The organism is Massilia sp. (genome assembly GCF_031995545.1).
GTDB lineage: Bacteria > Pseudomonadota > Gammaproteobacteria > Burkholderiales > Burkholderiaceae_D > Telluria.
In genome coordinates this window covers 1-87,769 of the sequence record NZ_DAMAGA010000020.1, presented here as the reverse complement: position 1 = coordinate 87,769, position 87,769 = coordinate 1, and the positions used below count along the sequence as shown (strand labels likewise).

Below are 87,769 nucleotides of genomic sequence, written 5' to 3'. Positions count from 1 at the left end.
ATCAAAAAAGCTGTCCGACTAAACGGGGTCAGTTCAGAAGGCGGGAACCCAAGTTTGCATGCAGATCGCCGCACTCAGCCCTCCTTCGGATACGGGCTCGGCCCCCCATCCGCAATGAACTGATCGATCCGCTGCTGCAGCACCGGCAGCGGTACCGACCCCAGCTGCAGCACCGTATCATGGAAGTTGCGGATATCGAACTTCGCGCCGAGCCCCTTTTCGGCGCGCGCCCGCGCTTCCTGGATCGCCATCTGCCCCAGGTAATACGACAGCGCCTGCCCAGGCCACGAGATGTAGCGATCGACCTCGGTCTCCACCTCATGCTGCGACAGCGCGGTGTTCTCCATCAGATAGGCCTGCGCCTGCTCGCGCGTCCAGCCCTTGGCGTGAATGCCGGTATCGACCACCAGGCGCGAGGCGCGCCAGGCCTGGTAACTGAGCATGCCGAAGATTTCGTACGGCGACTCATAAATCCCCATCTCGACCCCGAGCCGCTCCGAATACAGCGCCCAGCCTTCGCCGTAGGCAGAGATATAGGCGCGGCGGAACGGCGGCACGCCTTTCTGCTCCTGCACGATCGGTCCCTGGAACGCGTGACCGGGCGCCGATTCGTGCAGCGTCAGCGCCGGCAGGCTGTAGAGCGCGCGCGCCGGCAGGTTGTAGGTGTTGACCCAATAGGTGCCCGGGCCGCCGCGCCCCGCGGTCCAGAATGGCGCCTGGTCGTCCGGCACCGGCACGATCGCGAAGCGGCGCCGCGGCAGGTAGCCGAAGTACTGGTCGGCCTTGGCGTCGAAGCGCTTCGAGGTCCAGGCCGCGGCCATCAGCAGTTCCTTCGGCGTTTTTGCGTAGAACTGCGGATCGGTGCGCAGGAACTGCAAAAAGGCCGGCAGGTCGCCCTTGAAGTCGACCTGGCGCATCACCTCGTGCATCTCGGCGCGGATCTTGGCCATCTCGGATAATCCGATGGCGTGGATCTGGTCGGCCGTCATATTGGTCGTGGTGAACTCGACGATCTTCGACTGGTAATACGCCTTCCCGCCCGGCATGGCTTCGGCCGCCAGCGTGGTGCGCGCCTTCGGCACGTATTCGTCGCGGAAGAAGGCCAGCACCCTGGCGTGGGCCGGCTGCACCTTGTCGCGGATCGCGGCCACGGCGCGCGCGCGCAACGCTTCCTGCTCGGCCGCCGGGATCGAGGAAGGCATCTGCCTGAACGGCGTGTAGAACACGGTGTCCTGCGGCGATCTGGCCTCGGCCACCGACAGCAGCGTGCTGTCGCGGCCGGTGAGCGTGACGCGCGGCGGAGTGAAGCCGCGCGCCAGGCCGGCGCGCATATTGCCGACTTCCTGGTCGAAGTAGGCCGGCAGGCCGTCCAGCTGGGCCAGATAGTTGCGGTAGTCGTCGATGCCGCCGAACGGGCGCCGCGCGCCATAGGTGACGTCGGTCCAGAATGCGGTGTCGGCATTGACCGGCTGCTCGTATTCGCGGTACAGCTGGGCGTCGTGCAGGGCGGCGATCTGGGCGCGGTAGACCGCATAGTTGATGCGCTCGGGCGCCGACAACTCGGCCGGCTTGATGGCGTCGAGCTCCTTCAGGATGCCGGCCCAGTAGACGCGGCGCGCTTCCTGCGCCGGGGCGTCGGCGCGCGCCAGGGTTGGGCTGATGCCGCGCTCGCCCTCGGCACGGGCCAGGCGCTCCTTGACGCGCCATTGCCATTCCCTGGTGTAGATGCTCTTGAAGCGGGCGTCGGCAGCGCTGGCCGCGCTGGTGGCAGTGGCGGCAGCCGGTTTGGCAGCGGCAAGCGCATGCGGCGTGGCGGCCAGCGCGGCGATGGCGAAGGTGGTGGCGAAGACGGCGCCCAGTTTCTTGTTCATTGGTCCCCTGCTGGTAAAAGAGCATCATTGCTCAGCAAATACCATCTTAGCGGGGTTTCCACATCATGCCTACCGGATACAATACAGTCTGCGCCGACGTATTGACACTGTGGCGGTGCATAAAATTTTGTTAAATCGATGGCGAGTGATAGTACAGAGTCAAGATATAATGTTCGTCAATATTTCGGCGGGCAAGCGCACGACGACTCTGCACTCCAGCGTGCATGGACCATTCATGATGATATCGGCAGTAATTGTTTTGCGAACCGGCGATGATGACGAGTAAGGGCGGCCCCGGGCGCTCCGAAGGGCACGCTCATCTCATCCAGTCCTGGCGGCGCCTTGCCGACCAGCTCGGGCCCCTCATCGGCGACAGCGGTTTTTGCGCGCTCTTCGGGCGCGCTTGCCGCGTTGTCGGTCCAGAGTACAAGTGGCTGGCGGATACTCCGCCGTGCAAGACCCGCGACACCCAAATCAACGCGCTGGACGAGATGCTCGCCAGTGTCGCCCCCGAGCACGCGCTCGCCGCACACGCAGCGCTGCTCCAGACCTTCAACGGATTGCTGGCAGCATTGATCGGCCAGGGTCTCGCACGGCGCCTGCTTGACGCCGCTGCGCGCGTCGGGGACGATAAGAATGAACAGGAGCGCAAGTAATGAGCGATAAAGTAACCCTTGGGAAATTGAGTACCGGTGTGCCGGGCCTCGATGTTCTCCTCGGGGGAGGCCTGAGCGAGTTTTCCTTCAACCTGATCGCGGGCGCGCCCGGATCGGGCAAGACCACGCTCGCGCACCAGATCATGTTTTCGCTGGCCTCCAACGAGCGCCGTGCGCTGTTCTTCACCGTGCTCGGCGAGCCGCCTCTGAAAATGCTGCGCTACCAGCAGCAGTACGGTTTCTTCGACATGGACATGGTCGGCACCTGCATCCGCTACGTCAACCTGGCCGAAGACCTGCGTGCCGGCGATTTCAGCGGCGTGCTGGCGCGCCTCATGCGCGAGGTCGAGAATTTTTCGCCGAGCCTGGTGTTCGTCGATTCGTTCCGTTCGGTGGCGCAGACCGCGCGCAGCGGCAACGAGGGCGTGGCCGACCTCCAGTCCTTCATCCAGGAGCTCGGCACCCGCATGACCAGCTGGCAGGCCACCACGTTCCTGATCGGCGAATACCTGCACAGCGACGTCGAGGCCAACCCGATCATGACGGTGGCCGACGGCATGATCTCGCTGACCCAGGTGCACGAAGAAAACTCGGTGATACGCAAGGCGCGTGTGGTCAAGATGCGCGGCCAGGCCCACCTGAGCGGGTCGCACACCTTCCGCATTACCGATGACGGCATCCGCGTCTACCCGCGCGTGCTGCCGCCGCTGGCCTCGGATCGCGACACCGGCGGCGAGATCGACCAGGAAATGCTGCGCGTCGCCACCGGCACTGCAGGCCTGGACGAGATGCTGCACGGCGGTTTGCCGCAGGGCCACTCGATGCTGATGTCGGGCGGCAGCGGGGTCGGCAAGACCACGTTCAGCACCAACTTTTTGCAGGAGGGCGTGCGCCGCGGCGAAAAAGGGGTGGCGCTGTTCTTCGAGAAGGGCGCATCGCGCCTGCGTAACGGCGCACTGGCGCGCATGGCCCAGGCCGGCGACGTGGTGGTGCTCGAAAGCCGCATGATCGACCTGTCGATCGACGAGCTGCTGGACGAGTTGAACGAGGCGATCGATCGCACCGGCGCACGCCGGGTGGTGGTCGATTCGCTGTCCGAGCTGGCCTTGTATCTGGCGCCGGAAGGCCGCAACCAGCTGCGCGAGGTGGTCTTCCGCATGCTGTCGTCGCTGGCCAAGCGCAATGTGACGGTGGTGGTAACGATGGGCGTGAACGACGACTTTACCCGCCTGAAACTGAGCCAGTCCGACATCGCCTACCTGACCGATGCCATCGTCCTGATGCGCTTCGGCGAGAGCGGCGGCCAGCTGCGCAAGTTCCTGTCGGTGGTCAAGGTGCGCGGCAGCTCGCATAGCCTCGACTTGCGCGAATACACCATCACCGAAGACGGCATCCGGGTCCATCCTGTGAGCACCGAATACGAAGGCGTGGTGCACGGCTTGCCGCTCACGCGTGGCACTTAGGAAGGCAGGCAATGGCAAGCGACCCGATGAACGAGCAGGCCGATCCGACGCGCCGCCTTGCCGAGCTCGAAGCAGAGAACGCGCGCCTGCGGCATGAAGTCGATGAGCAGCGCGAGCTTGCTGCCCGGCTGCGCGAAGCGAACCAGCATCTGGTGCTGGCCACGGTCGACGCCCAGTCATCGCGCGACGATGCCGAAGAGACCAACCGCCGCCAGAACGAATTCCTGGCCATGCTGGCGCACGAGTTGCGCAATCCGCTGGTGCCGATCAGCGTCTCGGCCAGCCTGCTCGAGCGCAACCCGGCGGTCGCCGGCCCGCTCAAGCAGCTCACCGGCGTGATCGGGCGCCAGGTCGGCCATATGGCGCGCCTGCTCGACGATTTGCTCGACGCCGCCCGGCTTTCCAGCGGCAAGATCACGCTGGCGATCCAGCCGCTGCGCCTGTCCGAGGTGCTGGACCAGGCGATCGAAACCGTGCAGCCGCGCCTGCGCGAGCGCGGCCAGCAGCTCGACGTGTCGCTGGCGCCAGTGGACGTGGTGGTCGATGGCGATCAGGTGCGCCTGACCCAGGTCTTCACCAACCTGCTCAGCAACGCGTCTAAATATACCCAGGACGGCGGCCGCGTGCACGTGGAGGTCGAGTGCATCGATGGCTCGGGCGTAAGCGTGCGCGTCGGCGACAACGGTTCCGGCATGGCCGAGGAAACCATGCTGCGCGCCTTCGACCTGTTCACCCAGGGCCCGCGCTCGCTCGCGCGTTCAGAGGGCGGCCTGGGCGTGGGCCTGAACGTGGTGCGCAACCTGGTCGGCATGCACGGCGGCAGCGTATCCGCCGCCAGTCCCGGTCCGGGGCAGGGCAGCACCTTCACGGTGTCGCTGCCGCGTTCCAGCAGCACGCTCCCGCACGGCGCAGCGCCGGCGCAGGATGCGCAGGCGGACGGCGCGCGCCGCATCCTGATCGTGGAAGACAATGCCGACGCCTGCGCGGTGCTGCGCATGCTGCTCGAACTCGAAGGCCACCAGGTGGCGATCGCGGTCGACGGCCACGCCGGCCTGGCGCTGGCGCTGGAAGGGCGTTTCGACGCCATCGTGTGCGACATCGGCCTGCCCGGCATCGACGGCTATGAACTGATGCAGCGCCTGCGCGCATCCGGCCTGGAACGCCCGCACGAACGGCGTCCGCTGGCGGTGGCACTGTCCGGCTACGGCCAGCCGAGCGACCGCGAACGCGCCATGGCGGCCGGGTTCGACCGCTACCTGGTCAAGCCGGTCGAACCCGGCGTGCTGGTCGAAGCGCTGGCAAGCGTGCCGGCGGTTGGCGCTGCCGTCTTGTAGAATGCGGCGCGCCGTGCTTTGACGCGCTGCGCTGTGGTTTCCCTCAACCCCTTCTCGAACAATTCCATGCACAGTGCCCCGGTCTCGCAACGCCTCCGTTCCCTGGTCCGCTCCATGCCGCGCACCGGCATCACGCTGAGCGAACTGATTCACCGCGTCGGCAGCGACGGCCTGCTGATCCTGGTGGCGCTGCTGACGCTGGTGTTCCTGATCCCGGTCTCGATTCCCGGCGTGAGCACCGTGTTCGGCGCCGCCATCCTCCTGATCGGCATCAGCCGCCTGCTGCGGCGCGACCTGTGGATTCCAGCCAGGCTGCAGCACCGCGTGATCGGCACCCGCAAGCTGCGCCCGCTGCTGCGCAAGGCGCTGTCGTGGCTGAAGAAGATCGAATACGTCAGCCGCCCGAACCGCATCGGCTGGCTGGTGGCCGACGGTGCGATGGACCTGGTCAACAGCGCGGCACTGATCCTGGGCGCGGTGCTGCTGATGATGCCGTTCGGGCTGATCCCGTTCAGTAACACCTTCCCGGCGGTGGCGATCCTGTTCCTGGCGATCGGGCTGCTGCAGAGGGATGGCGTCAGCGTGCTGCTGGGGCATGTCGGCAATCTAGTGACGATCGTGTATTTCGCGGTGCTGATCGGCGGCGGCGGCCTGGCGGCGCGCGAAGTGTTCGAGCGGCTGTCCGCCTGATTCACTATTGGGGCCGCGAACCCTACGCGAACAGCTTGCGCAGGCGCGCGACCGCCTCCTCGATCCGCTCGTACTTGGTCGCATACGAAAACCGCACATGGCGCCCTGGCGCCGCCACCCCGAAATCGTCGCCCGGCACGATCGCCACGTGCGCACGATGCAGCACTTCCAGCGCGAACGCCGCGCTGTCGCCGCGCAGCGGGTGATTCACCGCGCTGATGTCGGCGTACACATAGAACGCGCCATCCGGCATCACCGGCACGCCGAAGCCCAGTTCGCGCAGGGCCGGCACCAGGTAGTCGCGGCGGCGCTGGAATTCCAGGCGGCGCTGTTCGAACGTCGCCAGCGCCTCGGGATGGAAGCAGGCCAGCGCCGCATGCTGGGCCACGGTCGGGGCGCAAATGAACAGGTTCTGGGCCAGCTTCTCGAAGGTCGGCACCAGGCTGTCCGGCACCACCAGCCAGCCCAGGCGCCAGCCGGTCATGTTGAAGTACTTGGAGAAGCTGTTGACGGTGATGACGTCCTCGCTCAGGCTCAGCGCGCTCACCGGCTTGTGGTCGTACGACAGTCCCTGGTAGATCTCGTCGACGATGGCGAAGCCGCCGCGCGCACGGGTTGCATCGAGCATCTCGCGCAGCTGCTGCGGCGTCATCGAGGTGCCGGTCGGATTCGAGGGCGACGCCACCAGCACGCCGCGCGTGCGTCCGGTCCAGCGTTCGTGGATGTGGGCGGCGCTCAGCTGGTAGCGGTCTTCGTGCGAGGACGGCACCAGCACCGGCGTGCCGCCGAAGCTTGATACGAAGTGGCGGTTGCACGGGTAGCAGGGATCGGGCATCAGCACTTCGTCGCCCTCGGCTACCAAGGCGGCGCAGGCCAGCAGCAGGCCGGCCGAGGCGCCGGCGGTGATCACGATGCGGCGCGGATCGATGTCCAGGCCCTGCACGGCGGCGTAGTGGCCGGAAATGGCTTCGCGCAGCTCGCGCAGGCCGAGCGATTCGGTGTACTGGGTCACGCCGCCACGGATCGCTTCCATCGCGGCCTGGGCCACGATATCGGGCGCGGTGAAATCGGGCTCGCCGACGCTCATGCTGATCACGTCGTGGCCGGCGCGTTTGAGTTCGCCGGCGGCTTTCACCATCTCCATCACGCGGAACGGTTCGATGGCGTGCACGCGCTGCGCTACTTGCAGGGCGCGCGCGGCCTGGGTGTCGGGGGAAGTCTGAATGGTGGACATGCTTGCAGCCGGAAAGAATGGGACGGAGACCGGCTATTCTAACGGAGCAGCCGCGCCTGCGTGCGCGGCTTCCTGAACTGCACCCGCGTGTGCGGCGTGCACGGCTCCCCGTACTGCGCCAGGAGCCTAGCGGTGCGCCTGGTGCGCCGCCGTCAGGCGCCGCATCAGCGGCAGCGCCGCCAGTGCGATGAACGTGCAGGCGATCGCCGCCAGTCCCAGCTTGTTGAACAGGCTGGTATAGATCGGCAGCGTCTGCAGCGGGTCGCTCATCCCCTGCGGCACGCTGGCCATGGTGGCGACCACGCCGCCCAGGTATTGCGAGATGCCCACCGCGACATAGTAGGCGCCCATCATGAAGCCGCCCATGCGCGCCGGCACGTAGCGCGCGATCATCGCCAGACCCAGGCCGCTCACCAGCAGTTCACCGAGCGAATACAGGCCGTAGCCGGCGATCATGATCCACGACGAGGTCAGGCCATCGACGGCGAAGGCGCCGGCCACGCCGTAGGTGAAGAAGCCTGCCGCCACCACCACGAAGCCGAGCGCGAACTTGGCCGCGATCGACAGGTCGAAGCGGCTGCCGCTGGCGCGAGTGTACGCCAAGGCCAGCACCGGGCTCAGGATCATGATCCAGATCGCGTTCAGGGCCTGGAACTGGCCCGGCGACCAGGTGAACAGGTGGGCGCCGAACAGGGTGAAGTCGAGGTCCACGTTACGCAGCGCGAACAGCGACAGCGACGTCGACATCTGCTGGTAGAAGATGAAGAAGAACACGGTCTGCAGCGTCAATACCAGCGCCGCCGCCATGCCGGCGCGTTCGCTCGCTTCGCTGGTGCGGATCAGGTACACGAAGATGCCCAGCACCACGATGCCGGCCACGTACACGAACAGGCGCGCCAGCCACTGGTATTCGAGGATGGTGGCCGATGCCGCCACCGCGATCACGCCGCCGCCCAGCACCAGCGCCAGCTTGCCCCAGTCGAGCGGCAGCGCGTCCGGCGGCGAGCCGATATGAGAAATAGTCCGGCGCAGCACGCCCACGGTCAGGAGGCCCACCCACATGCCGACGCTGCACACCGCGAACGCCACGTGCCATCCGAGTTCGCCGGCGTAATGGGCATTGACGTAGTCCTTGAGCGCCGGCGTGGCCAGCATCGAGACCGTGGAGCCGATGTTCACCGCCATGTAGTACATGGTGAAGGCGCTGTCGATGCGGGCATCGTCGCCTTCATAGATCTTGCGCACCAGGTTGGCGGTGTTGGGCTTGAACAGGCCGTTGCCGACCACGATCACGCCCAGCGCCGAGAAGGTGAGCCAGGTATTGGTGGTGGGGATGGCCATCAGCGCATAGCCGAGCGACAGGATGATCGCGCCGATCACCATGCAGCGCCGGGTGCCGAGCACGCGGTCGCCGATCCAGCCGCCGATGGCCGGCGCCACGTAGATCAGGGCCGCCGCCGCACCCCATACCAAGGTAGCTCGCGTATCGTCGAAGCCGAGGCGCTGCACCAGGAAGTAGACGATCAGCGCCTGCATGCCGTAGTAGCCGAAGCGCTCCCACAGTTCGATCAGGAAGACGGTAGTGAAGGAGCGCGTCTGGCTCGGAAGTGTCCCGGCGCGCGCGGGAGAATGCTGCATGTTCATGAAGATCCTTGCATGACGGCCGCGGGTCGTGAACCCCGTGCCGACCGTCGGCCAAAGCGGCGATGCTATGCCAGTTGCCGCGAATATGCAATCTTGACAGGCGTTCGCGGCATGGCGCCGGCCGCACCCGATGTTGTGTGCGCGAGCGTACCGACGCACCAGCCTGCCGGCCTAGACTGGGCCTCAGTGCACAGCGACAGGCGAGGGCGCATGACGGAAGTGGCGGTGATCGGTGGCGGTGTGGCGGGACTGGCGTGCGCGGTGGCGCTGGCCGAACGCGGCATCGCACTGACGGTGATCGAAGGCGCGCAGCAGCTCGGCGGGCGCGCCAGCTCGTGGCGCGAGCCAGGCAGCGGCGACGTGGTCGACATCGGCCCGCACATCTTCCATACCGAATACCACAACATGCTGGCGCTGCTCGACCGCCTCGGCACGCGCGACCTGATCTCGTGGCAAAGCGGCGAAGTGCTGACCATCGCCAGCAAGCCGCGTCCCACCGTGCTGCGCCAGACGCCGCTGCTGGCGCCCTTCGGCCTGGTGCCGAGCATCCTGCGCGCGCCCGGCCTCGGCCTGACCGACTACCTGTCGATGGCGCGCACCGGCTGGCGCGGCATGTGCTTCGGCGAAGAACAGGTGGCCGAACTCGATCGCATCTCGGCGCTCGACTTCCTGCGCGGGCAAGGCCTGAGCGAACGGATGATCGACTGGTGGTGGCGCTTCGCCGCGATGGTGGTGACCAACGTGCCGCTGGAGCGCTGTTCGGCCGCTTCGCTGATGCGCATCCACGCGCAGCTCAGCGGCTACCGCGGCCTGCAGTTCGGTTTCGCCAAAGTCGGGCTGGGCGAGCTGTACACCGAGCAGGCGACGCGCATGGTGCGCGAGGCCGGCGGCCAGGTGCGCGTTGGCGTGCCGGCGACGGCGCTGTTGGGCAGCGAGCGGATCGAAGGCGTGCAGCTGGCCGACGGCAGCCGCATCGCCACGCCGCATGTCGTGAGCGCGCTGCCGCCGCAGCAGCTGGCCGCGTTGCTGCCGCCGGCATGGCGCGATCGCGCGCCGTTCGACGCGCTGCAGCGCTTCGAGCCGAGCCCCTATATCTGCGTGTATCTGTGGTTCGACCGCCCGCTCGGCATGCAGCGCTTTTGCACCCACCTGTATTCGCCCGAGCGCCTGAACTACGACTTCTATGACCTGAGCCAGATCCGCAGCGGCTGGGAAGGGCGGCCGAGCGTGGTGGCGTCGAACATCATCTACAGCCACCGCGCGCATCACCTGGGCGACGAGCAGATCGTGCGCGCCACGGTCGATGAACTGGCCGAATTCGTTCCGGCAGCGAAGGCGGCGCGCGTGGTGCGCGCCGACATTCACCGCGTGCCGATGGCGATTGCCTGCGCGACGGTCGGCTTCGAGGGCATGCGCCCGCACGCGCGCTCGCCGCTGCCGGGGCTGACGCTGGCCGGCGACTGGGTGCAGACTCACATGCCGTGCACGATGGAAGGCGCGGCCAAATCCGGCTTCATGGCTGCCGAAGCGGTGCTGGCGCAGCAAGGCGTCGAAGCGCGGCTGGCCCAGGATGCGCGCATGTACGACGATCTGGCCGGCCTGGCACGGCGCCTGTACCTGCTTACAACTTCGCGACATTCTGTCGACAATAAAGCCGAAAACAGGCCGTGTTGACAACCTAGAATCTCCCACGATCGAACATCACGCCGGCCGCGTCCGGCCAACAATCATTGGGGATTCGCATGCATCAACACATCAAGACCACCGCCATGATGGCCGCCTGCGCGCTGTTGCTGGCCGCCTGCGGCAGCTCGGACGACGACCCGGTGCCGGTGACGCCGCCGCCGGTGGCGCAGCCGCAGCCGCAACCGCCGGTGGTGACGCCGGAGCCGGTCGTGACCAAGCTCGAAGTGCTGTCCAGCAGTGCGCGCGCGATGGACAGCGTCGCCTTCTACGGCGGCGCGGCCTACGTCTCGCTGGCCAACAGCAAGACCGAAGGCTCGGCCGTGATGCGCGCCACGCTGCCGCTCACCACTGCGTCGAACTGGAGCCCGGTCGGCATGGGTGGGTGCGCGATGGCGCCGCAGGGCGACTTCATCATGCGCTCGCCGCGCATCAAGATGGTGGGCGAGAACATGTGGCTGATGCAGCCGTGGGCCGACACGCCGGACACCATGAACGAACCGTCGACCTGCACCCTGATGGCCAGCACCGCCAGCTTCATTCCGCGCGACCAGGACCTGAAGGTCTGTAACGAGTACTTCTGCGAGACGCTGTCGATGCAGGACATCGAGCTGCACAACGGCCGCCTGTACAGCAACGCCGGCGGCGGCAACAACCTGTTGACTTCGAAGGACAGCGGCGCCACCTGGCAGGTGGTGCGCGGCTCGAAAGAGTCGATAATGTGCTACAGCTCCAAGTTCCACTTCATCGGCGACCGCCTGTTCGTCGGTGGCGAATGCCCGCTCGACATGGCCTTCGTCGAGTCGTACCGGATGAACGCCGATGGCAGCAAGCTGGCCAGCGAAGACAAGCTGCCGATGACGTTGCCGGACCTGGAAAACCGCAACGTCCAGTTCATCGATTCGGTCGAGGGCACCAAACAGGTGTTCGTCGGCGTTGAAGGCGGCCTGCTGCGCAGCGAAGACAGTGGCGCCAGCTTCAAGTTCGTGATCCACGAACCGCTTACCGACGCCAAGGGCTACCCGTACATCGGCGCCTTCCTGGCGCTGAAGGACAAGCCATCGACTCTGGTAATCGGCGGCTTCGACAAGATGCACGGCCGTCCTTACCTGGCCTGGTCGAAGGACGGCGGCAGCACCTGGACCGATATCTCGAGCATGGTGCCGGGCTATGCCAACAAGGCCGATGACGAACACGGCACCGGTTCGGTCAGCGCGATCATGCAGGATCCGCAGGGCCGCATCATCGTGGTGGTCAACGAGCGCGCGGATGGCCAGGGTCGCCTGATGCAGCTGACGCTGGGCGACAAGTAATCTCCGAAGCACGTCATTGCCGCCAGCGCGGCAATGACGTGGTGGCGGCCAGGGACGGCGTGCATGCACGTCGCTTTTTTTGTATTCACGTTGCCTTCAGCTCGCGGCAATGTAGCGAATCAACGCTGTTTCATCCGCTGAAATTCTGTCATGCTCTCGCCTGCGGCGCCCCGGCTCCGCACCGTTCATAACAACGAGAATGACGACATGACAAACGCCACGATCGCCCGACTGGTGCTGTGCCTCTTCGCCAGCCCGCTCGCCATCGCCCAGAACGCCGACCGCCAGCTGCAAGGCGTCTCGCGCAACCAGAACACCCTCGAGATCGCGACCAACGACGGCCGCTACCTGATCAAGCCGTATTCGAGCACGATCGTCGAGACCACCTTCATCCCCAAGGGCGAACGGTTCAATCCCGCCTCGCACGCCGTGATCCTGGCGCCGACCGCGGTGCCGGCCACGCTGAAGGACGAGGGCGCGCGTGTCGTGCTTGCCACCGAGGGCATCACGGTCACCGTCGACAAGCGGCCATTCCGCATCAGCTACGCCTATAAAGGCAATCCACTGGTGGCCGAGAAGCGCGGCTTCGGCCGCATCGACGGCCACGACAGCATCGAGTTCGCGCTGAGCGACGGCGAGGCGCTGTACGGCGCCGGCGCGCGCGCGGTCGGCATGAACCGGCGCGGCAACCGGTTCCGCCTGTACAACAAGGCCGACTACGGCTACGGCGCGCGTTCCGAGCTACTGAACTACACGATTCCGGTCGCGCTGTCGTCGAAGAAGTACGCGATCCACTTCGACAACCCGCAGACCGGCTGGCTCGATTTCGACAGCCGCAAGGACGGCACGCTGCGCTACGAAGTGATCGGCGGACGCAAAACCTATCAGGTGGTGGCCGGCGAGAGCTGGGACCAGGTCATGGAGGGCTACACCGGCCTCACCGGCCGTCAGCCGCTGCCGCCGCGCTGGGCTTTCGGCAACTTCGCCAGCCGCTTCGGCTACAAGAGCGAAGCCGAGACGCGCGCCGTGGTCGACAAGTTCGCGCAAGAGAAGATTCCGCTCGACGCCGTGGTGCTCGACCTGTACTGGTTCGGCAAGACGGTCAAGGGCACCATGGGCAATATGGCGTGGGACCGCGACACCTTCCCGCAGCCCGAAAAGATGATGGCCGACTTCAAGGCCAAAGGCGTCAAGACCGTGGTCATCACCGAGCCGTTCGTGCTCACCACCTCCAACCGCTGGCAGGATGCGGTGGCGAAGGACGTGCTGGCCAAGGACAAGGACGGCAAGCCGTTCGTCTACGACTTCTATTTCGGGAACACCGGCCTGATCGACCTGTACAAGCAGGAAGGGCGCGACTGGTGGTGGAACATCTACCGCGACCTGAAGGCGGGCGGCGTTACCGGCTGGTGGGGCGACCTGGGCGAACCGGAGCTGCATCCGTCCGCGCTGCAGCACGCCACCGGCTCGGCCGACCAGGTACACAATATCTACGGCCACGACTGGGCGCGCCTGATCGCCGAGGGCTACAAAAAAGAGTTCCCGAACGAGCGCCCGTTCATCCTGATGCGCGCCGGTTACTCGGGCTCGCAGCGCTTCGGCATGATCCCGTGGTCGGGTGACGTCAGCCGCAGCTGGGCGGGTCTGCAATCGCAGATGGAGATCTCGCTGCAGATGGGCATGCAGGGCCTGGCCTACATGCACTCGGACCTGGGCGGTTTCGCCGGCCCGGTGCTGGACGACGAATTGTACGTGCGCTGGCTGCAGTACGGCGTGTTCCAGCCGATCTTCCGCCCGCACGCGCAGGACGCGGTGCCGTCCGAACCGGTGTTCCGCTCTGAGCGCACCAAGGTGCTGGCGCGCGAAGCGGTGTGGCTGCGCTACGCCATGCTGCCGTATAACTACACGATCGCCTTCGACAACCAGCAGACCGGCATGCCGCTGATGCGGCCCCTGATGTTCGTCGAGACCGACCCCGATAAACCGTTCGAGCGCGCCTCGACCTACCTGTGGGGCCCGGACTTCCTGGTGGCGCCGGTGACCGAGCCGGGTGCCACCCGTACCGACGTGTATTTCCCGAACAGCGGCAGCGTATGGTTCGACTTCCATACCGGCCAGGTGCATCGCGGCGGCGTGCTGGAAACCGTGCGCCCGGTCGAAGCGAACATCCCGGTCTATGTGCGCGCCGGCGCGTTCGTGCCGATGGCGAAGGTGGTGCAGACCACGCGCGACTACAACAGCCGCCAGATCGACCTGCATTACTACCATGACGCCTCGGTACCGGCGTCGAACGGCAAGCTGTACGACGACGACGGCGAGACCGCCAATGCGTTCGAAGCGGGCAAGTACGAGATCGTGCGCTTCACCAGCCGCCACCAGGACGGCAAGCTGGCGATCGGCTTCGCCACCGAGACCGGCAAGGCGATGGCGGCCGCCGAACGCGGCTTCTCGCTGAAGGTCCACAACGTGCGCAGCAAGCCGCGCGCGGTCACGCTCGGCGGCAGTGCGGCGCGCTTCACCTGGAACGCGCAGCAGCACCTGCTGGAAGTGAGCATCCCGGCGCGCAAGGGCCAGGACGCGCAGGTGGCGATCACGCTGTAAGCCTGATGGCAGGGCATGCCGGCGCGGACCTTTGGCTACGCGTCGGTGTGTCACCGAACGTCGCGCCGTTGGCTTGTTGGCTACAGTGGGAACACTATGTAAAGGAGTTCCCATGACCACCCCCACCGGCAAGACCCCGATTCCCTACCAGTCCGGCTTCGAACGCGTCGCCATCCACGAAGCGGAAACCATCCACGCGTTGCAGAACGTGTTCGCCGGCATGGCGCACAAGGTGGCCGAGGCCGAGGGTCACGCCAACCGCGCCGTGCACGCCAAGGGCCACGCGCTGGTGCGCGCCAGACTCACGGTGCTCGATAACCTGCCGCCCGAACTGGCACAGGGTCTGTTCGCGCAGGCGGGCAGCTACGACGTGTTGATGCGCTGGTCGTCGCCGCCGGCCGAACAGCTGCCGGACGGCGTCTCGACGCCGCGCGCGGTGGCGTTCAAGGTGCTGCAAGTGCCGGGCGAGCGCCTGGACCTTGAGAAGCAGGGCCGTTCGCAGGACTTCCTGATGGTGAATGGACCGGCATTCTCGGCGCCCGATCCGCAAGCCTTCCTGAAGAACGTCAAGCTGCTGGCGGCCACCACCAACCGCAGCGAGACCGGCAAGAAGGTGATTTCCGCCGTGCTGCGCGGCGCCGAAGCGGCGGTCGAAGCGCTGGGCGGCGAGAGCGGCAAGCTGAAATCGATGGGCGGCGAGCCGCAGCACCATCCGCTGGGCGAAACCTATTTCAGCCAGACCCCGTACCTGTACGGCCGCTACATGGCCAAGCTGTCGCTGGCGCCGATCGACCCGCAACTGATGGCGCTCGACGGCGCCGGCATCGACAGCGAAGACGACGCCCAGCGCGACGCCATCGCGCGCCATTTCGCGACCCAGGGCGGCGAATGGGAGCTGCGCGTGCAGCTGAACGTCGACGTGGACCGGATGCCGATCGAGGACGCCTCGGTCGAGTGGCCGCAAGACCTGAGCCCATTCGTCGCGGTGGCGCGCATCCGCGCCGAGCCGCAATCGAGCTGGAACGACGGTTCGCAGCGCCTGGAAGACGAAACCGCCTTCGACCAGTGGAACTGCCTGGCCGCCCACCGTCCCATCGGCGCGATCAACCGCGCGCGCCGCGAAGTAATGAAAACCTCGCGCGAATTCCGCTCGTCCTTCAACCGCTGCCCGATCCACGAACCATCGGCGTAAAGGTAGGACAGTCCGGGCCGTGCAGCCACGTGGGGTTGGCCTGGGCGGCCCCGCGGTCCGCCGCCGACGCGTTCAACCACCGCGTAAACAACCCACCCGTCTCACCGCGCCACGATCAACCGCAACCCCAATCCAATAAACACCGCCCCCGCAATCCGATCCAGCCACATCCCCGCACGCGGCGTCCGATTCAACCACTGGCCCACGGCGCCGGAGAAGTATCCGAGCAAGCCAAAGATCAGCGCGGCCTGCAGCGTGAACACGATCCCCAACAGCCCGATCTGCAGATTCGCATCCCCGCGCGCCGCCACCACGAACTGCGGCAAGAACGACAGGAAAAACAGCACCACCTTCGGATTGATCGCCGCCGCCACCAGCCCCTTGGCGAACAGCCGCAGCGCCGGCTCGTCCGGCGCGCCTTCAGCTGCCACGCGCGCTCCGCCACGGCTGCGAATCGCTCCCCATCCCATCCAGATCAGGTACAAGCCACCGACCACCTTCAGCGCCGTGAACGCCGTCGGCGACGCCGCGATCAGCGCGCTCACCCCGATCACCGCCAGCACCGTATGGCTGATGCAGCCCATGGCGCAGCCCAGGCCGAAGGCGATGCCGCGCAGGCGGCCCTTGGCGATACCGGTGCTGAGCACCATCAGGTTGTCGGGACCGGGAGAGAGGGTAATGAGGACGGCGGCGGCCAGGAAGCCGAAGAACTGTTCCGGAGTGAGCATGACGGGTGGCGAAAGTGAGCGGGGCGGACAGCATAACGCATGTCCGCCCCGCCGTCATGATGCCAGGGCGCCGCCCGCCCGCCCCATCACGCCTTCTTGCAGCTGATTTCCTTGGCGTTCACGCCCCACTTGAGCGTGATCTTGCCCTGGTGTTCCTTGAACTCGTCCTGGCGGTTGCCGTAGGCGATACCGCTGCCGCTAGGCTCGCCGCGCAGCAGCAGTTTCTGGTCGCCGCGCTGGGCTACCATCGATTTCGGCGTGGTATCGAAGAAGGTGGCCTGCAGTTTTTCGCCGCCGCAGGTGTAGTTCACCGGGCCGGTGGTCTTGACCAGCTTGTACTTGGTCTGCAGTTCCAGCATGCGGGTACCGTAGGCGTTGCTGATGCACGAGCCCATTTGCTTGTCGCCGGCGCACTTCTTGACGCCTTCCCACCATTTGGTGTGGTCTTCCTGCACTTGCTTCTTGTCGCCTTCGTCGACCTTTTCCAGTGCCGAGCGGTACAGCGCGTAGACCAGGCCTTCGGCTTCGGTGGAACCCGGATGGGCGCAGACCTGCGCTTCTTCCTTGCCGATGCCCTTGGCGCAGAATCCAGGCATCGAGACGGCTTGGGCGCCCGCCGAGACCAGCAGGGCGGTTGCGAGAATAGTCAGTTGTTTCATGATGCCTCCTTGATGAAGATGGCGGCCGGCGCGTCGTGCGCGGCCACGAAAAATGGTCGGGTCAGTGTTTGATGGCGCCCGGATCGAGTTCGATCCAGGTCGGCGTGTGGTCGCTCGGCTTCTCGCGTCCGCGCATGAACTTGTCGACACCCGCGGCTTTGAGTGCCGGCTGCAGCTTGGGACTGAGCAGCAGGTGGTCGATGCGCAGCCCGGCGTCGCGCCCGAAGGCGTTGCGGAAGTAATCCCAAAAGGTATAAATCGTTTCGTCCGGATGCAGGTGGCGCAGCGAATCGAGCCAGCCTTGCGCGATCAGGCGCTCGAACGCGGCGCGCGTCTCCGGGCGGAACAGGGCGTCGTCAAGCCAGCGCTCCGGCTTGTAGACATCGCGCTCGGTCGGGATGACATTGAAGTCGCCCATCAGCACCGCCGGCACGCCGGCTTGCACCAGCTCGGCGCCGCGCGTGATCAGGCGTTCCATCCAGGCCAGCTTGTAGTCGAACTTGGGGCCGGGCGCCGGGTTCCCGTTGGGCAGGTACAGGCAGGCGATCAGCACGCCCTGGTACACCGCCTCGATGTAGCGGCTTTGTTCGTCCGCAGGGTCGCCCGGCAGGCCGCGCTGGACTTCCTGGGCCGGCTCGCGCGTGATGATGGCGACGCCGTTCCAGCTTTTCTGGCCGTGCCACAGGGCGTGGTAGCCGGCATCGAGGATCGCCTGTTCCGGAAACTTCTCCTGTGGCGCCTTCAGCTCCTGCAGGCAGACGACATCGGGTTTACGCTCCTCGAGGTAGTGCAGGAGGGCGTCGAGCCTGCTGTTGATGCTGTTGACGTTGTAGGTGGCGAGAAGCATGGAATCTCCGTTCGGGTTGAGGCTATTGTGACAACAGTTTCGGTTTTCAGGCGCACGGGTTGCCGCTCAGGCAATGTCCTATATGCCTGATGTGGCATTTTCTTATGGCAAATTATTCGTTTTTACATATAAAACTTTGCTTTATACTCCCACGATTGAATTTTCGCCGTCTGGAGCACCCATGATCACCCGCCGCCATCTCATCCTGTCCGCCTTTGCCGTCAGCAGCACGCTCGCTGCCGGCCTGGCCCACGCCGACCAGCTGGCGGACATCAAGCAGAAAGGGCAGATCGTGTTCGGCGTGCTCGGCACCGACGAACCGAACAGCTTCATCGATCCCAAAACGCGCCAGCTGGTCGGCTACGAAATCGACCTGGCCACGGCGGTGGCAAAGAAGATCGGCGTCAAGCCGGTGTTCAAGCAGATGGCGGTCGCGGCCCGCATTCCCGAGCTGCAGCAGGGCCACGTCGACATCCTGGCCGCCACGCTCACCCACAACAAGGAACGCGAATCGCAGGTCGACTTCGCGCTGACCCATTTCGTCACCGGCTCCAAGATCATGGTGCGCGCCGGCAGCGGCATCACGGCACTGAACCAGCTGGCCGGCAAGAAGGTGGTCACGGTGCGCGGCGGCACCCAGGAAACCAATATCCGCGCCGCCGTGCCGACTGCCCAGGTGGTGACCTTCGAGAACACCCAGCAGGCGTTCCAGGCGCTGCGCCAGGGCAAGGGCGTCGCTTACGTGAACGACGAATCGTCGCTGCTGGCCGACTACGGCAAGCTGGGTGCGGCCGCGAAGGGCTTCACCATCCTGGCGCCGTCGATCGGCAATGAATCGATCGCGCTCGGCCTGCGCAAGGGCGAGAAGGGCCTCAAGAACGTGGTCGACGCCACCCTGCGCGAGCTGGAAGCCAGCGGCGCGGCCGAGCAGCTGTTCAACAAGTGGTATGGCCCGGGCACCCGCGCCAACATCGCCAAGCGCAACTTCAAGATCAGCACCGACAAGATCTGAGTCAGTCCTTGCAGTTTTTCGATCCCGCCATCCTGCAGTCCGGCCAGTATCATGACTGGCTGGTGCAGGGCCTCGTCCTGTCGCTTCAGCTGACGGTGGTCAGCTTCGCCTTTGCGCTACCGTTCGGCGCGCTGGTGGCAGTGATGCGCACGTCAACTTTCGCGCCGCTGCGCGCGATCGGCGCCACGGTCGTGGAAGCGATCCGCAACGTGCCGCTGCTGGCGCACCTGCTGTTCTGGTACTTCGCCTTCCCCGAGCTGCTGCCGGAAGCCGCGCGCGAAGTCCTGTACGCCAACAACCCGGAAGCCGTGTGCGCCGTGATCGCCTTGAGCCTGTACAGCGGCGTGCACATGGCCGAGGACATCCGCAGCGGCATCCGCGCGGTGCCGCCAAGCCAGCTGGAGGCCGCCCGCTCGCTCGGCCTGGGCCGCGCGGCCAGCGTGCGCCTGGTGCTGCTGCCGCAGGCGCTGCGCGCCTCGGTGCCGCCGCTGCTGTCGCAGACCGTCAACCTGTGGAAGGACACCAGCGTGGCCACCGTGATCGGCGCGGCCGAGATGATGTACCAGGCCGCGCGCGTCGAGACCGCGAGTTTCCGCAGCGTCGAGGCATTCACCTTCGCCACGCTGGCCTACCTGACCGTGTCGCTGCTGATCTCGGGCGCGGCCCACCTGTACCAGCGCCGCTATCCGGTGCGTCCGGCATGAAGGTGAACACATGCTGGAACTGATCGATACCTACTGGCTGTATTTCCTGGTCGGCCAATACCCGGACGGTCCGCTCGGCGGGCTGGTGCTCACGATATTGCTGTCCGCCGCCGCGCTGGTGCTGGCCATGCCGCTCGGCCTGATGCTGGGCATCGCCCGCGTCAGCCCGTACCGCGCATTGCGCTGGCCGACTTCGGTGCTGGTGCAGCTGGTGCGCGCGGTGCCGCTGCTGCTGGTGCTGTTCTGGGTCTACTTCTTCCTGCCGGCAGTCACCGGCATCAAGACCGGCCAGGCCAGCACCATGCTGATCGTGCTGGTGCTGTTCGACAGCGTCTACCTGGCCGAGATCGTCGCGGCGGGCATCCGCGCGCTGCCGAAAGGGCAGCTGGAAAGCGCGCGTTCGCTCGGCCTGGGCTACGGCGCCGCGCTGCGCCTGGTGGTGCTGCCGCAGACGCTGAAGAACGGCCTGCCGTCGATCGTCAGCCAGCTGGTCTCGACCATCAAGGCGACCTCGCTCGGCTACATCATCGGCCTGTCCGAAGTCTCGTTCATCGCCACCCAGATCAACACCCTGGTGTTTACCCAGGCGGTACAGGTGTACCTGATCCTGGCGCTGACGTACTTCATCCTGTGTTTCGGCCTGTCGCGACTGGCCTTCCTGCTCGAGCGGCGTTTGCAGCGCCGTCCGGTGCAGGCTTCCTGAGAGTTTTAAGCGATGATCGTTCTCGATAAAGTCAACAAGTGGTACGGCGACTATCACGCCCTGGTGGACATCACCGAGCAGGTCGCGCAGAACGAGGTGCTGGTGGTGTGCGGCCCGTCGGGTTCTGGCAAGTCGACCCTGATCCGCACCCTCAACCGGCTCGAGGAAATCGACGGCGGCCGCATCGCGATCGGCGGCCAGGATATCCATGCCAAGGGCGCGGACGTGAACGCGCTGCGCGCCGGCATCGGCTTCGTGTTCCAGAGCTTTAACCTGTTCCCGCACCTGACGGTGCTGGAGAACTGCATGCTGGCGCCGGTGCAGCTCAAACGCGCCACCAAGGCAGAGGCGCGCGAGTACGCGCTGCAGCTGCTGGAACGGGTCGGCCTGGCGCACAAGCAGGACGCCTATCCGAGCGCGCTGTCCGGCGGCCAGCAGCAGCGCGTGGCGATCGCGCGTGCGCTGGCGATGCGCCCGCCGATCATGCTGTTCGACGAGCCGACCAGCGCACTCGATCCGGAAATGGTGGGCGAAGTGCTGCAGGTGATGCGCTCGCTCGCCGGCGAGGGCATGACCATGGTCTGCGTGACCCACGAGATGGGCTTCGCGCGCGACGTCGCCGACCGCATCTGGTTCATGGCCGAAGGGAAGATCCTGGAAAAGGCGACGCCGCAGGAATTCTTCGCCAACCCGCAGCACCCGCGCGCGCAGCAGTTCCTGGCCGACCGCCGGCGCGACTAGCTTTCGCGCCGGCTGCGGGCCGGCTGCGGGCTGGCTGCGGGTCGGCTGCGCGTTGGCTGATAATATGCGCGCATCCCAAGTGCATCGAAGGAAGCCCCTCATGGCGCACCAATCCATCCTCACGTTTTCCACCAGCGGCCGCGGTACACGCGAGATCACCGGCGACGTTGCCGCCGTGGTTGCAGCATCCGGGCTGCAATGCGGCCTGGCGCACGTCTTCGTCCAGCACACCAGCTGTTCGCTGCTGCTCACCGAGAACGCCGACCCTGACGTACGGCGCGACCTGGAGACGATCGTGGCGCGGCTGGCGCCGGACGGCGACCCGGCCTATCGCCATGACGCCGAGGGGCCGGATGACATGTCCGCCCACGGCCGCAGCATGCTGACCGATACCGGTCTCACGATCCCGGTGGGCAGCGGACGGCTCCTGCTCGGCACCTGGCAGGGCATCTACCTGTGGGAGCACCGCACCGCGCCGCACCGGCGCAAGGTGGTGGTGACGGTGATGGGCTAAGAACCTATCCCGGTAGGTTCCAAGGCATATGCATGCCATGTGCCCGGCATGAAATGCGGGCCGGGCGTAGATTCGGCGCCGGGCTTCTGGTAGCGTTGTCTGGTTGCGCCCGCGCCGGGCGCGGGTGGCGGCTGCGATGCCACGCGTTCCTCACCTCATCCAGGGAAGATCATGCATGCCGACGACGCCATCCGAAAACGCTTCCATCTCACGCTGCTGGCGCTCGCCGCCATCCTCGCTCTGCTGGCCTGGGAACACCTGAACGGCGGGGTGGCCTCGCACCACCTGCTGGCCAATCCCGATCTGCCGGCGGTATCGAACTGGTGGGGATTGCTGCTGGTGCCGCTGCTGGCCTGGTCGACCGTGGGCCAGGTCCAGCGGCGCCGGGCGCGCGCCCGTGTCGCACCGAAATTTTCCCCATTGGCCGGCTTCCTGTGCGCGCTGGCCTATGGCGCGCTGTTGTCGGCGCTGTTCGCGCACGGTAGTGCCGTGGTCGACTATGCCTTCTTCGGTCTGCTGGCGCTGGCCCTGGTGGTGCGCCTGTGGCATGCCGAATACCTGCTTGGCTTCGTGCTTGGCATGGCGTTCGTCACCGGGCCGATCCTGCCGGCGATGTTCGGCGCGCTCATCGCGCTGTTCTCCTGGCTCGTGCAGTCGGCGGCGCTCGCCGTGTGGCGCAAGCTGCGCTCGCGGCGCGGCCTGGCGTAGCAGTTGCCGCTATCGGATGCCGTCACTCACCGGAGGAGCAACATGCTGTATGAAGGAAGCTGTCATTGCCGCGCCATCGTGTTCGAGGTCGAAGGGACAATCGACGGCGCGCTGGCCTGCAACTGCTCGATCTGCCGCCGCCGCGGTTCGCTGCTGTGGTTCGTGCCGCACGAGCAGCTGCGCCTGAAAACTCCCGCTGCCGCGGCCAGCGTGTACACCTTCAACAAGCACGTGATCCAGCATCGCTTCTGCGCCACCTGCGGCATCCATTCCCATGGCGAAGGCAGCGACCCGCAGGGCAACGTCACGGCCGCGATCAATCTGCGCTGCATCGACGGCATCGACCTGGACGCCATCCCGGTCCGGCACTACGACGGCAGGTCGCATTGAGCCTGCGCGCCGGCTCCGGGTTGTGGCGCCTGGTGCATTACGTCCTGATATTCGTCGCGGCGTTGGCCGTCGCCAAGGTCGCGGCGCGCCTGGGTGTCCCGAGCGATCTGGCTGCGGTGGGCTCGATGCTGCTGGCACTGCTCAGCCTCTGCGCCGTCATCGAAGCGCAGCGCTACCGCCTGCGCGTCCGGCTGGCGGGCATGGACGAGGACGAACGCCGCCGGCTCGCGCGCCACGAACCGGAAGTGCGCTATTCGCGGCCGCTCTGGCGTGGCAAATCCTATATCGTCACCATGCTGGTCGGGCAGCTCGTGGTGCACGTGCCGATGCTGCCGATCTTCATCGCGCCGCTGACGTTGACCCAGCTGCGCTTCGCGCCGAATGATTATCCCTTCCTGAACCTTCTGGCGGTGGTTGCCGGCTTCGCGCTGGCCTGCCTGTGGTGGAGGATTGGCGGCGTGTTTTGGCGCCGCTGGGCGCTGCGCTACCGCGACATCGGGCCCGATGAGCTGCAGTGGCGCGGCGAGAACGGATTGCTGTTGCGGGACGCGAGCGCATACTGTGACAAGAAGGTGCGGCGCGCTCCGAAAAGGCCACCCGGATAGCCTCGCGACGACGTGCAAAGTGCGCCCGGCCAACGTCGAACGGTTCGGGTGCGCGGATATCGCCACACTGCGTATTTCGCCTCCCAAGCGTGCGCCGGCGTTGCCGCTCAGCGGGCAGTATCAGTCCTTTGTTTTCTTGACCAGGAAAGGACTTTCGATGAGCCAACGCTATCAACCGATCACGCGCCTGGGCCTGGGCGGCACCGGGCTGGGCGACATGTATCACCGGACCAGCGAAGAGGCGGGCAAGGCCACCGTCGATGTGGCCTGGGACGCCGGCATCCGCTACTTCGACACCGCGCCGCACTATGGCGCCGGCCTGTCCGAGCACCGGTTCGGCCAGGCGCTGCGCAACCGCCCGCGCAATGAATACACGTTGTCGAGCAAGGTAGGGCGCCTCCTGGTGCCGGCCGAGACGCCTGAGATCGCCGACCCGTTCGTCGGCGGCCTGCCGTTCCGGCGCATCACCGACTACAGCGCCGACGGCGCGCGCCGCTCGGTCGAGGACAGCCTGCAGCGCATGGCGCTGTCGCACATCGACATCGTCTATGTGCACGACCTGTCGCCGGACCGCTTCAGCCAGGCCGAGTACGAGCATTACTACGCGATCGCGGCCGGCAAGGGTGGGGCGTTCGAGGGCCTGGTCAAGCTGCGCGAAGAAGGCGTGATCAAGGGCTGGGGCCTGGGCGTGAACACGGTCGACCCGTGCCTGCGCGCGCTGCGCGATTCGGATCCCGACATCTTCCTGCTGGCCGGGCGCTACACGTTGATGGAGACCACGCCGCTGCAGGAGTTGTTCCCGCTGTGCGCGGAGCGGGGCGCGCACGTGGTGCTGGGCGGGCCGTTGAATTCGGGCTTCCTGGCAGGTGGGCCGAATTACGATTATGCGCCGGCGGGTGAGGACAAGATCGCGCAGCGCGAGCGGCTGCGCCAGGTGGCGGCGCGCCACGGTGTCGACCTGGCCGCTGCGGCGCTGCAGTTCGGGGCCGCGCATCCGGTGGTGGCGGCGACGATTCCCGGGGCCAGCAGCCCGGATCACCTGAAGCGCAATGCGGCGCTGATGGAGGTGAAGATTCCGGCGGCGTTCTGGGAAGAGCTGCGCGCCGAGAAGCTGTTGCCGCAAGAAGCGCCGCTGCCGGCGTAACGTAGGGTTGGCGGCTCCGCCGCCGACGCGGTGATCGTTTGCAGCGAGATCATCCCGCACGAGATCGGAGCCGGTAACAATCGACGCGTCGGCGGCGTAGCCGCCAACCCTACGGTGTTTCGATCATGTGTGTAGGGGTGGTGCTCAGAACTGCTCTTCAGGCAGCAGGTAACGCCACTGACCCTCGGGCAGATTGCCCAGCTTGACGCGCCCGATACGCACCCGCTTCAGGCCAACCACCTTCAGCCCCACCATATCGCACATGCGGCGGATCTGGCGCTTCTTGCCTTCGCGCAGGGTAAAGCTCAGCTGGTCGTCATTCTGCCAGCGCACCTTGGCCGGCAGCAGTGGTTTGCCGTCCATCCACAGGCCGTGGTTCAGCTTCTTGAGGTCGGATTCCGGCAGGCGGCCCGGCTTGGTGTACTGCACCCGCACCAGGTATTCCTTGTCCACTGACGTGTTCTCGCCGATCAGCTGCTTGGCCACGCGTCCGTCCTGCGACAGCACCAAGAGGCCAACCGAGTCGATGTCGAGCCGGCCGCACGGCACCAGGCTGCGCAGCTGGGTCGGGTGGAACTGTTCCTTCGACGGATCCTCGGCCCAGCGGTTCTCGGGCTTGATCAGCGCCACCGCCGGGGTATAGCCATCCTCGGCCTGGCCGCTGACGTAGCCGACCGGCTTGTTGATCAGCACCGTGACGCGCTTGGATTGCTCGGCCGCGGCCTGGCGCTCGACCGTGATGCGTTGCGAAGGCAGCACTTTGCTGCCCAGTTCCGACACCACCTTGCCATCCACTCGCACCCAGCCGCGGGCGATCCAGTCATCGGCTTCGCGGCGCGAGCACAGGCCGAGTTCGGACATACGTTTGGAGAGGCGGAGTGGTTCAGTCATCTGGCAAGGCTTCAGGAAAAGGGTGAATCGAAATACGGTGTAAATAGTTCAGACTTTGAGCGCGTCGAGCAGGTCGGTCTCGAGCTGCACCTGGGTGCGCGGGTTGTTCAGCGCCGGGCCGTCGATCAGGAAGACGTCCTCGACCCGTTCGCCCAGCGTCATGATCTTGGCGGTGTGCAGGTTCAGCCGATAGCGCGCCAGCACGCTGGAGATCGCGTACAGCAGGCCCATGCGGTCGTTGGCGGCGATCGACAGCACGTGGAACTGGCCGCGTTCGTCCGGGCGCAGTTCCACCGTCGGCGTGATCGGGAAGGTGCGCGACATGCGCGACAGCCGGCCGCGCACCGCCGGCGGCAGCGCTTCCTGCGACACCAGCAGCGCGCACAGCTCGTGCTCGATCAGGCTGATAATGTCGCGGTAGCTGCCGGCGAAATTCTCGTCCGCCACCAGGAAGCTGTCGAGCGCATAACCGTGGCGCGTGGTATGGATCTTGGCGTCCAGGATGCTGAAATTCTTGCGGTCGAAGTAGCTGCAGATGCGCGCGAACAGATCCGGCTGGTCCTTCACGTACACCGCCACCTGCAAGCCTTCGCCGATCGGCGCCAGGCGCGCCTTGACGGTCGGCTTGTCGCTGTCGACCTTGTCGTGCAGCGCGCGCGTCTGCCAGGCGATGTCGGAGGCGTCGTGGCGCAGGAAGTAGGCGACGTCGAGCTGCTTCCACAGCGCTTCGTGGGCGTTGGCATCGAGCCCGAACAGGCGCAGCGTGGCCAGCGCTTCCTTTTGCCGCGTACGCAGTTCGCGGTCGGCGCTGTGCGGCTCGCCGCCCAGCACGCGCAGCGTCACCTTGTACAGGTCTTCCAGCAGCTTGGCTTTCCACGCGTTCCAGACCTTGGGGCTGGTGCCGCGGATGTCGGCCACGGTCAGGAGGTACAGCGCGGTCAGGTGGCGTTCGTCCTTGACGGTCGCGGCAAACGCCGAGATCACGTCCGGATCGGACAGGTCCTGCTTCTGTGCCACCGTGGACATGGTCAGGTGCTGCTCGACCAGGAACACGACAAGCTCGGTATCCTCTTCGCTCATGCCGTGCGCGCGGCAGAACTGCTCGGCGTCTTCCATGCCCAGCTTGGAGTGGTCGCCGCCACGGCCCTTGGCGATGTCGTGGAACAGGGCCGCCACGTACAGCACCCAGCGATCGTGGAAGTCCGCGATCAGCTGGCTGCAGAACGGGTATTCGTGAGCGTGCTCGGGCATCGTGAAGCGGCGCAGGTTACGCACCACCATCATGATGTGCTGGTCCACGGTGTACACGTGGAACAGGTCGTGCTGCATCTGGCCGACGATCTTGCGGAAGGCCGGCAGGTAGCGCCCCAGGATGCCGAATTCGTTCATGCGCCGCAGCGCGTGCACCAGGCCGCGCGGCGCCTGCAGGATGCGCAGGAACATCGCCTTGTTGGCGGGATCGGCGCGGAAGGCGTCGTCGATGCGCGTGCGTGCATGCCACAGGGCGCGCGTGGCGCGTGCGCTCAGGCCCTTGAGTTCGCGCCGCTCGGTCATCGCCACGAACAGTTCCAGGATCGCCGGCGGATGGCGCTCGAAGGTCTCTTCGTCGGCGACGTCGATCAGGCTGCCCACCTGGTTGAAGTGCGGTCCGATCGGGAACGGCACCGCCGGCTGAGGGAACAGTTGCGCCTCGATGTCCTGCAGCAGGATGGTGTTCAGCTGGGTGACGGTCTTGGCGGCCCAGTAGTAGCGCTGCATCAGGAATTCGCTGGCGCGGCGCGCGTCCGGACCTTCGCCGGCGTCCTCCAGCCCGAGCGTCTTCGCGATCGCGGTCTGCACATCGAACACCAGGCGGTCTTCGCGGCGCCGGGTGTGCAGGTGCAGGCGGATGCGGATGTCCTTGAAGGCGCGCTCCTTTTCCATCAGCTGGCGCGCTTCCATGCGCGTGATCAGGCCGCGCGTGGCCAGCTGGCCCCAGCTGTCGGCCAGGCCCGCGGCCTTGGCCACCCACAGGATCACCTGCAGGTCGCGCAGCGCGCCCGGGCTTTCCTTGCAATTGGGCTCCAGCGCGAATGCCGTGTACTCGTACTTGGCGTGGCGCAGCCGCATTTCGGCGGTCTTGGCCTGGAAGAAGGCTTGCGGATCGAGTTCGTCGCGGTAGCGCCGCTGCAGTTCTTCGAACAGCGCGCCGTCGCCGACCACGAGGCGCGCTTCGAGCAGGCTGGTTTGCACGGTGATGTCGGCGTTCGACTCGACCATGCACTCGTCGACGGTGCGGATGCTATGGCCGATCTCCAGTCCCAGGTCCCACAGCAGCTGGACCAGGCTTTCCAGGCGCGCTTGCGTGATCGCGTCAGCGGGACGGCCGAGCAGGATCAGGAGGTCGACGTCGGAATAGGGAAACAGTTCGCCGCGGCCGTAGCCGCCCACGCCGACCAGCGCGGTGTGTTCGGGCAGGCCGGCCGCGCGCCAGGCGTCGGTGAGCACGCCGTCCACGCACTGGCGCAGGTTGCGCAGCAGCTTCTCGGGCTTGCCATCTTCCTGGAACGCCTGGAAGATCAGCTGGCGTTCGGATTTCAGGCGGGCGCGCAAGGTGGTGCGCGCGGCTTCGAGGACGGCGGCCTGTCCCATAGTGTTATGCCGGCAGGGCTGCGGCCGACGGGATCGCCGCTTCGCCCAGCAGCGGCAGCACGATCGCGGGCGGCGGCGGGCTGCCGGCCGACATGGTCAGGACTTCGACCCCGGTCTCGGTGACCAGCACGGTGTGTTCCCACTGCGCCGACAGGCTGCGGTCCTTGGTCTTGATGGTCCAGCCGTCCGGCATTTCCTTGATGTCGCGTTTGCCCGCGTTGATCATCGGTTCGATGGTGAAGATCATGCCGGGTTTCAGTTCTTCCAGCGTGCCCGGACGGCCGTAGTGCAGCACCTGCGGCTCTTCGTGGAACACGCGGCCGACGCCGTGGCCGCAGAATTCGCGCACCACGCTGTAGCCGTTCTTTTCGGCGTGCTTCTGGATCGCGTAGCCGATGTCGCCCAGGTGGGCGCCCGGCTTGACCGCGGCGATGCCCAGCCACATGCACTCGAAGGTAATCTCGGACAGGCGGCGCGCCATGATCGACGGCTCGCCGACCAGGAACATGCGGCTGTTATCGCCGTGGAAGCCGTCCTTGGTGATCGGGGTGATGTCGATGTTCAGCGCGTCGCCCGACTTGAGCACGCGCTCGCCCGGGATGCCGTGGCAGATCACGTCGTTGAGCGAGGTGCAGATCGAGCCCGGGAACGGCGGATAGCCCGGCGGCGCGTAGTTCAGCGTGGCCGGGACCGTGCCCTGGACATTGACCATATAGTCGTGCGCCAGGCGGTCGAGCTCGAGCGTGGTGACGCCGGGCTTGATGAAAGGGGTGATGTAGTCGAGCACTTCCGAGCCGAGGCGGCACGCGACGCGCATGCCTTCGATTTCTTCCGGAGTCTTGATGGGGGAGACCATGGGGTGCCTTAGAGTAGCTGCTAATAACGGTTGAGCCGGCAGAGCTTTGCAGGAAATGCGTGAAAGCTTGCCCGGGCGATATCGGTTCATTATAAGGGAAGTCGCCACGGCAGAGGGAGAGGGCGGCGCCGGCCGTGAGGAAACGAATGTCGGCACGCTTGAAAAAACGGCCAAACCCCGCTAGAATCTCGGGTTGCTCGGATTCGCATCCGGCAATGTTGTAAAAACAGCCTTTTATTTTGAAAATCGCGAGTGCGGCCCTGCAAGGGTGCCTATACGGTGACTGGCCGCATTCAAGACCCAACCCTGGAGAATTACATGTCCGTTACTATGCGTGAAATGCTGGAAGCCGGTATCCACTTCGGCCACCAGACCCGTTTCTGGAACCCAAAGATGGCACCGTTCATCTTCGGTCATCGCAACAAGATCCACATCATCAACCTGGAAAAAACCATGGCGATGTACCAGGATGCGATGAAGACCATCAAGCAGATTTCGGCCAACCGCGGCACCATCCTGATGGTCGGCACCAAGCGTCAAGCACGCGACATCATCGCTGCTGAAGCACAGCGCGCCGGCGTGCCTTACGTCGATCAGCGCTGGCTGGGCGGCATGCTGACCAACTTCAAGACCATCAAGACCTCGATCAAGCGCCTGAAAGACATGGAAGCCCAGATCGAAGACGGTTCGGTCGAGAAGATGTCGAAGAAAGAAGCGCTGATGTTCTCGCGCGAAATGGAAAAGCTGCAGAAGTCGATCGGCGGCATCAAGGACCTGGGCGGCGTGCCTGACGCGATCTTCGTCGTCGACGTCGGCTACCACAAGGGCGCCATCACCGAAGCCGGCAAGCTGGGCATCCCGGTCATCGGCATCGTCGATACCAACCACTCGCCAGAAGGCGTGACCCACGTCATTCCAGGCAACGACGACTCGTCGAAGGCAATCACCCTGTACGCACGCGGCGTCGCCGATGCGATCCTGGAAGGCCGCGCCAACGCCACCAACGAAGTCGTTGAGATGGTCAAGGCCGGCGGCGACGACTTCGTCGAAGTCTCCGAGCAGGCATAATTCCTTGCGGGCTTGACGCCCGCACGGGAATCGAAGGGGGCGCCGCACACGAGCACCCCCTTTTTTTAAGCTGAAGAATTTACGCGGGCGGCCCTGGGCGGTCCGCACCCTGGATAACCATTTAGGAGAACAGAACATGGCAGCGATTACTGCAGCAATGGTGGGCGAACTGCGCGCGAAGACCGACGCGCCAATGATGGAATGCAAAAAAGCACTGACCGAAGCCGACGGCGACATGGGTCGTGCTGAAGAGATCCTGCGCGTCAAGCTGGGCGGCAAGGCATCGAAGGCATCGGCACGCGTGACCGCCGAAGGCGTGGTCGCCACCTACATCTCGGGCAACGTCGGCGCGATCGTCGAAGTCAACAGCGAAACCGACTTCGTCGCCAAGAACGACGAGTTCCTGGCCATGGTCAACCTGGCCGCCAAATTGGTCGCCGAAAACAACCCGCTTGATGTCGCCGCCCTGGCAGCCCTGCCGCACGACGGCAAGACCTTCGACGACGTGCGCACTGCGCTGATCGGCAAAATCGGTGAGAATATGACCGTGCGCCGCTTCCAGCGTTTCGACACCACCGGCAAGCTGGCGTCGTACCTGCACGGCACCCGTATCGGCGTCATCGTCGACTTCGAAGGTTCGGACGAGCAAGTCGGCAAGGACCTGGCCATGCACATCGCTGCAATGAAGCCAGTCTCGCTGTCGTCGGAGCAAGTGCCTGCTGAAATGATCGAAAAAGAACGTTCGGTTGCACAACTGAAGGCCAAGGAAGACGCGGACGCCGCTGTCGCCGCCGGCAAGCCAGTGCAGTCGGACGAGATCGTTGCCAAGCGAATCGAAGGCTCGATCCAGAAGTACCTGAAAGAAGTGTCGCTGCTGAACCAGGCATTCGTGAAGAACGACAAGCAGTCGATCGAACAGTACCTGAAGGCATCGAACACGACCGTCAAGGGCTTCACCATGTACGTGGTGGGCGAGGGCATCGAGAAGAAGGTCGACGACTTCGCAGCTGAAGTTGCAGCGCAGATGGCTGCAAACAAGGGGTAATTTGAAAAGCGGGCCGCAAGGCCCGTTTTTTTAAGGGCGGGCGGGTTTGCTTGCGTGGCTGCGATCGAGGTTGCGGCTGCGGCGGGTAACTTGGGTCCCCGCCTGCGCGGGGATGACGTTCATGAGTAGCGGACTGATGGAGGCTCCTGCAGTCCGCACCCGTTGAACTGTCATCCCCGCGCAGGCGGGGACCCAAGTGCGATGCACCTACGCTGCGCCTCGCGCGCAGCGCTCGCCCTACAATGCCATCCGTCCCCGACGGATGAGACCGCGGCCCACGAAGCCGCGCTCGGAACCGAATTCGAAACATCACATAGGAGCCGCTTCATCATGACAAAACCAGCCTACCAACGAGTCCTTCTGAAACTGTCTGGCGAAGCTTTGATGGGCGACGATCAGTTCGGCATCAACCGCGCCACCATCGACCGCATGGTCGCCGACGTGGCGGAAGTGGCGAAGCTGGGTGTGCAGGTGGCAGTGGTGATTGGCGGCGGCAACATCTTCCGCGGCGTCGCCCCCGGCGCCCAGGGCATGGACCGCGCCACCGCCGACTACATGGGCATGCTGGCCACGGTCATGAACGCGCTGGCCCTGGCCGACGCCATGCGCCATGTCGGCATCACCGCGCGCGTGATGTCGGCGATCGGCATCGAGCAGGTGGTCGAGCCTTACGTGCGTCCGAAAGCCCTGCAGTACCTGGAAGAGGGCAAGGTCGTCGTGTTCGCCGCCGGCACCGGCAACCCGTTCTTCACCACCGACACGGCAGCCGCACTGCGCGGCGCCGAGATCTCGGCCGAGATTGTCCTGAAGGCAACCAAGGTCGATGGCGTCTACACCGCCGACCCCAAGAAAGACCCGAACGCGACCCGCTACGAATCGATCACCTTCGACGAAGCGATCGCCAAGCACCTGCAGGTGATGGACGCCACCGCGTTCGCCCTGTGCCGCGACCAGAAGCTGCCGATCAAGGTCTTCTCCATCGTCAAACCGGGCGCACTGACCCGTGTCGTGATGGGCGAAGACGAAGGTACACTGGTCCACGTTTGATTCAATACCCCTTATAACAGGAGAGCAGCATGTCCTTAGCTGACGTAAAGAAAAATGCCCAGGATCGCATGGCCAAGTCCATCGAGACCCTGAAGGCCGACCTGGCCAAGGTCCGTACCGGCCGCGCCCACACCGGCATCCTCGACCACGTGACCGTGGATTACTACGGTTCGCCGACCGCGCTGCCGATGGTGGCCAACCTGACCCTGGTCGACGCCCGCACCATCGGTGTCCAGCCGTTCGAAAAGAAGATGCTGGCCGCGATCGAAAAAGCGATCCGTGACGCCGACCTCGGCCTGAACCCGTCGTCGCAGGGCGACATGATCCGCGTGCCGACCCCGCCGCTGACCGAAGAGCGCCGCAAGGAAATGGTCAAGCTGACCAAGTCGGAAGGCGAAGACGCGAAGATTGCCGTGCGCAATATCCGCCGCGATGCCAACGAAGCGCTGAAGAAGATGGTCAAAGACAAGACCGCCTCGGAAGACGACGAACGCCGTTCGTCCGACGAAATCCAGAAGCTGACCGACAAGGCCGTTGCCGACATCGACAAACTGCTGGCCGAGAAAGAAAAAGAAATCCTGACGGTGTAAGCCGTTTTGCCTGACGGCATCCTGCGGACCGGCCCCGGCAACTTGCCGCGGCCGGTCCGCTTGCCTTATGATGGACACTTTGGTGATTAACCATCATGCAACACCTGCCGGCTCAGCCGTGCAGTCAAGCTGCAGCCCTGGCGCAGTATCCCTGCCGTAGTCTCGTGGATTTATGATATTCAAAAGTTCGACCGCCGCCGTTCCCGACACGCCCCGCGTGCCGCGCCACATCGCCATCATCATGGATGGCAATGGCCGTTGGGCCACTAAACGCTTGCTGCCGCGCGTCGCCGGCCACGTCAAGGGCGTGGAAGCCGTGCGCGGCGTGGTGGAAGCCTGCGTCGAGCGCGGCGTCGAATATCTGACCCTGTTTGCCTTCTCGTCCGAGAACTGGCGCCGCCCGCAGGAAGAAGTCTCGCTGCTGATGCGCCTGTTCGTGACGGCGCTCGAGCGCGAAGTGTCGAAGATGCACGCGAATAACATCCGCCTCAAAGTCGTGGGCGACCTGAGCCGCTTCGACCCGAAGCTGCAGGAAATGATCGCCAACGCCGAGCGCCGCACCGCCGGCAACAGCCGCCTCACCGTCACCGTGTGCGCCAACTACGGAGGGCGCTGGGATATCATGCAGGCAACCGGGAAGATGGTGCAGGCCAATCCGGGCGCAACGGAATTTACCGAAGAGATGCTGGCGCCGCACCTGGCGATGGCCTATGCGCCTGAGCCTGACCTGTTCATCCGTACCGGAGGGGAAGAGCGCATTTCCAACTTCCTGTTGTGGCAGCTGGCGTATGCCGAACTGTACTTCACCGACACCTTCTGGCCCGACTTCACGCCCGAAGCGCTGGATGAAGCCATTGGCTCGTACCAGCAGCGCGAACGGCGCTTCGGCCAGACCGGCGCCCAGGTAGCGAACAAGACTAACTAGACAAACAACGCATGCTCAAGACCCGGATCATCACCGCGCTCGTCCTGCTGGCAGTCCTGCTGCCGGTCCTGTATTCCAACAATTACACGGCGTTCGCGGTGATCGCGTCGATCTTCTTCGGCGCGGCGATCTGGGAGTGCTTCCGCCTGTTTAATCCCGGCACCAACCGCGCCACCATCATCGCGCTGGCCTGGACCGCCATGTTCGGCTACGCCTTCTTCATGCGCGCCCCGGGCGACCCCACCTTCTGGTTCGCCATCGGCGTGCTGCTGTGGGCACTGCGCTTCACGCCCACGCTCAAGATCGGCCTGCCGCCGCTGGCCGGCACCGGCAATACGCTGCTCAGCCTGCTGTACGCGATCTCGCTGGTCAGCTGCTTCGCCGCCATCGTCACCCTGTTCCAGTATTCGTCGCTGTTCCTGCTGTCGGTGCTGGCCATCGTCTGGTCGGCCGACATCTTCGCCTATGTGTGCGGCAAGACCTTTGGCAAGAACAAACTGGCGCCGTCGATTTCCCCCGGCAAGTCGTGGGAAGGCGCAATCGGCGGCGGCATCGTTACCCTGATCCTGGCCGCGCTCACCGTCCTGTTCGGCGGCGAGGCGCTGGCGAATACCTTCGCGGTGCGGGTCCAGGCCGGCTTCGGCTGGGCCGGCATGTTCGGCGTCCTCATCCTCATCGTCGCCGCCAGCATCGTCGGCGACCTGTTCGAATCCCAGCTCAAGCGCCGCGCCGGCATGAAGGACAGCAGCAACCTGCTGCCTGGCCACGGCGGCGTGCTGGACCGGATCGACGCACTGGTGCCGGTCCTGCCACTGGCGGCGCTCGCCGCCACCTGGCTCTAGAAGGAAGTTTACATGCAACGCATCACCATCCTGGGCGCCACCGGTTCGATCGGCGCCTCGACCCTCGACGTGCTGGCGCGCCATCCCGAGCGCTACCAGGTCTATGCGCTGAGCGCGCATAGCCGCGTCGAGGAACTGGCCGCCGCCTGCCGCATCCACCGTCCGCAGCGCGCCGTGGTCGGCTCGGCCGCGGCCGCAGCGCGCCTGCAAGCCCTGATCCAGGACCTGCCGATCAGCGTCGAATACGGCGAAGCGGCGCTGTGCGACATCGCCGCGCATGCCGACACCGACAGCGTGATGGCGGCCATCGTCGGTGCCGCCGGCCTGGCCCCGACCCTGGCCGCCGCGCGCGCCGGCAAGAAAGTGCTGCTCGCTAACAAGGAAGCGCTGGTGATGTCGGGCCAGCTGTTCATGGATGCCGTGCGCGAGCACCGCGCCACGCTGCTGCCGATCGACAGCGAGCACAACGCCATTTTCCAGTCGCTGCCGGGCAATTACGCGCGCGATCCGAACGCGGCCGGCGTGGCCAAGGTCCTGCTGACCGCCTCCGGTGGCCCATTCCTGAACCGCGCCGTCGAGACGCTGGAACAGGTCACGCCGGAAGAAGCCTGCAAGCATCCGAACTGGTCGATGGGCCGCAAGATCTCGGTCGACTCGGCCACCATGATGAACAAGGGCCTGGAAGTGATCGAGGCCCACTGGCTGTTCGGCGCCCCGGCCGACCTGATCGAGGTGGTGATCCATCCGCAAAGCGTGATCCACTCGATGGTGTCGTACGTGGACGGCTCCGTGCTGGCCCAGCTCGGCAACCCGGACATGCGCACCCCGATCGCGCACGCGCTGGCCTATCCGGAGCGCGTCGCTTCCGGCGTCGCCCAGCTCGACCTGACCCAGATGGCGGCGCTGCAGTTCCATCAGCCCGACTTCGCGCGCTTCCCGTGCCTGGCACTGGCCTTCGACGCCCTGCGCGCCGGCGGCACCGCGCCGGCCTTGCTGAACGCCGCCAACGAAGTGGCGGTGGAAGCCTTCCTCGAGCGCCGCATGGGCTTCCGCGACATCGACCGCGTCATCCGCCGCGTGATGGACGCTGTGCCGCACGGTCCGGCCTCGTCGATCGACGCCGTCATGGCGCAGGATGCGCGCGCCCGTGACGCCGCGCAGGCCGAGATCGCGCGTCTGCGGAACTGACCCGCGCTTTAACCTGTCTTCCAAGCTGCCATGAACTTGCTTACCACCGTGCTGGCCTTCGTGCTGGCGCTCGGCCCCCTGATCGTGATCCACGAACTGGGTCATTACCTGGTCGCGCGCCTGTGCGGCGTGAAGGTGCTGCGTTTTTCGATCGGCATGGGCCGCGTCGTCTGGTCGCGCCGTTTCGGCCGCGACCAGACCGAATGGGCGGTCTCGGCACTGCCGCTGGGCGGCTACGTCAAGATGCTCGACAGCCGCGACCCCGAAACCGCGCCCAAGGACGAGGCCGAGCTGCACCGCGAATTCACGCGCCAGAGCGTGTGGCGCCGCATCGCCATCGTCGCCGCTGGTCCGATGGCCAACTTCCTGGTGGCGATTGGCCTGATGGCAGCGCTGTATATGCATGGCGTCGACGAGCCGTCGGCACGCCTGCGCGCGCTGCCGCAGGACTCGCTGGCCAGCCAGGCCGGCGTGCGCGGCGGCGACACCGTCACCGCCGTCAACGGCAATCCGGTGCGCTCGTGGTCCGAACTGCGCTGGCAGGTGATGCATGCTGCAGTGGATAAAACCGATGCCCGTTTCGAGCTGCGCGGCGTGCATGGCGGCACCTATTCGGCCACCGTTCCCGCCGGCGCCGTCAGCCGCCTTAACGTCGAAGGCGATGTGATGGACGCGCTCGGCATGGACCCGTGGCGTCCGGCGCCGCTGGTGCAGGACGTGCTGGCGGGCGGGGCAGGGCAGCGGGCCGGCCTGCAAAAGGGCGACCTGGTGCTGCGCGTGGATGGCCGTCCGGTGGCCGACGGCATCGCCTTCATCGAAGCGGTGCGCGGCGCGCCCGGCAAGACGCTGCAGCTGGACGTCGAACGCGCCGGCCGCACCGTCACGCTGCCGCTCACGCCCGAAAACGACGGCAAAGGCAGCGGCGTGATCCGCGTGATGGTGGCGCAGGCGCCGGAAATGGTGACCGTTTCCTCTAGCCTGTTCGAAGCGATCGCGCGCGGCGCCGAGCGCACCTGGGACACCAGCATCATGACGCTCAAGATGATCGGCAAGATGCTGACCGGCGAAGCGTCGTGGAAGAATGTGACCGGTCCGATCACCATCGCCGACTATGCCGGACAGACCGCGCGCATCGGCCTGGTGAGCTATTTACAGTTCATCGCCTTTATTAGTATTAGCTTAGGCGTAATGAATTTGTTACCAATTCCAGTTCTGGATGGTGGCCATTTACTGTATTATTCGCTGGAAGTTTTGACCGGTCGTCCTCTTCCAGCGCGCGTCGGCGAGTTCGCACAGCGCGCCGGAGTCGGCCTGTTGTTCATGCTGATGGCGCTCGCCGTCTTCAATGACCTGGTGCGGCTGTTCTAGTAAAGACCGAATAGCGGTCCGATAAACCAGCCCAATGCACCGGCAAAAAACAATATGTATTCGTTGTCCAAATGACTGACCCTTTGATCCAGCCAATGAAATCACAACCAGCTCGTTTTGCCCTGCCGTTCATTCGTCGCAGCATGATCGGTGCGGCCGTACTGGCCCTGTGCGCCGGTAATGCGCTTGCCGTTAACCCGTTCGTCGTCAAGGACATCCGGGTCGAAGGCATCCAGCGCACCGAAGCGGGCACGGTATTCAGCTATCTGCCGGTGCGGGTGGGCGAGACCTTCGACGACGCCAAGGCCACCACCGCGATCAAGGCCCTGTATGCAACCGGCTTCTTCAAGGACATCCGCCTGGAAGAAGAAAACGGCGTGCTGGTGGTGCTGGTCGAAGAACGTCCCGCCATCAGCTCGGTGGACTTCACCGGCACCAAGGAATTCGAAAAGGACATGCTGGTCAAGGCGCTGCGCGAAATCGGCGTGGCCGAGACCCGCATCTTCGACAAGGCATCGGTCGACCGCGCCGAGCAGGAACTCAAGCGCCAATATCTGTCGCACGGCCTGTACGGCGTCAAGATCACCACCACCGTGACCCCGATCGAACGTAACCGCGTGACGGTCATGTTCAACGTCGACGAAGGCGAAGTCGCCAAGATCAAGGGCATCAACATCATCGGCAACAAGGCCTTCAGCGACAAGCAGCTGCGCGAACTGCTGCAGCTGTCGACCTCGGGCTGGTTCACCTGGTACTCGAAGGCCGACCAGTACTCCAAGCAGAAGCTGACCGGCGACCTGGAAGCGATCAAGTCGTTCTACCTGAATAACGGCTACCTCGAAGCCAACGTCGAATCGACGCAGGTCTCGATCACCCCGGACAAGCGCGACATCTACCTGACCCTGAACATCACCGAAGGCGAGAAGTACACCGTCAGCAGCGTCAAGCTGGAAGGCGAGATGTTCGGCCGCGAAGAAGAACTGAAGCAGCTGATCCTTCTGCAGCCTGGCAAGACCTATGTCGGCGACCTGCAGGAACAGACCAACAAGCTGATCTCGGACCGCCTCGGCACCTTCGGCTACGCCTTCGCCAACGTGACGGCCAATCCGGAACTCAATCGCGAGAAGCGCGAAGTCGCATTCACCTTCTTCGTCGATCCGGGCAAGCGCGCCTACGTGCGCCACATGAACATCTCGGGCAATACCGTGACCCGCGACGAAGTGATCCGCCGCGAATTCCGCCAGTTCGAAAGCTCGTGGTACGACGCCAACCGCGTCAAGCTTTCGCGCGACCGCGTCGACCGCCTCGGCTACTTCAAGGACGTCAAGATCGAGACCCCGGAGTCGCCGGGCACCTCGGACCAGGTCGACGTCAACGTGGTGGTCGAAGAACGCCCGACCGGCAACTTCATGATCGGCGGCGCCTTCTCGCAGTCCGAGAAGTTCACCTTCACCGCCTCGATCTCGCAGGCCAACTTCGCCGGCAGCGGCAACACGGTCGGCATTGAGCTCAACACCAGCAAGTACAACCGCACGATCGCGTTCTCGAACACCGATCCGTACTTCACCGACGACGGCGTCTCGCGCGCCTTCCAGCTGTACCTGCGCACCTCGCGTCCGCCGGCGCTGAACATCGGTTCGTACACCGTGCGCCAGGTGGGCGGCAACATGACCTTCGGCGTGCCGTTCTCGGAAAACGACACCGTCTACTTCGGCGCCGGCCTGGAACGCACCGAGCTGGAAACCGACGCCACCTCGCCGGCGATCTACCAGCAGTTCGTGCGCCAGAACGGCGGCCCGGCCAGCGGTATCGGTACCGCCACCACCAACGCCATCCCGCTGACCGCAGCCTGGGGCCGCGACACCCGCGACAGCTCGGTGACGCCGACCCGCGGCCGCTTCCAGCGCGCCAACCTCGAGATCGACGCGATCGGCGACGCCAAGTACTACCGCATGGTCTACGAGCACCAGTGGTGGCGTCCGGTCACGCGCTGGATGACGCTGGCCCTGCGCGGCGAACTCGATTACGGCAAGGGCATCGGCAGCAGCGCCTACCCGGTGTTCAAGAACTTCTACGCCGGCGGCATCGGCTCGGTGCGCGGCTACGAAAGCTCGTCGCTGGGCGTGGTCGACCCCAACTACTACGATGCGATCGGCGGCTCCAAGCGCGTGATCCTCAACGCCGAGCTGCACTTCCCGTTCCCGGGCAGCGGCACCGACCGCAGCCTGCGCTGGTTCACCTTCGCCGACGGCGGCCAGGTGTTCCAGGAAGACGCCAAGATCCGCGCCAACGAGTTCCGCTACTCGGCGGGTATCGGCCTGTCGTGGATTTCGCCGGTGGGTCCGCTCAAGTTGAGTTATGCTAAGCCGCTGAACGCGCTGCCGGGCGACCGCCTGGAACGCTTCCAGTTCCAGATGGGGACCGGCTTCTGATAGCGGCCCTCAGGGACCAGCGTCACAATGAACCGTTGCGAGAGACTTATGTTGAAAAATCCAATTAGCTCGCTGCCCAATGCATTCTTCGGCGCGCTGGCGTGCGCCGGCGTCCTGGCCGCAGCCATTGCTGCGCCGGCGGCCCAGGCCCAGGTGACCACCAGCCGCATCGGCTTCGTGTACACCGAACGCCTGATGACCGATTCCAAGATGGCCAAGAATGCCGACGCCAAGCTGACCGCCGAATTCTCCAAGCGCCAGAAATCGGTGGAGGAGATGGTCGCCAAGTTCAAGCAGACCTCGGAGAAGTTCGACGCCGAGGCGCCGAGCCTGGGCGAACTGGATCGCACCCGCCGCGCGCGCGAGCTGTACAACATGCAGAAGGACGTCGAGCGCATGCAGCGCGAGTTCCAGGAAGACCTGCAGCAGCGCAAGAACGAAGAGCGCGCCGCGATCGCGCAGAAAGCCTATAAGCTGGTGGAACAGGTCGCCGAGCAGGAAAAGCTCGACGCCGTGCTGGTCGAAGCGGCGTGGGTCAGCCCGCGCGTCGACATCACCGACAAGATCCTCAAGCTGCTGGACAAGTGACGGGTTGACCCGCCGGCAGTACCGCAACACCGATTTTTGACTTACACAGGGAACACCATGATGGGCATTCGACTGGGCGATTTGGTCGAGCGCTTCGGCGGCCAGCTGGTAGGCGAAGCGGACCTCGAGGTCCAGGCGATCGCCCCGCTGGACAGCGCCGGCGCTTCGCACATCAGCTTCCTCAGCAACAGCAAGCTGCGCGCACTGGCCGCGCAGAGCCAGGCGGCGGCACTGATCCTGTCGCCGCTCGACGATCCGACGGTGGCCGCAACGTACGAAGGCGCGCGCATCGTCACCACCAATCCTTACGCCTACTTCGCGCGCACCGCGCAGTACTTCGCATCGCTCACCGAGCACGTGCCGGCGCCGGGCATCCACCCGAGCGCGGTGGTCGATCCATCGGCCACGGTCGATCCGACCGCCCACGTCGGGCCGCACGTGACGATCGAAGCCGGCGCCATCGTCGGCGCGCACGTGGTGATCGACCACGGGTGCTTCGTCGGCCGCGAAGCCGCGATCGGCGACGGCACCCACCTGTTCGCGAACGTCACCTTCCACGCGCGCTGCCGCATCGGCAAGCGCGGCATCCTGCACTCGGGCGCGGTGATCGGCACCGACGGCTTCGGCTTCGCCGTCGAAGGCGGCGTGTACATCAAGATCCCGCAGACCGGGCGCGTGCTGATCGGCGACGACGTCGACATCGGCGCCAACACCACGATCGACCGCGGTGCGCTGGACGACACCGTGATCGCCGACGGCGTGAAACTCGACAACCAGATCCAGATCGGCCACAACTGCCAGATCGGCGCCCATACCGCGATGGCCGGCTGCGTCGGCGTGGCCGGCAGCGCCAAGATCGGCAGCCGCTGCACCTTCGGCGGCGCCGCCATGGTGCTGGGCCACCTGGAAATCGCCGACAACGTGCATATCTCCTCGGGCAGCATGGTCTCGCGCTCGGTGCTCGAGCCGGGCCAGTACACGGGCTTCTACCCGCTGGCCAAGAACGCCGAATGGGAACGCAGCGCCGCGATCGTGCGCAACCTCGACTCGATGCGGGCCAAGATCCGCAATCTCGAGAAAACCATCAAGACTCTCACAGAAGAAAAATGACTACTCCGGAAACCAAGACCCTCGACATCACCCAGATCAAGGAATACCTGCCGCACCGCTATCCGCTGCTGCTGGTCGACCGCGTGCTGGACGTCGAAATCGGCAAGCGCATCACCGCCATCAAGAACGTCACCGTCAACGAAGAATTCTTCAACGGCCACTTCCCGCACAAGCCGGTGATGCCGGGCGTGCTGATGATCGAAGCGATGGCGCAGACCGCGGCGATCCTGTCGTTCATGACCATGGACGTCAAGCCGGACGAGAATTCGGTGGTCTACTTCGTCGGCATCGACAACGCGCGCTTCAAGCGTCCGGTGGAGCCGGGCGACCAGCTCAAGATGGAAGTCGAGATCCTGCGCGTCTCGCGCGGCATCTGGAAATACAAGGCAGTGGCCAGCGTCGACGGCAAGGTCGCGGTCGAGGGTGAACTGATGTGCACCATCCGCGCCAACGAAGGCGCCGCTGCGGCCACCCCTGCAGCCGCGCCTGCAGCCGCGCAGTAAGGAAACGCCATGAGCAAGATCCATCCGAGCGCGATCGTCGACCCGAAGGCGGAGCTGGACAGCTCGGTCGAGGTGGGACCGTACTCGATCGTCGGGCCGAACGTGCGCATCGACGCCGGCACCGTCGTCGGTCCGCACGTGGTCATCGAAGGCCACACCACGATCGGCAAGGACAACAAATTCTTCCAGTTTTGCTCGATCGGCGCCGCGCCGCAGGACAAGAAGTGGAAGGGCGAGCCGACCCGTCTCGAGGTGGGCGACCGCAATACCGTGCGCGAATTCGTCACCTTCAACCTGGGCACGGTCCAGGACGAAGGCGTGACGCGCCTGGGCAACGACAACTGGATCTCGGCCTACGTCCACCTGGCGCACGACTGCCAGGTCGGCAGCAACACGATCTTTTCCAACAACGCCCAGCTGGCAGGGCACGTGCACGTGGGCGACTGGGCGATCCTGTCCGGCTACGCCGGCGTGCACCAGTTCTGCAAGATCGGCGCCCACGCCTTCGTCGGCATGTACACCAGCCTGACGCAGGACGTGCCGCCGTACGTGCTGGTGTCGGGCAACCCGGCCGGGGCCCGTGGCGTGAACCTCGAAGGCCTGAAGCGCCGCGGCTTTACGCGCGAGCAGCTGGACGGCATCCGCAGCGCCTACAAGCTGCTGTACCGCTCCAATCTGACGCTGGAAGAAGCGAAAGCCGCGCTGCAGGCCGAGGAAGAACGCCTGCCCGCGGCGGCGGGCGACATCCGCCTGCTGCGCGACTTCCTGGGCACGGCTTCCCGTGGCATCGTCCGCTGATATGACGGGTCCTGACGTTTCGTTGGCCCTGGTCGCCGGCGAAGCGTCTGGCGACATGCTGGCGGCGCGCCTGCTGGCCGGGCTGCGTCCGCAACTGCCGGGCGCGCGTTTCCACGGCATCGGCGGGCCGCGCATGATCGAGCAGGGCATGGTGAGCGACGTCCCGATGGACACGCTGACCGTGCGCGGCCTGTTCGAAGTCATTCCCCGTTATCGCGAACTGAAGGGCATCCAGAACCGGCTGCGCGACCGCCTGCTGGCCGAGCGTCCCGCCGCCTTCATCGGCGCCGACTATCCTGGCTTTAACCTCGGGCTGGAAGAACAGCTGCGCACAGCGGGGATTCCGACCGTGCACTTCATCGGGCCGCAGATCTGGGCCTGGCGCGGTGGCCGCATCAAGAAGATCCAGCGCGCGGTGTCGCACATGCTGGTAATTTTCCCGTTCGAGGAAGCGATCTACCGCGAGGCCGGGGTGCCGGTGACGTATATCGGGCATCCGCTGGCCGAGACCATTCCCATGGTGCCGGATGTAGCGGCGGCGCGCCGCAAGCTCGGTCTGGCGCCGGACGCGCGCGTGGTCACCGTGATGCCGGGCAGCCGCATGGGTGAGTTGAAGTATCTGGCCGAGCCGTTCGTGCGCGCGGCGCAGCTGCTGCGCGCACGCGATCCCGGCTTGCAGTTCGTGGTGCCGATGGCGGGCGAGCGCCAGCGCGGGTATTTCAATGAGATCCTGGTGAAAGCCGGGCTGCAGGACGTGCCGCTGCATATCGTCGATGGCGGCTCGCACGACGCGATCGCTGCTGCCGACGCGGTTCTGGTCGCTTCCGGCACCGCCACGCTCGAAGTGGCGCTGTTCAAGAAGCCGATGGTGATCGCCTATAAAGTGATGCGCGCCTCGTGGGAGATCATGCGCCACATGGGCTACCAACCGTGGATCGGCCTGCCGAATATCCTGGCGCGCGAATTCGTGGTGCCGGAACTGCTGCAGCACGCGGCCACGCCGCAAGCCATGAGCGACGCGGTATGGGCGCAGCTGCAGGACGCGGCCGGGCGCGAACGCCTGGCGCAGCGCTTCACCGACATGCACCACAGCCTGCTGCGCAACAGCGCCCAGGAGAGCGCCGACGCCGTGCTGCGCGTGATCGGGCGGCGCTAGAGAACTTGAGATGAAACCGAAGAAAGCCAATCTGTATCCCGGCCTGCCGACCCGTGGCCGGCCGTTCACGGTCGACGATATCGTCTGCGGCGTCGACGAGGCGGGCCGCGGTCCGCTGGCCGGCCCGGTGTTCGCGGCCGCCGTGATCCTCGATCCGCGCCGTCCGATCGACGGCTTGCGCGACTCCAAGAAGCTGAGCGAAGCGAAACGCGACCAGCTCGCGCCCCTGATCCGCGAGCATGCGGTGGCCTGGGCCATCGCCGAATGCTCGTGCGAAGAGATCGACAGCATCAACATCCTGCAGGCGACCATGCTGGCCATGCGCCGCGCGGTGGAAGCGTTGGCGACGGTGCCGACGGTCGCCCTGATCGACGGCAACCGCTGCCCGGAACTGAGCGTGCGCGCGCACGCGATCGTGGAAGGCGACGACAAGGTCAACGCGATCTCGGCCGCCTCGATCCTGGCCAAGACCGCACGCGACGCCGCACTGGTGCGCCTGCACGATCTATACCCGCAATACGGTTTCGACCAGCACAAGGGCTACGGCACCGCGCTGCACCTGGAACGCCTGCGCGCGCATGGCCCGTCGCCGGCGCACCGTCGCTCGTTCGCGCCGGTGCGCTCACTGCTGCAGGTCGACCTGTTCGGCGACGTCAGTGTCACCACCGGCGCTTCGCTGCCCGTGGCCGCATGAAGAGTACGATGAAGACTATCAGCTCGCGCGACAACGCGTTCTACAAGGATTTGAAGGCGCTGGCGACCAGCTCGCAGGCGCGGCGCAAGGCCGGCCGCAGCCTGCTCGACGGCGTGCACCTGTGCCAGACCTGGCTCGACCTGCGCGGCGCGCCGGTGCATTGCGTGGTGTCGGAAGGGGCGCTCGGTAACGCCGAGGTGACTGCCATCGTCGCCCGCTGCGACGCGCTCGGCGCGCCGGTCACGGCATTGCCGGACGCGCTGTTCAACGCCGTCAGCCAGGTCGAACACGGGGTGCACCTGCTGTTCGTGATCGCCACGCCGCAGCCATCTAAAGCGCCGGCACTGGTCGAAGCGGCCGTGCTGCTCGACGGCGTGCAGGATCCCGGCAACGTCGGCTCGATCCTGCGCAGCGCGGCGGCGTCCGGCGTGAAGCAGGTGTACTGCAGCCCCGGCACCGCCTTCTGCTGGTCGCCCAAGGTGCTGCGCGCCGCGATGGGCGCGCACTTTGTGCTCGACATCTTCGAGCACGTCGAACTGGCGCCGCTGGCGCGCGCGGCGAAGATCCCGGTGCTGGCCACCAGCGGCTACGCCGCGCGCCAGCTGTACACGCTCGATCTGCGCCAGCCGGTGGCCTGGGTGCTGGGCCACGAAGGGCAGGGCGTGTCGCACGAACTGCTGGACCTGGCCAGCGAGCGGGTGGTGGTGCCGCATGCGGGCCAGGTCGAGTCGCTGAACGTCGCCGCCTGCGCCGCCGTGTGCTTCTTCGAAGCGCTGCGCCAGCGACAGGCATAGACGGCGGCCCGCCCTTCGCGGTAGGCTAGCGGCTTCGAGACTGGAGCATTGATGGACATCGCGCATTTGCATTTTCTGGTGGCGCAAGCCGATCCGGCCGGCCGCAAGGCCGTGGCCGACCTGCTGGGCCAGATCGGCGCCAGCCGCGTCACCGAAGTACCGGATGGTCACATCGCCTTACAGGCGCTGGAGTCGGGCTTGACCCCGACGGTGAACATCGCCATCGTCGACCTCGAGCTGCCCGGCATGGACGCGCTGGAACTGATCCGCCACCTCGGCGCCAACGGCTCCGGTGCGCGCCTGATCGTCACCGGCGCCCAACCCGCGGGTCTGCTGTTCTCGGTCGAGACCCTGGCCCAGGCCCACGGTGTCGACCTGCTCGGCACCATCACGCGCCCGGTCAGCGCCGTCAAACTGAAACCCCTGCTGGAACACTACACGCCGCTGGCGCGCACCCCGCGTCCGAGCACCGGCCCGCGCTTCACCTTCCAGGAAATCGGCATCGGCCTGCAGAAGCGCCAGTTCGAACCGTTCTTCCAGCCCAAGATCGAGCTGGCCACCGGCCAGGTGAAAGGCCTGGAAGCCTTCGCCCGCTGGCGCCATCCCGAGCACGGCGTGCTCGGTCCCGCCTCGTTCATCGACGCCTTGGAAGAGCAGGGCCGCATCGACTTCCTCGACTGGAGCATGATCGAGCTGTCGGTGGAGCGCTGCCGCTGGTTCCAGGACCAGGGCATTCCGGTCCCGATCTCGCTGAACACCGCCCCCGAAACGCTGGCCCACCCGGCCTTCGTGCGCCAGATCGAGGCCTGCCTGAACCGCCACAAGGTGCTGCCCGACTACGTGACATTCGAGATCCCCGAATCCTCGGTCCTGAACACCGACCCCGACTTCATCGAACGCCTGGTACGCCTGCGCATGATGGGTTTCGGCCTCGCCATCGACGACTACGGCACCGGCCGCTCGAACCTGCAGTTGCTGGCCCGCATCCCGTTCACGGAACTGAAGATCGACCGCAGCTTCGTCGACGGCGCCTCGAAACGCCGCCCCCTGGGCACGGTCCTCAAATCCTGTCTCGGCCTGGCCCACAGCCTGGACCGCATGTCGGTCGCCGTCGGCGTCGAAACCCGCCAGGACTGGGATTTCCTGCAAAGTCTCGGCTGCACCTACGCCCAGGGCTACCACATCGCCAACCCCATGGAAGCCGCCGCCTTCCCCCCCTGGCTCGCCGACTGGCGCCAATTCTTCTAAGCCCTAACAAAATAGGGTCAGAGTCGAATTGTTTGACAACTTTCGGAGTTGTCATTTAATTCGACTCTGACCCTAATTATTTTGAATGAGCCGCCAAGAAAGCTAAGCAGTGGTAAATTCTCGTGCTCCAGGTTTGTAAGACATTGCTCAACAATTTGACTCTGACCCTAATTAATTTAAGGCCGAGTTAGCGCTATCAATTCAAAAGCAACTGCAGCAAGGCACGCTATTTCCACAACTCAGCGACAAAGCCTCAAAACCGTACCCCAAACAATTAGGGTCAGAGTCGAATTGTTTGACAACTTTTGGAGTTGCCCATTAATTCGACTCTGACCCTAATTATTTTGAAAGAGCCATCAAGCAAGCTGAGCGGCGGTAATTGCCGCCGCGCCGTGTTCTTAGGATATTGGCCAACAATTTTACTCTGACCCTCATTATCGAAGGGGTCAGTATTCGCGGCGGTCGGGTTTGATTTCCTGGAGGATGGTGGTGGCGATTTCTTCGATCGATTTCGTGGTCGAGGAAAGCCAGCGGATACCTTCACGGCGCATCAGTTGTTCGGCTTCGTTGACTTCGTAGCGGCAGTTCTCGAGGGATGCGTATTTGCTGCCGGCGCGGCGCTCGTTGCGGATCTGCGAGAGGCGCTCGGGCGTGATGGTCAGGCCGAACAGCTTGGCCTTGAATGGCGGCAGCGACGATGGCAGCTTGCCGCGCTCGAAGTCGTCCGGGATCAAAGGGTAGTTGGCGGCTTTCAGGCCATACTGCATCGCCAGGTACAGGCTGGTCGGCGTCTTGCCGGAACGCGAGACGCCGACCAGGATCACGTCGGCCTCGGCCAGGTTCTTGTGCGACTGGCCGTCGTCGTGCGCCAGCGAGAAGTTGATGGCTTCGATACGGTTCTTGTATTCCTCGCTGTCGACCGCGTTGTGGATGCGCCCGATGGTGTGGGTCGACTTGATCTCCAGTTCCTGCTCGAGCGGCGCGACGAAGGTCTGGAACAGGTCCATGTGCATGCCCTTGGCGGCGCGCAGCACGGTCGACAGCTCGTGCTTGACCAGGGTCGAGAACACGATCGGACGCTGGCCGTCGCGGGCGAAGCTCTCGTTGATGCGGCGCGCGGCGTCGTGCGCCTTCTCGATCGAGTCGATGAAGGGCAGGCGAATCTGGCGGAAGCGCATCTCGAACTGGCTCAGCACCGCGTGGCCGAAGGTCTCCGCCGTGATGCCGGTGCCGTCGGAAACGAAAAATACCGTGCGCGGCGTGGGGGCGGAAGACGGGGGAGCGTCGGGAGTGAGATCGTCGGTCATGTGCGGTGGATAACTAAATGCTGACAAAGTGGCATCAAAAGTGCGCTGCACTTCACCCGGTCGCGGGGTAAAATGCTCTGCAACGGGTTTGGCATTGTGCTGCACGCGGGCCAGAATAACAAGAACAGTCCCCGCTCCAGCCGATGCCCCAAAAGATTTCCATCATCAAGTAAGGGTGTTTTACCATGACTAACCTCGCTACTCCAGCATTGACCCCCGACGGTCAATCCGGCGCCGGCCGTACCTACGTCGCCTCGTTCGAGAACCTGCGCATGACCGACGTCGAGTCGGTCGGCGGCAAGAACGCGTCGCTCGGCGAAATGATCAGCCAACTGGCGAATGCCGGCGTGCGCGTGCCGACCGGCTTCGCCACCACCGCCGACGCCTTCCGCGACTTCCTCGACCACAGTGCGGACGGCGGCCCATCGCTGGGCCAGCGCATCGCCACCCGCCTCGAAGGCCTGGACGTCGACGACGTACGTTCGCTGGCCGCCGCCGGCGCCGAGATCCGCCAGTGGATCGTCGCCACCCCGTTCCAGCCACGCCTGGAACAGGAAATCCGCGACTTCTACGAACGCCTGGTGGCCGGCTCCGAGACCGAAGTCTCGTTCGCCGTGCGCTCCTCGGCCACCGCCGAAGACTTGCCGGACGCCTCGTTCGCCGGCCAGCAGGAATCGTTCCTGAACGTGGTCGGCATCGACAACGTGCTCGAAGCGATGAAGCACGTGTTCGCGTCGCTGTACAACGACCGCGCGATCTCGTACCGCGTGCATAAAGGATTCACCCACGCCGAGGTCGCGCTGTCGGCCGGCGTGCAGCGCATGGTGCGCTCGGATACCGGCGCCTCGGGCGTGATGTTCACCATCGACACCGAGTCCGGCTTCAAGGATGTGGTGTTCATCACCTCGAGCTACGGCCTGGGCGAGACCGTGGTGCAGGGCGCGGTCAATCCCGACGAGTTCTACGTGCACAAGCCGATGCTGGCGCAGGGCAAGTCGCCGGTCATCCGCCGCAATATCGGTTCGAAGCTGATCAAGATGGAATTTACCAGCGAAGCCAAGGCCGGCCGCTCGGTCAAGACCGTCGATGTGCCGATCGAGCTGCGCAACCGCTACTCGCTGAAGGACGAAGAAGTGGTCGAACTGGCCAAGTACGCCGTCATCATCGAGAACCACTACGGCCGTCCGATGGACATCGAGTGGGGCAAGGACGGCCGCGACGGCAAGCTGTATATCCTGCAGGCGCGCCCGGAAACCGTGAAGTCGCAGCAGAAGGCGACCGACGCCCAGCAGCGCTTCCAGCTGAAAGGCACCGGCACCGTGTTGACCAGCGGCCGCGCGATCGGCCAGAAGATCGGCGCCGGTCCGGTGCGCGTGATCACCGACCCATCCGAAATGGAACGCGTGCAGCCGGGCGACGTGCTGGTGGCCGATATGACCGACCCGAACTGGGAGCCGGTGATGAAGCGCGCCTCGGCGATCGTCACCAACCGCGGCGGCCGCACCTGCCACGCGGCGATCATCGCGCGTGAACTGGGCGTGCCGGCGGTCGTCGGCTGCGGCGACGCGACCGAGGCGTTGAAGGACGGCACCTTCGTTACCGTCTCGTGCGCCGAAGGCGACGAAGGCCGCATCTACGACGGCCTGCTGGAAACCGAGGTCACCGAAGTCGCGCGCGGCGAATTGCCGCCGATTCCCACCAAGATCATGCTCAACGTCGGCAATCCGCAGCTGGCCTTCGACTTCCAGTCGGTGCCGAACAACGGCGTCGGTTTGGCGCGCCTGGAATTCATCATCAACAACAACATCGGCGTGCACCCGAAGGCGATCCTCGAGTACCCGAACATCGACGCCGACCTGAAGAAGGCGGTGGAATCGGTAGCGCGCGGCCATGCATCGCCACGCGCCTTCTATGTCGACAAGCTGGCCGAAGGCGTGGCCACCATCGCCGCCGCGTTCTGGCCGAAAAAGGTGATCGTGCGCCTGTCCGACTTCAAGTCGAACGAGTACAAGAAGCTGATCGGCGGTTCGCGCTACGAGCCGGACGAAGAAAACCCGATGCTGGGCTTCCGCGGCGCGGCGCGCTACCTGGCGGAAGACTTCGCCGAATCGTTCGCGATGGAATGCGCGGCCATGAAGCGCGTGCGCGACGACATGGGCCTGACCAACGTCGAGCTGATGATCCCGTTCGTGCGTACCCTGGGCCAGGCCGAGAAGGTGATCGATCTGCTGGGGCAGAATGGTCTCAAGCGCGGCGAGAACGACCTGCGCGTGATCATGATGTGCGAAGTGCCGTCCAATGCCATCCTGGCCGAGCAGTTCCTGCAGTTCTTCGACGGCTTCTCGATCGGTTCCAACGACCTGACCCAGCTCACCCTGGGCCTGGACCGCGACTCCGGCATGGAGCTGCTGGCCAAGGACTTCGACGAGCGCGACCCGGCGGTCAAGGCGATGCTGAAGCTGGCGATCAAGGCCTGCCAGGCACAGGGCAAGTACGTCGGCATCTGCGGCCAGGGTCCGTCGGACAACCCGGACTTCGCAGAGTGGCTGGTGGAGCAGGGCATCGAATCGATGTCGCTCAATCCGGACTCGGTGATCGAGACCTGGCAGAAACTGGCATCGAACGCGGCATCCTGACCCTGCACGCCGGACGCCGCCGGTGCTACACTGGCGGCAATGACGCGCCTACCGGACAAACCCCATCCTCACCGATCATCCGGTGACGCGAAACCCCTGCTACCCACCCCGGGTAGCGGGGGTTTTTTCATTCCATGACCACGACAACGACAACAACAAGGAGACGTATCGCATGTCCGACTGGAGCTACTGGCTGATCGGCGCCGGCATCCTGGTGGTGGCCGAGCTGTTCATCGGCACCTTTTATCTGTTGATGATCGCGCTTGGCCTGCTGGCCGGCGCGCTCGCCGCCTGGCTCGGGGCCGGCGGTCCGCTGCAGACGCTCACCGCGGCGCTGGTGGGCGTGCTGGCCACGGTGTTGCTGCGGCGCAGCCGCTTCGCGCGTTCGCGCCGCGGCCAGGCCGCCAACGATCCCAACGTCAATCTCGATATCGGCGGACGCGTGAGCGTGCCGCAGTGGCACGAGCGGCGCGCGCGCGTGATGTACCGCGGCGCGCTGTGGGATGTCGAACTACAGGGCGGACTGGAAGCCACGCCGGGCGACTACCGCATCGTCGAGGTCCAGGGCAACGTGCTGATCGTGGCCCGGCCTTGAACACCGCGCATCGCAAGCAACACGCAACACGCAACACGCAACACCGCAATCACAACAAGAAAGGGAAGCACATGGAACTGTCCTTCAGCACCGTCGCGCTGGTGATCTTCATCATCGCGCTGGTCTTCGTCTTCAAGACCATCAACGTGGTACCGCAGCAGAACGCCTGGGTGGTCGAGCGTCTCGGCAAGTACCACGCCACGCTGGCGCCGGGCCTGAACATCGTCGTGCCGTTCGTCGACCGCATCGCCTATCGCCACAGCCTGAAGGAGATCCCGCTCGACGTCCCGCCGCAGGTCTGCATCACCAAGGACAACACGCAATTGCAGGTGGACGGCATCCTGTACTTCCAGGTCACCGACGCCATGCGCGCCTCGTACGGCTCGTCGAACTACATCCAGGCCATCACCCAGCTGGCCCAGACCACGCTGCGCTCGGTGATCGGGCGCATGGAGCTGGACAAGACTTTCGAGGAGCGCGACCACATCAACACCACCATCGTCAACGCGATCGACGAATCGGCCGCCAACTGGGGCGTCAAGGTGCTGCGCTACGAGATCAAGGACCTGACCCCGCCGGCTGAGATCCTGCACGCGATGCAGGCCCAGATCACGGCCGAACGCGGCAAGCGTGCCCTGATCGCGGCCTCGGAAGGGCGGCGCCAGGAGCAGATCAACATCGCCAGCGGCGACCGCGAGGCACAGATCGCGCGCTCGGAAGGCGACAAGCTGGCCGCCATCAACCGCGCCCAGGGCGAGGCGGCGGCGATCGTGGCGCTGGCCGAGGCCAGCGCCGCGGCGCTGCGCCAGGTCGGGTCGGCGATCAGTGAGCCGGGCGGCATGGACGCGGTCAGCCTGCGCGTGGCCGAGCACTATGTCGACGCCTTCGCCAATCTGGCCAAGACCAACAACACGCTGATCGTGCCGGCCAACCTGGGCGACATGAGCACCGTGATCGCCAGCGCCCTGCAGATCGTGAAGGCGCAGCGATGACACGGGTGGTGGTCATCACCGGCGCTTCGGACGGCATCGGCGCCGAGATGGCGCGCCAGCTGGCCGCGCGCGAGGGCGCCAACGTGGCGCTGGTGCTGGCCGCGCGCGGCGCCGCGCTGCTCGATACCGTGGCCGGGCAATGCCGGGCATTGGGCGCGCAGACGCTGGCGGTGGCGGCCGACATGTCGGTCCAGGACGATTGCCGGCGCCTGATCCGCGCCGCGATGACGCGCTTTGGTCGCATCGACGTGTTGATCAACAACGCCGGGCGTTCGGCGCACGCGCTGTTCGAAGAGGTCGAGGACCTCGGCTGGTATGAAGAACTGATGCGGGTGAATCTGTGGGGCGCGGTGTGGTGCACCCAGGCCGCACTGCCGCACCTGAAGACGGCACGCGGCAGCATCGTCGCGGTGTCGTCGCTGGCGGGCGTGGTTGGAGTGCCGGGGCGCACCGCTTACTGCGCCACCAAGTTCGCGCTCAGCGGCTTCTTTGATGCGCTGCGGGTCGAACTGCGCGACTCCGGCGTGAGCGTGACCACGGCTTATCCGGGCGTGGTGGCGACGCGAATTCGCTATCGCGGCTTCAATGCGCGCGGCGAAGAGGCGGGGGCGAGTGCGTTGAAGGAAGAGAAGGCGATGGCGGTCGAGGACTGTGCACGCCTGATCCTGGCGGCGCTGGACAGGCGCCAGCGCGAAGTGGTGATGACGGTGCAGGGCAAGCTGGGGCGCTGGCTGCGGCTGATCGCGCCGGGCATGGTCGACCGGATAGCGCTCAATGCCGTCAAGGATGATCTGCGGCCGCAGTAATGCATGCTGCGCCTTGTGCAGTCGTTGTAACGCGTCGGCAGCGAAGCTGCCAACCCTACAAGGTCACCGTAGCGACGTAGGCTTGGCAGCTCCGCTGCCGACGCGTGTCAAGCTCAGTAGCCCACGGGGCAGGCTCAGAACCCTACGGTCGCCGACACCGTGAAGGTGCGCGGCGCTGCCAGCACCAGGTAGCTCGAGCGCGGATAGCCGCCGGCCGAGGCCCAGTAGTCGCGGTCGGCGACGTTGTCGACGCGTGCGCGCACGGTCAAATCGCGTTCCATGAAGCGGGTGCGGTAGGTCGCGCCGAGATCGAGGCGGGTCCACGACGGCAGCTGCTGGGTGTTGGCATCGTTCGCGTACTGTTTCGAGGTGTACACGGTACGCGCGTTGAGCGACAGGCCCTCGACGCCCGGCACGTCCCAGTCGGCGCCGATATTGAGCTGGGTCTGCGGCACGCCGATGGCGTCGTTGCCGTCAAAGGCGCCGTCGGCGGTGCTGCGCTGCTCGGCATCGAGCAGGGTCAGGCCGCCCAAGAGGCGCAGGCCGCGCGCCGGATTGCCGAACACCGACAGTTCCAGGCCGCGGTTGCGCTGCTCGCCGTACACGCCGAACACGCGGTTCTGGACGTAGGCGCTCGGCTGGCTGGTGGTGAACAGGGCGGCGGAGAGACCATAGCGGCCGCTGTCGTACTTGGCGCCGATTTCACGCTGGCGCGAAACGTACGGTGCGGTCTTGATGCCGGGGTTGAGCACGGCGTTCGGGTCATTCAGGTTGTTGAGGTCCCGCACCGGGCCTTCCTGGCCGCGCTGCAGCCCTTCGCTGTAGTTGGCGTACAGCGACAGATCCTTACGCGGCTTGAAGACCACCGCGGCGAACGGGGTATTGTCGCTCGCTTCGTAGCCGGCGCTTTCCACGCCTGTGTTGTAGTCGTAGCTGAAGTCCTTCAGGCGCTGATGGCGCACACCCACGTTGACCAGCACCTTGTCGTCCATGAAGGACAGGGTATCGGCAATCGCCAGGCTGGACAGGATCGACTTGCCGGTCACCAGCGGATTTTGCATGTCGCCGCCGGTGAAGAACGCGGACGAGGGCGCGGCCACGTCGCGCGGGGTGTAGACGTTGGACGAGAAGCCGGCGAAGTCGCTCATGCCGTAGGCGTTGCGCGACTCCGAGTGGAAGCCCGAGGCCGAAGCGCTCAGCATGTGCTTGACCGCCCCGGTGCGCAGTTCGCCACGCACGCCCACTTCGCCGGTGCGCACCTGGTCCTTGCGGATGTTATCGAAGCGGCTCATGGTGCCGTCGCCATTGGCATTGTTGACGGTGATCGAGGCCAGCTCGTTGTATTCCTGGCCGTTGCGTGCACCGAGCGCGGCCCAGGCGACCGCGCCGCCGGCCAGGTCGACTTCGGCGCGCACGGTGCCGAAGGTGTGGCGTTCTTCCGAGACGGTCCACGGCTGGGCGAAATTGCGCTCGCTGTCCGGGGCGGCGATCATCGGCACGGTCGCGCCCAGCGTCACGCTCGGACGCGCGTTGTCCAGTTGATGGTCCTGGTGGCCGACGTCGGCCGACAGGCGGTAGCCGCGGCCGCGGTAGTCCATGCCCAGCGAATAGACGCTCAGTTCACGGCGCTCGCGGTCGACCGCGGTGTCGCCTTCGCGGTGCGCGACGTTGACGCGCACGCCGGCGCGGCCTTCCTCGCCGAAGCGGCGGCCCAGATCGATGGCGCCGTAGCCCTGGCCGCCGCTTTCGACGCCGAGCGTGACGTCGTTCAATTCCTGATTCGGCGCGCGCTTCGGCAGCAGGTTGATCGAGCCGCCGATGCTGCCGCCGGCCGGCGCGGCGCCGTTGATGAAGCTGTGCGCGCCGCGCAGCACTTCCACGCGTTCGACCAGTTCGGTCGCCACGAACTGGCGCGGCAGCAGGCCGTACAGGCCGTTGTAGGCGGTGTCGTCGGAGCCGACCGCGAAGCCGCGGATCATGTACAGCTCCTGGTAGTTGCCGAAGCCGCGCGCCACGCGCACCGACGGATCGTTCTGCACCACGTCGGCCACGCTGCGTGCCTGCTGGTCCTGGATCAGGGCGCTGGTGTAGTTGGTGCTGTTGAAGGGCGTGTCCATGATGTCGACGTTGCCGAGCAGGCCCAGACGCCCGCCGCGCGCCACCTGGCCGCCGGCGTAGGCAGCCGGCAGGCCTTGCGCCGAGGCGTCGGCCGAGGCGCTGACCACCACGGTCGACATGGGTTCGGTCGTCGTATCCTGGGCGAAAGCGGTGCTGGCGGCGAGCAGGCCGGCGGCCAGGGCGAGGGGAGTGCGGGCGAAGCGTTGCGGTTTCATGAGGTTGCTCTTCTTATGCGGAATGAATGATGAAGCGTAATCGCGCATTCTAGACCGCAAGCTTGATTATGTAAATGAGAACGATTATTATTCGTGGTCCGCATTTCTACTTATCGTCATGTCGCCTGTCTCCCTGCGCCGCTGGGGCTGGATCCACAAGTGGAGCAGCCTGGTCTGCACCGTCTTCATGCTGCTGCTTTGCCTGACCGGTCTGCCGCTGATCTACAGCCACGAAATCGCCCACCTGCTCGGCAACGAAGTCGAGCCGCCGACCCTGTCCACTCCAATGCCGCAGGGGAACGTGGACGCCGTGATCGCCTCGGCCAAGGAGCTGTATCCGAGCAAGAAGCCGATGTTCATCTCGCAGGAAGCCGACGTGCCCGAGATCTGGAACGTGACGCTGGCCGACCACATGCACGACCACGACTACAAGCCGATCGCGGTCGATGCCCGTACGACCAAGGTGATCACCGAGCCTGCCTTCGAGGGCGGCGCCTTCATGTCGACCATGCTGGCGCTGCACGTGGACCTGTTCATGGGCCTGCCGGGCATGCTGTTCCTCGGTTTCATGGGCCTGTTGCTGCTGGTGGCGATCGTCAGCGGCGTGGTGCTGTACGCGCCCTTCATGCGCAAACTCGACTTCGGCACCGTGCGGCGCGAGCGCTCGAGCCGTCTGAAGTGGCTCGACATGCACAATATGCTCGGCATCGTGACCATGGTGTGGCTGCTGGTGGTCGGCGGCACCGGCGTCATCAACACCTGGGGCGACCTGCTGCTCAAGTATTACCAGAACAACGAGCTGGCCCAGATCCTGCACAAGTACGAAGGCAAGGCGCCGCTGCCGCATACCGCTTCAGTGCACGACGCGATCGAAAAAGCCAAGGAAGCCTTGCCCGGCATGCGTGTCGCCTTCGTCGCCTTCCCCGGCACCGATTTCAGCAGCGCCCACCACTATGGCATCTTCATGAACGGCGACGAAGCCTTCAGCTCGCGCCTGTACCGTCCGGTGCTGATCGACGCCAATACCGGCGAACTGACCGACGCGCCGGAACTGCCGTGGTACCTGACCGCGCTGCTGGTCTCGCAGCCGCTGCACTTCGGCGACTACGGCGGCCAGCCGCTCAAGCTCCTGTGGGCGCTGCTCGACATCGCGACCATCGTGATCCTGGTGACAGGGCTCTACCTGTGGCTCAAGCGCGGCAAGGCGGCCAAGGTGGCGGCCAAATCGTCGAACGACAAGCGCGCCGCCGATGCCGCCATGCCGGCGCTGGCGCGCGGACAGGAGGCGTCATGAGCAAGACTCCGATGCAGATCTGGGGCGCGCCGATCGTGCTCGCCATCCTGACCGTGATCGGCCTGGTCGCGGCGCTGCTGGGCGATGGCGTGTGGGACGCGGTATCCGCCGTAGCGCTCGGCATTCCGACGCTGCTGTGTTTCTGGTACGGCTTGCGCCGGCGGCCCGCAGGCAGCTGACCTGCAGCTGAGCTGCAACTGAAGCCATAATTCCTTCCGATCCGGCGCGATTCAAACGCGCCGCAGTTGGCCCGGCCCGGCCCAGGCTGTATACTTGGCGCGCTTCAGCACATCCTGCGCGCCCGGTAACGCGCCGGACCAACATCGAAAGGGCCACATGTTTGCAGCAGTCGACCTCGGGTCCAACAGCTTCCGCCTGCACATCGGCGAGCCCGCGGGTGGCCGCATGCACATCGTGCGCACCGCGCGCGACCCGATCCGCCTGGCGGCGGGACTGGACAGCGAGAATATGCTCAGCGAGACCGCGATGCGGACCGCGCTACGCTGCCTGGAAGACTTCCGCCGCATCCTCGACGAATACCAGCTCGACGCCGTGCGCGTGGTCGCCACCAACACCATGCGCGTGGCGAAGAACGCCGACGTGCTGCTGCCGCTAGCCGAGCAGGCGATCGGCTATCCGATCGAGATCATCTCGGGCGAGGAAGAAGGGCGCCTGATCTACATGGGCGTGGCGCGCGCCATCGAGCGCCTCGACGAGCGGCGTCTGGTGATCGACATCGGCGGCGGCTCGACCGAGGTGATCGCCGGTACCGGCGCCGACATCGGGCTGGTGGAATCGTTCGGCATCGGCACCCAGCCGCAGACCCGCGCCTACTTCGCCGACGGCCGCATCACCCAGCGCAATTTCGACGCCGCCGTCACCGCGGCGCGTGCGCGCTTCGAAGATGCCGCCGCGGCCTACCAGGCGCAGGGCTGGGACGCGGCCTACGGCTCCTCCGGCACCATGCGTGCGATCTCGGAAGTCATCTCGCGCAACGCGATCGGCGACGGCACCGTGTCACAGGCCAGCCTGCATGCGCTGCGCGACATCCTGCTCGAACTGGGCCACGTCGACGCGTTCAACATGCCTGGCGTGAAGCGCGAACGGGTCCCGGTGATGGTGGGCGGGCTGACGGTGCTGATCGGCGCCATGCAGGAGCTGAAGGTGACGCGCCTGCAGGCGATCAACGCCGGGCTGCGCCTGGGCGTGCTGTCCGACCTCGAACTGCGCGCCAACCGGCGCGACCGGCGCGATGCCGCGATCCGCAGCTGCATGGGACGCTTCCGCGTCGACACCCAGCGTGCGCTGCGCACGGCCGGCATCGCGACGCTGCTGTACGAACGCCTGCAGCCGCAGCTCGACAACCACCGCCACTACCTGGCGTGGAGCGCGATGCTGCACGAGACCGGGCTGGCGATCTCGATGACGGGCGCGCACAAGCACGGCGCCTATATCGTCGAACACGCCGACCTGGGTGGCTTCACCACGCGCGAGCAGCGCATGCTGGCAACCTTCGTACTGGGGCAGAAGGGCAACCTGCGCAAGGTGCGCGAGGCGCTGGTGGAGCCCGACGTGGCGCGCGCGCTGCTGGCGCTGCGCCTGGCCGTGGTGCTGATGCATGCGCGCGCCGACAATGACCTGGATGGACTGCGCCTGCGCATGAAGGGACGCATCGAGATCGACCTGCCGCGCGAGCTGCTGGCCAAGCATCCGACGTTGGCGCCGTGGTTCGAGAAGGAAGAGGGGTTCTGGGGGGATGTCGGGATCGGGTTCCAGGTGCGCTGAAACCCTACGAGTCAATACCGTATAAATTAACGCAGCTTGCCGATCACATCCGGCCCCGCCACCAGGCGGATATACGGCATGCCGTCGCTTTCCTTGTGCTCGATCCAGAACACGCCGGCCTTGCGGATACGCCAGTCCTGCTTGGCGCCGCACAGCACCAGCGACGTCACTTGGCCCAGCAGTGGCTGGTGGCCGACGATCAGCGCCGGCTGGCGGTGCGTCGGCCAGCCCGCCGCTTCGATGATCGCTTCCGCACTCGAGTCAGGCGCGAGCGCTTCCACCACCTTGTAACGCCGCCCAAGTGCTTCCACGGTCTGGATGCAGCGCGTGGCCGGGCTGACCAGCACCCGGCATTCGGCCGGCAGCTTGCGGTCGAGCCACGCGCCCATGCGCGCGGCGTGGCGCATGCCCTTCGGGGTCAGCGCGCGTTCCAGGTCGTGCTCCGGGTCGTGCGGTTCGGCTTCAGCGTGGCGCCACAGGATCAGTTCCATTGTCTTCCTCTTTGTTGTTGGCATTCGCCGTGGCGGCGGCAGCGGCGGCGGCGCCGAGCATGTCCATCAGCACCTGCTGGGCGCTGTAGTCGGCGCCCTTGCCGCGCGCCTTGCGCCGGCGGTAGCGGCCGTCGCTGGACAGTTCCCAAGCGTTGACGTTGTCCTTCAGGTAGGGATGCAGGCCCTCGCGCATCACGCGCCGCTTCAGTGCCGGCGCGCGCACCGGGAACGCCACTTCGACCCGGCGGAACAGGTTGCGGTTCATCCAGTCCGCGCTGCTCAAGTACATATCGTGTTTCAGGTCGTTGCGGAAGTAGTAGATCCGCGTGTGCTCCAGGAAGCGCCCGACGATCGAGCGCACCTTGATATTGTCCGACATGCCTTCCACGCCCGGACGCAGCGAGCAGGCGCCGCGGATGATCAGGTCGATCTTCACGCCCGCGTTCGAAGCGTCGTACAGCGCCTTGATCACCGATTCGTCGGTCAGCGAATTCATCTTGGCGATGATGCGTCCCGGTTTTCCCTGGCGCGCCAGCTCGGCCTCGTTGCGGATGGCGCGCACGATCTCCTTGTGCAGCGAGAACGGCGCCAGCCAGATGCTGGCCAGCTGCTTGGGACGGGTCATGCTGGTGAGGTGGATGAACACCTCGTTGACGTCCGCGGTCAGGTCGGCGTCGGCGGTCAGCAGGCCGAAGTCGGTGTAGAACTTGGCGGTGGTCGGGTTGTAGTTGCCGGTGCCGAGGTGGGCGTAGCGGCGCAGGCCGCCCGGTTCGCGCCGCAGCACCAGCGCCATCTTGGCGTGGGTCTTGAGGCCCACCACGCCGTACACCACCTGGGCGCCGGCCTGCTCGAGCTTTTCGGCCCAGTTGATGTTGGCTTCTTCGTCGAAGCGGGCCATCAGTTCGACGATCACCGTGACTTCCTTGCCGCGGCGCGCAGCCGCGATCAGCGCTTCCATCAGTTCCGAATTGCTGCCGGCGCGGTAGATGGTCTGCTTGATCGCCACCACGTTGGGATCGGCCGCCGCGCACTGGATGAAGTTGATCACCGGCTGGAACGATTCGAACGGGTGGTGCAGCAGCGCGTCATGCTTGCGCAGCGTGGCGAACAGGTCGGGGCCGGACAGCTTGCCCGGATAGTTGGCGACATACGGCGGGAACTTGAGTTCGGCCTGGTCGTGGGTGTTGGCGATTTCGAGCAGGCGGCCGAGGTTGACCGGGCCATCGACCGTGAACAGGCGGCTGCGGTCGATGTCGAACTGGTTCAGCAGGAAGTCGGACAGGTGCTGCGGACAGGCGCGGCCCACTTCCAGGCGCACCGCGAAACCGTACTGGCGGCTGTGCAGTTCGCTCTGCAGGGCCTGGCGCAGATTCTTGACTTCTTCCTCGTCCACCCACAGGTCGCTGTTGCGGGTGACGCGGAACTGCGAATACGACACCACTTCGCGCCCGGTGAACAGGTCGGCCATGTGGGCCTGGATCACCGACGACAGCAGGCAGTACGAGGCGCCTTTTTTATCGGACAGCTCGTCCGGCAGGCGGATCACGCGCGGCAGCACACGCGGCGCCTTCATGATGGCGATGCCCGAACCGCGTCCGAAGGCGTCCTTGCCGGCTAGTTCGACGATGAAGTTCAGGCTCTTGTTGATGACGCGCGGGAAGGGGTGGGCAGGGTCCAGGCCGATCGGCGTGAGCAGCGGGCGCACTTCGCGGTCGAAGTACTGCTTGACCCAGGCGCGCTGGGCCGCGTTGCGCTCACTGCGGTGCAGCAGGTGGATGCCGTGCTCGGACAGCTGCGGCGTTATCTCGTTGTTGTACAGGCTGTATTGGCGCGCGATCAGGTGCCGGCATTCGGCGCTGGCGCGTTCCAGGTCGGCCGCCAGACCGTCGGGCAGGCCGTCGGCGCGGTCGATCTTGTGCTGGGCCAGCAGGCTGGCGACGCGCACCTCGAAGAATTCGTCGAGGTTGCTGGCGACGATGCACAGGAAGCGCAGCCGTTCCAGCAGCGGGATGGCCGGGTCTTCGGCCTGGGCCAGCACGCGGCGGTTGAATTCGAGCAGCGACAGTTCCCGGTTCAGGTAAGTGCCGCCGTCTTCCAGCATCTTCGTTTCAGCCTCGATGGCCTTGTTTTTCATGTCCATTTGGTCTGCGTCGTAGTCTGTGCGCAGGCAGTGTAGTTGTCGAATATGACAGCGTGGTTACAGCTACGGGCATCCGTGCGCACCCCACCGTTCGCGGATGCGATTTGCATTTTAAGCATCGCTAAAGGGGCGTTGCGTATAACGGTTGAACTCATCCACGCAGTCATCATTTTATCGAGGAGCCATCCGTGAAAAACTTCCTGCGCGCCAACAAGGGCTTCCTGGCGTTCCTGCTGCTGTTCGGCGTGTTCCGCACCGCGGTGGCCGACTGGAATCCGATTCCCAGCGGCTCGATGCGGCCCAATCTGCTCGAGGGCGACGTGGTGTTCGTCAACCGGATGGCCTTCGACCTGAAGATACCATTGACGGACGTAAGCGTGGCGCGCCTGGGCGAACCCGAGCGTGGCGACGTGGTCACCTTCACCTCGCCCGAGGACGGCACGCGCCTGATCAAGCGCATGCTGGCGGTGCCGGGCGACCTGGTCGAGATGCGCGGCGACCGCCTGACGATCAATGGCGTGGAGGCCACCTATACCGACATCGAGGCGGTGCGCGAGGTCGCCGCCGGCCAGGAACTGGCGGCGCTGCGCCTGGATGAGCACGTGGCCGGCACCACCCAGCGGGTGCAGGTGCTGCCGCAGGCGCCGGCGCGGCGCGACTTTGGGCCGCTGCACATTCCGGCCGACCGGTACCTGATGCTGGGCGACAACCGCGATGACAGCCGCGATTCGCGCTACATCGGCCTGGTGCCACGCGAGAAACTGATCGGGCGCGCGGTGCGGGTGCTGGTGTCGGCCGACTACCTGGGCAACTGGATGCCGCGCCTGGAGCGGTTCGGGATGTCGCTCGAGCCCGCAGAAAAAGATGGGAGCTAAGAAACAAAAACCGGAATAGCGTACAATCCCGTCCCCCCGGCGCGCATCGTGCGGCGCCGGGTTTGACCTCGAAAGCGCTGTTCCATGCAAAGACTTCTTACCGTCATCCTCGCCTGCCTCGGCATGATCGGCGCCCTGGCGATCGACACCTATCTCCCTTCGATGCCGGCCATCGGCCAGGAATACGGCGTCGGTCCGGTGGCGGTGCAGCAGACGCTGAGCGTGTTCCTGTTCTGCTTTGCCTTCATGATGCTGTTCTACGGCACGCTGTCGGATACCTTCGGGCGCCGGCCCGTGATCCTGGTGGCGCTGACGGTGTACACGCTGGCCTCGCTCGGCGCGGCCTGGGCCCCGACCTTCGGCTGGCTGCTGGTGTTCCGCGCGCTGCAGGGCCTGTCGGCCGGCGCCGGCTCCGTGATCGGCCAGGCCATCGTGCAGGACCGCTTCGCCGGCCCGCAGGCGCAGCGCATGATGTCGCACATCATGATGGTGTTCGGCCTGGCGCCGGCAATCGCGCCGATCCTGGGCGGCTGGCTGCACGTCAGTTTTGGCTGGCGCTCGACCTTCCTGTTCCTGGCGCTGTTCGGCGCGGCCATGATCGCGCTGTGCTTCAAGCTGCTCGATGAAAGCCTGCCGGTTGACAAGCGCCAGGCCTTCCATCCGGGCACCATCGGCCGCAACTACCTGCTGGTGCTGCGCAATCCGCAGTTCGTGCTGCTGTCGCTGGCGGTCGGCCTGGCCTTCGGCGGGCTGTCGCTGTACATCGGCTCGGCCTCGAACTTCGTGATGGAGATTCTGGGCCTGCCCGAGACCGCCTTCGCCTGGATGTTCATTCCGCTGATCGGCGGCATGGTGGTGGGGTCGGCCTGGGGCGGCAAGCGCGCTCACGGCAGCACCCCGACGCGCATGATGTGGCTGGGCTATGGCGTGATGGCGCTCGGCGTCGCGGTCAATGTCGGCTACAACGCGCTGTTCGCGGCCGCGGTGCCGTGGGCGGTGCTGCCGCTGTTCGTCTATACCTTCGGCCTGGCGGTGGCGATGCCGGCGATCCAGCTGACCGCGATGGGCCTGTTCCCGAACAACCGCGGTCTGGCGGCCTCGATGGTCGGCTTCATCCAGATGATGTCGTTCGCGCTGGTGTCGGGGCTGGTGGCGCCGTTGCTGTTCGGCAGCGCGCTGAAGCTGGCACTGGGTGTGGCGGCGGGGCTGGCATTGAGTTTCGGTGCGTGGCGACTGAGCGTGCTGAGCGCGGGTGCGCCAGCAAGCAAAACGGTGTAAGGAAAAAAGCGCGGCGCCTGAATGGCGCCGCGTTTGTTTCATGGCTGCGCGAAAGCGCAGCCGAGAGGATCAGCGGCGGTTGGTCTTCATGGCCGATTCGACTTCGCGTTTGGCGTCGCGGTCCCTTTCGGTGGCGCGCTTGTCGTGTTGCTTCTTGCCCTTGGCCAGGCCGATCTCGCACTTCACGCGGCCTTTCTTCATGTGCAGGTTGAGCGGCACCAGCGTGTAGCCGGAACGCTCCACCTTGCCGATCAGCTTGTCGATCTCGGCGCGGTGCAGCAGCAGCTTGCGGGAACGCAGCGCTTCCGGATGGCTGAAGCTGGAAGTGGTGGTGAGCGCGCTCACGTGCGCGCCGAACAGGTACAGCTCGTTATTACGGACGAGCACGTACGCTTCCTTGATCTGCACCCGGCTTTCGCGGATGGCTTTCACTTCCCAACCCTCCAGTACCAGACCGGCTTCGTAGCGGTCCTCGATGAAGTAGTCGAAAAATGCTTTTTTATTGTCAGCGATGCTCATGAAAAGGCGAAAATTCGTGTGTCGGTTAAACTACGTACAGCTGTCGCGCCAGCGTGGCGTGACATGCAACTTGACCAACATCATAACAAACGGTTGACCAATGGCAGTAGTGCACAAATCAGTTTTCCTCGGCTATAGCTCAGAACAGATGTTCGATCTGGTGGCCAAGGTCGAAGATTATCCAAAGTTCCTTCCCTGGTGCAGCGGCGTGAAACTCATCGAACGCACCGATGAAAAGCTGGTCGCCTGCTTGCAGATCAACTTCCACGGCGTTAAGCAGAGCTTCACCACGGCGAACCACAACCAGCGCCCGACCCAGATGAAGATGCACCTGGTCGACGGTCCCTTCAAGATGCTGGAGGCAACGTGGTCTTTCAAGTCCCTGCGTGAAGATGCCTGCAAGATCGACTTCGACATGAACTACGAGTTCTCGAGCGTGATCCTGGCCCAGATCGTCGGACCGGTGTTCGGCATGATCGCCAACAGCATGGTCGATTCCTTCTGCAAGCGTGCCGAGGCGGTGTATGGCTGAGGTTTCCGCCGGGCGCATCGGCGTCACGGTCTGCTACGCCACTGCCAGCCAGGAATGGCTGCGTGAGCTCGAAGTCGCGTCCGGCACCACGATCGGCGCGGCGATCGAGCAGAGCGGTGTGCTGGAAGCTTTTCCCGACATTAACCTGAGCACACAGCCGGTCGGCATCTACGCCAAGAAGAAGACGCTCGATACGGTGCTGCGGCAGCGTGACCGCATCGAGATCTACCGGCCGCTGGTGGCCGATCCCAAGGAGTCGCGCCGCAAGCGCGCGGCCAAGAAGGACGCGGCGCAGGGCGCCTGACGCTCCGTCCCCGTCTTTAACGGCAGTCCTGCAGGGCCTGGTTTGCGCGGGCCATGCGGGCAGATCGTTCCTCGTCCGACAGATAGCGCCGCTCGCCGTCCTGCCCGTATTGTGCGATGCGGGTGCCCGATGCCAGTTGCGCCTGGTTCTCGCGCGCCGTCGCGCAGCGCTCAGCCATGGCGCGCTGCTTTTTACTTTCTTCCTCCTCCTTGCGTTCCTGTTCGGCGCGCTGCTGCGTGCGTTCGCGGTAGGCCGCCTCGCGCTCGGCCAGCGTCGGCGCTGGCTTGGCGGCCGGCGCCGCTTGTTCCTCGGGCGCGGGCGGGAGCAGGGCGCGACCCGGCGCCTTCAGGATGCGGTTGGCCGGCGTACCGGGCGGTGGTGGGCGGTCGGAATACTGGCGCGTGCCGTTCGGTTCGATCCAGACGTACTGGGCCTGAGCGCCGGCGGCAGCGAGAAAGAGCAGGGCGGCAAAGGTGCTGCGAAGGCGATTGGAGAGCATGGTTTGAATCCTGGTTGAGCCCATCGATTTCGCCATGCCGGTCGCGTGAAGTCAACCGCAAAATGCAGCCCAGCAATAATATTTTCGGCCAGCCCGGCGACGGCGATTGAGAGTTTCTGTATAATTTGCTTTTGCGCCTATAGGAAATACTATGCGTCTCCTCCAAAAAGCACTCACCTTCGATGACGTGCTGCTCGTCCCGGCCTACTCCAACGTTCTTCCGGCCCAAACCTCCCTCCGTACCAAGCTGACGCGAAATATTTCGCTCAACATTCCGCTGCTGTCGGCGGCAATGGACACCGTCACCGAAGCGCGCCTGGCGATCGCGATGGCGCAGGAAGGCGGCATCGGCATCATCCACAAGAACCTGCGCCCGGCCGACCAGGCGCGTGAAGTGGCACGCGTCAAGCGTTTCGAGGCAGGCGTGCTGCGCGATCCGATCACGATCCCGCCGACCATGAAGATCCGTGAAGTGCTGGCGCTGTCCGAGCACCACGGCATCAGCGGCTTCCCGGTGGTCGAGGGCACGCAGGTGGTGGGCATCATCACCAACCGCGACCTGCGTTTCGAGGAAGACCTGGACGCCGAAGCGCGCGCCAAGATGACGCCGCGCGACAAGCTGGTGACCGTGAAGGAGGACGCGGACACCGCCGAAGCCAAGCGCCTGATGAACAAGCACCGCCTGGAGCGCGTGCTGGTGGTCAACGACGACTTCGAACTGCGCGGCCTGATCACCGTGAAGGACATCCAGAAGTCGCACGAGCACCCGCTGGCCTCGAAAGATTCGCAAGGTAAACTGCTGGTCGGCGCCGCCACCGGCGTCGGCCCGCGCGACGAAGAGCGCATCGAACTGCTGGTCGCAGCCGGCGTGGACGTACTGGTGGTCGACACCGCACACGGCCACTCGCAAGGCATCCTGGACCGCGTGAAATGGATCAAGGACCGTTTCCCGCAGGTTGACGTCATCGCCGGGAACATCGCCACCGCCGCCGCCGCCCGCGCGCTGGTCGAGGCCGGCGCCGACGCAGTGAAAGTCGGTATCGGCCCTGGCTCGATCTGCACCACCCGTATCGTCGCCGGCGTCGGCGTGCCGCAGATCACCGCGATCTCGAACGTGTCGCAAGAGCTCGAAGGCACTGGCGTGCCGTGCATCGCCGACGGCGGCATCCGCTTCTCGGGCGACATCTCGAAAGCGCTGGCGGCCGGTGCGCACACCGTCATGATGGGCAGCATGTTCGCCGGTACCGACGAAGCGCCGGGCGAAACCATCCTGTACCAGGGCCGCAGCTACAAGTCCTACCGCGGCATGGGCAGCCTGGGCGCGATGGCCGACGGCTCAGCCGACCGCTACTTCCAGGAAGCCTCGGCCAAGGCCGACAAGTTCGTCCCGGAAGGCATCGAAGGCCGCGTCGCCTACAAGGGCAGCGTGCTGGCGATCATCTTCCAGCTGATCGGCGGCGTGCGCCAGTCGATGGGCTACTGCGGCTGCGCCACCATCGAAGAACTGCGCGAGAAGGCGGAGTTCGTCGAGATCACCTCGGCCGGCATGCGCGAATCGCACGTGCACGATGTGCAGATCACCAAGGAAGCGCCGAACTATCGTTCGGAGTAATCTGCTTTCGTCGTCATGCGTTGGCGGCTGTGCCGCCAATGCGTGACGCCTGCACTGTGTTGGCCTTTCTCCGCCGGGCCGGGACGATGTCCCGGCCCGCAACGTATTCCTCCTAAATGACGCATCCCATGCATTCCAAAATCCTCATCCTCGATTTCGGCTCCCAGGTCACCCAGCTGATCGCCCGCCGCGTGCGCGACGCCGGCGTGTTCTCCGAAGTCTTCCCCTACGACGTCAGCGACGAGTTCGTCCGCGAATACGGCGCCTCGGGCATCATCCTCTCGGGCAGCCACAACTCGACCCTGGAAGGCGACTCCCCGCGCGCCCCGCAAGCCGTGTTCGAAGCCGGCGTTCCGGTGCTGGGCATCTGCTACGGCATGCAGACCATGGCAGCCCAGCTGGGCGGCAAGGTCGAGAACGGCCTGAAGCGCGAATTCGGCTACGCCGAAGTGCGTGCCCGTGGCCACACGGCGCTGCTGAACGGCATCAACGACTTCGTCACCGACGAAGGCCACGGCATGCTGAAAGTCTGGATGAGCCACGGCGACAAGGTCCTGGAAATGCCGGAAGGCTTCAAGCTGATGGGCTCGACCGACAGCTGCCCGGTCGCCGCGATGGCCGACGAAGAGCGCCGCTTCTACGCGCTGCAGTTCCACCCGGAAGTCACCCACACCAGCCAGGGCGAAGCCATCATCGGCCGCTTCGTGCACGAGATCTGCGGCTGCAAGTCGGACTGGAACATGCCTGACTACATCGGCGAAGCCGTTGCCAAGATCCGCGAACAGGTCGGCACCGACGAGGTGATCCTGGGCCTGTCCGGCGGCGTTGACTCGAGCGTGGCCGCAGCCCTGATCCACCGCGCCATCGGCGACCAGCTGACCTGCGTGTTCGTCGACCACGGCCTGCTGCGCAAGGACGAGGGCGCGATGGTGATGAACATGTTCGAGAAGAACCTGGGCGTCAAGGTCGTGCGTATCGATGCCGAGGCGCAATTCATGGGCCACCTGGCCGGCGTCACCGATCCGGAGCAGAAGCGCAAGATCATCGGCCGTGAATTCGTCGAAGTGTTCCAGGTCGAAGCGGGCAAGCTGACCAATGCCAAGTGGCTGGCGCAAGGCACCATCTATCCGGACGTGATCGAATCGGCCGGCAAGGGCAAGAAGGGGCAGACCATCAAGAGCCACCACAACGTGGGCGGCCTGCCGGAAACCCTGAACCTCAAATTGCTCGAGCCGCTGCGCGAGCTGTTCAAGGACGAAGTACGTAAACTCGGCGTGGCGCTGGGCCTGCCGCACGACATGGTCTACCGTCACCCGTTCCCGGGCCCGGGCCTGGGCGTGCGCATCCTCGGCGAAGTCAAGAAGGAATACGCCGACCTGCTGCGCGAAGCGGATGCCATCTTCATCGAAGAACTGCGCAATACCCCGTTCGACGTGCCGCACGTGCCGGGCATCGATGCCGGCAAGGCGCCGCTCAACTGGTACGAAGCGACCAGCCAGGCATTTGCCGTGTTCTTGCCGGTAAAGTCGGTGGGCGTGATGGGCGACGGCCGTACTTATGAGTATGTGGTCGCGCTGCGCGCGGTGCAGACGCTGGACTTCATGACGGCGCAGTGGGCGCATCTGCCGCATTCGCTGCTGGGTAAGGTGTCGAACCGGATCATCAATGAAGTGCGCGGGCTGAACCGGGTGGTGTACGATATTTCGGGTAAGCCGCCGGCGACGATCGAGTGGGAGTGAAATTTCCTAACGGAAAATGTCTTATTAGGATTTAAAAAAGGCTCGCTTCGGCGAGCTTTTTTGTTACCTTAATCGATCCACGCGCGGGTAGCTTGAGCCGGTTCAAATTTTCGATCGACTCTGCTGCAGTGTTGCGGTCACTCTTGGTTATCGATCTTATGCCAGCTATGGGCTGATCGCTCTGTCCGCTTCGAAAAGCTGGTGCGGAAGAGAGACAACTCACATAAAACTGCCCCCACGAGAGGCTGAGTGACTCATGTTTTATTTCTGTAATGGGATTCACCGGCCGCGTTCAGCTTGTTCCGCGATCGCGGCTTTCAGCTCTTGTACCGAGTAGGGGGGATCCCTGCGATGCGTCACATGGTGGCAGGTGGCACATAGAGGTATCAGGTCCCGCACAGGATCAACATCGTAGCTTTCGCCTATCGCAGACAACGGCGTCACATGATGGACGTGGATGAGGTCAGCGCCAATGGGGCCGTACTTCGCTTCGTATCGAAGGCCGCAGGCCTGGCATTCCGGACCGTAGTGGGCTATGCACCGCAGTCGTGCTGCTTCGTTACGCTCGTAGCGGGTCAGTGTCACGTCATGGGCTGCGCCTTCCACGAGCCGTGATTCCGTCGCCAGTGGAACCGCCGACTGAATCGGTAGCTGAGAGCGCGGCAATATTCCGAGCACGAAATCGCCGGCTTCCCCCGTTACGTCTGCTTCCCAGGCTCCCCACTCGCCGATGCTAAGACTGGACTGAGGCGGTTTTTCATGAAGAAGTTCCACCATTTCTCCGGTATTTGTATCGCGCCACATCTCACGCATATTGGTGTTGCGTTCGTGCGTGTACCAGACAGGCCATTCTCCGAGTTGTCCCATCCAGGACGCCCCTCGTGCATGGAAGGAGCGCGCCAGTGCAAGGCAGATGGAAGGTGTCGGGACTGCTATGGAAATCAGAAACGGTGGCTGCTGCCGACCTGGTGGCGGGATGAGATAGGCATAGGATTTGGTCTCCCTTACCAGCGTCCAGCCGCGGCGGGGGAGGATGACGCTTAGCGTGAGCGATGCAGAAAATCGATACGTAGACGGTCCATATCGCTTCGGCGCTTTCCCGCTGGGCTTGATCTCGATTTGCTGGATTGTCCACCCCGGCGGAGTATGTGAGGCGATCGCTGCTTCGATTAAATCATCTCTTCGATCAATATTCATGGTCATCGCCCTTGTCACATGCTTCGTCGATCTATCGTGCAACTTTATTCGTGAAAAACCCTACCATTTTCGATGATTAGCGGCCGGGGCGCAGGTCTAGACGGTCAAGCGTTTCCAAGGTAAAAACCACGCTTTCGACCAACTCGCCATCGAAATCGTCTCGTTCTGCTTCCTCATGGGTACCCTTGTTCAGATAAACCCACACGAGGTTGTTGGCAGGGATTCCCAGGATCTTGCCGTACATACTCACCAGCGCTGCCTTGTTGACGTGATCGAAGGTCTAGGCATCACGCAGTTTTTTCATTAATGCTTCACAAAGATTGCGCAACGCAGGCTCCGCGCCAACCCCTGCGATAAGGAGGTTGAGTGGTCCCTGATCATGACTAGCCATCCAGCGCCATGTTTTTTCCGACAGCATCTCGAGGGCTTGGCGTGAAGCCGCCAGCGCCTCCCTGTCATTGAGCACTTCCCGTGCCGCACGCGCTTTTGCGATGTAATTGGCGCTTGCGACATTGCCTGCTACCCGAGGCCGATAGTCGCCAGTGTGATGACGCAACAGATAAACCTGGCAGGTATTTCGCCTGTGTGCGGGAAGATGCTGCTGGATGTCCTTGATGAATTCATTGCTGTGACAGGTCACGATCAACTGGGTGTGCGCGAACCGGTCGCTCTCGAAGATGGTCTCTCGAATACCTCCCCGATGATCGTGGTCGATCGCGTTGATGGCGTCGTCAAAAACAATAACCGGACATTCAATGCTCCTAGCCTTGGCGAGCAGGATCGCCAGTCCAAGGCAGCGAACATGGCCCTCGCTGAGCACCTGCAGCGCATCGACTCGCGTTGCTCGATTGCCGCGGAAACTGATGTCGATCCTCCCGTCTCCATTCAACGGAAGATGCAGCGCATCCAGTTTGTCTTCATCCCGGTCATTGCGATTAAACGCGTTGTAGAGATCTTTCGCAGCGTCGTTGAGGCCGGCGAGCAGGCGTGCCGGCAGCTGATTTCTGTAAGCCCTCAACTCTTCCAGGAACCGGTCATAGGCGGCCTTGAGCGGCGCGTCGCGCGCCATGTTCAGCTTTTCCTGCTCTGCCTGCTGGATGAGCGCGGCGTTAATCTGATCGAAGGTTTCGATGCGACTGGCCGCGGTATTGATCACGAAATCGAGCTCCCGCCGTTTCTGCGCTTGGTTTCGTAACCGCAGCTGGAACTCGTTGAGCCGGCGCCGTTCCGCAACCTGCTGCTGCCGGTCCTGCAGTGCCTGACGCGAAAGACTATCTTGCGCAGCCATCTGGTCGGCAGTCGACAGCAGGGCGCCGAGCAGGGAAGCCTCGGTTCCCGTCAGGGTCGCCGCTGCCGCTCGATCGAGGTCCGACCACCAGCGCCCCGTCCCCTCCGGCGGCAATGCAGCGATCCATTCGCCCAATACGGGCTCTAGCGCGGGACACAAGGCAAGGTAGGCGCCGATGCGTCCGATCGAGTGGCGCAGTGCGCGTGACGCAGCATCAAGGGCAGCTTCGGCCGCGCGCTGCTGCTCTTGTAGCGCACCGAGTTCTTCGAGTTGCTTCAAGCCTGCAGTCGCTTTCTCATACGGATCCGTCACCACCCCAGGCTGGCCCGCCAGAGGAGTGTCACATGCCGGACACCGTTCGCCAGCGGCAGCGCGCAGTGCGAGCACAGACCCATATAACGCCTTGAAGGAGACTTGGTCACTTCTGGCATGCAGCGCGGTGGTGATGCGATCGAGTTCGTTGCTTCCGGTACGGACACTCTCGATGCCTTGCAATATTCCCTCTCGTGTTATGCCAAGGATATCCGGCGGCACCGCGTCCAAACACGCTTCGAGTTCCTGCAGCCGCCCGGGTGCTTCTGGCGAACCCATAAGTGCCTTCAGGCTCTCGTAAGTCGTGCCGGGCGCATAAGCATGCGCCAGTGCCGCTTCTTCGGCGCCGAGGGCTGTCCTGGCAGCCGCAGCGCCTTCTACCTGAAGCCGGTCTGCAGCAAGTGCGAGGCGGCGCGCAGCCAAGGCGTTTTGTTGCTCGCCGACTAGCACCAATTGTGCGTCGATCGATTCGTTGAAGTGGCCGACAAACTCGTTGAACTGGTCCATTCCAAAGAGCGTGGCGACCAGTTCCGCGCGCTGCGCGTTGGGGCGTGCGGCAATTCGCGAGAATGCGTCGATCCGGTTTTTCTCAACGAAGCAGAAGCGGTATGTGTCCGGATTCGGGGTCACGTCGACCTCGCGGCCTTGTTGATCGCTCGCCTTTAGCACCGGAGAGGAAAACCGTCCATCGTGTATGTTGGCTAGATAGGTACGCGCGGCAATGCGCTTGCTGCCGGCTTCTTCGACGTCGCCGAGTAGCGCATATTCGAGGCCTTCGCACAGGCTGGTTTTCCCGCTCCCGTTAGGTCCGTAGAACAGCGTGATCTGCTTCGTCAGATCAAACGGCTCCGGCACTCTGAATCCGCGGAACGGTCCGAGTGTCAGATGCCTGAGCTTGCTCCAGGACCATGCGCTGCGATGCGCGTCGACGGCTGCGGCCGGGGCGGCGGGAACCGTCGCGCCCAATTCGCGGCGCATCAGATCTACCAGATAAACGGAACGCTGGCTACGTTGACGTGACGTTGCGGACAACGCATCAAAGTTCCGAAGCGCCAACGTGGCAAGACGCAGTACGTTGTCGGGAACCCTATTCTCTGCTTGATAAAGCCAACGCACGAAACTTTCAAAATCCTGTCTTGCGGACGCCATTCCGATATCCCTGCGAGTGATTGCCTGGCACCAAGTTTAGTGCAAACTCAGGCTGCCGGCATGACCAGTTATCTTCACAACAGCAAGTTATCGGCTTGGCATAAATTCGTTGCGCAGCCATTGACTTTGTCGTGCGCTTGGGTGTGGGGACGGCACGCTGTCGACTAAGGACTGGCATGCAGGTCTCGGTCGCTAAACGCATACAGCGCATTGATGCTCGACTTTAACCCGACGGTAGGTCTGGGCGGGAGTGTTAGCATAACGCAACCACTATCAGAGCAAAATCGTCCTGAAGGGATGAAAATGGAGCGGATCATTGATCACAATGCCATAAGCGCAACGCCAGTCGAGATCGACAAACTTCGCGCATCCAAGGCGGGCCATGCCTTTCATGAAGCTTGGGCCGCGCGTAGCGCGCTTGAGCTGCTGCCGCCCTTGACCGACCTTACCGCGATCACGCTTGAGGGGTTCGATGAACGAGACGAGGAGAACTTGGGAGCCGGCTCGGTCGAAATTGCCGACCTCGTCCGGTATCACGGTGGTACTAATGTTGCCAAGTCGCATCGAGTCACGATCGTTCAGTTCAAGTATTCGATTGCAAACGCAGACACGGCCGTGCGAGCGGCGAACGTAGCATCCACGCTTGCCAAGTTTGCAGTGACTGATGCCGAGCTTCGGGCGAGGCATGGAGACGATCATGTTTTTGCCGTGGTGCGCTTTGAATTTGCGACGAACAGGCCAATTCATGAGAACCTAAGGCAGGCAATCACTACAGTTATCGCGGGTACACAAGACGCCGGCGATGTAGCCCGTCAATCCGCCCAGATTGCAGAAGCGCTGAAAGACTATCCGCATCCCATATCTGAACTTTTGCGACGATTAGAATTAGTTGGTAGCAAGGGGAGCTTGATCGAGGCAGAGCGGGCAATTTCCACCACCCTCGCCGCATGGGGCGAACCAGGGGATCCGGATGCTGAGAAACGCCTACTCAAACTGCGCAATCTCATTAGAATGAAGGCCGGTCCTGGTAGCGAGACGGACAAACGCGTTGATCGCGTTGCCGTTTTGGCTGAGCTGGACGTGGAGCACGAGGACCGTCTGTATCCCACGCCGGACGCGTTCCCTGCGGTTGAGGTCACAATTCAGCGCAGCGCGCTCGACGAGCTTGAAGTCCTCGCTCGTGAAGCGGGTCCTCCTCTCATCGTTCATGCCGCAGGAGGAATGGGCAAGACCGTTCTGATGCAAGGCCTGGCGGAGCGATTACAAGCTGATGGACCGTTGGTACTCTTTGATGGCTTTGGCGCCGGTCGCTGGCGGGATCCCGCAGACGGTCGGCACCTCCCGGAAAGGACACTTGTTCACCTTGCCAATGTCATGGCTGGGCAAGGCCTGTGCGACATTCTGTTGCCCCTGGCGGATGAAACTGGGTTGCTGAGGGCGTTTCGCCGACGGCTCACGCAATCGGTGGAAACGGCACGGCGAACTCGTGGCGATGCCTGTGTTTCGCTGGTGCTTGATGCGATCGATCATGCTGGGATTGCCGCTCGGGACGCGGCCACATCATCGTTCGCACATCTGCTTATGCGTAGCCTAAGTATAGAACCCATCGATGGCGTTCGCATCGTTGCGTCGTGCCGGACGGAACGGATCAAACTGGCGACCGGTGATGCCTCATACCGCGTCTTTCCAGTTCCCCTGTTTACTGACGCGGAAGTACGTTCCCTCGTTGAACGACGGGTGCCGAATGCGTCTCCGGACGAGATCGCCGCGCTGCTGGTGCGGTCCGGTCGAAATCCACGCTGTCTCGATAACCTGATTGCGACCGGACGACCGTTTGATCCCTTGTCTTTCCCGGAAGCCCAGAGCGAACCGCACAATCTGCTCGACACGCTGCTTCGCAAGCGTCTTGCCGATGCGCGCGAAACGGCGCGCGCGCGCGGCGCCAGCGACGCGGACATTGACCTCCTGCTCACGGGCATCGCCTTGCTGGCGCCGCCCGTTCCCATCGAAGAGCTAGCAGCGGCTCACGGCTTGATCGCGGAGCAGGTAGAAAGCTTCGCTGCTGACCTCGATCCTCTGCTTGAGAGGGCGCCCCACGGCCTGATGTTCCGCGATGAGCCGATCGAGGACCTCATCCGATCGAGCTACGGCCCGAGTCAGGCCGGTCAAGATCGTGTTATCGCCGCGCTGCAGGAACGCCAGCTGACTTCAAACTATGCCGCCAGGGCACTGCCCGCGTTGCTCACCTCGCTACGCTATGCCGACCAGCTCATCCAACTGGCCTACGACCTGCGCGTTCCCCGCGGCGCTTCACAGGTAAGCGCACGCGACATCCGCTTATCGCGGATTACGGCCGCGATCGCCTTGGTGGGCCAGTTGAACCGGCGCGACGATCTTATGCGGCTGTTGCTAGAAGCGTCACTCGTTGCGGCAGGGCATGAACGATCCGATCGCTTCCTATACGAGCATCCTGATCTCTCCGCCGTGTCAGGGGACCCCGAGGCTTTGCGACGGCTTTCCGCAACGACGATTGGCTGGCCTGGGGGAAAACACGCTGCATTAGCGTTGGCAAATGCTTTTGCAGGCGACCAGGATGAGGCCCGTCGTCACGCTCGGCGCTCAATCGACTGGCACAATTGGGTTTCGCATACCAAACGCAGCGAGCGCTTTAGCGAGTCGAGCACCTCAAGGAGGTGGGACGATATTGGCTTCGCCTATGTAGAGATGCTGGCGGGGAATGACGAGCGCGTTGCGGAGTTCTTCGCGCGTCGAGATGACGGTGTGGCCTTCGCCAAGTTTCAGGACTTGTTCGAGCTTCTGGATCGACACCAGCATTCTGCCCATCCGCCCAAGACGTGCATCGCAACGCGGTTATCGCGCTGCCAATTGTCTTCTCGCGCACTCTTTGCCGCTGCGCTTCCATTTGTTGGCCATGACCCAGCCCACGCAAGAGGACTTGTCGGGGCGCTCGCTGCAGCGACTTCTGCGAACGGCAAAAGCGACGGCTTGGCGATGGCCAGCGTGCTGGCGGCGGCACGGGCGATAGATCTCGGCATGGAGAGCGAGGCAGCAGACATCCTCACCGGAGCATTGCTTAGACCGCCTAGCGTTTACGACTACTCCAATCAGTACCCGAGCGACCATGCGATCCACGTGGCTGTACTGACTGCCGGCATTCGGGCTGCCTTGAGTCGGAAGCCTGCCGCCTTGATCGAAATGGCACCGGCAGAGTTCATCGGGTTAGTGCCTGCTAGTGCGCGATCGCGGGGCGCAGCAACGTTCATTCGGGTGCTTACCCAGAAGCTGGCTGCTCCCAAGTTTGATGGAACTCGGCACCGACGCAACAGGCGCAGTGACCTCGACGAGGAAAAACGATCGGACTACAGGCGCGTTCTCAGCGACCGGATTCTACCGATGCTGAAATGCGCGCAGGATATCGCCGACATAGTTCGGCCACCGACTGGACAGACACGGGACGAGATGGTCCTTACCGCCTTTGACCGACTGGTCCATGATGTCGAGCAGGCGGCCAACTATCCGTATCGGGATGAAAAGGCCTATCTGGCGCGGAGCGGGTTCCGGGTGATTTTCGACCTTGCCGACGTGCTAGGTGCGATCAATCCCGCGCTTGCCAAGCGCATGGTCGAGTGGGCAGCGAGTGCGCCAGGTCTGTTTACGCCGGAACTTACCCATGTGGTTGATCGACTATCGCGCCGCCCCCCGTGCCATGATGCTGCGCTTATCCTTGCTGGCCAGATCGAGCAAAAGATCCAGCACGATACTGATGTCGGATCTCGAATTTCATCCTACGGCGATCTCGCTCGCGCAACTTGGCGAGTCAGCACTGAAGAGGCAGCGGCCTACTTTCGCCGTGCGCTCGATCTTGCCGAGGCCATCGGATCGGATGACTTCCATCGCACCAATCACTTGCTGGAGCTTACCGGCCATTATTCGGGTCCCGAACTGTCACCGGCAGCAGCTCATACCTTTGCACGTATTCTTGAACTGAATCAGAATGATGAGGGCAGGTTCCCCTGGACTGAATACGCGGAATCGATGGTGCCTATTGCTGGTCGTGCGATATTGGCAATACTGTCACGGCTGGACGATCGCGACGTCGCACAGCTTGGACGCTCACTTGGCCCCGCATTGATGATCCTTGTTCGTGACTCGAAGCTTTCTGTTGAAGCGGCGGTTGCTCTGTTTGGTTTGGCTGCTCCAACCGAAACCTGGACTTGGCGTATCGCGGGTTTCGCGTCGGAGGCCATAGACCGCCTACCTCAAAACCAGCGGGAATGGCTGTTTGATCTCCTTTTGGTCGAAATCGATCGCGAGGATCAACTGTCGCCCGCGCGGGAGACGATCGAAAGGCTACATAGCCTTGCTGAGCGTAGCCTACCTGCCACTTCCCGTTCCCGAACGCGCATAAAGGGCCTGCTTGCTCGCCTCGGCCCTGAACCTGAGCCACAAGCGTCCATGGTCCCATGCTTCGTGACGGAGCCGTCTCCTGGCTTCCCGGTGGACCTCACGGACTCAGACGACATCGACCGTCAAATACTTGATCAGACAATTGACGAGTCGGGACAGCGATGGCCAATTCGCACGCTGACCGAATTGGCCAAGCAAGCCAACTCTCCGGCGCAGCGCCTTGGATTCGTCCGTGCCGTGGTCGAAGTAACAGCTGCTACGCTTGCCGACAAGATCCACGCACTGGACGACTACTTGGAGGACTGGGGTAACTCGTCGGCGGCTATGCGTGATGCACTGCCTGCCCTGGGCCTGCGCCTGGCGTCCAAGCATGCCACCGAACTTGCCAGTTCAAACACCGACGCATGGGGTGGCTGGCGCGGGCTGGAGCGATATTTTCATGCCGATCGAGCCTCCCTTGTCGAGCATGTTGTCGCAGCGCTCCGGAGCACGGTGGACAGCCTCGGTGGTAATGCCTGGCTCGCCCTCGCTGCAAGACTGGCGCCTGATGTCAGTGCGAGCGCCATGGCGGAAGGCCTGGAACGTTTTCTGGCCAATACCGCTGAAAAGCTGCCGTCCGAAGTTGGAGATGGGCCGTGGGATGCGCGTTTTTTCGTTCCAGCTGACGAGGCGACTTTCGTAGCAGGACTCGTGTGGGCAAGGCTTGGCCATCCCATCGCCGCAATGCGTTGGCGAGCAGCCCATTCGGTGAGGCGCCTCGTGTCGGCTGGACGCTTCGATGTAGTTGAACGGCTAATGCAGCATTTTGGGGCCGCGCTGAGCTTGCCGTTCGGCGACGCAAAGCTGCCTTTTTATGCAATGCATGCGCAGCTATGGCTGTTGATTGCGCTCGCTCGCGTAGCGAAAGACACTGCTCTCACAATGGCCCCACATCTTGCCTTCTTCGAGCGGATCGCCTTTTCAGCAGAGTTTCCGCATGTTGTCATGCGTGCGTTCGCGATTGACATACTACGTGAGCTTTCGCACATTCTGACTCCGGAGGAGGGCGAAGCGCTAATCGCCAGGCTCGGCCCTGCTAACAAGTCGCCCTACCCAGCGACTCTCCGAGCCGAATATCGCGAGTTCCGGTATGCCCCGAGGCCAGACACCTCGCCGCTACCAGAGGATGGTTTTCATCTGGAATACGACTTCGTCAAGTACCAGATCGAACGCTTGTGTCGCGTTTTCGCATGTCCTGGATGGGAGGTCAAAGACCGTATCAGCACATGGGTGCGGCAGTGGGACGCCAGCGTTGGCGGGATGCACGATTGCCCACGTAACAGCAGGCATGACGAATCTTGGTCGTCTGGATATGTCCCTGACCGAGACCGATACGGGGGATACCTCGGATGGCACGCGCTCATGCTGGTAGCAGGTGAGTTGCTCGCGACAAGGGCGGTTGTTGGCGAAGACTGGGAAGGTGACGCTTGGGCCGCGTTCTTAAGGGAGTATACCCTGTCAAGAAACGATGGTCTCTGGCTGGCTGATCTTACTGATCCGTTTCCGCTCGACCTTACCCCTGAGGCGGACATGCGAATGCCGGAAAGAGGAGAGCAAAGTACCCCCCGCGAAGACAGTAAACTTCTCGCACCGCTGCTCGGATTGCAGGACAGCAAAGCCGCAGCGGAATGGCTTCCGGTGGCGGGACGTTGGTCGATTGGGCGGAACACGACGGTCAAGCTGCAAAGCGTGCTGGCGAATGCTGGTGATGCGAGAGCGGCAGTCATGACAGTCCTGTCAGCAGAAGCCTTCTTTCGATGGTTGCCAGATGATGAAGATGAGATTGCTCGTCATTTTGGCGATGATGGTCACACGGTTCAGCCGTGGGTCACAAACACGCCAAACACAGAGCGCCAACTTGATAGGCATGATCCTTATGGAGCTACCACTGCACTCGACCGACCTTTTCCTGCGGATTGGACGCGGGGTCTGTTAGGGACCATCGCGGACGATGAGGTGGTCCGTCGCTGGTCAATTGACGGAAAAACCGCCTATCGTGCTGAAGCCTGGGGTGCTGAGGGTGGGCAGCGTGAATACGCGTGGAGCGAGACTGGGTACCGTTTACTCGCCAGTCGTAGCGCATTACTTGCCCTGCTCAAGGGTTCGGGGCGTAGTCTTGTCGTCGCACTGACACTTCAGAAGTACCATAGAGGCCAGTCAAGCGGACGTGCTGGGGACACCAGCGGTTTCACACATCGATCACTGGTGATCGTCATCGACGAACGGGGACAAGTTTGGACGCCGCAACGCTTATCTGGACAAGCGAAGGAGGCGCTTGCGACCCTCGATTCTGATCGACGGCAAGATTTCTACCCGCGGTTCCGCGCGATTGCTGGCTTGCCAGATAGGTGGTTATCTCGGACTAGAGGATTACCGATTAGCGAGGAAACGTATGAAATACTTATCCAGCGTTTCTCATCGGAATGAAAGGACCTGCTCTTCACGTGAGTCAGACCGACGATTTGACGTGGACTGCACCGGGGACGCTGAGCTCTGGCAGTTCGAGCCTCACCGACACCATATCGTTCGCGACGGCATGCACGGAAGGCCTGGCAAAGCTCGCTAGCTCTAGCATGGTATCGTGAATGGTATGGGCTGGGAAAAGGGATTTAAAACTCAAAGTAATTCATAGGCTTAGCTCAGCAATTGATCATTGAGTGGGAGTAGGGTTTCCTTATGGAAATTTTGTTTTTGTGATTTTAAAGACTCGCTTTGGCGAGCTTTTTATAATCTAACCGATCGAGGAGCGGCAGCTTTACGCTGCTTCAATATCGGCAATTGACTCCTCTTAGGTCGAGCAGTCGCTGCGGACTTTTGCGTTTATATCAGCTTGGGACTGAAATTCTGGTCTGGGGCAAACGCTGGGCGGGGAAGTCCACGGTTACGTACCGTCCGTCCAATTTCTACGTGCAATCGCTTGTAGTGCGCGATACGGCTAATTCCGAACAACTGGCAGACCCGACTGACGCTCAGGCCTTCCTCTTCCGAGAGGATTTGCGTTGTCCGTGCGAAGGCTTTTTTACAACCGTTACCCCGTGTTTCTTGGCTAGAACATCGAGCATGGTCTTGGAAATGAGTGACTGCTGCCGGGACGTGTCCAGCTCGGTTTCCAGTGGCTTGATCAATTGCTCATTGGTGATGGGCTGATCCATGTCCGGTTGGACTCGTACGAGTTACAAGGCCAATGAGCTCCAGTCCTGCTGCCCGTATCGTATCAACCATACTAGCACTGTACTTCGCCCCTGAATGCCGAACTTCTTCTGAGCCTGTTTGTACGTCATCTCGCCTTTTCGACCGCAGCAACTCCCCCTTGCTTAAAAGCCAGAGTGTAGTCTCGCTGGGTACGCTTTTCCTCAGTCGAACCTCGCTCTCCTTGCATAAGGCGCTAGACAACCGACTTCATAAGGGGACATGTTAATTAGAAAAACCTGCTTCTAATCGCGCTCTTTTCGCGGGCGAATTACCAACGGCTCTCGAGAAAGATCTGCACGCCGCTCTTTTGTGAGAATCAGAGAGATTTTACGATATTGACTTGTGTCAATATGCATGCATCGATACCTTAACCAATTAATGCATGTCAAGGAGTCTTCAGTGAACCCGTGGCCCACCCCGCGTTTGACCGGATTAGTGCTAGTAACCATTCCGGTTTCCCTCATTACGATTTCACAATCTGTTTTGGCGCAGCAGACTCCATACACCGAACAAGCAAAGCTGATGCGGGCTCCCCAGGCGGTGACCACGCTTGGTATAGATCTTTTTGGTGACAAGGTGAATCTGTACACCGGTGCACTCGAATTCGTCCAGAGTGACGTGTCGCTTCCAGGGAATAGCGGTTTGCCAGTATCCGTTGGTCGGCGTTTGGTTACTGGACGGGAACCTGTTGACGGCGCTTTATTCGGACGCTGGGATCTCGAGATACCACATATGCATGGCGTCTTCGAGTTGCGCAAGGGTTGGGTCAACAGGAGCGGTGGCACCAATCGCTGCTCCAGTTTCAGTGAACCGCAATCAGTCGTCACGCAGAACAGCGGAGCTATCTGGTCCGCAATCGAATTCTGGCATGGCAATTTTCTCTATGTCCCCGGAGAGGGCGATCAGGAGATGCTTGAGCGCAGTACCTTGTACACGGCTGCACCAGGCAATGCGGCGGCCAGCTATCCCGTGGTAACTCGGGGAAACTGGGCGATCCAATGCCTTTCCACGCTGGCTACCGGTAGCAGCGGCACCGGTGAAGGGTTCCTCGCCATCGCGCCTGATGGCACGCAATACCGCTTCGACTGGATGGTTAGCCGTCGAATCGAGCCAATTGTTAAGGGAAGTTTGGCTCCAGAAATGTTGACAGCCCGCTCTGCCGGTGCAGACGGCAGCCAAGCCGGGCCTGTGATCACGGCAGCGGATCCTGGGGTGATCGGGATTCCGATTGAAGACGAACCGGAGCGAGCGAACATGATCCCGGCCGTTCCGCAACTCGATCGCAGCGAAGTGTGGATCCTGCCGACTAAGATCACCGACAAATTCGGCAACACGGTGACTTATACCTATGACACTACTAACAAGTGGCAGCTGAAATCCATCACGGGAAGCGATGCCTCCGGCAGCCCGCGCACCATATCGCTAACTTATGTAACGCCTGGTTCCACTGCCTCAAATCTAGTAGCCAGCGTCTCGGATGGAACGCGCACCTGGCGCTACACTTATGACAATCCGTCGTCGTACGCCGCTCAACTCCAGTCCATCACTTTGCCGGATCAGTCGTCCTGGTCCGTCGGACAAGTATCGAGTCTTTTAAAAAGCATTCAATACCCTGGTGCAGGATCGTGCGAAAACCCAGGAATTCTATTTCCTGACGATCGGGTCGGTACCATAACGCATCCTTCCGGCGCAATTGGCCGGTTCACGTTGACGCCTACCCGCCATGCACGTTCTCAGGTCGAAAAGGATTGCCGTTACGAGATAGCGACGGAAAGTGAGCTGATCAGATATCCGTATCTCTTCGATACCTACGCGTTGACGAGAAAAGAGCTGATAGGTTCGACGATCGGTACCCTTGCCTGGAGCACGAGCTATCCCCAGGCTGAACCGAGCTGGAGCGATTGCCCCGGCTGCGCAAAGAGCAAAACGGTAAGCGTTACCGACCCGGCCGGCGACGTGACCTCGTACACCTTCGGTACCGTGTGGCGTGAAACCGAGGGCCAGCTGCAGCGGACCGATGTAAGTAGCAGCAGTGGCTTGTTATTGCGTTCGACCGCGGTCGATTATGTCACCCCGATCAATCAATTCGGCGCCAGCCTGCAGCCGCGCGGGGATGGACTCATGTCCGCCAAGATCACGGAAGTGTCGCGCCGCCAGATTACGCAACAGGGAGCCACCTTCACTTGGGAGGCCAGTGCTTTCGATAGCTTCGCTCGTCCAGCGCAGGTTACGAAATCGAGCTCACTGGGATTCCAGCGCCGCGAGACGATCAGCTATGACAACAACTTCGGTAAATGGGTGATTGGCCAACTCAAGCAGATCACGGACACCGATTCGGGCAAAGTAAGTGTATCCAACGTCTACAACGCCTCGACCAGCACACTGACCAGTGTGACCGAATTCGGCAACCTGAAGCGCTCGATGCTGTATAACGCCGATGGCACGGTCAGCTCGGTCAGCGACGGCAAGAACCAGGCGACGAGCTATACCAGCTACATGCGTGGCGTGCCCCGACTCATCCGCTTTGCGACGGGAGAAAGCCAGAGCGCCACGCTCAATAACATCGGTCGCATCACGGCGCTGACCGACGAGAATGGGTACGCTACTGGGTTCGAATACGATGCCATGGGCCGGCTGGCAAAAATCACTTACCCCACAAGTGATTCCCGGGTATGGAATCCTACCGTGGTCGAGGTATCGCGCTCTTCCAGCTCAAAATTCGATCTTCCTGCCGGGCACTGGCGCCAGCAGATTTCGACCGGCACCGGCTACAACATCAATTATTACGACGAACTGCTTCGGCCGGTCTACACCGAACAGTACGATAGCGCGAACCCGTCCACGACCACCCGCATTGTCAAGCGCAGCTACGACTTCAACGGCCATACGACCTACGAGTCGTATCCGAAACGCGGCTACGCACAGCTTGGCGATGGCGTGAGCACTTCCTACGATGCGCTTGGAAGAATCACCGGCACGATCGCATCCAGCGAGATCGGAAATCTGTACACGAGCCGTTCTTACGACAGCGGATTTACCACGACGGTGACCGATTCCCGGAATAACCGATCGACCTACGGCTACCAGGCGTTCGATGAGCCGAGCGAAAACGTGATCACGAGCATCGCCATGCCTGAAGCGGTGAGCGTGTCGATTCTGCGCGACATATTTGGCAAACCGATGTCGATCACCCGCGCCGGGAATGAAGCTGCCGTGACACGCCGTTATGTCTACGACAGCAAGGAGCGGCTATGCAAGACCATCGAACCGGAAACCGGCACAAGCTTCCAGGAGTACGATGCCGCCGACAATATTCTGTGGCGCGCGTCCGGGACCGATTTGTCGACAGTCCTGTCCTGCAATTCCTCGACCGTCGGAGCGAGCAGGAAGATCTCGTACAGCTACGATGCGCGCAACCGGTTGAAGACGACCACATTCGGCGATGCGAGCCCCGCGATCGATCGCACTTATACGCCGGACGGCTTGCTTGCCACGACCACGTCCAAGAACTCGAAGTGGACCTACACCTATAACAAACGCCGTCTTCTGGAACGCGAAAGTCTGGTCTACGGCGCCACCGCGTACAACATCGATCGCGGCTACGACGCCAATGGATCGGCGGCGACATTGACATATCCGGGCCGAGGACTGGCCGTGACTCTGGCGCCGAATGCACTCGGCGATTCGCAGCAGATTGGTTCCTACGCGACCGGAATCAGCTACCATCCGAATGGCGCAGTGGCCCAGTTCACTTATGGCAACGGCATCGTGCACAGCATGGCGCAGAACGCGCGGGGCTTGCCGATGTCGGCGAATGATGCCGGTGTGCTGAGCGACAAATACACTTACGACCAGCAAGCCAATGTCGAGGCCGTCCAGGACCTGCAAGAGGGCGTTACCACCCGCGGCATGACCTACGATGGACTGGACCGGCTCAAAAGCGTCTCGGCGCCAGGCCTGTGGGGACTGACCAGCTATTCCTATGACGGCCAGGACAACCTGATTTCCACCACGATCAGTGGGGGCACCAATGCGCGCAACAGCGCGCACACGATCAACCGGTCCACTAACCGTCTCGAGAACGTTACTAGCGGCAACGCAGCTTTCACCTTTGCATATGGCTACGACGTGCAGGGCAACATCACCCGGGGCGGCAACCGCAGCTATGTTTTCGATATCGGCAACCGCATGTCGGCCGCAACCGGCCTGGCGACCTATGAATATGACGGTCATGGCCGCCGGGTCAGTGTGGTGGGCACCGACGGCGTAAATCGCATTCAGGTGTATACCCAGGCCGGTCAGCTTCTATATGACACTGCCGGTGCGAGTACATCAACCAGCTATATCTACTTGCATAACCACGTCATCGCGGAGGTGAAATAATGCGCGCGCCCGCTTTCTTACATTTTGTCGTTAAAGCGCCCGATCGCGTTCTCTCGATCCAGTGGAGCGTGCTGCTGACGTTAGTCCTGTGTGTTCTTCTTTGCACGGGTAGTGCGATTGGCCAGACTTTGCCGAAATCGGGTCCTGGTGCACAACCTCCTTCGACGGATTTCGTGCCGCCTCCGCCCCCTGAGGAAGAGGTGATCGATGATTCAAACATCACCTACACGTCAATGCCGTCCACGATCGAAGCGGGCAGCACGGCCACCGTGACGGTGACTGCAAAGAACTTGGGGTCGACAACTTGGTCACCCGCTACTCCTTATCCCTACCGGCTCGGTTCGACACTTCCTGCAAACAACGTAATTTGGGGTGTGAACCGTGCCGATGTACAGTCGTACGTTACCTTCGGTTCCACAGTAACCTTGACGTTGAATATCAAGGCTCCCTCCACGCCTGGTACTTATACATTTGCCTGGCAAATGTTGCGTGAGGACCTGCACTGGTTTGGTCAGGTGTTGTCGCGCACCGTGACGGTGACGGCCCCCCCACCGGTATATGACGCGCAGATCACGAACGCGACAATTCCCACACAAATGTCAGCAGGAGGGACATATAACGTTTCGCTGACATTTAAAAACACCGGTAATGTCACTTGGACTCAGCCAGGTTTTCTGATTGGCACAAGCAGTCCATACGACAACTATACGTTTGGCGCCAATCGAGCGGCGATGAATGTTTCAAGCGTAGCACCGGGGCAATCAGCTACGTTTAATTTCCAAGTAAAAGCACCGAGTGCAGCGGGCAGTTACGTGTTCGACTGGGGAATGCTTTGGGAGCAAAACTTTCGCTTTGGCCCAACTACACGTGCTACGGTAGCAGTTGTCGCAGCAGTGCCATTGCCGACACTCAGTACCGCGCATTCACCATCTCTAGTTGCAGGAAGCACCTTCACGACATCGTGGAGCACGACCAACGCAACATCGCTGACACGGGTGTGTACTGCAGGCGGAACCGGTTTTAAGGTCAATGAATCGCTACCAGTCAACGGTCAGCGCAGCCAGACTGCTCTGGCCGCCTGGGTTGGCTATCCGTCGTCCTGCACATGGACCGCTGTCGGGCCATCAGGAACGACAGTGCGTACCGAGACAATGCGAACCGACCCGGCGCCGACATCGACGCCGAAGCCGACGATCAGTGTGGCGCGTACGCCTGCGCCAGTGGAAGGGCAGTCTTTCACGACGACCTGGAGCACGACAAACGCAACGGCATTGTCGCGAGTGTGTACGGCGTCGGGAGCCGGTTATAAAGTCAACGAATCGCTCGTGGTGAACGGTTCCCGGACTGAAACAGCGGTCGTGGGATGGGCTGCAAATCCGTCCACGTGCAGCTGGACGGCAAGCGGCGCGGGCGGGACCACGACCTATGCGGAGACGATGACCACGACGTCCAATGCTGGCGGGAATGTCACGTACATCCATACGGATGGACTTGGTAGTCCGGTGGCGCGCACAAACGCATCGAAGCAGGTAATCAGTCGGACGCGTTACGAGCCGTATGGGTATGTTGCTGCTGGGGCACAGCCGACCATCGGGTTCACTGGCCACGTCAATGATGTGGATACCGGGCTGACGTACATGCAGCAACGGTATTATGATCCGGTGGTGGGGCGGTTCTTGAGCATTGATCCGGTGACCACGGATGCGAATACTGGCGGCAGCTTCAACCGATACGCTTATGCGAACAACAGCCCCTACAAGTACGTTGATCCTGACGGACGAGATAGTGAGGTAACGTGGAATTCAACAGGCACTGCGGTGAACATCAAAATTCCGTTTGCGATTTCTGATCCTGCAGGTGTCGCGAGATTTACCCCTTCGCAAGTGGCTACAGAAGTGGGTAACCGCCTGTCTGGAAATGTTGTGATCGGTGGTGTCGCGGTCACGGTCACTACGGTTGGTGTTCCTGTTCCCTTGGATTCTCCGGCCGTAGCGAACGGGTCCGCAAATGTCATAACAGTTCGTCCAGCGCTCGGTCGTTCGTCGACCAATAAAATTGGCGGGAATAGAATTAATTTACGCGGAACGGCCGATGCTAAGGTCGTTACACATGAGTTGGCACATTCTGCCAAGGCAGGTGATCAATACCCCGGAGGTGTTGATGCAGCCGGTAAAGTAATTCCATCTACTGCTACGCAGACCACCAATAACATCATGGGGGATGGGACTGGTGCTGCAAACGCACAGACGTTAAGAGAAATGGCAGGGCCGCGTCCGCCGCCGTCATCGACGGTATCTAAAGACTTTTAGGAAAATTATGAACAAGTCATCGTTGATGGTTCCCCGCTGGTTTTTCTGCATTGCGCTTTCGCTATGGACACCTACTCTTAGGGCCGAGCCACAAGAACCACCGCTAAAATGTGAGGTTGCTCACGGCGCATGGTGCGTCGTTAGAGGGATAGGTGAAATAAAATTTGTTGCTCGTCAGAGTGAAGAATGGAACAAGTGGTCGCTATACGACAATTATTGGAAGCGGGAAGTTGGTGTTGTGCTCGAAACACCTGGCTGCAATGACACTGTGGCAGACAGGGTGGAACTCATTAAGATCAGGCCTAATGTGCTTTGGGAGGGGAGCCGATGGAAAGAGGCGGTGGTCAGCCTGCGGCGAGACGGAACTTGTGAGCTGCGCCTAATGGTGCCTTTGAGTGACCCTATTTTTGTGAGGAAGGCCGCCAGTTCATTAAGCGGCCATATCGCCGCATGTATTGCCGGGCATGCTTGCACCGATAACATACTGTCGGCTTTCGTGTACAAATCACTGGAATAGAGTGGCGGAAATCAGTGCTATAGCGGGTGTGCCTCGCGGCGCTTGCCGCCGCGCTGCGCCATAATTCGAACGGCGCCGATGTCCGCTTCATCCAGGCGCTGCTCGGGCACGCCAACCTTGGCACGACGGAGATCTACACGCGCGTGGCGATCGTCAAGCTCAAGCAGGTGCACGAAGCGACCCATCCGGCTAGATTACACGGCCCAGGCGCCGGCGAGCAGGCTTCGAACCCCTGGTCAGGCCCACAAAGCGCGCTCCTGCGTCGCTTGCCGCCGCGCTTCGCCGTCAGTCAGACGGAATCCACGCAAACCCAACCGCAACGGGCAAGTCGGGCCGTTAATTTGCCGTCCTGACTTTCGTGGAGAGCGGGTTCGTTCAACTCTGGTCGAAGGTAAATCTTTCGGAATACCATGAACATAGGACTCAGCAGCGGGAACCGTGATGGCGGTAACGTGAATTCAAGTGATGCCCGCTTTTGCCGGGTCAAAAATCGATGACCTAGGCATGATATCGTGCATGGTACTGTGGTAAAGATTGGTGCGAAAATGCCAAGAAATTCATGGGCTTAGCTCAGCCATTGATAATCGAGTGGGAGTAAGGTTTCCTGAGGGAAATTTCTCGTTTGTAATATGCAGAGGCTCGCTTCGGCGAGCTTTTTGCAATCCTATGCTAATTCGAACAACTCGCTGTGCAGGATCAAGTCTTGGGCTCGTTCAAGCCGACTTCAGCCGGCTAGCGCTAATTCTACAGGGCGTCGCGCTCATGATGTCGCCTTGGTAGTAACGCGGTTTTACAGCGGCCTGCAAAGCCGCGTAGACGGGTTCGACTCCCGTCCTCGCCTCCAGCATATCCTATGTCCACAAGCGGGCATTGATCTAGATCAGAACTAAAACTATCGCCGGCATAAGCCGGCGATTGTTTTGAGAGTCCACAATTTCTTAAGGTTTCTAGGATGGTAATCCCCCCACAAAAAGAGCGCGATCAGAAGTAGAATTTTCTACTTAAGAC

Annotated in this window: 71 protein-coding genes; 52 read left to right on the top strand and 19 right to left on the bottom strand. The window is 63.5% G+C overall.

All coding sequences use genetic code 11. The annotated features are described in order from the left end of the window. Positions 1-74 precede the first annotated feature (74 nt). Positions 75-1,871 carry a DUF885 domain-containing protein gene (locus RTQ83_RS14955; RefSeq protein WP_312516192.1) on the bottom strand — a complete coding sequence of 599 codons (1,797 nt, stop codon included), beginning with the start codon at positions 1,869-1,871 and terminating at the stop codon, positions 75-77. A gap of 272 nt (positions 1,872-2,143) precedes the next feature. Between RTQ83_RS14955 and RTQ83_RS14950 the strand changes: the two genes are divergently transcribed. The 4 genes from RTQ83_RS14950 (at position 2,144) to RTQ83_RS14935 (ending at position 6,014) form a co-directional block, all read left to right on the top strand. After that, complete coding sequence (locus RTQ83_RS14950; protein ID WP_312516190.1) at positions 2,144-2,527, top strand: hypothetical protein; 384 nt, start codon at positions 2,144-2,146, stop codon at positions 2,525-2,527. Beyond that, a complete protein-coding gene (locus RTQ83_RS14945) occupies positions 2,527-3,990 on the top strand; it encodes an ATPase domain-containing protein (RefSeq protein WP_312516188.1) in 1,464 nt (487 codons plus the stop codon). Before RTQ83_RS14950 ends, RTQ83_RS14945 begins: the two co-directional genes overlap by 1 nt. A gap of 11 nt (positions 3,991-4,001) precedes the next feature. Continuing rightward, on the top strand, positions 4,002-5,324 hold the full coding sequence (locus RTQ83_RS14940) for an ATP-binding protein (protein WP_312516186.1): 1,323 nt from the start codon (positions 4,002-4,004) through the stop codon (positions 5,322-5,324). A 66-nt stretch (positions 5,325-5,390) separates the two neighbouring features. Next, complete coding sequence (locus RTQ83_RS14935) at positions 5,391-6,014, top strand: exopolysaccharide biosynthesis protein (protein WP_312516184.1); 624 nt, start codon at positions 5,391-5,393, stop codon at positions 6,012-6,014. A gap of 22 nt (positions 6,015-6,036) precedes the next feature. Here the strand turns inward: RTQ83_RS14935 and RTQ83_RS14930 are convergent, their stop codons facing one another. Continuing rightward, positions 6,037-7,248: a pyridoxal phosphate-dependent aminotransferase gene (locus RTQ83_RS14930; RefSeq protein ID WP_312516183.1), complete on the bottom strand. Its 1,212-nt coding sequence runs from the start codon at positions 7,246-7,248 to the stop codon at positions 6,037-6,039. 126 nt (positions 7,249-7,374) lie between these two features. Then, the gene (locus RTQ83_RS14925; RefSeq protein WP_312516182.1) at positions 7,375-8,886 is read right to left on the bottom strand and encodes an oligopeptide:H+ symporter; all 1,512 of its coding nucleotides are present in this window, start codon (positions 8,884-8,886) and stop codon (positions 7,375-7,377) included. Between the two features lie 216 nt (positions 8,887-9,102). Between RTQ83_RS14925 and RTQ83_RS14920 the strand changes: the two genes are divergently transcribed. From RTQ83_RS14920 to RTQ83_RS14905, 4 genes are all read left to right on the top strand, one after another. Further along, the gene (locus RTQ83_RS14920; protein ID WP_312516180.1) at positions 9,103-10,566 is read left to right on the top strand and encodes an FAD-dependent oxidoreductase; all 1,464 of its coding nucleotides are present in this window, start codon (positions 9,103-9,105) and stop codon (positions 10,564-10,566) included. 68 nt (positions 10,567-10,634) lie between these two features. Then, positions 10,635-11,888 carry a hypothetical protein gene (locus RTQ83_RS14915; protein ID WP_312516178.1) on the top strand — a complete coding sequence of 418 codons (1,254 nt, stop codon included), beginning with the start codon at positions 10,635-10,637 and terminating at the stop codon, positions 11,886-11,888. A 207-nt stretch (positions 11,889-12,095) separates the two neighbouring features. After that, entirely contained in the window at positions 12,096-14,489 is a 2,394-nt protein-coding gene (locus tag RTQ83_RS14910) for a TIM-barrel domain-containing protein (RefSeq protein ID WP_312516176.1), read from the top strand. A gap of 112 nt (positions 14,490-14,601) precedes the next feature. Beyond that, the gene (locus RTQ83_RS14905) at positions 14,602-15,681 is read left to right on the top strand and encodes a catalase family protein (RefSeq protein ID WP_312516173.1); all 1,080 of its coding nucleotides are present in this window, start codon (positions 14,602-14,604) and stop codon (positions 15,679-15,681) included. A 101-nt stretch (positions 15,682-15,782) separates the two neighbouring features. Here RTQ83_RS14905 and RTQ83_RS14900 read toward each other — a convergent pair whose 3' ends face one another. The 3 genes from RTQ83_RS14900 to xth all read right to left on the bottom strand — a co-directional run bounded on the left by RTQ83_RS14900 (position 15,783) and on the right by xth (position 17,915). After that, on the bottom strand, positions 15,783-16,409 hold the full coding sequence (locus RTQ83_RS14900) for a LysE family translocator (RefSeq protein ID WP_312516170.1): 627 nt from the start codon (positions 16,407-16,409) through the stop codon (positions 15,783-15,785). A gap of 86 nt (positions 16,410-16,495) precedes the next feature. Next, a complete protein-coding gene (locus RTQ83_RS14895; RefSeq protein WP_312516167.1) occupies positions 16,496-17,068 on the bottom strand; it encodes an MliC family protein in 573 nt (190 codons plus the stop codon). 61 nt (positions 17,069-17,129) lie between these two features. Beyond that, positions 17,130-17,915 carry an exodeoxyribonuclease III gene (gene xth / locus RTQ83_RS14890; protein ID WP_312516165.1) on the bottom strand — a complete coding sequence of 262 codons (786 nt, stop codon included), beginning with the start codon at positions 17,913-17,915 and terminating at the stop codon, positions 17,130-17,132. 181 nt (positions 17,916-18,096) lie between these two features. Here xth and RTQ83_RS14885 point away from each other — a divergent pair, with 181 nt between their 5' ends. The 9 genes from RTQ83_RS14885 (at position 18,097) to RTQ83_RS14845 (ending at position 24,436) form a co-directional block, all read left to right on the top strand. Next, positions 18,097-18,927, top strand: a complete 831-nt coding sequence (locus tag RTQ83_RS14885) for an ABC transporter substrate-binding protein (protein WP_312516162.1) — start codon at positions 18,097-18,099, stop codon at positions 18,925-18,927. A gap of 8 nt (positions 18,928-18,935) precedes the next feature. Beyond that, complete coding sequence (locus RTQ83_RS14880) at positions 18,936-19,631, top strand: amino acid ABC transporter permease (RefSeq protein ID WP_312516159.1); 696 nt, start codon at positions 18,936-18,938, stop codon at positions 19,629-19,631. A gap of 10 nt (positions 19,632-19,641) precedes the next feature. Further along, positions 19,642-20,334 carry an amino acid ABC transporter permease gene (locus RTQ83_RS14875; RefSeq protein ID WP_312516156.1) on the top strand — a complete coding sequence of 231 codons (693 nt, stop codon included), beginning with the start codon at positions 19,642-19,644 and terminating at the stop codon, positions 20,332-20,334. Positions 20,335-20,346: 12 nt separating this feature from the next. Next, complete coding sequence (locus tag RTQ83_RS14870; RefSeq protein WP_312516154.1) at positions 20,347-21,075, top strand: amino acid ABC transporter ATP-binding protein; 729 nt, start codon at positions 20,347-20,349, stop codon at positions 21,073-21,075. 100 nt (positions 21,076-21,175) lie between these two features. Then, on the top strand, positions 21,176-21,589 hold the full coding sequence (locus RTQ83_RS14865; protein WP_312516151.1) for a secondary thiamine-phosphate synthase enzyme YjbQ: 414 nt from the start codon (positions 21,176-21,178) through the stop codon (positions 21,587-21,589). Positions 21,590-21,760: 171 nt separating this feature from the next. Then, positions 21,761-22,297 carry a hypothetical protein gene (locus RTQ83_RS14860; protein ID WP_312516148.1) on the top strand — a complete coding sequence of 179 codons (537 nt, stop codon included), beginning with the start codon at positions 21,761-21,763 and terminating at the stop codon, positions 22,295-22,297. Between the two features lie 42 nt (positions 22,298-22,339). Then, positions 22,340-22,687, top strand: coding sequence for a GFA family protein (locus tag RTQ83_RS14855; protein ID WP_312516145.1), 348 nt, complete (start codon positions 22,340-22,342; stop codon positions 22,685-22,687). Further along, positions 22,684-23,292 carry a hypothetical protein gene (locus RTQ83_RS14850; protein ID WP_312516142.1) on the top strand — a complete coding sequence of 203 codons (609 nt, stop codon included), beginning with the start codon at positions 22,684-22,686 and terminating at the stop codon, positions 23,290-23,292. The genes RTQ83_RS14855 and RTQ83_RS14850 overlap by 4 nt, the downstream gene beginning before the upstream one ends. 157 nt (positions 23,293-23,449) lie before the next feature. Continuing rightward, positions 23,450-24,436: an aldo/keto reductase gene (locus tag RTQ83_RS14845; RefSeq protein WP_312516139.1), complete on the top strand. Its 987-nt coding sequence runs from the start codon at positions 23,450-23,452 to the stop codon at positions 24,434-24,436. Between the two features lie 144 nt (positions 24,437-24,580). Here RTQ83_RS14845 and RTQ83_RS14840 read toward each other — a convergent pair whose 3' ends face one another. The 3 genes from RTQ83_RS14840 to map are packed head-to-tail and all read right to left on the bottom strand — an operon-like array spanning position 24,581 to position 28,814. Next, on the bottom strand, positions 24,581-25,327 hold the full coding sequence (locus tag RTQ83_RS14840) for a pseudouridine synthase (protein ID WP_312516136.1): 747 nt from the start codon (positions 25,325-25,327) through the stop codon (positions 24,581-24,583). 48 nt (positions 25,328-25,375) lie between these two features. Continuing rightward, positions 25,376-27,958, bottom strand: a complete 2,583-nt coding sequence (locus tag RTQ83_RS14835) for a [protein-PII] uridylyltransferase (RefSeq protein ID WP_312516133.1) — start codon at positions 27,956-27,958, stop codon at positions 25,376-25,378. A 4-nt stretch (positions 27,959-27,962) separates the two neighbouring features. After that, the gene (gene map, locus RTQ83_RS14830) at positions 27,963-28,814 is read right to left on the bottom strand and encodes a type I methionyl aminopeptidase (protein WP_312516130.1); all 852 of its coding nucleotides are present in this window, start codon (positions 28,812-28,814) and stop codon (positions 27,963-27,965) included. 318 nt (positions 28,815-29,132) lie between these two features. Here map and rpsB point away from each other — a divergent pair, with 318 nt between their 5' ends. From rpsB to RTQ83_RS14745, 17 genes are all read left to right on the top strand, one after another. Beyond that, complete coding sequence (gene rpsB / locus RTQ83_RS14825; protein ID WP_290418783.1) at positions 29,133-29,882, top strand: 30S ribosomal protein S2; 750 nt, start codon at positions 29,133-29,135, stop codon at positions 29,880-29,882. A 136-nt stretch (positions 29,883-30,018) separates the two neighbouring features. Beyond that, positions 30,019-30,927, top strand: a complete 909-nt coding sequence (gene tsf, locus RTQ83_RS14820) for a translation elongation factor Ts (protein WP_312516124.1) — start codon at positions 30,019-30,021, stop codon at positions 30,925-30,927. A 330-nt stretch (positions 30,928-31,257) separates the two neighbouring features. Then, entirely contained in the window at positions 31,258-31,974 is a 717-nt protein-coding gene (pyrH, locus tag RTQ83_RS14815) for a UMP kinase (protein ID WP_312516121.1), read from the top strand. A 29-nt stretch (positions 31,975-32,003) separates the two neighbouring features. Then, positions 32,004-32,564 (top strand): ribosome recycling factor, encoded by a 561-nt coding sequence (frr, locus tag RTQ83_RS14810; protein ID WP_312516118.1) that lies wholly within the window; start codon positions 32,004-32,006, stop codon positions 32,562-32,564. 172 nt (positions 32,565-32,736) lie between these two features. Further along, complete coding sequence (gene uppS, locus RTQ83_RS14805) at positions 32,737-33,489, top strand: polyprenyl diphosphate synthase (RefSeq protein WP_312516115.1); 753 nt, start codon at positions 32,737-32,739, stop codon at positions 33,487-33,489. Positions 33,490-33,500: 11 nt separating this feature from the next. Beyond that, entirely contained in the window at positions 33,501-34,331 is an 831-nt protein-coding gene (locus RTQ83_RS14800; RefSeq protein WP_312516112.1) for a phosphatidate cytidylyltransferase, read from the top strand. Positions 34,332-34,343: 12 nt separating this feature from the next. Beyond that, entirely contained in the window at positions 34,344-35,519 is a 1,176-nt protein-coding gene (gene ispC, locus RTQ83_RS14795; protein WP_312516109.1) for a 1-deoxy-D-xylulose-5-phosphate reductoisomerase, read from the top strand. Positions 35,520-35,549: 30 nt separating this feature from the next. Continuing rightward, positions 35,550-36,887 (top strand): RIP metalloprotease RseP, encoded by a 1,338-nt coding sequence (rseP, locus tag RTQ83_RS14790; RefSeq protein ID WP_312516106.1) that lies wholly within the window; start codon positions 35,550-35,552, stop codon positions 36,885-36,887. A 95-nt stretch (positions 36,888-36,982) separates the two neighbouring features. Next, a complete protein-coding gene (gene bamA / locus RTQ83_RS14785) occupies positions 36,983-39,319 on the top strand; it encodes an outer membrane protein assembly factor BamA (protein WP_312516103.1) in 2,337 nt (778 codons plus the stop codon). Positions 39,320-39,367: 48 nt separating this feature from the next. Beyond that, positions 39,368-39,907 carry an OmpH family outer membrane protein gene (locus RTQ83_RS14780; RefSeq protein ID WP_312516100.1) on the top strand — a complete coding sequence of 180 codons (540 nt, stop codon included), beginning with the start codon at positions 39,368-39,370 and terminating at the stop codon, positions 39,905-39,907. Between the two features lie 60 nt (positions 39,908-39,967). Beyond that, positions 39,968-41,017 carry a UDP-3-O-(3-hydroxymyristoyl)glucosamine N-acyltransferase gene (gene lpxD, locus RTQ83_RS14775; RefSeq protein ID WP_312516194.1) on the top strand — a complete coding sequence of 350 codons (1,050 nt, stop codon included), beginning with the start codon at positions 39,968-39,970 and terminating at the stop codon, positions 41,015-41,017. Continuing rightward, a complete protein-coding gene (gene fabZ, locus RTQ83_RS14770; RefSeq protein ID WP_312516097.1) occupies positions 41,014-41,520 on the top strand; it encodes a 3-hydroxyacyl-ACP dehydratase FabZ in 507 nt (168 codons plus the stop codon). The genes lpxD and fabZ overlap by 4 nt, the downstream gene beginning before the upstream one ends. Positions 41,521-41,529: 9 nt before the next feature. Continuing rightward, positions 41,530-42,318 (top strand): acyl-ACP--UDP-N-acetylglucosamine O-acyltransferase, encoded by a 789-nt coding sequence (lpxA, locus tag RTQ83_RS14765; protein WP_312516092.1) that lies wholly within the window; start codon positions 41,530-41,532, stop codon positions 42,316-42,318. 1 nt (position 42,319) lies between these two features. After that, entirely contained in the window at positions 42,320-43,474 is a 1,155-nt protein-coding gene (lpxB, locus tag RTQ83_RS14760; RefSeq protein ID WP_312516089.1) for a lipid-A-disaccharide synthase, read from the top strand. Between the two features lie 10 nt (positions 43,475-43,484). After that, a complete protein-coding gene (gene rnhB, locus RTQ83_RS14755; RefSeq protein WP_312516086.1) occupies positions 43,485-44,168 on the top strand; it encodes a ribonuclease HII in 684 nt (227 codons plus the stop codon). 8 nt (positions 44,169-44,176) lie between these two features. Beyond that, positions 44,177-44,962, top strand: coding sequence for an RNA methyltransferase (locus RTQ83_RS14750; RefSeq protein ID WP_312516083.1), 786 nt, complete (start codon positions 44,177-44,179; stop codon positions 44,960-44,962). A gap of 51 nt (positions 44,963-45,013) precedes the next feature. Next, positions 45,014-46,210, top strand: coding sequence for an EAL domain-containing response regulator (locus RTQ83_RS14745; RefSeq protein WP_312516080.1), 1,197 nt, complete (start codon positions 45,014-45,016; stop codon positions 46,208-46,210). Positions 46,211-46,656: 446 nt separating this feature from the next. Here RTQ83_RS14745 and RTQ83_RS14740 read toward each other — a convergent pair whose 3' ends face one another. After that, entirely contained in the window at positions 46,657-47,517 is an 861-nt protein-coding gene (locus tag RTQ83_RS14740) for a pyruvate, water dikinase regulatory protein (protein WP_312516077.1), read from the bottom strand. A 185-nt stretch (positions 47,518-47,702) separates the two neighbouring features. Between RTQ83_RS14740 and ppsA the strand changes: the two genes are divergently transcribed. The 4 genes from ppsA to RTQ83_RS14720 all read left to right on the top strand — a co-directional run bounded on the left by ppsA (position 47,703) and on the right by RTQ83_RS14720 (position 52,546). After that, positions 47,703-50,153 carry a phosphoenolpyruvate synthase gene (gene ppsA, locus RTQ83_RS14735; RefSeq protein WP_312516074.1) on the top strand — a complete coding sequence of 817 codons (2,451 nt, stop codon included), beginning with the start codon at positions 47,703-47,705 and terminating at the stop codon, positions 50,151-50,153. A 172-nt stretch (positions 50,154-50,325) separates the two neighbouring features. Next, positions 50,326-50,748 carry an NfeD family protein gene (locus RTQ83_RS14730; RefSeq protein WP_312516071.1) on the top strand — a complete coding sequence of 141 codons (423 nt, stop codon included), beginning with the start codon at positions 50,326-50,328 and terminating at the stop codon, positions 50,746-50,748. Between the two features lie 71 nt (positions 50,749-50,819). Beyond that, positions 50,820-51,740 (top strand): stomatin-like protein, encoded by a 921-nt coding sequence (locus RTQ83_RS14725; protein WP_312516068.1) that lies wholly within the window; start codon positions 50,820-50,822, stop codon positions 51,738-51,740. Beyond that, entirely contained in the window at positions 51,737-52,546 is an 810-nt protein-coding gene (locus RTQ83_RS14720) for an SDR family oxidoreductase (protein WP_312516065.1), read from the top strand. The genes RTQ83_RS14725 and RTQ83_RS14720 overlap by 4 nt, the downstream gene beginning before the upstream one ends. 134 nt (positions 52,547-52,680) lie before the next feature. Here RTQ83_RS14720 and RTQ83_RS14715 read toward each other — a convergent pair whose 3' ends face one another. Then, on the bottom strand, positions 52,681-54,879 hold the full coding sequence (locus tag RTQ83_RS14715; protein ID WP_312516062.1) for a TonB-dependent receptor: 2,199 nt from the start codon (positions 54,877-54,879) through the stop codon (positions 52,681-52,683). A 118-nt stretch (positions 54,880-54,997) separates the two neighbouring features. Here RTQ83_RS14715 and RTQ83_RS14710 point away from each other — a divergent pair, with 118 nt between their 5' ends. The 3 genes from RTQ83_RS14710 to RTQ83_RS14700 all read left to right on the top strand — a co-directional run bounded on the left by RTQ83_RS14710 (position 54,998) and on the right by RTQ83_RS14700 (position 57,958). Further along, entirely contained in the window at positions 54,998-56,173 is a 1,176-nt protein-coding gene (locus tag RTQ83_RS14710; RefSeq protein WP_312516059.1) for a PepSY domain-containing protein, read from the top strand. Then, positions 56,170-56,352 carry a hypothetical protein gene (locus tag RTQ83_RS14705; protein ID WP_312516056.1) on the top strand — a complete coding sequence of 61 codons (183 nt, stop codon included), beginning with the start codon at positions 56,170-56,172 and terminating at the stop codon, positions 56,350-56,352. The genes RTQ83_RS14710 and RTQ83_RS14705 overlap by 4 nt, the downstream gene beginning before the upstream one ends. Before the next feature lie 157 nt (positions 56,353-56,509). Further along, on the top strand, positions 56,510-57,958 hold the full coding sequence (locus tag RTQ83_RS14700; protein WP_312516053.1) for a Ppx/GppA phosphatase family protein: 1,449 nt from the start codon (positions 56,510-56,512) through the stop codon (positions 57,956-57,958). Positions 57,959-57,984: 26 nt separating this feature from the next. Here the strand turns inward: RTQ83_RS14700 and RTQ83_RS14695 are convergent, their stop codons facing one another. Both RTQ83_RS14695 and ppk1 read right to left on the bottom strand, forming a co-directional pair. Beyond that, on the bottom strand, positions 57,985-58,449 hold the full coding sequence (locus RTQ83_RS14695) for a histidine phosphatase family protein (RefSeq protein WP_312516050.1): 465 nt from the start codon (positions 58,447-58,449) through the stop codon (positions 57,985-57,987). Beyond that, a complete protein-coding gene (ppk1, locus tag RTQ83_RS14690; RefSeq protein ID WP_312516047.1) occupies positions 58,421-60,589 on the bottom strand; it encodes a polyphosphate kinase 1 in 2,169 nt (722 codons plus the stop codon). Before ppk1 ends, RTQ83_RS14695 begins: the two co-directional genes overlap by 29 nt. Before the next feature lie 188 nt (positions 60,590-60,777). On the opposite strand from ppk1, the gene lepB reads away from it, so the two are divergent. After that, entirely contained in the window at positions 60,778-61,464 is a 687-nt protein-coding gene (lepB, locus tag RTQ83_RS14685) for a signal peptidase I (protein ID WP_312516044.1), read from the top strand. Positions 61,465-61,548: 84 nt separating this feature from the next. Next, positions 61,549-62,742 carry a multidrug effflux MFS transporter gene (locus RTQ83_RS14680; RefSeq protein ID WP_312516041.1) on the top strand — a complete coding sequence of 398 codons (1,194 nt, stop codon included), beginning with the start codon at positions 61,549-61,551 and terminating at the stop codon, positions 62,740-62,742. Positions 62,743-62,811: 69 nt separating this feature from the next. Here RTQ83_RS14680 and smpB read toward each other — a convergent pair whose 3' ends face one another. Then, positions 62,812-63,261 (bottom strand): SsrA-binding protein SmpB, encoded by a 450-nt coding sequence (gene smpB / locus RTQ83_RS14675; RefSeq protein ID WP_312516038.1) that lies wholly within the window; start codon positions 63,259-63,261, stop codon positions 62,812-62,814. Positions 63,262-63,361: 100 nt separating this feature from the next. Here smpB and RTQ83_RS14670 point away from each other — a divergent pair, with 100 nt between their 5' ends. After that, positions 63,362-63,793 carry a type II toxin-antitoxin system RatA family toxin gene (locus RTQ83_RS14670; RefSeq protein WP_312516035.1) on the top strand — a complete coding sequence of 144 codons (432 nt, stop codon included), beginning with the start codon at positions 63,362-63,364 and terminating at the stop codon, positions 63,791-63,793. After that, a complete protein-coding gene (locus RTQ83_RS14665) occupies positions 63,786-64,097 on the top strand; it encodes an RnfH family protein (protein ID WP_312516032.1) in 312 nt (103 codons plus the stop codon). Before RTQ83_RS14670 ends, RTQ83_RS14665 begins: the two co-directional genes overlap by 8 nt. 16 nt (positions 64,098-64,113) lie before the next feature. On the opposite strand, the gene RTQ83_RS14660 is transcribed toward RTQ83_RS14665, so the two are convergent. Further along, positions 64,114-64,596 (bottom strand): DUF4124 domain-containing protein, encoded by a 483-nt coding sequence (locus tag RTQ83_RS14660; protein WP_312516029.1) that lies wholly within the window; start codon positions 64,594-64,596, stop codon positions 64,114-64,116. Between the two features lie 151 nt (positions 64,597-64,747). Here RTQ83_RS14660 and guaB point away from each other — a divergent pair, with 151 nt between their 5' ends. Both guaB and guaA read left to right on the top strand, forming a co-directional pair. After that, positions 64,748-66,208 carry an IMP dehydrogenase gene (gene guaB, locus RTQ83_RS14655; protein ID WP_312516026.1) on the top strand — a complete coding sequence of 487 codons (1,461 nt, stop codon included), beginning with the start codon at positions 64,748-64,750 and terminating at the stop codon, positions 66,206-66,208. A gap of 128 nt (positions 66,209-66,336) precedes the next feature. Continuing rightward, on the top strand, positions 66,337-67,947 hold the full coding sequence (gene guaA, locus RTQ83_RS14650) for a glutamine-hydrolyzing GMP synthase (protein ID WP_312516023.1): 1,611 nt from the start codon (positions 66,337-66,339) through the stop codon (positions 67,945-67,947). Between the two features lie 279 nt (positions 67,948-68,226). On the opposite strand, the gene RTQ83_RS14645 is transcribed toward guaA, so the two are convergent. The 3 genes from RTQ83_RS14645 to RTQ83_RS14635 form a co-directional block, all read right to left on the bottom strand. Next, complete coding sequence (locus RTQ83_RS14645) at positions 68,227-69,144, bottom strand: HNH endonuclease (protein ID WP_312516017.1); 918 nt, start codon at positions 69,142-69,144, stop codon at positions 68,227-68,229. A 76-nt stretch (positions 69,145-69,220) separates the two neighbouring features. Beyond that, positions 69,221-69,388: a hypothetical protein gene (locus RTQ83_RS14640; protein WP_312516014.1), complete on the bottom strand. Its 168-nt coding sequence runs from the start codon at positions 69,386-69,388 to the stop codon at positions 69,221-69,223. Positions 69,389-69,424: 36 nt separating this feature from the next. Continuing rightward, the gene (locus RTQ83_RS14635) at positions 69,425-71,893 is read right to left on the bottom strand and encodes an AAA family ATPase (RefSeq protein WP_312516011.1); all 2,469 of its coding nucleotides are present in this window, start codon (positions 71,891-71,893) and stop codon (positions 69,425-69,427) included. Positions 71,894-72,106: 213 nt separating this feature from the next. Between RTQ83_RS14635 and RTQ83_RS14630 the strand changes: the two genes are divergently transcribed. Further along, complete coding sequence (locus tag RTQ83_RS14630; RefSeq protein WP_312516008.1) at positions 72,107-78,787, top strand: hypothetical protein; 6,681 nt, start codon at positions 72,107-72,109, stop codon at positions 78,785-78,787. 542 nt (positions 78,788-79,329) lie between these two features. Here RTQ83_RS14630 and RTQ83_RS14625 read toward each other — a convergent pair. Continuing rightward, the gene (locus RTQ83_RS14625) at positions 79,330-79,512 is read right to left on the bottom strand and encodes a hypothetical protein (RefSeq protein ID WP_312516006.1); all 183 of its coding nucleotides are present in this window, start codon (positions 79,510-79,512) and stop codon (positions 79,330-79,332) included. A gap of 439 nt (positions 79,513-79,951) precedes the next feature. Here RTQ83_RS14625 and RTQ83_RS14615 point away from each other — a divergent pair, with 439 nt between their 5' ends. Genes RTQ83_RS14615 through RTQ83_RS14600 form a run of 4 tightly spaced genes read left to right on the top strand, consistent with a single transcriptional unit; the run spans position 79,952 to position 87,114 of the window. After that, positions 79,952-83,935 (top strand): hypothetical protein, encoded by a 3,984-nt coding sequence (locus tag RTQ83_RS14615; RefSeq protein ID WP_312516003.1) that lies wholly within the window; start codon positions 79,952-79,954, stop codon positions 83,933-83,935. Then, on the top strand, positions 83,935-86,244 hold the full coding sequence (locus tag RTQ83_RS14610; protein ID WP_312516000.1) for an RHS repeat-associated core domain-containing protein: 2,310 nt from the start codon (positions 83,935-83,937) through the stop codon (positions 86,242-86,244). The genes RTQ83_RS14615 and RTQ83_RS14610 overlap by 1 nt, the downstream gene beginning before the upstream one ends. Positions 86,245-86,251: 7 nt before the next feature. Then, positions 86,252-86,761 (top strand): hypothetical protein, encoded by a 510-nt coding sequence (locus RTQ83_RS14605; RefSeq protein ID WP_312515997.1) that lies wholly within the window; start codon positions 86,252-86,254, stop codon positions 86,759-86,761. Positions 86,762-86,787: 26 nt separating this feature from the next. Continuing rightward, complete coding sequence (locus RTQ83_RS14600; protein ID WP_312515994.1) at positions 86,788-87,114, top strand: tyrosine-type recombinase/integrase; 327 nt, start codon at positions 86,788-86,790, stop codon at positions 87,112-87,114. Positions 87,115-87,769 lie beyond the last annotated feature (655 nt).

Bases quoted from the DNA above. Each gene is read 5' to 3' on its own strand.
- guaA (WP_312516023.1), top strand. From the start codon at position 66,337: ATGCATTCCAAAATCCTCATCCTCGATTTCGGCTCCCAGGTCACCCAG.
- RTQ83_RS14705 (WP_312516056.1), top strand. From the start codon at position 56,170: ATGAGCAAGACTCCGATGCAGATCTGGGGCGCGCCGATCGTGCTCGCC.
- RTQ83_RS14845 (WP_312516139.1), top strand. From the start codon at position 23,450: ATGAGCCAACGCTATCAACCGATCACGCGCCTGGGCCTGGGCGGCACC.
- tsf (WP_312516124.1), top strand. From the start codon at position 30,019: ATGGCAGCGATTACTGCAGCAATGGTGGGCGAACTGCGCGCGAAGACC.
- RTQ83_RS14945 (WP_312516188.1), top strand. From the start codon at position 2,527: ATGAGCGATAAAGTAACCCTTGGGAAATTGAGTACCGGTGTGCCGGGC.
- RTQ83_RS14725 (WP_312516068.1), top strand. From the start codon at position 50,820: ATGGAACTGTCCTTCAGCACCGTCGCGCTGGTGATCTTCATCATCGCG.
- RTQ83_RS14645 (WP_312516017.1), bottom strand. From the start codon at position 69,144: ATGAATATTGATCGAAGAGATGATTTAATCGAAGCAGCGATCGCCTCA.
- RTQ83_RS14730 (WP_312516071.1), top strand. From the start codon at position 50,326: ATGTCCGACTGGAGCTACTGGCTGATCGGCGCCGGCATCCTGGTGGTG.
- lpxD (WP_312516194.1), top strand. From the start codon at position 39,968: ATGGGCATTCGACTGGGCGATTTGGTCGAGCGCTTCGGCGGCCAGCTG.
- RTQ83_RS14700 (WP_312516053.1), top strand. From the start codon at position 56,510: ATGTTTGCAGCAGTCGACCTCGGGTCCAACAGCTTCCGCCTGCACATC.
- guaB (WP_312516026.1), top strand. From the start codon at position 64,748: ATGCGTCTCCTCCAAAAAGCACTCACCTTCGATGACGTGCTGCTCGTC.
- RTQ83_RS14935 (WP_312516184.1), top strand. From the start codon at position 5,391: ATGCACAGTGCCCCGGTCTCGCAACGCCTCCGTTCCCTGGTCCGCTCC.
- rseP (WP_312516106.1), top strand. From the start codon at position 35,550: ATGAACTTGCTTACCACCGTGCTGGCCTTCGTGCTGGCGCTCGGCCCC.
- RTQ83_RS14780 (WP_312516100.1), top strand. From the start codon at position 39,368: ATGTTGAAAAATCCAATTAGCTCGCTGCCCAATGCATTCTTCGGCGCG.
- RTQ83_RS14665 (WP_312516032.1), top strand. From the start codon at position 63,786: ATGGCTGAGGTTTCCGCCGGGCGCATCGGCGTCACGGTCTGCTACGCC.
- RTQ83_RS14605 (WP_312515997.1), top strand. From the start codon at position 86,252: ATGAACAAGTCATCGTTGATGGTTCCCCGCTGGTTTTTCTGCATTGCG.
- RTQ83_RS14670 (WP_312516035.1), top strand. From the start codon at position 63,362: ATGGCAGTAGTGCACAAATCAGTTTTCCTCGGCTATAGCTCAGAACAG.
- RTQ83_RS14885 (WP_312516162.1), top strand. From the start codon at position 18,097: ATGATCACCCGCCGCCATCTCATCCTGTCCGCCTTTGCCGTCAGCAGC.
- RTQ83_RS14695 (WP_312516050.1), bottom strand. From the start codon at position 58,449: ATGGAACTGATCCTGTGGCGCCACGCTGAAGCCGAACCGCACGACCCG.
- RTQ83_RS14635 (WP_312516011.1), bottom strand. From the start codon at position 71,893: ATGGCGTCCGCAAGACAGGATTTTGAAAGTTTCGTGCGTTGGCTTTAT.
- ppsA (WP_312516074.1), top strand. From the start codon at position 47,703: ATGACTAACCTCGCTACTCCAGCATTGACCCCCGACGGTCAATCCGGC.
- RTQ83_RS14630 (WP_312516008.1), top strand. From the start codon at position 72,107: ATGCTCGACTTTAACCCGACGGTAGGTCTGGGCGGGAGTGTTAGCATA.
- RTQ83_RS14640 (WP_312516014.1), bottom strand. From the start codon at position 69,388: ATGTACGGCAAGATCCTGGGAATCCCTGCCAACAACCTCGTGTGGGTT.
- ppk1 (WP_312516047.1), bottom strand. From the start codon at position 60,589: ATGGACATGAAAAACAAGGCCATCGAGGCTGAAACGAAGATGCTGGAA.
- RTQ83_RS14895 (WP_312516167.1), bottom strand. From the start codon at position 17,068: ATGAAACAACTGACTATTCTCGCAACCGCCCTGCTGGTCTCGGCGGGC.
- RTQ83_RS14875 (WP_312516156.1), top strand. From the start codon at position 19,642: ATGCTGGAACTGATCGATACCTACTGGCTGTATTTCCTGGTCGGCCAA.
- RTQ83_RS14800 (WP_312516112.1), top strand. From the start codon at position 33,501: ATGCTCAAGACCCGGATCATCACCGCGCTCGTCCTGCTGGCAGTCCTG.
- RTQ83_RS14740 (WP_312516077.1), bottom strand. From the start codon at position 47,517: ATGACCGACGATCTCACTCCCGACGCTCCCCCGTCTTCCGCCCCCACG.
- RTQ83_RS14930 (WP_312516183.1), bottom strand. From the start codon at position 7,248: ATGTCCACCATTCAGACTTCCCCCGACACCCAGGCCGCGCGCGCCCTG.
- RTQ83_RS14915 (WP_312516178.1), top strand. From the start codon at position 10,635: ATGCATCAACACATCAAGACCACCGCCATGATGGCCGCCTGCGCGCTG.
- pyrH (WP_312516121.1), top strand. From the start codon at position 31,258: ATGACAAAACCAGCCTACCAACGAGTCCTTCTGAAACTGTCTGGCGAA.
- frr (WP_312516118.1), top strand. From the start codon at position 32,004: ATGTCCTTAGCTGACGTAAAGAAAAATGCCCAGGATCGCATGGCCAAG.
- smpB (WP_312516038.1), bottom strand. From the start codon at position 63,261: ATGAGCATCGCTGACAATAAAAAAGCATTTTTCGACTACTTCATCGAG.
- RTQ83_RS14900 (WP_312516170.1), bottom strand. From the start codon at position 16,409: ATGCTCACTCCGGAACAGTTCTTCGGCTTCCTGGCCGCCGCCGTCCTC.
- RTQ83_RS14950 (WP_312516190.1), top strand. From the start codon at position 2,144: ATGATGACGAGTAAGGGCGGCCCCGGGCGCTCCGAAGGGCACGCTCAT.
- bamA (WP_312516103.1), top strand. From the start codon at position 36,983: ATGAAATCACAACCAGCTCGTTTTGCCCTGCCGTTCATTCGTCGCAGC.
- RTQ83_RS14715 (WP_312516062.1), bottom strand. From the start codon at position 54,879: ATGAAACCGCAACGCTTCGCCCGCACTCCCCTCGCCCTGGCCGCCGGC.
- map (WP_312516130.1), bottom strand. From the start codon at position 28,814: ATGGTCTCCCCCATCAAGACTCCGGAAGAAATCGAAGGCATGCGCGTC.
- fabZ (WP_312516097.1), top strand. From the start codon at position 41,014: ATGACTACTCCGGAAACCAAGACCCTCGACATCACCCAGATCAAGGAA.
- ispC (WP_312516109.1), top strand. From the start codon at position 34,344: ATGCAACGCATCACCATCCTGGGCGCCACCGGTTCGATCGGCGCCTCG.
- RTQ83_RS14905 (WP_312516173.1), top strand. From the start codon at position 14,602: ATGACCACCCCCACCGGCAAGACCCCGATTCCCTACCAGTCCGGCTTC.
- RTQ83_RS14860 (WP_312516148.1), top strand. From the start codon at position 21,761: ATGCATGCCGACGACGCCATCCGAAAACGCTTCCATCTCACGCTGCTG.
- RTQ83_RS14865 (WP_312516151.1), top strand. From the start codon at position 21,176: ATGGCGCACCAATCCATCCTCACGTTTTCCACCAGCGGCCGCGGTACA.
- RTQ83_RS14940 (WP_312516186.1), top strand. From the start codon at position 4,002: ATGGCAAGCGACCCGATGAACGAGCAGGCCGATCCGACGCGCCGCCTT.
- RTQ83_RS14925 (WP_312516182.1), bottom strand. From the start codon at position 8,886: ATGCAGCATTCTCCCGCGCGCGCCGGGACACTTCCGAGCCAGACGCGC.
- RTQ83_RS14710 (WP_312516059.1), top strand. From the start codon at position 54,998: ATGTCGCCTGTCTCCCTGCGCCGCTGGGGCTGGATCCACAAGTGGAGC.
- RTQ83_RS14625 (WP_312516006.1), bottom strand. From the start codon at position 79,512: ATGGATCAGCCCATCACCAATGAGCAATTGATCAAGCCACTGGAAACC.
- RTQ83_RS14660 (WP_312516029.1), bottom strand. From the start codon at position 64,596: ATGCTCTCCAATCGCCTTCGCAGCACCTTTGCCGCCCTGCTCTTTCTC.
- RTQ83_RS14870 (WP_312516154.1), top strand. From the start codon at position 20,347: ATGATCGTTCTCGATAAAGTCAACAAGTGGTACGGCGACTATCACGCC.
- RTQ83_RS14835 (WP_312516133.1), bottom strand. From the start codon at position 27,958: ATGGGACAGGCCGCCGTCCTCGAAGCCGCGCGCACCACCTTGCGCGCC.
- RTQ83_RS14680 (WP_312516041.1), top strand. From the start codon at position 61,549: ATGCAAAGACTTCTTACCGTCATCCTCGCCTGCCTCGGCATGATCGGC.
- RTQ83_RS14855 (WP_312516145.1), top strand. From the start codon at position 22,340: ATGCTGTATGAAGGAAGCTGTCATTGCCGCGCCATCGTGTTCGAGGTC.
- uppS (WP_312516115.1), top strand. From the start codon at position 32,737: ATGATATTCAAAAGTTCGACCGCCGCCGTTCCCGACACGCCCCGCGTG.
- lpxB (WP_312516089.1), top strand. From the start codon at position 42,320: ATGACGGGTCCTGACGTTTCGTTGGCCCTGGTCGCCGGCGAAGCGTCT.
- RTQ83_RS14610 (WP_312516000.1), top strand. From the start codon at position 83,935: ATGCGCGCGCCCGCTTTCTTACATTTTGTCGTTAAAGCGCCCGATCGC.
- RTQ83_RS14955 (WP_312516192.1), bottom strand. From the start codon at position 1,871: ATGAACAAGAAACTGGGCGCCGTCTTCGCCACCACCTTCGCCATCGCC.
- RTQ83_RS14920 (WP_312516180.1), top strand. From the start codon at position 9,103: ATGACGGAAGTGGCGGTGATCGGTGGCGGTGTGGCGGGACTGGCGTGC.
- RTQ83_RS14910 (WP_312516176.1), top strand. From the start codon at position 12,096: ATGACAAACGCCACGATCGCCCGACTGGTGCTGTGCCTCTTCGCCAGC.
- RTQ83_RS14720 (WP_312516065.1), top strand. From the start codon at position 51,737: ATGACACGGGTGGTGGTCATCACCGGCGCTTCGGACGGCATCGGCGCC.
- RTQ83_RS14750 (WP_312516083.1), top strand. From the start codon at position 44,177: ATGAAGACTATCAGCTCGCGCGACAACGCGTTCTACAAGGATTTGAAG.
- lpxA (WP_312516092.1), top strand. From the start codon at position 41,530: ATGAGCAAGATCCATCCGAGCGCGATCGTCGACCCGAAGGCGGAGCTG.
- rpsB (WP_290418783.1), top strand. From the start codon at position 29,133: ATGTCCGTTACTATGCGTGAAATGCTGGAAGCCGGTATCCACTTCGGC.
- RTQ83_RS14840 (WP_312516136.1), bottom strand. From the start codon at position 25,327: ATGACTGAACCACTCCGCCTCTCCAAACGTATGTCCGAACTCGGCCTG.
- rnhB (WP_312516086.1), top strand. From the start codon at position 43,485: ATGAAACCGAAGAAAGCCAATCTGTATCCCGGCCTGCCGACCCGTGGC.
- RTQ83_RS14745 (WP_312516080.1), top strand. From the start codon at position 45,014: ATGGACATCGCGCATTTGCATTTTCTGGTGGCGCAAGCCGATCCGGCC.
- xth (WP_312516165.1), bottom strand. From the start codon at position 17,915: ATGCTTCTCGCCACCTACAACGTCAACAGCATCAACAGCAGGCTCGAC.